This window comes from Alloalcanivorax xenomutans, assembly GCF_900217905.1.
GTDB lineage: Bacteria > Pseudomonadota > Gammaproteobacteria > Pseudomonadales > Alcanivoracaceae > Alloalcanivorax > Alloalcanivorax xenomutans.
The window spans coordinates 1-115,343 of record NZ_OBMO01000006.1; the positions used below are offsets into that span (position 1 = coordinate 1).

The window sequence follows — 115,343 nt, forward strand, 5'->3', positions numbered from 1 at the left end:
CGCCCGCACCGCCTTCGCCCTGATGAAGCAGCAACAAGAATATTGCCCCGCAAAGCTCTTTTAAGCGTTGCAGGGCACCATAGAATCTCCCACAGTGGTTTCGTAGAGCTCCTTCAATACCGCCCTTCCTCGCGCAGTGCCTCCTCGATCGGCCTCACTTCAATCGTGCCCAGCCGCGCCGACGGCCAGCCCTGGGCCAGGCGCAGGGCTTCATCGAAATCCTGTGCTTCGATCAGGAAAAAGCCGCCCAGCTGCTCCTTGGTTTCCGCGAATGGACCATCGGTGACCGAGACCTTGCCGCCACGGACGCGGGTGGTTTTGGCCCGACGCGCGCTTTGCAGGGCGTGGGTGTCGACCAGGTGCCCCCCGGCGCGCAAGGTTTCCACATAGTCCAGCGTTTCCTGGCGCAGCGCCTGCCATTGTTCCCGCGTCAGATCGGTGAGAGCCTGTTCCGCTTCATAGGCCAGACAGAGAAATTTCATTTTTTATTCCCATGGGATGCTGATACCACTGAAGAGTAGAGGGGCGCTGCACAAATGTTCCAGACGCACCCCCGTCCGGGGTTGTATTGATGATCAATTGCACTAACCGATTTCTGTATCTATTTCTGTACCTGTTTCTGTAATAGTAATGACACCACGGGGCGAATCCGCTCCAGACAGTGGCAAGGAACGGCAATGACGTCCACCAATTGGGTTGATCTGTCTCGCGATCCGGAAACCGGGATCGAGAGTTTGCGCGCCCATTTCGAAGGTCACGCCTACGATCCGCATTGGCATGATACCTATGCCATCGGGCTCACCGAACAGGGCGTGCAGCGGTTTCATCTGGGGCGCACCCGCCATGAGAGCACACCAGGTAAAGTGATTCTGCTGGAACCCGGTGATGTCCATGACGGCCACGGGCCGACGCCGGAAGGCTTTACCTACCGGCTACTGTACATTGATCCGCAATGGCTGCATCAGCGGTTGGGAGGATTGTTCGAACAGCGCCCCGATCATTACCGCATGGCGTTTCAGGATGCCATGAGCAGCGACGTGCGGCTGGCTCGCGCCATCGGTACTGCTTTCGATGTGATGCATCACGGCGATTTTCGTATCACCCGGCAGGCGGCGTTGGATACGCTGCTGGAGCGGCTGACCTGCCATGTGCAATGGCGGCGCCGGCCGCAGCCGCATCCGGCGATGCCGTTGCTGGCGGCGAAGACGCGGGAATTCCTGCATGCTCATATTGCCGAGGATATCGGCATGGACGACGTGGCGCGGGCGCTCGGCTGCGACCGTTTCCGTATCACGCGGGCCTTTAAAGCGGCGTTCGGCATGTCGCCGCACGCTTATCTGGTGCAACTGCGTCTGGTCGAAGCCCGCCGCTTGCTGGCTCGGGGCGAAACACCGGCGGAAGTGGCGGCGGCCACCGGGTTCGCCGATCAAAGTCATCTTGGACGCTGGTTTCGCCGTGCTTATGCGATGACGCCGGCCTATTACCGTAATCGTTGCTCAAAGCTTCCAGACTGACAACGGCCGCTACGCGACGATAGCCCTCCCATCTGGTTGAGGGTTGGTGTCATGGAATCCCTGGTCGCGTTTTTTCTGTTTGCCTTTGTCGCCTCGATCACGCCCGGTCCCACTAATGTTCTGGTGATGAGCAACGCTTCCCGTCATGGCTGGCCTTCGGCGCTGCCCATGGTGATCGGCGGCTGCGCCGCCGCCGCCACCATCGTGCTGTTGGTCGGCAGCGGCCTGACCCGCTCCCTGGCGGAGCACCCCCAGATCCAGCGGGCCATCGCCTGGACGGGTGTGGCCTGGCTGAGCTGGATGGCCTGGCATCTGTTCCGCAGCGATTCCCTTGGTGACGACGAACGGGTGCTCGGCCGCGGCCGTGGCTTCACCGTGGCCGCCACCCTGCAACTAGTGAATCCGAAAGTCTGGATGATGGCGCTGGCGGTCATGGGGGTGTTCGTCACCCCGGGCGCCGGGCAGGGCGGTCGCGTGGCTTTGTTGTCGCTGATCTTCTTTCTGGTGGCGTTGCCGTGCATGGCGACCTGGGCCTGGCTGGGCATCAAAGCCGCCGCCTGGACCCGATCACCGGGGCGCCTGCGCTGGTTTAACCGCGCCATGGCGCTGCTGTTGCTGCTCACCGCCTGGTCCACGGTGGTGGACGTTCGGGTGTTGTGAAGAGCGCTTGATATCACACGCGGTCCTGGCCGATCAAACCCCGGATGAGGCATACTTCGCGACGCTGCCCGCAATTAAAACGGCAGCACGATTGCCTGGCGCGTTCCACTCGAAAATCCCGGAACACTGTCCGAACAAGTGGCGCTACCCGTTGAGGCGCCCCTCACGATAGACAGTGTCAAGTCATGGACTGGAAAGACTCCGAATGATGAATTGGATCCCTATAGTTTTCTTTACGTTCAAGATTGTCGTGTTCGGCACGGGCATGTTCTTCGCCATCAAGTGGCACTACGACAAAGGGAAGAAGAAAAAAGAAAATAACGAAATCAGCCGACGGTAAGCGCCCGCCGATAGGGATGGTGGGCGCGGTTTCCATTTTTGGGCGTCAGGCGTTATGCCCCAACCTGCGCAGCCGCTGCAACAACACACAGGACACCACCGCCGCCGTCAGGTTGTACAACATGGCAACGACGAACGCGTCCACGTGGGCGGCGGCAGGCTCCGCCGCCGGGGCGGCCCGCAAAGTGCCGAGGAACAGCATGCCCATGGCGCAGACGCCGAGGGCGGCGCCCACCTGTTGCAGTGTGGAGATCACCCCGGAGGCCATGCCCGCCTGCCGCCGCGGCACCACCCCAAGAATCAGATTCAGCAACGGGGTCATTACCAGGCCCTGACCAAAGCCCACCGCGATCAATGCCGGAATCCACCAAGCCAACAGGCCTCCCTCCGCTGTCCACTTCACCTGCATGATCAGTAAGCCCAGGGAAACCGCGTAAAGACCACCCCCGGCTACCAGTGTCGTGGCGCCATAGCGTGATACCCAGCGTGAAGCCAGCAATGACGACGCCATGAAACCAGCACTGGCCGGTGCGAACAGCGCCCCGGCCTGGAACGGATCCAGCCCCAGCCCGGTTTGCACCAGTAGCGCGAAGCACAGGAAGAAGGAGCTGGAGGTGGAATAAATCAGTGTGACCAGCACACAGCCCAGGGCGAAAGCCGGTTGTCGCAGTAGCGTCATATCCACCAGAGGGAGAAGCCCCCGGCGTTGCCGGCGACGTTGCTGAAGACTGAATTGCGCCAGCAACAGGCCGGATAGTACCAGCGCGCCCCAGCACCACAGCGGCCAGTGCCGGGCCGGGCCTTCCAGTAGTGCTACCAGCAACAGTGTCAAACCGGCGGCCACCAGCAGTACACCGACACCATCCAGATCCGGCCGCTGCTCCAGGCGGGATTCGGCCACGCGCCCGCCGAACAGCAGTGTCAGCAGCCCGATGGGGAGATTGATCAGAAAGATGGTGCGCCAGCCCAGACCGGCCAGGTCCAGATGCACCAGCCAGCCGCCCAGCACTTGCCCGGCAATGGCCGCAAACCCCAGTGTCATGCCCAGCCAGGCAAACGCCCGGCGCTGAGTGTCGGCGTCGTAGAGCACGCGCAGAGAGGCGTAGATCTGCGGAAAGAGCAGAGCAGCGGCACCGCCCTGGAACACCCGGGCGGCGATCAGCGCTTCCGCCGTGGGGGCGATGCCGCACAGCAGAGAAGCCAGGGTGAAAAGCGTCATCCCCCAGAGATACAGACGCCGCCGTCCAAAGCGGTCGCCGAGACGGCCGCCGGTGATGAGCAGAGCGCCGAAGGCCAGTTCATAGCCAGCCAGCACGAAGCCGATTTGCGTGAAACTGGCACCCAGGTCCCGCTGCATGCTGGGGATCGCCACATTGACCACGAACAGATCAAAAATGGTGACAAAGCCGCCGAGCAACAATAGCGGTAGACCGGGAATGCCCTTGCCATGGGGAAGGGACGAAGCAAGGGGGGAACGGGATGCCATCATGGTCTCCTCTTGTGGTTGAAGAGGAGCTATTCTGGCGACCCTTTATCGCATTACAATTTAGCTGTTTATCCTATTACAAGAGGTAACCCCCATGGCCACGCCAAGGCTGCAGCGCACACGCCGGGAACTGGCCGCTTTTCTGCGCGCCCGCCGGGAGGCGATCACTCCGGAGCAGGTGGGGCTGGCGGACAGTGGACGCCGGCGCACGCCCGGTTTGCGCCGTGAGGAAGTGGCCACGCTCGCCGGAGTCGGAGTGACCTGGTACACCTGGCTGGAACAGGGGCGTGACATCGGCGTGTCCGCGCCGGTGCTGGAACGTATCGCCCGGGTGCTCAAACTGGACGGCGCCCAGCGCCGCCATCTGTTTTTGCTGGCACAGAACCGGCCGCCGGTGGAACCGGGCAAAACCTGGTGCTCGGTGCCCCCGCTGGTACGGCGTTTAATGGACGACTGGCCCCACCATCCGGCTTACGTGCTCAATTTGCGCTGGGATGTGCTGGCCTGGAACGCGGCGGCCCAGACCCTGTTTGATTTCGAGCAGCGGCCGGCGGGGCAGCGCAATCTGCTGTGGCTGTTGTTCACCGCCGAGGACCTTCGCGGCGTGTTCGTGAACTGGGCCGAACAAGCGCCGCGCATGCTGGCCAGCTTCCGCCGTGATTTCGTGCGCGCCACCACCGATCCCAGCATCACCGATCTGGTTCGGCAATTGGAACGGGCCTCGCCGGAATTCCGCCAATGGTGGCCCGGCCAGGACGTGCAAGCGCCGTGCACGGGCAGCCGGGAGTTGTTTCGCGATGGGCAAGTCCAGCGCTACCAGCACACCACCCTGATCGTGGACGAGGATCGCCATCTGCGTCTGGTGGTGTACGCGCGGGATGAACACTCTTAACGCCGGGGCGCGGGGCGCAGGCGTTCGCCGATCACCGTTTCCAGCCACTGGGAAAACACCTGGAAGCGGTGCGACAGATGCAGGCGCTGCGGATACAGCAAAGTGATGTCCATGGGCTCCGCCCGCCACTCGGGGAGCACTTCGCGGAGCAGACCGTTTTCCAGATCCTCGCGAACATCGTAGGCCGGCACCTGGATCATACCCAGCCCGGCCCGGCAGCAGGCGATATACAACTCGGTGTTGTTCACCGCCACGGCGCCGGGTATCTCCACCTGGTGGTATTCACCATCGCGCAGATACTCCCAGGGCTCGGGGCGGCCCTGGCTGGGCGCGATATAGTGCACCGCCCGATGTGACGGCAGTTCTTCCACTGTACGCGGTGTACCATGGCGCCGCAGGTACGCCGGGCTGGCGCAATTGATCAGCTCCAATTGCCCCAACGGCCGGGCGATCAACGAGGAGTCGGCCAGTGGACCGACGCGGATGACACAGTCCACCGCTTCCTGCACCAGGTCCACCTGGCGGTCGGCCACGCACAGATCCACCTTGATATCCGGATAGCGGTCAAGAAAGGCCGGTAGCGCCGGAGCCAGGACCAGCCGGCCGATACGGGCCGGCACATTGACGCGGATGCGGCCGGCCGGGGCCTTGCCGGGGCGGAACAGCTCCTCGGTTTCTTCGTAATCGGCAAGCAGGCGCACACAACGATCGTAGAAACGATGCCCTTCCTCGGTGACGGTGACCTGGCGTGTGGTGCGATGCAGCAGCCGCGCGCCGACACGCTGTTCCAGCGTTTTGATCGCGCCGGACACCGACGAGCGCGGCAGCGGCAGGGTTTCCGCGGCACGGGTGAAGTTGCCGCAGTCCACCACACGCACGAAGATTCTGAGCAGTTCCAACCGGTCCAGGGCGCGCCTCCATTGTTCGTATCGCTCGACAAGTGGAGTGAATATAGCGCTTTTATGATTGCATTAGCGACACATGGGACGGCGGAGGCGGTTTCCTGGGACGATCCGGCGTGAACGGATACACTGACGGGCGATGGTGTTCTCGCGTGGAAGGCGCTAATGGAAGGAAGTCCCTTGAAAACCAAGCAACGGCAGCGGCAGGTGAAGCCCGCGGAAGTACGTCTGGATGAATTGGTCAGTGCGGCCCAGGTGTTGTTTCTGGAAAAGGGTATGAAGGCCACCACGGTGGACGATATCGTCGAACGGGCCGGTGTCGCCAAGGGCACTTTCTACCATTACTTCAACACCAAAACGGACTTGTTGCCGGCACTTCGCGAGCGCTTCGCCCGTCGTTTCCTGGAACGGGTGTCGGAAGCGGTGGAAGCCTGTGCCGAAGACGACTGGCGCGGCCGGCTCAGCGCCTGGTGCCAGCGCAGCCTGTCGATCTGCGTCGAGGACTTTCGGCTGCACGATCTGGTGTACGCCGATCACTATCATGATCGCAGTGACCCTGATCTGAACCAGGTGCTGGATCAGGTGGAGGCGATTCTGCGCGCCGGCGGTGAAGCCGGCGCCTGGCCTCAGGCGGATTGGCGGCGGCTGGCGGTCATCGCGTTCTGGAGCATGCACGGTCTGGCCGATGACCTCATCGCCCGCGGTGGGGACAGCGAGGAGGTGGGGCGCTTTCTCAGCCAGCGGCTATTGGCCATGCTGGGCGGTACCGGAACCTGATCAGGCTTCCCCGGGGAGTGGCTGGTACAAGGGCCGGCGGCCGAGAACCCTCAAACCGTCGGGCCCGCTTTCCAGCAAACGGTATTCCTCGTTCGCCACCTGGACGGAGAGCTGGTAGCCGGAGGCTTCGGAGAAGCAGCCTCGCACCTGTTCCATGGCCGCCCTGGCGTCGGCGCTATCGGTTTCGAAATGCCCCAACAGCCGGCCCCGGTGGTGGATGGTCAAACGGTACTGCGTCATTGTTTTTGCTCCCATTGATCCCGCCACTGAGTCATCAGCCGTCGCGCCGCCCGAATCAGAGAATGGCCGTGTTCCGCGGCGTCCCGGCGCAACTGTTCCAGATCAATGCCGGCCCCCGACAGTTCCAGGGTGTGGCCGATCAGCCAGCGCTCCAGCTTTTCCGGGTCCGCTTCGATGTGAAACTGCAGGCCCAGCGCGTGGTGGCCGGCGGCGAACGCCTGGGTCGGGCAAGGCGTCGTCGTGGCCAGACTGGACACGGCCGCCGGCAATTGAATCCGGTCGCCGTGCCAATGCAACACCGGCACGTCTTCCAGAGCGGTCAGCGGCGAGGCCAGGCCGGCGCGGGTCAGTTGAACGGGCGCGAAACCGATTTCCTTTTCCGGCATGGCGCTGATCCGGCCGCCCAGGGCCCGGGCCATCAATTGCGCGCCGAGACAGATGCCGAGCAACGGCTGCCGTTGTCGCAGACGTTCGCTGATCAGGGCCAGCTCGGATTGCAGATACGGATAGAGACGGTCGTCGAAAGCGCCGATCGGACCGCCGAGTACGATCAGCAGGCCAGGCGGGGCATCGAATAAATCCTCGAGGGTGTCCACGCCGATATCGCGGTATTGGATTTGCCAACCCCATTCGCGCAGCAGGGGTTCGAGCGTGCCCAGATCCTCGAAAGCCAGGTGGCGCAGGGCCACGGCGGTGTTCATCGTCATTGGGTTTGCTCCGCTTGCGGTGTGGGAGAAGAAGCCGCGTCCGGCCAGTAGTGACTGTCGGGCAGGGGACGCGCGCCGAAGATGGCCTGACCCACCCGAACCACGGTGGCGCCTTCCTCGATGGCGGTTTCAAAGTCGCCGGACATGCCCATGGATAAGTGCGTCAGATCGATCCGGTCCGGCGCGCTCTGGCGTAGTTGGTCCCGCAACTGGCGCAACCGGACGAAGCAGGCGCGCACCCGGTCGGTGTCGGACGACCACAACGCCAGGGTCATCAGGCCTCGGACCCGCAGGCAGGAGAACGGCGTCAATGCCTTCAGAAATGGCGCCACCTGATCCGGCGCCAGGCCATATTTGCTGTCCTCGCCGGAGGTGTTCACCTGCACCATGACGTCCAGGGCACGGCCTTCCTGCTGCAACCGGCGTTCCAGTGCCTCGGCCACCCGGATGCTGTCCAGGGCCTGAAATTCGCTGGCGAAACGAGCCACGTAGCGGGCCTTGTTGGTCTGCAGATGGCCGATCACCGACCAGCGCAGGTCGGTCAGATCCGCCAGCGTCTGATGTTTATGGCGGGCTTCCTGAACCTTGTTCTCGCCCAGTTCCCGGCAACCGGCGGCGTAGGCCAGCCGCAGCCGTTCCACCGCCACGGTCTTGCTCACTGGCAGCAGGCGTACCGTGGCCGGGTCCCGGCCGCACCGGTAACAGGCATCGTCGATGCGCCGGCGCACCGACGCCAGATTGGCGCGAATCCGCGCCTCCGTTGCCGCTGGCGGGTAGGATGAAGGGGGCGTTTGGGTTGGGTCTGGTGTCATCACCGGGCTCCCATGGGCACTTGGAGAGTGCTTAGTTTATGATTGTCACAGGTCAAAATCCATATTGTCATAGGACAAAAAATGGCGATTACGGGACAAAGCGCGGCGGAGATCGTCGACAGCGTGCGGGCCGAGGTGCGAAGCGGTGCCCTGGAACCGGGCCAGGCGCTGCCGCCGGTGCGGGAACTGGCGGCGCGGCTGGGCGTGAACCGCAATACCGTGGCTGCTGCCTACAAGCGGCTGGTGGTGGTTGGCGTGGCGGAAACCCGGGGGCGGTTGGGGACGCTGATTCGAGAGCCTGCGGCACCGGGCCCACGGGAAGGCGCGGCACCGGACTCGCCGTTGATGGATCTCGCCAGCGGTAATCCGGACCCGCGCTGGTTGCCGGACCCGCGCGCCCTGGCGGCGGCGCTGTCCGGGCAACCGCGCCTGTACGGTGAGCCACCGGTGTCGCCCCGATTGGCGGCCCTGGCGGAGCCTTGGTTCCGGGACGTGCCCTGTCCAGATCCGGTGCTGACCGTGACCCACGGAGCGGTGGACGCCATCGAACGGCTGCTGACCGCCCATCTGGTGCCCGCCGATCCGGTGGCGGTGGAAGATCCCTGTTTCCTCAGCAGCATCCATACGCTGCGTTTACTGGGCCTGCGTCCCATGGGCGTGCCGGTGGACGGGGAAGGCATGACCGTGGATGGCTTGCGTCAGGCCCTCGCCAGCGGCGCCCGTGCCGTTTTGTGCACACCGCGCGCCCACAACCCCACCGGGTGCAACCTCAGCGCGGGTCGGGCCGCGGCATTGCGCCAGGTGCTGGCCGAATATCCGGACGTGCTGGTGATCGAGGACGATCACTTCGCCCCGTTGTCGCGGGCGGAATACCAGCCACTGGCGTCGTCGCGGAGCCGGCATTGGGCAGTGGTACGCTCGGTATCAAAGTGTTTTGGACCGGATCTGCGTCTGGCGCTGGTGGTCAGCGATGAGGACAGCGCCAGCCGGCTTGGCCAGCGGCTGGCCTCCGGTACCGCCTGGGTCAGCCATTTGCTGCAGGATATGGTGGCATCGTGCCTGGAGAGCAGCGCGGTAATGGCGCGGGTGACGGAGGCCGCCGCCGATTACCGGCGGCGCCGGGATACCTTGTCACGGGCTCTGCGGGATCAGGGGCTGTGTCCGTGGGACGGCGATGGTCTCAATCTATGGATACCGCTGCCGGGGCCGGCGGCGCCGGTCACCGCGGCGCTGGCTCGGCGGGGTTGGCTGGTGCGCGATGACCGGCCTTTCCGTCTTGGCGCCGGCGCCGGCGCTTTGCGCGTCACCGTGACCGGACTGGAGCCGGAGGTGGCGAGCCATTTCAGTGCGGATCTGGCGCGGGTGCTGGCGGCCGGCTGATCAGGGCGTCCCAGGCGGCCAGGCCGGTATCCGCCACGCTCATCAGGGTGGCGCCGTCGGCGCCATCGCGTGCCAGGATCGACATGCCGTGCTGCAGCGTCGCCAGGTATGTCGCCAGGGCCTGGCAATCCGTTTCCGGCGCCAGTTCACCGTCGGCGGCAGCCCGTTCGAAGCGCTCCCGCAGGACGCTGATGTTGCGCGTCCGGTGCTCCCTCAATATTTCGCAAATGGCTGGACTGGCGCCCTCCGATTGCGGCGCGGCGAGTACGATCAGACAGCCTGGCGGACGGTCTTCATGACTGAACGCCCGAGCCGATTGGCGCAACACATGAGCCACCGCCTCACGGGCACTGGCGCTGTCCGCCACCGGTTCCCAGATGCCGCTGCCGCCGTGCCGCCGGTACAGCTCCAGGACTTCGCGGAATAACCCCTCCTTGCTGCCGAAGGCGGCATACAGGCTGGGCGGGTTCAGCCCCATGGCGGCGGTGAGGTCGGCCATGGAGGCGTGTTCGAAGCCTTTGCGCCAGAACACGTCCAGTGCCTTGCGCAATACCGTTTCCCGGTCGAAGTTGCGGGGTCTGCCGCGGGGTGGCATGGGGGCTCCTTTTTATGTATCGATCAATAAAAAATAACTTGACGGCGTCGATTCCGCACGTCATTTTTTATTTGTATTGATCACTACATATTTGGAGAGAGTCATGACGGATTTGAACGGTAAAGTGGCCTTGGTGACCGGTGGCAGCCGGGGTATCGGGGCCGCCATCGCCCGTCGCCTTGCCGCCGACGGCGCCCGGGTGGCGATCACCTACACCAGCCAGCCGGCCGCTGCCGAGGCGGTGGTGGCGGATATCGAAAGCAGAGGCGGGCGGGCGCTGGCGTTACGTGCCGACAACCGCGACAGTGAGACTCTGGCGGCGGCGGTGCGTGAGGCGGCGGACGCTCTTGGCGGGTTGGATATCCTGGTCAACAACGCCGGCATTTTCGAGATGCGCCCGATCAGCGAACTGACCCTGGAGGATTATCGGCGGGTCATGGAGGTGAACACCCAGGCGGTGTTCGTCGCCACCCGGGCGGCGGTGGACCTGCTGCCGGAGGGGGGACGGGTGATCAATCTGGGCAGCAGCCTGGCGGTACGGGTGCCCTGGGCGGGGCTGACTTTGTACTCCATGAGCAAGGCGGCATTGATCGGTTTCACCAAGGCGCTGGCCCGGGATCTGGGTGAGCGTGGTATCACCGCCAACGTGGTGCATCCGGGGTCCACCGACACCGATATGAACCCCGCGGGCGGCGACCATGCCGATGGCCAGCGGGCGCTCATGGCGATTCCCCGCTACAACGACCCCGATCATCTGGCGGCGCTGGTGTCCTGGCTGGCCGGCCCCGAGGCCCGCTCGGTGACCGGCTCGGAGTTCGCCATGGACGGTGGCGCCAATATCTGATCAGACATAGCCCAGGGTAAAGCGCTGATCCCGGTGTTGTGGGTTTTCCAGTTCGTCGATCATGGCTACCGCGTAGTCCTGCACCGAAATGCGGCTGTTGCCGTCCTGATCGGTGATCAACTGGTCGCCGCCGAGCTGAAATCGTCCGGTGCGCTCGCCAGGGAAGATCTCCGCCGCCGGGGACAGCATGGTCCAGGTCTGTTCGCTCTGGCCGCGCAACAGTTCCAGAGCCGCCTTGGCGCCCTGGGCGGTGGCCTTGTACTGCTCCGGAAACTCCGGCGTATCGAACAGCAGCTTGCCAGGAGCCACTTCCAGTGACGCGGCCCCGCCGACGATCAGGAAGCGCTTGGCGTCGACGCTATCAAGGGCGCGCAGGATCGATTCCACGCCCTTGATGTAGTAGCCATAGACGTCGTCCTGGGCATGCCCGCTGAACGCGCTGATCACGGCGTCATGGCCGGCCAGCACCTTGGCCAGGGCTTCGCTGTCCATCACGTCCGCTTTCGCCGGCGTCAGATTTTCGTGTTGCGGCAGGCGTTCCGGGTGAGTGACCACGGCGGTGACCTGGTGGCCCCTTTCCAGGGCCTCGTTGAGCAGGGCGGAGCCGATGAAGCCGCTGGCGCCAATCAGTGCAATGTTCATAACCAACTCCTTATGAGGAAGAGATTGCTCGAAAACAAAGCCATGGTGGCACCGGTGATTGATTTGAAAAACAGCCCAATCAATAATTCAGTGTTTTTAAATTGATAACAATGGGGCTGGCCATGGCCGCCGTGGAAGATCTCGACTACAACAGCCTGCCGGTATTTATCGCCCTGGTGGAAGCGGGCAGTTTCACCGCCGCCGCCGAACGCCTGGGCTGCACCAAGACCCGGGTCAGCCTGCAGATCCGTCGTCTTGAGGAGCGCCTGGGCCAGAGCCTGTTTCATCGCACCACCCGGCAGGTGCAGCCGACCCCGGCCGGCGAGGCGTTCTATCAGCAATGTCGGCCGTTATGGAGTGGCCTGGAAGCGGCGCTGGGCACTCTGGAAGCGGACCGGCAGACCTTGACCGGTGAGTTGCGGATCTCCGCTCCCGAGGACTACGCCATGCAGACTCTGGCGCCGGTGGTGGCGGCATTCAGTGCCGAGCACCCGGGATTGCAGGTGGAGTTACGCGGCGGCGACCGGATCACCGATATGGTTCGCGAAGGCATCGATCTGGCGATCCGTCTCGGTTGGCTACGGGATTCGACGCTCCGTTCCACTGTGCTGGGCCACTTTCAGCAATGGTTGATGGCCTCGCCGGAGTATCTGCGCAAAAGAGGCACACCGGCCACGCCGGAAGCTCTGAGCGACCATGACTGGGTCGCCTTCACGCCGTTGCGCTCGCCATTGACCTGGAACTTTCGCAAAGGCGAACGGCAATGCAGGGTACAAATGCAGGCCCGGTTACGCACCAACGCCACCGGTGTCCTGCGGGAAATGCTGGCGCGTGGCGCCGGCCTGTCGGTCATGGCTCAGCCCACCGCGGAAGCGGAGATCCGGGCCGGCCGTCTGGTACGGGTGCTGGCGGACTGGCGGTTACCGGACGGCGGCATCCATGCGGTGTATCCGCCAGGACGTTATATTCCGGCCCGGGTGCGGGCCTTCGTCGACGCTTTTCGCGCCTCTTTGGAACAGGAGAATCAGCAATGAGCTACAACGAAATCTTTGTGGCGCGGGAGCCGGAACGAGAGGAAATCGATGCCGGCAAGGGAAATCTGGTACTGGAATTCGGCACGCCCTGGTGTGGCCACTGCCTTGCCGCGCAACCGCTGATCCGTGAGGTTTTGGAGCACGCCGCCACCGACCATCTCCGGGTGGAAGACGGCCGGGGCCGGCGGTTGGGCCGCTCGTTCCGGGTCAAGCTGTGGCCGACGCTGATTTTTCTGCGCGACGGTGAAGAGATGGCGAGAGTGGTGCGCCCCACCGATATCGCCGTGATCCGTGAGGCGCTGGCGCGATTGGAGCAGAGCGATTAGTCAATGGCACCGGTGGTGGCGCGGTACGTGGAGGGCAGTCTTGTTCTTCTGCAATGTCGAATAAGTACAAGTAATTCCTGTTTGCAAATGAATCTCAATTTCATTCATTATAGGGAGGACGATCCGGACGGACCCGGCGTGGGTCATTGGAGGAATTGAGTGATGCTTGGCAAGGCGATTCGGCTGGTCCTGGTTGTGGGGATCGGCGCGGCGCTGATCATGCTGTCGGCGATGACGCCGGCGATAGCCGGGGACAAGTTCAAGGTGGTCACCACCTTCACGGTGATCGCCGACATTGCCCGCAACGTGGCCGGGGAGGCCGCCACCGTGGAGTCCATCGTCAAACCGGGGGCGGAGATCCACAACTATCAGCCCACCCCTGGTGATATCAAACGCGCCCAGGGCGCGCATCTGATCCTTTGGAACGGCTTGAATCTGGAGTCGTGGTTCGAACGCTTCTTCCGCCATTTACGGGATGTGCCCGGGGTGGTGGTGTCGGACGGCATCGAGCCTCTGGGTATCGGTGACGGGCCTTATCGCGGCAAGCCCAATCCTCACGCCTGGATGTCGCCGGTTTCGGCGTTGATCTACGTGGATAACATTCGTGATGCACTGGTGCGTTACGACCCGGGCAACGCGGATACCTACCGGCGCAACGCCGAGCAATACAAAGCCCGCATCCGGGCGCTGGTCGAGCCGATTCGCCAGGAATTGGCGGCGGTGCCCGAGGCGCGGCGCTGGCTGGTGACCAGCGAGGGCGCGTTCTCTTATCTGGCCCGTGATTTTGATCTGAAGGAACTGTATCTGTGGCCGATCAACGCGGATCAGCAGGGCACGCCCCAGCAGGTCCGCAAGGTGATTGATACGGTCAGGGCGGAAAACATCCCGGTGGTGTTTTCCGAAAGCACCGTGTCCGCTTCCCCGGCCCGTCAGGTGGCGCGGGAAACCTGTGCTGCTTACGGCGGCGTGCTCTATGTGGATTCCCTCACCGGCCCGGATGGCCCGGTGCCCACCTATCTGGATCTGCTGCGGGTCACCGCCGCCACCATTACCAAAGGACTGACTCAATGAACGCCGTTGCCGCCCGCCTCGCCGAATGTGTCGCCCGCCAGCACGGAGAGGGGATCGCCGTGCAACAGGCCACGGTGACCTACCGCAACGGCCATACCGCGTTGCGTGACGCCAGCTTCCGTATCCCGCGTGGCACCATCGCGGCGCTGGTCGGTGTCAACGGCTCGGGGAAGTCCACGCTGTTCAAATCGATCATGGGCTTCGTGCGTCTGGCCCGGGGCGACATTCGCGTGCTCGGCATGCCGATCCGGCAGGCGTTGCGGTGCAATCTGGTGGCCTATGTGCCGCAGGCGGAAGAGGTGGACTGGAATTTCCCGGTGTTGGTGGAAGACGTGGTGATGATGGGACGCTACGGCCATATGGGGCTGTTGCGCCGGGCCCGGGCCGCCGATCACCAGGCGGTGGAGACGGCGTTGGCGCGGGTGAATATGACCGACTTCCGCAAACGGCAGATCGGCGAGCTGTCCGGCGGCCAGAAAAAACGGGTGTTTCTGGCCCGGGCGCTGGCCCAGGACGGCCAGGTGATTCTGCTCGACGAGCCCTTCACCGGCGTTGACGTAAAAACCGAGGAGCAGATCATGGCGCTGCTGCGGGAGCTGCGCGAAGAGGGCCGGGTAATGCTGGTCTCGACGCATAATCTCGGTAGTGTGCCGGAGTTCTGTGATCGCACCATTCTGATCAAGCGTACCGTTCTCGCCCATGGCCTCACCAGCGAGGTGTTTACCCAGCGTAATCTGGAGCAGGCGTTTGGTGGTGTGCTGCGCCACTTCGTCGTCAATGAGGCGGGCAGCGGCATGCCGATCCCGATTGGCGTATTCACCGACGACGAGCGGCCGCTGATTCTCAGGGACGGCCGGGCCTCGGCCCGCGCGGCAGGGAATGGCGATAACCCATGAGCGCCTTGCTGCTGGAACCGTTCGGTTACCACTACATGGTCAATGCCATGTGGGTATCCGCGCTGGTCGGTGGCGTCTGCGCGTTTCTGTCCTGTTTCCTGATGCTCAAAGGCTGGTCGCTGATCGGTGACGCCTTGTCGCATTCCATCGTGCCCGGCGTGGCGGGGGCCTACCTGTTCGGGCTGCCCATGTTTATCGGCGCGTTCTTCTCCGGTGGCCTGGCGGCGGCCGCCATGCTGTTTCTCAATCAGCGCACCAAACTGCGGGAGGACGCGGTGATCGGCTTGATCTTTTCCGCGTTCTTCGGGTTGGGGCTGTTCATGGTTTCTCTATCGCCCACGGCGGTGAACATCCAGACCATCGTGCTGGGCAACATTCTCGCCATCACGCCAGCGGACACGCTGCAACTGGCGGTGATCGGCCTGGTCTCCCTGGCCGTGCTGCTGATCAAATGGAAGGACCTGATGGTGACGTTTTTCGACGAGAGCCACGCGCGCTCCATCGGTCTCAATCCAACCCGGCTCAAGATCCTGTTCTTCACCTTATTGTCGGCGTCGACGGTGGCGGCGTTACAGACCGTGGGCGCGTTTCTGGTGATCTGCATGGTGGTGACGCCCGGCGCCACCGCTTATCTGCTCACCGACCGCTTTGCCCGATTGCTGATGATCGCCGTGGCGATCGGTGCGCTCACCAGCCTGACCGGCGCCTACGCCAGTTATTTTCTCGACGGCGCCACCGGCGGTGTGATCGTGGTGCTGCAGACGCTGATCTTTCTGCTGGTGTTTCTGTTGGCGCCGAAACACGGTTTGCTGGCCGCGCGCAAAAGGGCGGCACGGGACTGCGCGGAGCCGGTATGACGTTGATCGATACTCTGCTGGCGCCGTTTCAGTTCGATTTCATGATCAACGCCTTGATCGTCGCCATGCTGATGGCGATACCCATGGCGCTGCTGTCCTGTTTTCTAGTGTTAAAGGGCTGGTCGCTAATGGGCGACGCCATGTCCCACGCGGTATTTCCCGGGGTGGTGGTGTCCTACCTGATCGGTATTCCTTACGCGGTGGGCGCTTTCATCGCCGGCATGCTGTGTGCAGTCGGCACCGGCTTTCTCGATCACCACAGCCGGGTCAAACAGGACACGGTGATGGGCGTGGTATTCGCCGGCATGTTCGGGCTGGGTCTGGTGCTGTATGTGAAGATCCAGTCGGAAGTCCATCTCGATCACATCCTGTTCGGCGACCTGCTTGGTGTCGCCGGCCCGGACTTGCTTGCCGCGGCACTGATCGCACTGATTACCACCGGTGTGATCGGGTTGAAATGGAAGGATCTTTTACTGCACGCGTTCGATCCGGCCCAGGCTCGGGCGGTGGGGTTGAAAACCGGCTGGCTGCATTACGGGCTGCTGGCGCTGATCTCGATGACCATCGTCGGGGCGCTGCAGGCGGTGGGGGTGATTCTCGCCATCGCTCTGCTGATCGCGCCTGGCGCCATCGTTTTCCTGCTCACACGCACTTTCGGCGCGATGTTGCTGCTGTCGGTGCTGGTGGCGGTGTTCGGTGCTTTCAGTGGCGTTTATCTGTCTTTCTTTATCGACAGCGCGCCGGCGCCCACCATCGTGTTGATTCTATCGGTGCTGTTCGTCGTCGCTTTTGTGCGCGCCGGGCGCAAGGCACGACACGGGCAATCGGCGGAGCGAATCGGGGCACGGACCAGGAAGGCACGCCGCCGGGCGGCCGCGGAGTGTTGTCCGCTGATTCAGAATCGGCAGGGTTTCTGAGCAACATGCCGGTACCGCCGTGGCGTGCCGGGCGGCACCGGAGCAGAGATGGAAGCAAAGGACCGCGTGTTTCAGTCCGCCGGGTAGAGGGCCCGGTCCAGGCTCAGGTTGCCGCCGCCGGAGACCAACAGCGAGACCGAAGCCGCCAACAGCGCAAGCCCGAATTCGTAGCCATTGTTGCTCATGAACAGGCCGTTGCCGATATGGACGGTGACAATCGCCATCACCATGGTGAAGGCAAGTGCCAGTGCCGCGGGCCGTGTCAGCAGGCCGATCAGTAACAACAAGCCACCGAAGAACTCAGCCGAACCCGCCGCCAGAGCCATCAGAACGCCGGGTTCCAGGCCGATGGAGGACATCCATTGGCCGGTGCCTTCCAGGCCATGGCCACCAAACCAGCCGAACAGTTTTTGTGCGCCATGGGCCATGAAAATAATGCCCACGGGGATGCGCAGCAGCAGCGGTGCCCAGGTGCTACGAGTCTGCAGAGCGGGTTGCAATAACGTCATGATCGAAAGCCTCTTAAAGGTTGAGAGTGGCACCGGCCCGCTGGACCGTGCGGTGATGGGAGTATTAAAAGGGCAGGTGATTAGATAAAAAACAGGGATAATCTGTTTTCTTTGTTCTGATATTTAGATCTTTTTGTCAGCATCGAAGATGCTCAATGGTTGGTACCGAATACTGTCCATTGGTATGCTAATCGGATGACCAGTACATCTCGTCCACTCACTGCCGATCTCGCCGATCCGCTCTACTACCTGCACAACTTCCAGACCGTGCTGGATTGGGTGGGGGAGCGCCATGGCGATCTGCTGGCGCCGGAGGAAATGGCATTCCTGGATGCCTTTCGCGCTTCGCCGGAGCCCAGCCGTGCCTTGCTGGCGCGGATGGTGATGCGCAAGGGCGAGTACTTCCGCCGGGACCGGCTGGGCTACCGCGAAGTTGGCGACACCGCTACCGCCATGGCGCCGCTGATCAGCGCGGGCTGGGTTGATGGCGACCCGCTCCTGACCTTGGAGACGCTGTTTGCCCTCTGTACCCGTGATGAGTTGAAGTCCGCTTTGCACCAGCGCCTGGTGGAGCGGGGCCTGGCGCTGTCGGCGCGCAAGACGCTTTGGCTGGCGGCACTGCGGGAAGACGACGATCAGGCCCGTACCGCGAAGGCGTGGGGCTGGGACGGTGTGCCGGTCTATCAGTTGCGCATTCGGCCACTGTGCGATCGCCTGCGTTTGATGTTCTTCGGCAATCTGCACCAGGACTGGTCCGAGTTCGTGCTCGCCGAACAAGGCACCTTCCTGTATGAAACCGTGACCTTGTCCCGCGCCTCACGCCCCTTTCAGAGTCGTGAGGAAGTGGATGCCTATCTCGATCTGGCCGCTTGCCGGGAGCGGTTCGATGGCGATGGCGATCTGGAGGCGTTGGAGCAGGCGCTGCTGCCGCGCCTGGAAGCGTTGCCGGATAACCCGTGGTTGCGCGAGCGCGGACATAAGTTGTTGTTCAAGGTGGCGCGGGAGAGGGAGCGGCGTGGCGAGGAACAGGCTGCCCTGGCTTTGTATCAGCGATGCCATTACGCCGAGGCCCGTGCCCGTGAGCTGCGGGTCCTGGAAAAAACCGGCCGCTATACCGAGGCTTACCAATTGGCCCGGAGCGCCGAGGCGGAGCCCCGCAACGAAGCGGAGTGGCAGCAGGTGCAGCGGGTGTTGCCCCGTCTGCAACGTAAACTCGGGCATCCCGTGCGGCGTGCCGGGGCAATACCGACGCATCATGAGTTCGAACTGACGCTGCCGTATTATCCGTGGGTGGAGCTGGCGGTGAGGAACCATATGCGGACCGCCTCGGAGCCGGTCCACTACGTGGAAAACACCCTGATCAACAGTCTGTTCGGGCTGCTGTGCTGGGAGGCGCTGTTCGCGCCCCTGCCCGGTGCCTTTTTCCATCCGTTTCAAAGCGGGCCGGCGGACCTCTATCGGGACGATTTTGTCAGCCGCCGCCGGGATCTGTTTGAACAGGCGCTGGCGCGCCTGAATGATGGCAGCTATCGCGCCGTGATCCTGCAACGTTTCGAGGAAAAGCAAGGGCGTTTGTCGCCGTTCCTGTTTTGGGATGCGCTCGATTCGGAGCTGCTGACTCAGGCATTGGACTGCATTCCCGCCGAGCATCTGCGCCTCTGCTTTGAGCGACTGCTGGCCGATCCGCGCGCCAATCGCTCGGGGTTACCGGATCTGATTCAGCTATGGCCGCGACAGCGCCGTTATCGAATGGTGGAAGTGAAGGGGCCCGGCGATCGTCTGCAGGATAATCAGCGGCGCTGGCTCGACTATTTTCAGCGGCACGATATTCCGGTGGCGGTGTGTCATGTGCGTTGGCGGGAGACGGAGTGAGCCGCTATACCGTGGCGGTGCGCGCCCTGGCGGAGTTCACCGCCAAAAGCGGCGACCTGGATTTGCGTTTCACCCCTTCGCCCACCGCTCAGGAGGGCATTGCCGGGCACACCACCGTCACCGGCCGTCGCGGTGAGAGTTATCAACGGGAAGTACCCTTGGCCGGTGACTACCGCCACTTGCATGTGCGTGGCCGGGCCGATGGTTACGATCCCCGCCGTAACCGCCTGGAAGAAATCAAAACCTTTCGTGGCGATCTGGAGCGGCAGCCCGCCAACCATCGGGTGTTGCATTGGGCGCAGTTGAAGATATACGGCGCTTTGCTGTGCCGTGAGCGCGGCCTGGACCAGGTGGAACTGGCGCTGGTTTATTTTGATGTGGTCAAGCAGAAGGAAACGCCGCTGCGGGAAGTCCACGAGGCGGAGTCCCTCAACCGTTTTTTTGATGAACACTGTGAACGTTTCCTGCAATGGGCGGACCGTGAGCTGGCCCATCGTCAGGCGCGGGATCAGGCCTTGACCGCGTTGGCTTTTCCGCATGCCCGGTTCCGTTCCGGCCAGCGTGAACTGGCGGAATCGGTGTATCAAAGTGCCTGCACTGGCCGGCCACTGTTGGCCCAGGCGCCCACCGGTATCGGCAAGACCCTGGGGACCTTGTTTCCGCTGTTAAAGGCGGCGCCGGGGCGAGCGCTGGACAAGGTGTTTTTCCTCAGCGCCAAAACGCCGGGACGAAAGCTGGCGTTGGACGCGGTGCGCACGCTCACCGGCGACGGCACGATGCCGTTGCGTACCGTGGAAATGATTGCCCGGGAAAAAAGTTGTGAACATCCGGACAAGGCTTGTCATGGGGAATCCTGTCCGCTGGCGGCGGGTTTTTATGACCGTCTGCCCGCCGCCCGGCAAGCGGCGGTCGAATCACCGATACTGGATCGTCGGCAGCTCCGCGAGGTGGCACTGAGGCACCACATCTGCCCCTATTATCTGAGCCAGGAAATGGCGCGCTGGAGTGATGTGGTGGTGGGGGACTACAACTACTACTTCGATCTTTCCGCGCTGTTGCACGGGCTCACCACGGAAAACCAGTGGCGCGTGGCGGTGCTGGCGGACGAAGCCCACAACCTGGTGGACCGTGCCCGTGGCATGTATTCCGCCGAACTGGATCAGATCGCCTTTCGCCGCCTGAAAAAACAGGTGCCGAAATCCCTGAAAGGCGCGTTCGAACGCATCCACCGGCACTGGAACGCGCTAAATAAAGAGATCGAGGAAGCCCAGCCTGACACCGACTATCGCGTTCATGATGATCCGCCCCAGGGATTTCTTTTCGCCTTGCAGCAGGGCGTGGCGGCGATCACCGATTATCTGGCCGAACAACCGGAAGCTCTGGACAGCGATCTGATCCGTTTCTATTTCGATGCGCTGCATTTCAACCGGGTGGCGGAACGATTCGACAGTGATGCCTTTCTGTTTGACAGCCACTGGCGTGCTCCGTCCCGTGGCCGGCCCGGTTCGTGTTTGTGTTTGCGTAACGTGGTGCCGGCGGCCTTGCTGGCGCCGCGTTTTGAAACCGCTTCGGCGGCGGTGCTGTTTTCCGCCACGCTCAGCCCGCCCCGTTACTATGCCGATCTGCTCGGGCTGCCGGACACCACCGCCTGGGTGGATGTGCCGTCGCCGTTCCGGGCGGAGCAATTACAGGTGCGCATCGGCCACCGCATCTCTACCCGTTACCGCGACCGCCGGGCCTCTTTGGCGCCGATCGCCGCGTTGATCGGTGATCAGTTCCAGCAGCGCCGTGGTAATTACCTGGCGTTCTTCAGCAGCTATGAGTATCTGGAAGGCGTGCTCTCGGTGTTCCGCCGGGCCCATCCGGACGTGCCGGTCTGGTCCCAGCAAAGACGCATGGACGAAGAGGCTCGTCAGGCGTTTCTGGATCGCTTCGAAGAAGGCGGGGAAGGAATCGGGTTCGCGGTGCTCGGCGGCGCCTTCGCCGAAGGCATCGACCTGCCCGGTCGGCGCCTGATTGGCGCTTTCGTGGCGACGCTGGGGTTGCCGCAGATGAATCCGGTGAACGAACAATTCAAGACGCGTTTGGCGGTGCTGTTCGGCGACGGCTACGACTACACCTATCTGTATCCGGGGCTGCGCAAAGTGGTCCAGGCCGCCGGCCGGGTGATCCGCACCGGTGATGACGAAGGCGTGGTGCATCTGATCGACGACCGCTTTGCCCTCCCCAGGGTGCGAGCGCTCCTGCCGCGGTGGTGGCGGTGCGGCTGATGTTTGCCGTTCGGGCCAGGGCTGAGTAGCGTTTTCCGGCGCGGTGGTGTCCCGGAGTGCCCGGAGGCTCGATCGTCAGCCGTCCTCCAGAAACCGCGCCCACAACGCTTTGGCTCTGACCTGATAGGCGCGGACCTGATCGATCAGGTGATGACGTTCATCACCGCCCATCAGGGCTTCGGGCAGTAAGGGGTCATGGATGATCAGGCGGATGGCGGTGCGTCCCAGCAACAGACTGTCGCGAGCGGCCTGATCCAGCGGCAGGGTGTCCAGATTCGCCTCGCTGGCTTGCAAACGTCGGCCAACGTCCTGATAGGCCTGGATCATCGCCCGGGTATCCCATTGTGCCCGGATCCGGGTTTCATCCTGCCCGGATAGCGCGTTGACGCCGAACACCCGTGCCGCGGGTGCCAGTCCCAGACGCTTCAGGTCCTCCCGCACCGCTGACACACCGCCGACCAGATTATCCGGACGGAGCCACAACCCGCTGTTTTCCAGAGCACGAAATCCTCGCAACGTCAGGGCCCGTTCATGACGGCGCCAGGCCACTTTTTCCCGTCGTGGCACGGCGGCGTCGATGACACCGACCCAGCCGCCATCCCAGGCCACCGCCTGCTGCTCCTTGCGCAGCCAGTTGCGGACGTCTCCGATCAATGTATTACCCGTGGCGTCGAGGGCATAGATTCCACGGGCCGGGCTGATGACCTTGCCTTGACGCTGCAAACGGTTCACCGCCACCCGCACGTTCTGTGGCTGCAAGCCGCAGGCTTCGCCGGCCCGGCACAACGCGGCGATCGACAGCTCCCGGGCATCGTGGGTGGAAAGCAGATCAAGCACCAGATCCGAAGCCGTCAGTTCCGTGCTCTCAAAATAACAACAACTGTCTTTATTGGACATTTTCAGAAATATATCCTATTTTTTCAAATATGGATCATATTTGTAACAAGGTGGCGTACCGCACAGCCCACGAATCAGGAGGCAGCCCATGTCGAACTCACCGGTCATCACCCATACCGAGGGTGCCGTTCGCACGATCATCATTAACCGTCCCGATAAACGCAATGCCGTGGACCGGCCCACCGCCGATGCCCTGCGCGCGGCTTTCGAGGCGTTTGAGCAGGACGACAGCGTCCATGCCGCGGTACTGGCCGGTGCCGGCGGCAATTTCTGCGCTGGCGCGGACCTGTCCGCCATGGGCGACGATCAGCGCCGCAACGAGGTGGAGCCTGAAGGCACCGGCCCGGGCCCCATGGGCCCCTCGCGCATGCTGCTGAGCAAGCCGGTGATCGCCGCCGTGTCCGGCTATGCGGTGGCGGGAGGCCTGGAGCTGTCCCTGTTGTGCGACATGCGCGTGGCGGAGACCTCGGCGGTGTTCGGCGTGTTCTGCCGTCGCTGGGGGGTGCCGCTGATCGACGGCGGCACCGTGCGGCTCGCTCGCATCATCGGTCAGGGGCAAGCCCTGGACATGATTCTGACCGGGCGCCCGGTAGCCGCCGACGAAGCACTGCGCATGGGGCTGGCCAACCGGGTGGTGGCGGATGGCGAGGCTCTGGCCACCGCCCAGGCGCTGGCCCGGGATATCGCCGCGTTCCCGCAACGCTGTCTGCGCGCCGACCGGATCTCCACCTACCAACAGTGGGACCACGACCTGGCGGAAGCGTTACGACGGGAAGGGGCGGGAGGGTACCCGATTGTGTTCGCCGAGGCCATTGATGGCGCCGCCCGTTTCGCCGGTGGAGCGGGCCGTCATGGCCGCTTCGATGACCACCAATAACGATAAACCACAGGAGAGAATGCATGACCACGACGTATCTGGATCTGATTCACCGGGGCGCTGGTTATTATCCGGACCGGACCGCCCTTGTTTTCGGTGACCAGAGCCTGACGTTCGGCGAAACCCAGAGCCTGAGCAATCGCCTTGCCCATGCGCTGATCGAACGGAATGTGTGCCGCGGAGACCGCGTGGCGTTGCTGTTGAATAACGGGTTGTACAGTGTTCCGGTGGACTTCGCCTGTGTGAAAGCCGGAGTGAACCGGGTGCCGCTCAACGCTCGTCTGTCGTTGGACGAGCACCGTAAAATGCTGGAAGAAACCGGTTGCGCGCTGCTGCTGTATGGCGAGGATCTGGCGGAGCGGGCGGCACAACTGTGTGATGCCGTATCGGGACTGCGGGCACATGGCATCGGCAGTGCCGCTGGCGGCGGTGAGGATTTGCTGCGGGCCTGTGCTGCTCTCAGCGATAGCAAACCGGCGGTGCCGGTAGCCGACGACGACGTCATTCTTACCCTGTTTACCTCCGGCACCACCGGGACTCTCAAGGCGGCACAGCACACCCAGGCTTCCTACGCCGCCGTTTGCAAGAACGTGTTGATGAACCTTCTCGCGGTGGAGCAGGACGATGCCATGCTGCATGCCGCGTCGCTGATCCACGCCAGCGGCGTGTTCGTGCTGCCGTTCTGGCTGCGTGGCGCTCGCACCGTGATCATGCCGGCGTTCGACCCGGATGCTTTTCTGACGCTGATCGAGAAACAGCGGATCACCACGGTGAATCTGGTGCCGACCATGTTGCAAATGTTGCTCGGGCACCCCCGCTTCGCGACAACCGACGTGAGCCGTTTGCGGCAGGTGATTTATGGCGCGTCGCCGATGCCGCGTCCGGTCATTGAGCAGGCCATGGCGCTATGGGGGCGAGAAAAATTCTGGCAATACTACGGGCAGACCGAATGCCCGCTGACCCTGGCCGTGTTGCGGCCGGAGGATCATACCGAGGCCCTGCTCGGCGCTTGTGGCAAGCCGTCCGTGGAAGTGGAAATCCGCCTGGTGGATGATGCCGGTAACGATGTCGCGGAGGGCGAGGCCGGTGAGATCGCGGTACGTGCCCCCTCAATGATGGCCGGTTATCACAATGCGCCGGAACTGAATCGGGAGATGTTCATGGACGGTGGCTGGCTGCGTACCCGTGATGTGGGCCGTTTTGATGATAACGGCTTTCTGCACCTCAAGGACCGCACCTCGGACATGATCATCACCGGCGGCTACAACGTTTATCCCAGGGAAGTGGAAGATGTGCTGAGCGCCCATCCGGCGGTGGCGGAGTGCGCGGTGATCGGCCGCAAGGATCCGCAATGGGTGGAAGCGGTGACCGCGGTGGTGGTGCTGAAGGCCGGGGCGCGGGCCGAGGAGGACGAACTGATCCGGTTTGTGGCGGATAAAGTGGCGTCCTACAAGAAACCGCGCAGTGTTATTTTCACCGACGGCATTGCCAAGACCGCGGTGGGTAAGCTCAATCGCAAGGCATTGCGGGATCAGTTCGCCTGAGCCCCGTTGTTACCACCCCGGGTGGTTCCGCTACCCGGGTTCCAGGTTCGGCCAACATCGCCGAGGCCGGCATGTCTCCGGTTTCGGCGATGCTGGCAGCGAAACCTCAGGGTTTGTCGGCCAGATCCCGCTGCCATTGCTCCAGGGTTCCCGGCGCGCCCAGGTGATAGCCGTTCACGGTTTTACCGTAGTAATCCATGGCCCGGTTGCCGTGGAAGTCTTTAATGGTGGCGTCGAGATCCCCTTTGAAGCGCGGGTCCTGTGGCCGTGGCTGGCTGGTGATGAACGCGGCCAGATCCCAGGCCTGCTGTACCGACAGACTGCCCGGTTTGCCCAAGGGCATGTTGGCCTGGATAAAGGCGGCGGCGGTGTTGACCCTGTGCATGCCGGCCCCCCAATTGAAGGCCTGATCTCCCCACAGCGGCGGGAATTGGTAGCGGCGTTTCGCCAAAGCGGTGCCCTGGCCGTCGTCGCCGTGACACAGCGCGCAATGCTCCGCGTACAAGCCGGCCCCCCGTTCCGGTGAGAACGGCTGCGCCGGCTTGTCCAGTTCCGGATAGCCCCGGCCCGGCAGAGCTTCCCCGGTGGGGGTGCTCTTGGATTGCCAGAACATGAAACTCATCAGATCAACAATGACCTGACTGTCCGCCGCCGGCGCCTGTCCCGCCTCGGAGGCCTGGGCGTTTTGCGAATAGGTGAAGCAACCCTGAAGGCGTTCCGCCATGGTATTCACCTTTTGGTTCTTGCCGCGCCAGGCCGGGTACTGTCCCCAGGCCGCCCACATTGGTGCGGCGTTGGCCTGGCGGCCGTTGTTCATGTGGCAGTTGACGCAGCTCTGGCTATTGCCCACGTAGCGGCCGGCTTCGGCATCGGTGCTGGTGTGGCGGAAAATATCCGCGCCGCGACGCACCGAGGCACCGAATTCGTTATCGGGTAGATCCTCCAACAGCGGCGGCTGGAAGTAATTGTTGAGGGCGTCGGCGACACGGGGTGCCGGATCCGGCCGGGCATGCTCCGGGATCTCTCCAGTGGTGGGCAGGGCGGCGAGATAGGCGGCGACTTCCTTGATTTGTTGCTCGGTCATGGCGTTTGCCACCGCTGCCATCAGCCCGCCGGCGTCGTTTTTGCGTTGCCCGCTTTGCCAGGCCTTGAGCTGGGCTTCCAGATAACCGGCATGTTGCCCGGCCAGCGCCGGGAAGTGGTTGCCCACCCCACGGGCACCGTCACCATGACAGGCGACGCAGGCGGGCTGATTGGCCTGCCAGTGTCCATTCACCACCCAATCGCGCCCTGGCAAGGCAGTGGCCTTGTCGCTGCTTTGCTGATCGGTTTGACCGGAGCCGGCATCGAGGCCGGCGTAGTACTCCGCCACTGCCTGGATCTGCTCGTCGCTGAGTGCCTTGGCGATCGGCGCCATGATCGGATTGGCGCGCTTGCCGCTGGCGAAGTCATGCAGTTGCTTGGCCTGATAGTCGGCACTGAGGCCGGCCAGGGAAGGGAAGCCGCCGGCCGCGTTGCCGCGCCCATCGGTGCCGTGGCAGGTGACGCAGGGTGGCGCGCCGCTGGCGCCCTGACGGGCCAGGGTTTCTCCGGAGTCGGCGCCGCGAGCCGCGAGGGCTGAAACAAACAGAAAGGGGATCAAGCTGAGGCGTAGCGCCCGCTTGCTGGCAAGTGAAGCTGGCATGACGGAACTCCCTGGCGTGCGGTCAGAGCGAAGGTCCTGACCGAAAAAGCCCACAATAAATGTATTGATATAAGCTTATATTAAAACGCGATTAATAATGAGGCAAAGGAGTTGACGCAAAATCTGGCTTGGGGGCTTGGGGTTCCCTCTGCACGGCGCTACAGAACCGCTGTGGGAGCCAGCCTGCTGGCGAATACTGACCCATTCGCTTGCAGCGGCCCGCCGCCCGGACAAGCTCCCACAGCGGCCTTGTAGCAATGTCTGAATGGAGGCTCCAAAGACCTTAAAGATGGCCGCCATAAAAAGCCCCCGGCGACCCCGGTGCCACGGCCGTGGAGAGGACGATGGCGGAGCCATCACCGTGGCGTTGTCTCTGGCGCGTAGTGGGAACGCCAGGGACGCCGGGTCGTCGGAGTAACGGACGAAAAGGTGGGCGCCCGCGAACGGGCTGTTACAGGGCCTCCAGGATGGTGGCGATGCCCTGGCCGCCGCCGATGCATTGGGTGGCAAGGGCGTAGCGGGCCTTTTCCCGCCGCAGCAGGGTGGCGGCTTTACCGGTGATGCGCGCGCCGGTGGCGCCCAGCGGATGACCAAGAGCCAGCGCGCCGCCGTCCAGGTTCACGGTGTCCGGGTTCAGTCCCAGATCGCGGATGCAGGCCAGCGCCTGGGATGAGAACGCTTCGTTGATTTCCACCACGTCCAGCTGCTCCACACTGAGACCGGCCCGTTGCAGTGCCTTGCGGGTGGCGGGAATCGGACCGAGCCCCATTACCGCCGGGTCGCAACCGGCGGTGGCCACGGCGCGGATCCGGGCGCTGGCCGGCAGATTGTGGCGCTGGGCGAAGTCATCGCTGGTGACCAGCACGGCACTGGCGCCATCGGTGAGCGGTGAAGAGGTGCCGGCGGTGACCACGCCGTTTTCATCAAACGCCGGCGGCAGTTTCGCCAGAGCTTCCAGAGAGGTGCCGGGACGGATGCAGCCGTCGTCCTCGATCCGGTTCGCGCCCGTTCCCGTATCGATGGCGATGATTTCATCACGCAACAGACCGCCGTCCCGCGCGGCGGCGGCCTTGCGGTGGGAGATCAGAGCCAGTTCTTCCTGCTCCGGACGGCCGATTTCATAGCGTTGCGCGACGTTCTCGGCGGTGCGTCCCATGGACACGTAAGCGTCGGTGTGTTCCCGCAGCCAGGGGTTGGGGGAAAAGTTGAAACCGCCCTGGGGCACCATGGTCATGCTTTCCACGCCCACGCACAGATAGGCATCACCGATACCCGCCTCGATCTGGGCGGCGGCGATATGGATGGCGGACATGGACGAGCCGCAAAAGCGGTTGATGGTCATGCCGCCGATTTCCAGGGGCAGGCCCGACAACAGCCCGACGATGCGCGCCAGGTTGTTGCCCTGGGCGGCCTCCGGGTAGGCGCAGCCAAGAATCACGTCCTCCAGCAGCGACGGATCCAGATCGGTACGCGCCAGTAACCCCTTCACCACCTGGGCGGCGAGATCATCCGGGCGTACTTCGGCGAGCGCCCCTTTGCGGGCGAAGTGGAACGGGGAACGGGCGTAGCCCGCGATAACGGCTTTCATGATTATCTCCTGATCAGCCAGGGAATACTGTTAACCATCGCCAGTGCCACCAGGGAGGCGGCCATGACCGCGCACAGGGCCACCAGATCGCCGGGGAACAGCGTTGTTGTCAGGGTGCCGCCGATGCCAAGAACAGCGAGGCGGGTGAGGCTGGCGGCAATCGGCCACCGCATGCGGCCGACGCCTTGGGAAGCGAAGTACAGCGCCATACCGACACCGAAGAAGCTGTACACCGGCGCCACCGTGCGCAGGTAAACGGCGCCGGTGGCGATCGCTTCGGCATCGTCGGTGAACAGGCCGAGCCAGGCGTTGGGGAAGGTGGCGGCGAGCAGTCCCACGGTGCCGGTGGTGGCGGCGGTGAGGGCGGCGCCGACCCAGGCGATGCGGCGGGCACGCTGGATCTGGCCGGCTCCCATGTTCATGCCGACCATGGCCACCAGAGCGGTGCCGAAACCGAAGCTGAGTGGGATCTGCAGATATTCGATGCGGATGCCGAGGCCGAAGCCGGCCAACGCCGTCATCCCGGTGCGGGCGACGAAGAAGGTGGCCACCACCACGCTTAAGTTGGAGAACACGGTGTTCAGGGCGGACCACAAGCCGACGCCGAGGATCTCCGCGAACAGGGATTTGCGCAACGGCGCGCGCGGATCCAGCCGGACGCCGCCATGGCCGCGTAACAGGGCCACGGTAAGAATCACCGTGGCGATCAGATAGTAGGCCGCCAGAGCCAGCCCGGCGCCGGTGATGCCCAGGCCCGGCAGCGGGCCGATACCGAAGATCAGCAGCGGTGACAGTACCAGCAGTAGCGGCACGCCGCCGGTGAGCACCAGCGCCGGCATCAGCATATTGCCGGCGCCACGCATGACCGCCGACAGGCCATTCATCAACCACAGAAAGGTGACCCCGGCGAACAGCGCGTTGGAATAGGCGAGGGCGGCGTCCAGGGCCTGGCCGCGGCCGCCGAGCAGGGTGTAGAGCGCGGGACCGGACCCAATCACCACCAGTGAGCAGAGCAGGCCAAGCACACCAGTGATGACCACCGCGTGCAGCGCCAGGGCATTGGCCTTGTCGGTATCGCCGGCACCGAGGGCGCGCGCCACCGCCGACGAGATCCCACCGCCGATGCCGCCGCCGGACATCATCATCATGAGCATCACCAGCGGGAACACCAGGGCGGCCCCGGCCAGGGCGTCCACGCCGATCAGGCCGACGTAGTAGCTTTCCAGAAAGTTGGCCAGGGCCTGGGCCAGCATCACCACCAGATTGGGCAGCGCCAGCTTCAACAAGGTGGGAAGCACCGGTGCATGCAGGATCCGGCGCGCCCGCTCCCCGGCATCCGGCCGGGAAAGGGGCCGTGGTACGGTGGCGATGGCGGCGCGATTCATCGGCGCTTACCGCTGCATCACCAGCAACGTCGAGGTGGCGCTGGCATAAAGGCGGCCCTCGGCGTCGGTGAGGCGGGCCTCGGCGAACGCCAGGCGGCGGCCCATGGTGATGATCTTGCCTTCCGCGCGTACCGGGCCGGTGTCCTTGGTCATGGCCTTGTGATAGGCCACTTTCAGCTCCGCGGTGGTATAGGCCTGATCCACCTCCAGATTGGAATGCACGGCACAGCCGCAAGCGGAATCCAGCAAGGTAGCGGCGTAACCACCATGGACGGTGCCGATCGGGTTGTAGACTTTTTCGCTGGGCGAGCCTTCGAACACGACCCGTCCCCGCTCCACCTCCACCAGTGTGAAGTCCATGGTCTGGCCGATGCCGGCGCGGAGATCCTTCTCCATCATCATCTGCAGTGTTTCCAGGCCAGTCATGGCTTTCATGGCGGTATTGGATTGATTCACGGTTTACTCCTTGGCGGGCTTCCCGGAGGAAGCCCGGGTTGTAGAAGAAGAGGTTGCGGAAGCGGTGGCGCCGAGCAACTGCTGGCGCACCGCGTCGAGAATTTCGCTGGACAGTTCCGGGTCGTCCACGGCGCGGGACAGCACCAGGGCGCCGACCAGACTGGACGCCGTGGCCAGGGCCCGGCGCCGGCGGTTGGCGCGGCGGCCGGGGACCCAGTCGGCGATCATGTCGACGAACTTGCGGAAGGTGCCGGTGTAGGCGCGGCGTACCTCCTGCGTTTGTCGGGCGGTATCCACCGAGAGCGCGGCGAACAGGCAGCCGTGGCCGGGCTGGTCACGATGGCGCGGGCTCAGGTATTGCTCCACCAGCACCTGAAAGGGCGGTTGCTGGCGTTTGGCGGTGCGACGCTCCCACCGGGTACGGATATCGCCGGAGGAGGCACAGGTTTCCGCCATCAGCGCTTCCTTGGACTCGAAGTGCCCGTAGAAGCCGCCGTGGGTGAGGCCGGCGCTTTTCATCAGGTCCGCCACGGCCACGCCGTCGTAACCTTTTTCCCGAAACAGCCGGGATGCCTCGGTGACGATTCGGCGCCGGTTGGCGGCGGCTTGCTCTCGGCTGACGCGCATGGCCGTCCTCCTTTTTGATGATGGCTATAATATATAAATGCATGATGGGTGTCATGTAAACGATTTTTTGTCGGAAGCAGGAAGATCGGTGGTCCCGGTTTGTGTCACGGGCGTCTTTCCTTCGTCGCGGGAAACCCGTTCAATATCGGTACATTACCGACCAACAGAGGACGAGGAGAACGCCATGAACCATCCGGACCTGGGAAAATTGATTCTGCGCTTGAGTCTGGGCGGCATGCTGCTGCTGCACGGTGTCTCAAAGCTGTTGCATGGAGTGGGCTGGATCGCCGGTTCTCTGCAAAGCATGGGATTGCCCGGTTTTTTTGCCTACGGGGTGTTTATCGGCGAGGTGATCGCGCCGCTTATGATCATTGTTGGTTATTACACCCGGGTCGGGGCAGCGTTGATTGTTGGCAACATGCTGGTGGCGCTGGTGCTGGTGCACATGAATGAGTTGTTCGCGATCAACGACAATGGTGGCTGGGCGATTGAGCTGCAGGGATTCTATCTGTTCACCGCCGCGGCGCTGTTCTTCCTGGGCGCTGGCAAGTACGCGATGAAAAATTAGTATGCGGCGTGGTCCTCTCCGGCATGAAGAGGACCGCGGATTGGGTCAAACCCAGCGCTTGCGGCTGTTGGCGGTGGCGATTTGCTCGTTGAGAGTGAGGAAGTCGTAGAGAATGCCCAGCCCGAACAAGCCCAGGGTCAGCAGGTATATCAGCCCGGTCACCCATTTGCCCATATAAAAACGGTGCAGGCCGAAGACGCCAAGAAAGGTCAGCAGCAGCCAGGTGATGTTGTAATCCACCGGGCCGGAGACATAGCGATGATCGGCGTCGCGGTCCATGGACGGGATCAGAAACAAATCGACGATCCAGCCGATGAAAAACAATCCCAGGGTGAAGAACCAGATCACGCCGGTGATTTGCCGGCCATAGTAGAACCGGTGTGACCCCATGAAGCCGAAGATCCAGAGGGCATAGCCAATGATCTTGCTGTGGGTATCGTCAATCCGCGGGTTCATAGATTTACCTCGATATTGGTAATCACGGTGTTGGCTTTGACTCTCGCGCTTTCGATGCTATCCGCTTTCGCCAGAGCGACGCCGAGGCGGCGGCTGCCATGCACTTCCGGCTTGCCGAACAGGCGCAGGTCGGTGTTCGGCTCCGCCAGGGCCTGATCCAGATTGCCGTAGCGCATGGTTTCCGAATCACCTTTTACCAGCAGTACCGAGGACGCGGACGGACCCCGCTGTTCGATATTCGGTATCGGCAGCCCGAGAATGGCGCGGGCGTGCAGCGCGAATTCGGAGAGGTTTTGTGACATCAAGGTTACCAGACCGGTATCGTGAGGGCGTGGTGACACTTCACTGAACCAGACCTGGTCCCCGCGCACGAAAAACTCCACGCCGAACAGCCCCCAGCCGCCCAGGGCCGCGGTGATGGCGCCGGCCTGGCGGCGGGCCTCCTGAAGAGCGGCGTCGTTCATCGGTTGCGGCTGCCAGGATTCGCGGTAATCGCCGTCCTCCTGGCGGTGGCCGATGGGCGCACAGAAATCGGTGCCGTTGCGGTGCCGTACGGTGAGCAGGGTGATTTCGTAGTCGAACTCGACGAACCCTTCGACGATGACCCGGCCCTGGCCGGCGCGGCCGCCGGATTGGGCGTACTGCCAGGCGGCGTCGATCTGGTCCTCGGTTTTCACCAGGCTCTGGCCCTTGCCGGAGGAGGACATCACCGGCTTGATCACGCACGGCAGGCCCACTGCCTTCACCGCCGCCAGGTATTCGTCCTTGTCACCGGCGAACCGGTAGGGCGAGGTAGGCAGGCTCAGCTCTTCGGCGGCGAGGCGGCGAATGCCCTCGCGGTTCATGGTCAGCCGCGCTGCCCGGGCAGTGGGGATCACGGTGAACCCTTCCTGCTCCAGAGCTTCCAGTTCGGCGGTGGCGATGGCCTCGATTTCCGGCACGATCAACGCCGGGCGCTCTTCTTCCACCACTGCCCGCACCGCGTCCGCGTCCAGCATGTCGATTACGTGCCAGCGCTGCGCCACCTGCATGGCCGGCGCCCGCGGATAGCGGTCCACGGCGATCACCTCGCAACCCAGGCGGATCAGCTCGATGGCCACCTCCTTGCCCAGTTCACCGCTGCCCAGCAGCATCACGCGGGTAGCGTTGTCGGAATAAGGGGTACCGATGGTGGTCATGCCGTCTCCTCATCGAACAAATCGTCGAAACAATGGCTTCCGCGGGGGGCCAACCCCGCCTGGATGAACAAGATTGTAGCGAAAAGCGCCGCCATCGCGAGGGAAGAGTTTCACCCCGGCGCCGTCGCGCCTACCATTGGCGCCGAAAGCATCCCAATCAACCCCGGGCGGACAAGTGGACGATCAATATTGGATGGCGCGGGCGCTGGCCCTGGCGGAACGCGCGGCGGAGCAGGGCGAGGTGCCGGTGGGCGCGGTGCTGGTGCGTGACGGCGAGATCATTGGTGAGGGCTACAACAGGCCGATTCTCAGCCATGATCCCTCCGCCCATGCGGAAATTGGCGCATTGCGTGATGCCGCCGCCCGCGCCGGTAACTACCGGCTGCCGGACAGCACCCTCTACGTCACCATCGAGCCGTGCACCATGTGTTTTGGCGCCATGATCCACGCCCGGGTGGCGCGATTGGTGTACGGCGCCCGCGAACCTCGTGCCGGGGTGTGTGAAAGCCAGTTGGGATTGCCGGAGAGGGATTTCTACAACCATCGCCTGGAAGTCACCGGCGGGGTGCTGGCGGACCAGGCGTCGCAACTGATGCGGGACTTTTTCCGGCGCAAACGATGAGAGAGGCAGGGAACAGTTAACAGGGAACAGTTAATAGCGAAAGACAAACGAATCGCGGCTCGTGAGCCGCGATTGGCTTTTATTGAGCGGTTACTCCGCCGCTGCCACCAGGGTAGGGCGGTGGCGTTCGGAGTTTTCCGCCCACACCAGCAGGTCGTAGTAGCCGCGTACGTGGCGCACATACGCCACCGCCTGGCCGCCACGGGCGGGGCCGTAGCGCAATTGGCCGGCGTAGGCGGGTTTTGCCAGCATCGGCAGACGCTGTTTCACGTCTTGCCAGCGATCCGGATCGCCGCCCTGCTTCTGGGTCAGGACCCGGGCATCTTCGAGATGGCCAAAGCCCACATTGTAGGCGGCCAGGGCCAGCCAGGTGCGGTCCGGCTCGGCGATGCGTTCTGGCATGCGGTCGTGTAATTTGCGCAGGTAAGCGGCGCCGGCGTGGATGCTCTGGGCCGGGTCGGTGCGGTCGGTGACGCCCATTTCCCGCGCCGTCTGATTGGTCAGCATCATCAGACCCTGCACACCGGTGGGGGAGATGGCGCCGGCGTCCCACAGGGATTCCTGATAGGCCACCGCGGCCAGCAGGCGCCAGTCGAAGCCGGCGTCTTCGGCGGCATCGCGGAAGGCATTGGTGTAGTCCGGCAGACGGTCGTCCAGGTGGCGGATAAAGCTGCGCGCGGAATACAGATCAAACCGTTCCACATGGCCGTAGAAGCGCTTGGCCAGCTGTTCGGTGGCGCCAATGGCGTTTTGCTGGGTCAGATAGCGTTGGGCGGCTTGATACAGGCTGCCGTCGCTGCCGGGGGCGAAGGCCCAGGCCAGCCCTTGATCCGCGCCGACGGTGAAACCGGCCGCCAGATCCGGGAACAGACCCCGGTGGATGGCGTAATCGTTGGAATTAATCAGGGCGTAATCGGCTTCGCCTTCCTCCACCCGGGCCAGTGTTTGCTCCACGGTGGTGCCGGTGTAGACATCCAGCGTCAACTCAGGCTGGGCGGCCCGGGCCTGCTCCAGCAGATCGGCGTTGCTGGAACCGGACACCACGGCGACGCTCTTGCCGTCCAGATCAGCGAGGGTATTGGGGCGCGGTTCGCCGAGCCGGTACATCACCAGGGTGTCGACTTTCTGATAGGGGGTGGTCAGCCGCAATTGTTGGCGGCGCTGCTCGGTGATCACCAGCCCGGCGGCGGCGAAATCGGCCTTGCCGGCCAGCAGCAGCTTCTGCACGGTTGCCAGGTCATCGGCTTCCACCAGACGTAACTTAACGCCCAGCTGCTCGGCAAAGCCGCGGGCCAGTTCGTATTCCATGCCGGTGGAACCGTTTTCATCGCCGTAAACGGTGGTCAGGGATGGGCGCGTGACCACTACCAACTCGCCGCGGGCCTGGATCCGTTCCAGGGCGGTGCCGGATGGGCGCAGAAACAGGCCCAGGATCAGTGCGGCAAGCAGCACCAGGGGTGCCCATGCCAGCAGTTTACGGCGTAACCGTATCGTCATGTCCTTGCTGCCTCCTGGGGTTGCCAGATAGGTTGGAAGCGCCCATTGCTTGGTTTTCGGGGCTTCCTCGGTTCCGGAAACGGTCCTTGTTTGCCGGAAGCAGGACATTCGAAGCCGTCGCCGGACCACGCCTCGGCGCAGGCCCGGGATTGAGACGGCTTGGAATGACCAAAAAATCGCCGGGAGCGATTTTTAACGTCGCCCGCGACGGCCCGCCAGGGTGCCCGCCATGGATGGCAGGGCATAAAAAATCGCCGGGAGCGATTTTTAACGTCGCTCGCGACGGCCCGCCAGGGTGCCCGCCATGAAGGACGGGTACAAAAAATAAGCGGTGCTTTTACAATTGGGGGCGAATTTACCATCCGCAACCCCCGGGCCGCTACTTTTTTGTCCAACAATTGCCGCTATTGGACCGGTTGATGACGGTTTCCACCGTGTCGCCGCTCTGTCGAGATAAAGGCGGGAAACCGGGTTCGCGCCCTCGCGCCGCCCCCCTGGAATCCGGTATCATTGCGGCTTCTTCCAATCCCCCGTCGATCCAAAGGAAAAGCCAGCCCATGCTGATCCTACCCGGTAGCCCGGCTCTCTCCGCATTTCGTAAGGAAAAATTGCTGCGCGCTTTGCCTCGGGTGGAGGCACTGTCCGCCCGTTTCGTTCATTTCGTGGAAATTTCCGCGCCGTTATCCGCCCAGGAACAGGCGGTGCTCGACGGTTTGCTGAGCTATGGCCCGACGATCAGCGAGGAGCAGGTGGAAGGCCGCCGGTTCCTGGTGGTGCCGCGCCCCGGCACGATCTCCCCTTGGTCTTCCAAAGCCACCGATATCTGCCATAACGCTGGCCTCGACAAGGTGGTGCGAGTGGAGCGGGGTATTGAATATCGGCTGCGGGCGGACCCGGATATCGCCCGGGCGGAGCTGGTGGCGCCGCTGCATGACCGCATGGTGGAGGCGGTGCTGGATCAGCCCGAGCAGGCCGAGGCGCTGTTCAGCCATCATCAGCCCAAGCCGTTGACCACGGTGGATGTGATCGGCGGCGGCCGCGACGCGCTGGCCCGGGCCAACGGCGAGCTGGGTCTGGCTCTGGCGGACGACGAGATCGATTACCTGGTGGAACGTTTCACCGCTCTGGGGCGCAACCCCAGCGACGCGGAACTGATGATGTTCGCCCAGGCCAACTCCGAGCATTGCCGGCACAAAATCTTCAATGCCGACTGGACCATTGACGGCGAGGCTCAGGAACTGAGCCTGTTCGGCATGATTCGCAACACCTACAAACACGCCAGTGAAGGCGTGCTGAGCGCCTACAAGGATAACGCCGCGGTGGTGGCGGGGCCGGTGGCGGACCGTTTCTTCCCCGGTCCGGACGACACCGAGTACCGCTACGTCAATGAGCCGGTGCATATGCTGATGAAGGTGGAGACCCATAACCACCCCACCGCCATCGCCCCCCATCCCGGGGCTTCCACCGGCGCTGGCGGCGAGATCCGTGACGAAGGCGCCACCGGTCGCGGCGCCAAGCCCAAGGCCGGCCTTACCGGGTTCTCGGTCTCCAATCTGAGCATTCCGGATTTCGTGCAACCGTGGGAAGACCACTACGGCCGCCCCGGGCGCATTGCCTCGGCCCTGGACATCATGATCGAGGGGCCGCTGGGCGGTGCCGCCTTCAACAACGAGTTCGGCCGCCCGAATCTGTGCGGCTATTTCCGCACCCTGGAAATCGAAGCCCCGGGGATCAATGGGGATGAACGGCGCGGTTACCACAAGCCGATCATGATCGCCGGCGGCCTTGGCAATATTCGTGACGGCCACGTGCAGAAGGAAGGTATTCCGGCGGGCGCCAGAATCATCGTGCTGGGTGGCCCGGCGCTGCTGATCGGTCTCGGCGGCGGTGCCGCCAGTTCCATGGCCAGCGGCGAATCCGATGAGGCCCTGGATTTCGCCTCGGTGCAGCGCGGTAACCCGGAAATAGAGCGGCGGGTGCAGGAAGTGATCGATCGCTGCTGGGCCCTGGGTGACGACAACCCCATTGTTTCCGTCCACGACGTCGGTGCCGGCGGCCTCTCCAACGCCTTGCCGGAACTGGTCCACGATGCCGATCGTGGCGCCAACCTGGAACTGCGCCGGGTGCCCAGTGATGAGCCGGGAATGAGCCCGGTGGAAATCTGGTGCAACGAAGCCCAGGAACGCTATGTGCTGGCGGTAATGCCGCAAGACCTGGCGCGCTTCGAGGCACTGTGCCGGCGCGAGCGTGCGCCCTTCGCGGTGCTTGGTGAAGCCACCGAGGAAGAGCACCTGAAAGTGTCCGATGAGCACTTCGGCGACGCGCCAGTGGACCTGCCCATGGACCTGCTGTTCGGCAAGCCGCCGAAGATGCAGCGTGCCTTCGATCGGGAAGACTTCCAGCGCCAGACTTTCACCACCGACGACATCGAACTGCGCGATGCGGTGGATCGGGTGCTGCGGCTGCCCACGGTGGCCTCCAAGAGCTTCCTGATCACCATCGGCGACCGGTCGGTGACCGGTCTGGTTCACCGGGACCAGATGGTGGGACCCTGGCAGGTGCCGGTGGCCGACTGCGCGGTGACCGCCACCGGTTTCAACCCCAACCAGGCCAATATCACTACCGGTGAAGCCATGGCCATGGGGGAGCGCACCCCGGTGGCGCTGGTGGACGCCGCCGCCTCCGGCCGCATGGCGGTGGCGGAAACCATTACCAATCTGGCCGGCGCCCACATCGGCGGCTTCGGGCAAATCCGCCTGTCCGCCAACTGGATGGCCGCCGCCGGTCACCCGGGCGAGGATCAGGCGCTGTTTGATACGGTCAAGGCGGTGGGCATGGAGCTGTGTCCGGAGCTGGGTATCGCCATCCCGGTGGGTAAGGACTCTCTCTCCATGCGCACAGTGTGGAATGAGCGTGGCATCGACAAGAGTGTCACCTCGCCGTTGTCGTTGATCGTCACCGCCTTCGCTCAGGTCAGTGATATCAACCTGACCGTGACCCCGCAGTTGCGTACCACCGAGGCCAGTGAACTGCTGCTGGTGGATCTTGGCCGCGGCCGTAACCGGCTGGCCGGGTCGGCGCTGGCGCAGGTATTTGGAAAAGTCGGCGATGTGCCGCCGGATCTGGACGATGCCGCCGACCTGAAGGCCTTCTTCCAGGTGACCCAGGCGTTGTTGGCGGAAGGCAAGCTGATGGCCTACCACGATCGCTCCGACGGTGGTTTGTTCACCACCCTGGTGGAAATGGCGTTCGCCGGCCGGGTCGGCATCGACATCGTGCTGGACGACATCGCCGGTGATGGACCGGAAGCGGTGGCGGCCCTGTTCGCCGAGGAACTGGGCGCGGTGCTGCAGGTGCCGGAAGGCGAGGCGGAGGCGGTGCGTCAGCGCTACGCCGACGCTGGTCTGGCCGGCTGTGTGCACACCGTGGCGCGGCTCAACGTGGACGATGTGGTGCGGGTACGCCTGGGCGGCGCCATCCTGATGGAGCGGCCCCGTCGCGGTCTGCAGCGGCTCTGGTCGGAAACCAGCTATCGTATCCAGGCGTTGCGCGACAACCCGGACTGCGCCCGCCAGGAGTTCGACGCGATCCCGGACAGCAATGATCCAGGCCTGAACGTGCGGCTCACCTTCGACATGAGCGAAAACGTAGCGGCGCCATTCATCGGCGGTACCCGGCCCAAGGTGGCGATCCTGCGCGAGCAGGGCGTCAACGGCCAAACCGAGATGGCGGCCGCTTTTGACCGTGCCGGCTTCGCCGCCGTGGACGTGCATATGAGCGACCTGCTGGCCGGTGACGTCAATCTGGACGACATGAAAGGCCTGGTGGCCTGTGGCGGTTTCTCCTATGGCGACGTGCTTGGTGCTGGTGGCGGCTGGGCCAAGACCGTGCTGTATCACAACGGCTTGCGTGACGCCTTCAACCGTTTCTTCTTCCGCGAGGACACCTTCGCCCTGGGCGTTTGCAACGGCTGTCAGATGCTGGCCCACCTCAAGGACCTGGTGCCTGGCGCGGAACATTGGCCGCGCTTCGTGCGCAATCTGAGCGAGCAGTTCGAGGCCCGCACCTCGCTGGTGGAAATCGGCGATTCCCCATCCATCTTGCTGCGCGACATGGCGGGCACCCGCCTGCCCATCGCCGTGGCCCATGGCGAAGGGCGGGTGGAGATCAGCGACGCCGACCTGGCCCGTAATGTGGAGCAGCGCCTGGTGGCCCTGCGCTACGTGGACGGCATGGGCAATGCCACCGAGCAATATCCGGCCAACCCCAACGGTTCCAGCCAGGGCGCCACCGGATTCACCACCCGGGACGGCCGCGTGACCATTATGATGCCGCACCCGGAGCGGGTGTTCCGCGTGCTGCAGAACAGCTGGATCCCGGATGATTGGCGCCGCTTCGACAATGCCCCCTGGTTCCGGATGTTCGCCAATGCGCGCAGGTGGGTCGGGTAAGAGGCAGTTGACAGTTGATAGTGGACAGTTGACAGCGAAAGGCAAAAGCGAAAAGCCAAAGAAAGCGCTGTGGGAAGCTGGCCTGTCACCGTGTTGCGTGTAGGCGATAGATTAAAGTAACAGGCTGATCAGACACGAATATGACGGAAGAAAAATACCATTATTTTGACATGCCGATCTGCGAGTTGCCGGAGCCGACGCCGGTGTCGGCGCGGCGCCGGGAGTTGGCCCGGGAATTGGCGGCGATCAACGAACAGCTGGTACGCCTGGATGTGGACGAGGCGGCGCTGATGGCCGCCACCGAGCAGGCGCGGGCGTTGCGGGAAAGCCTGGAAGGGTATTCCCATCGCAGCATGCGTGACATTCTCGGGCGTTTGATCAGCGGCCAGGGCAATCGACAGGATGCCCTGGACATGGCGGATTTCGAGATTCTGTCCGGTCCCGCCAATGCCATGTCACCGCCGGTGACCTTCTGGCTTGACGGCGATGTGGTGCGTGCCCGTGCCACCTTCGGTCGCGCTTTCATGGGGCCGCCGGGCAAGGTGCATGGCGGCGTTCTGTCCCTGGCGCTGGATATGCTACTGGCCAAGACCCAGGACTTCGTCACCAGCCTGGGCATGACCGGTACGCTCAATGTGCGCTACATGGCGCCCACACCGCTGCACCGCGAAGTGAACTTCGAGGCGCGGCTCGTGCGTCTGCAGGGTCGCAAGCTGTTTAATGAGGCGCGGGTCTTCGTCGACGGCGTGCAAACCGTGGCGGCCAGCGGTATCTGGATTTCCTCCCAGGGGGATTACCGTCTCAGACCGGAATACGCGCACCTGGCAAACGGCAGCGACGTGGCCTGAATCGATCATCAGGAGGACCGATGACGACGCTCTACAAGCTTTGCTTCTATGTTCCGGTGAGTCACGTGGAAACCGTCAAGGCGGCGGTGTTCGACGCCGGTGCCGGCCGCATTGGTGACTACGATCGTTGCAGCTTCCAGGTGCTGGGTCAGGGCCAGTTCAGACCCCTGGACGGCAGCAATCCCTATCTGGGCAGTCGGGGACAGGTGGAGACCGTGGAAGAGTACCGGGTGGAGATGATCTGCGAGGCGGATTGTCTGGAACCGGCGGTCCGCGCCTTGCGTGACGCCCACCCCTACGAGGAGCCGGCCATCGACCTATTGCCGCTGGCGCCGCTACCGGTTTGACGGATCGCGCTGGCCCGCTGTTGGTTGCTCGATACCGGCCTAGATATTCTCATCCAGCGCCGGTTTGCGCTTGAGCGGTGGGATGTCCTGGGTGCGTACCGGGAAGTCGCCGGTTTTCAGATCCTGAAAATAAAACTTGAGAGTACGGCCGATGGTCGGGAAGGCCAACTGGTCCCAGGGAATCTCGTCTTCCGTGAACATTCTGGCATCGGAACTTTCCTCGCCCACGCCATAGTCACCGTTGGCCATATTGCCCAGGAAAAAGACATAGACCTGGTTGATATGGGGCAGGTTGAAAATCGTATAAATGTCCCCAACCTCTACCGTGGCGCAGCCTTCTTCCCAGGTTTCCCGGGCGGCGCCTTCCTGCAGGGTTTCCCCGTTTTCCATGAAGCCGGCGGGCAGGGTCCAGTAGCCCTTGCGGGGTTCGATGGAACGTTTGCAGAGCAAAATGCGACCTTCCCAGACCGGGATGGCGCCAACCACGATCTTCGGATTCTGGTAATGGATGGTGCCGCAATGGTTGCACCAATAGCGGGGCCGGTTGTCCCCTTCGGGAACCGAATACAACACTTCCTGCCCGCAATGGCTGCAATACTTCATGATCGTTCTCGCCGTGGTGAAGTACGCCAGCCTACTGGCTCGCCGGAACCCTGGCAATCCGAAAGCGGTGCCGCGCCCTTGCCCGTGGCGCGGGCGATGGTCAAACTGAGTGGTAAAGAATGGGGAGTAAGAGAGTGAAGCAGTGCTGTGAAGGTCCAATCAGTGGATGGCCGCGGGAGAAACGCGGATGACAGACCTGGAACGCCTGCGCAGGCGGCTGCCGGATTACCGTTTGGTCGAGTTGCCGCTGGACCTGCCCGAAGCGGCGGTTTTGATGCCCTTTGTCGATAAGCCGGAACCTGAACTGATTCTTACCGTTCGCTCTCGTTCCATGCCGACCCACGCCGGTGAGGTGGCCTTCCCCGGTGGTAAACGGGACCCCTCCGACCGTAATTTGATGATGACCGCGCTGCGCGAGAGTCAGGAAGAGGTGGGGTTGGCGCGGGAAGCGGTGGAAGTACTCGGCAATCTGTCGCCGATCCCGTCCCGTTTCGGCATGAAGGTAACGCCTTTTGTCGGCGTGGTGCGCCCGGAGGCGGAGTTGATTCCCGAGCCCGGCGAGATCGACTCGATTTTCAACGTACCGCTGCGTTTCTTTCTGGAGCAGGAGCCGGATCTGACCGCGCCGGTGGAGGTATACGGCCGCCGTCTGCGCATGCCGAACTACTATTTCGAGGATAAACGGATCTGGGGGCTGACCGCGTTCATGATCCTGGATCTGATCAACCACGTTTACGATACCGATATCCGTTTCGATGTCAGCGACGACTGAAACGACGGAAACGGTTCAGGCAAGGACAAGAAAATGATCTATACGATTAACGACCGCCAGCTGGAATTTCGTGGCGAGGGCCAGTGGATTGCGCCCAACGCCACCTTGATCGGGTCCGTGGTGCTGGGTGAAAACGCGAGTGTCTGGTTTGGCGTGGTGATCCGCGCGGATAACGATGTCATCGAGATCGGCGATAACAGCAATGTGCAGGAAAATTCGGTGTTGCACGTGGATCCGGGCGTGCCGATGAAAATCGGCAAGAACGTCACGGTCGGCCACAAAGTCATGCTGCATGGCTGCACCATCGGCGACAACACCCTGATCGGCATGAACGCAGTGGTACTGAACGGCGCCAAGGTAGGCAGCAATTGCATTATCGGCGCCCACGCTCTGGTGCCGGAAGGCATGCAGATACCGGACAATTCCCTGGTGATGGGCGCGCCGGCCAAGGTAGTGAAGGAAATCACCGATGGCCACAAGGCGATGATCACCATGGGCAGCCAGCACTATGTGGCCCATGCCCGCCATTTCTCGGAGCACCTGCAAGAAGATGAGCGTTTCAAATAGTCCCAAGCCGGTCTCACCGTGCGTGTCGATCTGCGCTCTGGACGGTGACGATGTCTGTGTCGGTTGCTTTCGCACCGGCCAGGAAATCAGCCACTGGGGGCGCCTCGATGCGGACCGCCAGGTGGAAGTGCTGCGCCGGTGTCAACGGCGCATGGCCGGTGAGTTGGCGCCCTGCCTGATGGACGAAGTGGTGCCGGGATGAGTACGGAAGGGGAGCAGGACACGCCGTCGGCGCCGCGTCTGGGACTGGCGCTGGGAAGCGGTTCGGCGCGCGGTTGGGCGCATATTGGTGTGATCCAGGCCCTGGAAGAGATGGGGGTTCGTCCGGATGTGGTGGCCGGCACCTCTATTGGCGCCCTGGTGGGCAGTGCCTACGTCAACGGTGCGCTTGATGACCTGGCGGACTGGGTGAAAGCGCTGACCACCAAGGACGTGTTCGGCCTGATGGACTTCACCTTGTCCGGTGGCGTGGTCAAGGGCGAGAAACTGTTCGGTTTCTTCGAGGAGCGGCACAGCAACCCCAACATCGAGGATCTGGAGCAGCGTTTAGTCACCGTCGCCACGGATATGAAGAGCGGCCGCGAGATCTGGATCAGCAAGGGGCCGATTCTGCAGGCGGCAAGGGCGTCCTGTGCGTTGCCGGGGCTGTTCACGCCGCTCAAACACCAGGGGCGCTGGATGCTGGACGGTGGCCTGGTCAATCCGGTGCCGGTGTCCGCCGCTCGCGCCTTCGGTGCCGACGTGGTCATCGCCGTCAATCTCAATGCTCAGTTGGTGGGCGCCCACCTGTCCCGGCAGAAACCGCCGGGGGAGAATGGGGCTACCGAGGAAGAGCACAGTCTTTGGCAGAAGATGGCGAATTACTTCACCAGCGGGGACGGCCAGGCACCGGGTTTCTTTGACGTCATTGCCTCCAGCGTCAACATCATGCAGGACCGCATCACCCGCTCCCGCATGGCGGGTGACCCGCCGGAAATCACCTTGATCCCGCTATTGGAGGATTTTGCCCTGATGGACTTCCACCGTGCCAAGGAAGCCATCGACGAAGGCCGCCGCCTGGTCGAGCGCCATGCCGGCGATATCCGGGCGTGGTTGGGGAAGACAGGTAACAGTGAATAGTTAATAGTGAACAGTGCGCAGAGGAATTTCTCCGTGAACTGAAACGAAAGAGGCCGCGTCCAAGCGTTGGGTGCGACCTCTTTCTGTGATTTTAACTTTTAACTCTTCACCTTTCACTGTTCATTGCTTTTTCCTGACTCTCGCCGCCTTAACCATATTGTCCTTTACCTGCAGGATTTCAATCAGGTAGTCCTCCACCCGCAATGAAATGTTGGCGTCGGGAATCGACTGCAGGTGTTCCAGGATCAGGCCATTGAGGGTGCGCGGCCCGACGATGGGGATGTCCCAGTGCAGTGCCCGGTTGATGTCGCGCAGGTTGGCGGAGCCGTCGATGACGAAACTGCCGTCTTCCTGGGGCAGGATGTCCGGATTGGTGGTGGCGGCCTGATCGGAAGTGAACTCGCCGACGATCTCTTCAAGAATATCTTCCAGGGTCACCAGGCCCATCACGTCGCCATATTCGTCCACCACGATGCCGATACGGCGTTTGGCATTCTGGAACTGGATGAGCTGGCGATTCAGCGAAGTGCCTTCGGGAACGAAATAGGGTTCCACCGTGTACTGCATCAGCTCCGCTTTGTTGATTTCTTCCTTGAGCAACAAACGGCTGAGTTTGCGCAGGTGCAGCACACCCAGCATGTTGTTGGGGTCGCCGCGGTAGACCGGCAGCCGGGTATGCTGGCTGGTGCGCAGAGTGTTGAGGATGTCGTTCATGTCGTCATCCAGATCGACACCGATCATCTCGTTGCGCGGAATCATGATGTCCTCGACGGTGACGCTTTCCAGATCGAGGATGTTCAGCAGCATCTTCTGGTGCTTTTCCGGGATCAGGCCACCGGCCTCGTTGACCACGGTGCGCAGTTCCTCGGGGCTGAGGTGGTCTTCCTCGGCGCTGTCGGTGCGCACGCCGAACAGGCGCAGGAACAGGCCACTGATGCCGTTGACCAGCCATACCAGCGGCGCCAGCAGCCATTGCAGCGGCTGCAGCAGGAAGCTGGCGGGGAAGGCCACCCGTTCCGGCTTCATGGCCGCGTAGGTCTTCGGCGTGATCTCGGCGAACACCAGCATGATCAGGGTGATCACCACCGGCGCCACCGCCGCGCCGGAGTCGCCCAGCCAGCGGATCGCCAGGATTGCCGCCACCGTGGCGGCGAAGTTATTGACGAAGTTGTTGCCGATCAGAATCACCGACAATAGCCGGTCGGTTCGTTGCAGCAGTTTTTCCACCCGTCCGGCGCCGTGATGGCCCTGCCGGGAGAGATGGCGCAGCCGGTAGCGGTTAATCGCCACCATGCCGGTTTCACTGCTGGAGAAGAAAGCGGAGAGCAAGATCAGAATGATCAGGGTGATCAATAACCACCCATCCGGGATGCTGGCCAAGAGACGGTCGTTTGGTTGCTGTTTGGCTCGCTATTGTTCGGTGCCGGGTTCCGGGGTGTCAAGCGCTAACCGCACCGTCGTGATCAGCGGCGCAGAATCACTTCCAGCACCAGTTGCGTGCCGAAAAAGGCCACCAGCAGCACGGCGAAGCCGGCCAGGGTGAAGCGCACCGCGGTCAGGCCACGCCAGCCGCGCAGATGACGGCCAGACAGCAACACCGCGAAAATCACCCAGGACACCAGGGTCAGCACGGTTTTATGGACCAGATGCTGGGCGAACAGGTCGTCCACGTAGAGGAAGCCGAACAGGATCGCCAGGGTCAGCAGACATTCGCCCAGCCACAGGGCGTCGAACAGCATCGACTCCATCATCTGGATCGGCGGAAACAGCCGCATCACGCCGCGGATGTGGCCGTCCTTGAGCTGGCGATGCTGGACCCACAGCAATACCGCCTGGCAGGCGGAAAGCGCCAGCACCGCGTAAGCGACGATGGAGAGCAGCACATGCATGCCGATACCGTGTTCCAGCGGATGGGCCACATAGCCGGTATGCAGCCACAGCGCCGCGGGAATGGTGGCGGCGGCGAACGGAAACACCAGGGCACTGACCCATTGAAACGGCCTGAGCAAGCTGGACAGCACCACCAGGGCGGCGCCCACCAGCGCCACCGCCGAAGCCACGGGAAACAGGCCCAGCAGCAGGCCCTGCGGCGTGATCAGCTGGGCGTACAGCGTCAGCGCATGGGCGATCACCGCCAGGCCGCCGGGGATCAGAATGGTCGCTTTTGAAGGCGAGGCTTGCCCCCGGAACTGGCGGTACACCAGTATGGACGCCAACACGTACAGGGCGGTGGCGGGTAAGCCGAAGGCCAGGGCAGGAGTCATAGGTTCCATGGTGGTTTTCCGGGAAAAGCCGCCGAAGTCTGGCACAGCTGCCCCGGCTTTTGAAGCGTTCGCCATGACGGCGGAGGGGTGCCTGCCCTATAATCGCGCCCTGTCGCCGTTTTCCGGGCCGGAAGGCGGCCACCCGATTCAGGAGGTTGATGATCATGTTCGAGAATCTCACCGAGCGCCTGGGCCAGTCGCTGAAGAGCCTGGCCGGCCAGGGACAGCTCAACGAGGACAATATTCGCGATACTCTGCGCGAGGTACGCAAGGCCCTGCTGGAAGCCGATGTGGCGTTGCCGGTGGTCAAGGAATTCGTCGAACAGGTCAAAGAGAAGGCTCTGGGGCAGGAAGTCCTGCAAAGCCTGAACCCTGGCCAGGCGTTCGTGAAGATCGTCAACGACGAACTGGTCCACACCATGGGCGACGCCAATGACGCCCTCAATCTGGCCACCAAGCCGCCGGCGATCATCCTCATGGCGGGCCTGCAAGGGGCCGGTAAAACCACTTCCGTGGCCAAGCTCGCGCGCTTCCTCCAGGAGCGTGAGAAGAAGAAGGTGATGGTGGTGTCCGCCGACGTCTACCGTCCGGCGGCGATCGAGCAGTTGAAAACCCTGGCCGGGGAGGTGGACACCAATTTCTTCCCGTCCACCGGTGACCAGGATCCGGTGGATATCGCCAACGCCGCCCTGGCCGAGGCCCGCCGCCGTTACATGGACGTATTGATCGTCGATACCGCCGGTCGTCTGCATGTGGACGACGCCATGATGGCGGAGATCAAACGGCTGCACGCCGCCATCGAGCCGGCGGAAACGCTGTTCGTGGTGGACGCCATGACCGGTCAGGACGCCGCCAACACCGCTCAGGCGTTTAACGAAGCGCTGCCGCTGACCGGGGTGATTCTGACCAAGGCCGACGGTGACTCCCGCGGGGGCGCGGCGCTGTCCGTGCGTCATCTCACCGGCAAGCCGATCAAGTTCATCGGCATGGGTGAGAAAACCGATGCCCTGGAACCGTTCCACCCGGACCGTATCGCCAGCCGGATTCTCGGCATGGGCGACGTGCTGTCCCTGGTGGAGGAAGCCGAGCGCAAGCTGGACAAGAAGAAAGCCGAGAAGATCGCCAAGAAGTTCAAGAAAGGCAAGGCGATGGACTTCGAGGATCTCAAGGACCAGTTTCAGCAGATGCGCAACATGGGCGGCATGGCCGGCCTGCTGGACAAGCTGCCCGGCATGGGCAATATGATGCAGGCGGCTCAGGATCCGGCGGCTCTGAAGAACATGAAGCACATGGAGGCGCTGATTGATTCCATGACGCCCAAGGAACGCCGCAACCCGGATCTGATCAAGGGCTCCCGCAAGAAACGCATCGCCGCCGGCGCCGGGTTGGAGATCCAGGATCTCAATCGCCTGATGAAGCAGCAGAAGATGATGGCGAAGATGATGAAGAAGATGCGCACCAAAGGCGGCATGAAGAACATGATGCGCGGCCTGGAAGGCATGATGGGCGGACAGGGCGGCCCCGGCGGCGGCATGCCCCCGGGCGGCATGCCTCCCGGCGGTATGGGCGGCAGCGGTGGCTTGCCGCCCATGTAAGGGCCGAGGTAAGGGGGGAGGGGGAAAACAGTCTCCGTTCTTGCCTTCCCCGCCAACCCCGCGTAAAATCTGCGCCCTTCGCGCCCTCCGGCCCATTCGGAGGGATCTTCAAGCGGATACGATGGCCGGGCGATAAGCGTCTGGCCGGGACACCGGATTGAAACAGGACTGAAAAATGCTGGTTATTCGTCTCGCCCGTGGTGGCTCCAAGAAACGCCCTTTCTACCAAATCATTGCCACCGACAGCCGTAATGCCCGTGACGGCCGCTTCATCGAACGTCTGGGTTACTTCAACCCGATTGCCCGTGGCGGTGAAATCCGTCTGAAAGTGGATCTGGAAGCCGTGGACCAGTGGGTTCAGAAAGGCGCCCAGCTGTCCGACCGGGTCAAAAACCTGGTCAAGGAAGCGCGCAAGAGCGAGAGCGCTTGAGCATCCTGGATCTCTGATCCAGACCAGACCCATGGGATCTCAATCGGACAAGGTGATCGTGGGCCGCATCATGGCGGTACATGGCATCAAAGGCTGGGTAAAAGTCTATTCCCATACCGATCCCATGGAGAACATCTTCGAGTACCAGCCCTGGTATCTGAGCAAGGGCCGGGACTGGGAAGAAGTGAAGCTGGCCGGCGCCCGCCCTCAAGGCAAGGGGCTGGTCGTCGCCATTGACGGTATCGGTGATCGCGAACAGGCGGCACGGGAACTGGTGGGGCGGGAAATCGCCGTGTCGGAGTCTCTGCTGCCCCGTTCCGGAGACGGCGAGTTCTATTGGCGGGACCTGATCGGTCTGCGAGTGGTGCTGCCGGACGGCCGTGATCTGGGCCGGGTGGATCGGCTGATGGAAACCGGCGCCAACGATGTGCTGGTGGTGATCGGCGATGCCAACAGCCTGGACCGCCGTGAACGGCTGCTGCCCTGGGTGCCGGACGACGTGATTGTCGACGTTGCGCTGGAGCGCGGTGAGATTCGCGTGGACTGGGACCCGGAATTCTAGAGCCACGGCGGACGTGGACAGGGAGGCGCTCAATGCGAATCGCGCTGATGACGCTGTTCCCGGAAATGACCGGGCTGGTAACCGGCTTCGGCGTGACCCGGCGGGCCATCGAAAATGGCCGGCTGAGTCTGGAAGCGGTCAATCCCCGGGATTTCACCGATGACCGACACCGCACCGTGGACGATCGCCCCTTTGGCGGCGGGCCGGGCATGGTGATGAAAGTCGAGCCCCTGGAACGCGCACTGAGCGCGGCCCGGGAGCGAGTGGGCCCGGCCCGGGTGATCTATCTGTCACCTCAGGGGCGGCCGCTGACCCAGCGCAAGGCCCAGGAACTGGCCGCCGAGCCGGCATTGATCCTGGTTGCCGGCCGCTACGAAGGGGTCGATGAACGTTTTATCGAAGCGCGGGTGGATGAGCAGATCTCCATCGGCGATTACGTACTCAGCGGCGGTGAACTGCCGGCGCTGGTACTGGTGGATGCCGTGGCGCGCCTGTTACCGGGAGTGCTGGGGCACCAGGATTCGGCAGCCCAGGATTCGTTTTCCGGCGAATTGGAAAACCTGCTGGACTGCCCGCACTATACGCGGCCCGAGGAACACCTGGGCCGGGTGGTGCCTGAAGTCTTGCGTAGCGGCGATCACGAGCGGATTCGCCGCTGGCGTTTGAAGCAGGCACTGGGGCGCACCTGGCGGTGGCGCCCCGACTTGCTCGAAGCCCGCCGCGCCAGTGGCTGGACCGAGGAAGAAGAGCGGCTTCTCAATGAATACATTGGGGAGTACGAGCAGCAATACAGCGATCAATGAACCAAGGAGCACGCCATGAGCGGCAAGAAACCCCTGATTCAGGAAATCGAACAGGCACAGCTGAAAAGCGACGTGCCGGTGTTCGGTCCCGGTGACACCGTCACCGTTCAAGTAAAAGTGAAAGAAGGCACCCGTGAGCGTCTGCAGGCGTTCCAGGGCGTGGTGATTGCCCGCCGTAACCGTGGCCTGAACTCCAATTTCACTGTTCGTAAAGTTTCCCACGGCGTGGGTGTGGAGCGGGTGTTCCAGCTGCACAGCCCGCTGGTCGACTCCATTGAAGTCGTCCGCCGCGGCGATGTTCGCCGCGCCAAACTGTACTACCTGCGTGAGCGTTCCGGTAAGTCCGCGCGTATCAAGGAAAAAATCCGGTAATACGCCACTCGCTCCGGTTGCGAGCTATTGTCGCTTCAGCCTTTGCTGTAGGGCATTCGGAAGCGACCTCTGGCCGAGCAAGGATGCTCCCACCGGACAACAAAAAATTGCCGGGAGCAATTTTAACGTTGCTTTGCAACGGCCCGTAGGGTGATCGCCATGGACGGCGGTCATAAAAAGGCCGCCCCTTCGATGAAAGGGGCGGCCTTTTTGTTTGCAGCGGAGGTTAGCGCTTGGCCAGCAACCGGTACAGGAACAACAGCACTAGTGCGCCGACGATGGCGGTGATGATACTGCCGATCGATAACGAATTTGATGCCGCTCCCGCGCCGATTCCCACCAGAGAACCAAGCCAGCCGCCGACAAAAGCACCGGCGATACCAATCAGAATGGTAATAATGAAGCCGCCCGGATCCTTGCCCGGCATGATCCATTTTGCGATCACACCCGCGATCAGACCCAGTACGATCCAAGAAAGAATTTCCATAGGGCACTCCTTACCTCTGGTAACTCAAAGCCCCTTGAGTATGCCCCGTATGGATGCACGACCCGGGTAATAAATAGTAAAACCCCAGCTTGCTGAGAGTACCGCATGGCGCCAGAATCGCGGAAACGAAACGGGAAATAGGTTATGACGGACCTGTCCGAAGCCCGGCAACGGCTGGTGGATGCCTGGCTCGACAATCAATGGCTGGAGCGGGGGCTGAGCCGTAATACCCTGGAAAACTATGGCCGGGACCTGCGTCAATTCGGAGATTGGTTGAACAGGGAGGAGCACACCCCGCTGGAACAGTGCCAGCGCCATCAGCTGCTGCAGTTCCTCGCCCACCGCCATGAGCAGGGATTGGGCGCGCGCTCGGTGGCCCGTCAGCTTTCCGCCTTGAAGAGTTTTTTCCGCTGGATGAAACGGGAAGGGCGTATCGGCGAGGACCCGACCCTGAACGTGGCACGTCCCAAGACCGGCCGGGCCTTGCCGAAGAGCCTTAGCGAGGCCGATGTGGAAGCGCTGCTGGCGGCGCCGGATCTGGACGATCCGCTCGGTCTGCGCGATCGCGCCATGCTGGAAGTGCTGTACGCCTGCGGTCTGAGGGTGTCGGAGCTGGTCGGCCTGACCCTGGGGCAGGTGAATCAGCGCCAGGGGCTGGTGCGGGTGGTGGGCAAGGGGGACAAGGAGCGGCTGGTGCCCCTGGGGGAAGAGGCTCTGCACTGGCTGGCGCGCTATCTGCGGGAAGCCAGACCCTTGCTGATTCACCCGGATCAGGATGTGCTGTTCCCCAGCCGTCGCGGAGAGACAATGACGCGTCAGGCATTCTGGTACAGGATCAAACAGATCGCGGTCAGCGCGGGGGTGCAAAAGGCGTTGTCACCCCATACACTGCGCCATGCGTTCGCGACACATTTGCTCAACCACGGGGCCGACCTGCGGGTGGTGCAGTTGTTATTGGGGCACAGTGATTTGTCCACCACACAGATCTATACCCATGTGGCGCAGCAGCGGCTACAGACGCTTTATGAGCAACATCATCCCCGGGCGGGAACTTGATGCGCCTGTCGCCACTCAAATAACGATAATCGCCGCAGGGGGCGGCGTACCATTGGAGAATGTCATGAAAAGGATGATGATGGCGGCCCTGGGATTGGTCGCGGCCACCCTGGCGGTGGCGGATTCGGGGGTGGATGAGAAGGCGGTAAGGAAGAACTTCGCCGATACCTTCCCCCAGTTCACAGTCAGCAAAATCGAGCCGGCGCCGGTGGAGGGCATGGCCCAGGTGGAACTCAAGGGCGGCGGTGGAAGCCAGTGGGTATACACCAGTGGTGATGGTCGTTTCATTTTTACCGGTGATCTGCTTGAGCTGCGTGATGGCAAGCCGGTGAATCTGGCGGAGGAACGCCTTGAGAAGGTACGCAAGGAAGGCCTGGCGAAGATCGACAGCAAGCGCATGATTACCTATGCCGCCGCCGACCAGAAGGCGGAAATCTACGCCTTTACCGACATCACCTGTGGTTTCTGCCGCAAGATGCATGAGCACATCGAAGAGTACAACGAGGCCGGGATCACCGTGCATTATCTGGCCTTCCCGCGTGGCGGGCCGGCCTCCGAGGCGGCCGAGAACATGCGCCATATCTGGTGCGCCAAGGACCGGGCCAGCGCTCTTACCGACGCCAAACTGAAGGACAAGATCGTCGAAAACGAGCTGGGCAGCTGTGCCGCCCAGGTAAACGACGAGTATGCCCTGGGTATGGAATTCGGGGTGCGCGGCACGCCAGCGATCTACACCGCCGAAGGCACCCAGTTGGGCGGTTACCTGACCCCGGCGCAAATGCTGCAGCGGCTGCAGCTTTAAGCGGGCCTTCCGCCCCTCGGGACACATTGACGGCGCCCTTTGGCGCCGTTAATGTGTCCGGCTTCCAGTAACCCCGCCACGGCCCGTGACGTGCCCGTTTCGGTACGGTCCCGGACCGCGCCATCTTTCTTGAAGGATTCAGCCGTGGAAGCCGATTTTCAGCGTATTCGCCGTTTGCCGCCTTATGTCTTCAATATCGTTGGAGAGCTGAAGAAAGCGGCGCGAGCGCGGGGCGAGGACATCATCGATTTCGGCATGGGCAATCCGGACCAGCCGACTCCGCCGCACATCGTGGAAAAACTGGTGGAAACCGTGCAGCGCGGCGATACCCACCGTTATTCCCAGTCCCGTGGTATTCCCCGTTTGCGCAAGGCGATCACCGATTGGTACCAGCGCCGCTACAGCGTGGAGCTGGACCCGGAATCCGAGGCTATCGTCACCATCGGCTCCAAGGAAGGGCTGTCGCATCTGGCGCTGGCCACCATGGGCCCCGGTGACACCGTGATGGTGCCCAATCCCAGTTATCCGATCCACCCCTATGGCTTTGTCATCGCCAACGCCGATATCCGTCACGTGCCGCTGGTGCCGGGTGTGGACTTCTTCGAGGAACTGGTACGCGCGATCAAGGAAGCCTGGCCGAAGCCGAAGATGCTGGTGCTGAATTTCCCCGGCAACCCCACCGGTCAGTGCGTGGATCTGGACTTCTTCGAGAAGGTGGTGGCGATCGCCCGGGAATACGGTATTTGGGTGGTGCACGATATCGCCTATGCCGATATCGTTTTCGATGGCTACGAGGCGCCGTCGATCCTGCAGGTGGAAGGCGCCCGCGACGTGGCGGTGGAATTCTTCTCCCTGTCTAAGAGCTACAATATGCCGGGCTGGCGGGTCGGCTTCTGCTGCGGCAACAAGGAGCTGATTCACGCTCTGGCGCGCATCAAGTCCTATCTGGATTACGGCACTTTCACGCCGATTCAGGTGGCCGCTATCGCCGCTCTGGAAGGCGATCAGAGCTGTGTCTCCGAAATTCGCGATCTGTACCTGAAACGCCGTGACGTACTCTGCGACGGCCTCAACGACCTGGGCTGGACGGTGGAAAAGCCCCGCGCCACCATGTTCGTCTGGGCCCGGATTCCGGAACCTTACCGGGCGCTGGGGTCGCTGGAGTTCTCCAAAAAGCTGCTGTCGGAGGCCGGTGTGGCGGTCTCTCCGGGCGTTGGCTTCGGCGAATACGGCGATGACCATGTGCGGTTCGCCCTGATTGAAAATGAGCAACGTACCCGTCAGGCGCTGCGAGGCATCAAGAAGATGTTCCGCGCCGATGGGCTGATCGCGGGCTGACGCCGTTGGCCCCCGTGCATTACACGCACCCTGGATTACACCTATTCTGGAGAGGACCAAGTGAAGTCGATTAAGGTTGGGATCGCTGGCCTGGGCACGGTGGGCTCAGGCACCGTCAATGTACTCAAGCGCAACGCGGGGGAAATTGCCCGGCGCGTGGGTCAGCCCATTGAGATCGCTCACATTGGTGCGCGGCGTGATAATCCCGCCTGCGACATTACCGGTATCCGGGTGTCCCGGGATGTGTTCGACGTCGCCAACGACCCGGACGTGGACATCCTGGTGGAACTGATCGGCGGCACCGACGTCGCCCGCGAGCTGGTGCTCACCGCCATCGGTAACGGCAAACACATCGTCACCGCCAACAAGGCGCTGATCGCCGAGCACGGCAACGAGATTTTCCTCGCCGCCCAGGAACACGGCGTGGACGTGGCTTTTGAAGCGGCGGTGGCCGGCGGTATCCCGATCCTGAAGGCGCTGGGCGAAGGTCTGGCCGCCAACCACATCAACTGGGTGGCGGGCATCATCAATGGCACCGGTAACTACATCCTCACCGAAATGGAGCAGGGCGCGCGCGGCTTCGATGAAGTGCTGGCGGAAGCCCAGGCACTCGGTTACGCGGAAGCCGACCCCACTTTCGATGTGGAAGGTGTGGACGCCGCCCACAAGCTCACCATTCTGGCCTCCATCGCCTTCGGTATCCCGCTGCAGTTCTCCAAGGTCTATATGGAGGGCATCAGCCGTATCACCATCGAGGACGTCAACAGCGCCGCCCAGTTCGGCTACCGCATCAAACACCTGGGGATCGCCAAGGACACCGGCAACGGTATTGAACTGCGCGTGCATCCCACGCTGATCCCGCAGGAAATCATGTTGGCGGCGGTGAACGGCGTGATGAACGCGGTAATGATCGATGGCGACGCGGTCGGCCCCACCCTGTATTACGGCGCCGGCGCCGGCGCCGAGCCCACCGCCTCGGCGGTGGTGGCGGATATCATCGAGCTGGGCCGTGAACTGACCGTGGATCACCACGAACGGGTGCCTTATCTGGGCTTCCACACCGACCAGATGTCCGACGAGCCGGTGTTGACCATCGAGGATATCTCCTGTGGTTACTACCTGCGTTTGCATGTCCAGGACAAGGCCGGCGTGCTGGCGGATGTGACCCGCATTCTCAGCGACAATCGCATCAGCATCGAGGCCATGGTGCAGAAGGAAGTGGACGAAGGGCTGGTGCCCATCGTCATCCTGACCCACCGGGTGCGCGAGGGTGACATGAACGAAGCGCTCAAGCGAATCGCTGCCCTGGACACCGTGGATAACGATATAATGCGTATTCGCGTGGAAACGCTGGACGCTTGAAAAGACGACACGATTAATACCCGTGGGGCCCGTATCCGGGCCTCCACACCAGAAGCAGAGACAATGCCATGCCATTCCGTGACCGCTACACAGGCCTGATCAACCGTTACCGCGACCACCTGCCGGTGAACGACGACACGCCGATCATCAGCCTGGGCGAAGGCAACACCCCGCTGATCCGGCTCAAGAATATTCCGCGCCTGCTCGGCAAGGACGTGGATATCTACGTCAAGTACGAGGGCCTGAACCCCACCGGATCCTTCAAGGATCGCGGCATGACCATGGCGGTGACCAAGGCGGTGGAAGAGGGCAGCAATGCCATCATCTGTGCCTCCACCGGCAATACCTCGGCGGCGGCGGCGGCCTACGCGGCCCGGGCCGGCATCTCCGCGTTCGTGTTGATTCCGGAAGGCAAGATCGCCATGGGCAAGTTGGCCCAGGCGATGATGTACGGTGCCATGATCATGCAGATCCGCGGCAACTTCGACCAGGGCATGGAACTGGTCAAGCAGGTGGCCGAGAAAGCGCCGGTCACCATTGTCAACTCGGTGAACCCGTTCCGTCTGCAGGGGCAGAAAACCGCGGCTTTCGAGATCGTCGAGGAACTGGGCCGGGCCCCGGATTACCACTGCCTGCCGGTGGGCAACGCGGGCAATATTTCCGCCTACTGGATGGGCTACAGCGAATACCACAAAGCCGGTATCGCCGGCAGCGTGCCGCGCATGGTCGGCTACCAGGCGGCGGGCGCGGCGCCGTTCCTGCGGGGCGCGGCGGTGGAGAACCCGGAAACCGTGGCCACCGCCATCCGTATCGGTAACCCGCAGTCCTGGGACAAAGCCTGGACCGCGCAGAAGGATTCCGAAGGCTGGTTCGATGAACTGACCGATGAGGAAATCCTGGCCGCGCAAAAACTGCTGGCGCAAAAAGAAGGGGTGTTCTGCGAACCGGCTTCCGCCGCTTCCATTGGTGGCGCCATGCGTGACATCAAGGCTGGCAAGATCGCCGAAGGCAGCACCATCGTCTGCACCCTGACGGGAAACGGACTCAAGGATCCGGACACCGCCATCGCGCAATGTCAGCAGGAACTGTCTTCCGGCGCCCGTATGGTGACCATCGATGCCGAGCTGGACGCGGTGAAGAAAGCTATTCTGGACAATCTGTAATCCTCAATTGAAGCGGCCACGACACCATTCGTGGCCGCTTTTTCTTGTTCTTACCGGGCGGTTTTCGCGGCCCGGTAAAACACTCCTGACGTGACCCCACCTGTTTGGTTGTGATACACCCTTAGGGTGAGCGCGTCCTGTTCGCCGTTTCCATGCCGACGCCGAGCGAGGCGACGGGCACGTCATAATCCGAAAAAGCGGGCAGCAAGGAACGAAACCTTACTTCAATGAAAAGTTCTGACTCGACTGGGGAGAAGCCGATGGCAGACAATAAGCGGGCTCTACCGGCCCTGGCGCTGGGCGCCGTATCCTCTTTGTTTCTGGTACAAAATGCGCAGGCGGGTGCTGAGCTCAGCGCCGGCGTCTGGTGGGTGTACCAGTACGTGGATAAATCCGATTTTGGCGGTCCCAATTCCGCCTTCGACGCGGACCTGGACCGGGAAACCGGCGGTAATTTCGCCGACCCGGCGTTCATTCTCTACGCCGATGACGACGGTGGTTACGGCCCCTGGCGTTTCAGCGCCGAAGCCCGTATCGGCAGAGGCTCCTTCACCGACGTCAACAACAACAGCAGTGGCGATACCTTCGCCATGCACAAAGCCTGGATTGGTTATGAGTTCAACGACCATACCTTGCTCAAAGTCGGTAAGAGCCAGGTGCCGTTCGGCTGGAAAACGGTGAACTTCTGGCCTGGAGACGGTCTTCAGGGCGGTTACGGCGATCAGATGGATGTCGGTTTCAAACTCAGCGGCGACGCCGGTGACTTCCACTATGACGCCGCCTATTACCACCAGGACGACTGGGGCGAGGACAGCACCGACACTCTGGATGACAACGGGCACTGGGGTACCAGCGACAGTTACCGCAAGCTGAAAACCGGCGTGCTGAATCTGGACTGGCGCTTCCAGGAAGGCCATACCGTGGGGGCCTCGGTGCAATATGGGCGGATGCAGGACCTCACCGCGGACACCGCTTCCGGGCGCAAGGCCGACGGCGAGCACGTGGCCTATGATCTGCACTACCTGTACCAGCGTGGGCCCTGGAGCTTCAAATACCGCTTTGTCGACGCCCGCCGAGACTTTGGTGGTCTCGATGCCTTCCTGGCCTCCGACGCCGCGCCCGCGGATGAGGAAGTGAAAACCCAGCGGCACGTGGCCGAGGTGATGTATCAGAACCGCAACTGGGCATATTACCTGGACGGCGGCGTGGCCAGCACAGATACACGTAACAATGATGCCGGCGATGTACAGTTTTACGCTCCGGGTATTCGCTACAAGTACGGCCCCGGCTGGCTCTATCTGGAATACCTGTGGTCCGACGGCGACATCGACGCCAACGGTGATGTCTACGAAGGTAATTTCAACGCCGTTTATGTGGCGTTCGATTTTTACTTCTAAGCAAGCTCCTACAGCGGCTTCGTAGTCCTGTCTGTGGCGGATTCCGATAACAGTCAGGCCGTATGCCGGTTGATCGCCATCTGCAACTTCAACAGGGCCGGGAAATGCCGGCCCAGCGCGGCCTTGCCGGTGGTCAGCAGGGCGCCGGAAAGATCCCGGTCCCGATCCGCCCAGCAGTAAATGCTGATGAAACCCAAATGGCCGAAGGCGTTGCTGGTGCCCGGCCCGTACAGGCTCAGGGCACGGGCGCCGAGCATGAAACCAGGCGAGAACGTCAGCGGTACCATCAAGGTACGATCCAGGCGGCCTCCCTTGGTGGCGGCCCGGCCCGTGGCGAAGCGCACGGTTTCCGGACGGAATAATTGCTGGTCCTGATAGCGGCCATCGTCCAGCAGCATCTGGAAGAAGCGGCAGGCCTCCTCGGCGGTGGCGTACAGGTTGCCGGCGGGGATGGTGGCGTCGAGAAAACGGGGATCGTTGGAGAGGCCCACCACTTCCTCCAGCGGTGCGCCCACGGCGTGAGTGAGAAAGGCGTTTACCGGCGGCAATTGCAGTCCGGTGACGGCGTTTTCCGCCGGTGCCACCGCCGGCTCCCGCAGACCATAGGTGAAATAACGCATCCCCATCGGCCGCCGGATCACCCGGTCCAGCAGGGCATCGATGCTCTCCCCGGTGACACGCCGGATGACCTCGCCAAGCACGAAGCCGGCGGTGATCGCGTGATAAGCCTGCTGACGCCCGGGGTTTTCCGGCTTGGCACGGCACAGCAAGGTCATGATCCGCTCATAGTCGAACAGGTCCTCCGCCGCCACCGGCTCGTGGATGCGCGGCACCCCGGCACGATGGGTCAGCACGTGCATCAGGGTGGTCCGGTGCTTGCCCATGGCCCCGTATTCGGGGATGTAATGGCACACTGGCCGGTCCAGATCCAGTTCCCCCCGTTCCGCCAGATGATGCACCAGCATGGCGGTGACCGCCTTGGAGGCGGAAAACAGGCAAATCGGAGTGTCGGTGGTGAGCAGGCGCTGTTGGCCGGCATCGGCGTAGCCGAGGGTGCGATCCAGAAAAACCTGTCCACGACGGCGCAGGCAAAGGGCGATGGCGGGGTTCATGCCGGTGCGGTAGAGCCCGCGGACGTGGCGCCAGATGGTGGCGACCTGTTGCGGACGCAGCCCGGCCTCGGCGGCGGCGCACTCGTCGCCCCGGTCGGTGACCGGCGTCAGATGACGGGGAACGGTGACGGCGCTGGCATTGAAACCGGCGGGAAGGGAAAGGCTGGTCATGGTCATTGATCCATCTCGCGGATGGCCCGATCAGGGCTGTTGTTTGTGCCCGGGTATGGTGGACAATGGCGGTACCAGATGGCTTGGCGCCGCTGCCCTGGGCCGATGACCCCAGGGCCACCAGCGGTGTCGGGCGCAACGGAACAGGTGGACGTTATGACGACGGTAAAGCAATCTGATTTCCAGAGCTTCGCGGAGTTCTACCCCTACTATTTGCAGGAGCACACCAACCCGACCTGCCGGCGCCTGCATTTCATCGGTACGCTGTGTCTGTTCGCGGTGTTGTTCGGTGTTCTGATTTCCGGTAACTGGTGGGGGTTGTTGCTGTTGCCGGTGGTCGGTTACGGCTTTGCCTGGGTGGGGCATTTCTTCTTCGAGAAGAATCGGCCCGCCACCTTCAAGCATCCGTGGTACAGCCTGGCCGGTGATTTTGTCATGTTCAAGGATATCCTGACCGGGCGTATTCGCTGGTGAGTGAACGGCAACGGGTACGGCTTTTTCAGCCCGGTGCCGCCGGGCATCGCTCCAAGTCCGGGCGGCCCGATCTGGATAGTCCGGAACAAATTGATCGCATGGTCTCGCTGTTCTATCAGCGGATTCTTGAGGATCCGTTGTTGGCGCCGGTTTTTCTCGAGGTGGCGCGCATCGATCTCGATGAGCACCTGCCGCTGATCGCTGCTTTCTGGAAGAAACTGTTGCTTGGCGATGACCGTTATAATCGGCATATGATGGCCAAACACCGGGCGGTGGACGACAAGATGCCGCTCACCGGCGCCCATCATGAGCGCTGGCTGGGGTTGTTCATGGCCAATCTGGACCAGCACTTCGAAGGGCCCCATACCGACCGTGCAAGGCAACTGGCCGCGCGCATCATCGACAATCTCTACGAGCAGCTGTCACAGCGCCGTTGAGGCGTTTCCTCTTTCCTCAGCCTTGACTCCGAACCGCTGTGGAAGCTTGCTTGCAAGCGAATCTTTTGCCCCAAGAATCCATTCGCTTGCAAGCAAGCTTCCCACAGCGGCCTCGCGGAACCTATGTTGTATTCAGGCCCGCGCCGCTATCCCAGCACGCCCTCGTTCCGCAGCGCCTGGAACTCCGCCTCGGACAACCCCAGATCCTCACGTAATACCGCTTCAGTGTGAGTGCCGGCCTCACCGCCGGGCCAGCGGGTGCCGCCGGGGGTGCCGGCAAGGCGTGGCGTGAGGGCGGGGATACGCAGCGGTTTACCGTTGATTTCCACCTGTTGGAACAAGCCGCGTGCCTGGAAGTGCGGGTCGGCCATCATGTCGGCGGCGCTGTAAATCGGACCGCAAGGCACCCGGGCTTCCTCCAGCCGTGCCAGTACCCGGGGACTGTCCTGGCCGGCGCACCAGTCACCAATAATGGCGTCCAACTCTGCTTCGTGCTCCACCCGCCCCGGGTTGTGAGCCAGACGTGGATCATCGGCCAGGTCGTCACGGTCCATGGCCTGCATCAGCCGTTTGAAGATGGAATCGCCATTGCCGCCGATGATGACGTACTTGCCATCGCCACAGCGGTAGGTATTGGTGGGGACAATGCCGGTGACGGTGGAGCCGGACGGTTGGCGAACCAGACCGGCGCCATCGAATTCGGGGATCACCGCTTCCAGCAGATTGAACACCGACTCGTACAGGGCCACATCCACCACCTGGCCCTGTTGGCTGCCGTGCCGTTCCAGCAAGGCCAGGGCGATGCCAAGAGCCGCGTGCAGGCCGGCGATGGTGTCGCCCAGGGACAGATTGGGCCGCACCGGGCGTTCGCCGGGAAAGCCGTTGACGTAGCGCAGCCCGCCGACCCCTTCGCACACCGAAGCGTAGCCGGGCTTGTCGGCGTAGGGCCCGTCCTGGCCATAGCCGGAAATTCGCGCGTACACCAGGCCGGGATTGCTTTGCTGGAAACGCTCCGGGCCCAGCCCCCAGGATTCCAGGGTGCCGGGGCGGAAATTCTCGATCAGCACATCGGCGCGGTCGATCAGCTGCCCGGCCAGTTGGCGGCCGCGGTCGGTCTTCAGATCCAGAGTGACCGAGCGCTTGTTGCGGCCCAGGCTGCGCCACCAGAACGAGGTGCCGGTGTCATCCAGGGATCGCCAGCGACGGATCGGGTCGCCGCCGGGAGGCTCCACCTTGATCACGTCAGCGCCAAAATAGGCGAGCAGCGTGCCGGCAAAAGGGCCGGCCAGCAATTGGCCCAGTTCCACCACGCGGATACCGGCCAGGGGCAGGGAACGTTCGCTCATCGGGTCTTCCTTCGTTATCTGAGCGCATTGTGCCCGACGGAACGGGCACAGGCGAACCCCGTGCTACAATCGCGCTTCGCCAACAACAGGAGTCCCCATGACCCCGGAACGCTATCGCCGGTTGCTGGATACATTGGATCGCCGCCAGCCGGATCTCACCGTGATCATGGAAGGGGTGCACAAACCCCATAATATCGCCGCCGTGGTGCGCACCTGCGACGCCGTCGGCATTCTCGACGTGCACGCCGTGCTGCCGGAAAATCGCGCCAAAGTAGCGGCGGGCACCGCCATGGGGTCACAGCGCTGGATCAATCTGCACAAGCATAACGACGGGGTGGCCGCCATCGAACAGGTGCGCGCCCAGGGCATGCAGGTGCTGGCCGCCCACTTTTCCGATACCGCGCTGCCATACCGCGAAGTGGATTTCACCAAGCCCACGGCGTTATTGCTGGGCACCGAGCGCTTCGGTGTCAGCGAAGCCGCCGGCGCCGCCGTGGACGGCCATGTGATCGTGCCGATGATGGGCATGGTGGCGTCGTTCAATGTCAGCGTGGCGGCGGCGATTATCCTGTCCGAAGCCTGCGAACAGCGGCGCGCGGCAGGATTCTACGATCGCCCCCGGCTGGACCCGGAAACCTACCGGCATACGTTGTTCCGCTGGGCGCACCCAAAACTGGCGGGCTATTGTGATCGCTATGGCCTGCCTTATCCGGAATTGAATGACAGCGGCGAAGTACGTCATGCCACGCGATTCAACGCGGAACTGGCCGCCGCCAAGGCGCGGCAGGAAGCGGTGTCGTGAGCGTATCAGCGCCACTGGCGCTGCAGGCCCGCCTCAATGCCCTGCTGCCGGAAATCCAACTGTGTGCCACGCCGCTGCCGCTGGTACCGGAGCTGTCCTTATGGCTGCTGGACCGGCTGCTGGCGGACCAGCGTCTGGAGCAGGAGGTGGCCAATGCCTTGATGGAAGCGCCGCCATACTGGTCGTTATGTTGGGCCTCGGGGCAGGTGTTGGCACGTCACCTGCTGACCCACCCGGAGTGGGTGAAGGGCCGCTGTGTGGTGGACGTGGGGCCCGGCTCCGGTGTGGTGGCGGTGGCCGCCGCCCGGGCCGGTGCCCGTCGGGTCATTGCCTGCGACCTGGACCCGGACGCGCTGGCCGCCAGCGAAGCCAACGCCGCCCTCAACGGGGTCAGTGTGGAATTGAGCGACGATCTGGAGGCCTGTCTGGCTGTGGCCGATCGCGTTACCGCCGCCGATATTCTCTACGACCGGGATAACCTGCCCCTGCTGGACCGCTTTCGCCAGGCCGGCGCGCCGGTGTTGCTGGCGGATTCCCGTATCGCCGGACTGAATCCGCCGGGGTATCGTCTGCTGGGACATTGGCATGCGACCACCTGGCCGGATCTGGGGGAAGCCAATGAGTTCAACCAGGTACGGCTGTTTTTATCGGAACCCCATTTGTTGGAACCCTGAAGGCCGGGCGAGGGTCGAAGGTTCACGATCCGCTAACCTGGCTGTCGTGTTGATGGCCAGTTCAAGCCCGATTAAGTTAGTGCCCAGGTACAGGAGGATGTGGCCTTGTACGCACCATTGAGATCCTATTATTCCTTTATTTGCGCGCTTTGCGTTGCTCTGTTGTTGGCCGCCGCCGTACCGGCTCGGGCGGCGTTGCCCGTGGCGCAGGGGGAATCGTTGCCGACGCTTGCGCCGATGTTGGAAAAAACCGCGCCGGCGGTGGTGAACATCGCCATCGAGACGCGGGTGCGGACCGCCCGCAATCCGCTGCTGGAGGATCCGTTCTTCCGTCGCTTTTTCAATATTCCCGAACAGCAGCAGCCTTCCACCCGGCGTGCCATCAGCGCCGGCTCCGGCGTTATTGTCGACGCCAAGCAAGGCTACGTGCTGACCAACGCCCATGTGGCCAAGAACGCGGATAAAATCGAAGTGACTCTCACCGATGGCCGCGAACTGAGCGCGGAACTGGTGGGACTGGATGAGGAAGTGGATCTGGCGGTGCTCAAGCTGGACAAGACCGATGATCTGACCCAGATCCGGATCGGCGACTCCACCGGGTTGCGGGTGGGGGATTATGTTCTGGCCATCGGCAACCCATTTGGTTTGGGCCAGACCGTGACCTCCGGCATCGTCTCCGCGCTGGGCCGGACCGGCCTGGGCATTGAAGGCTACGAGAACTTCATTCAAACCGACGCCTCCATCAACCCCGGCAATTCCGGCGGTGCGCTGGTCAACCTGCGTGGCGAACTGGTCGGTATTAACACGGCAATCCTGGCGCCTTCCGGAGGGAACGTCGGTATCGGTTTCGCCATTCCCACGGAGATGGCGGTGAATGTGATGGAGCAGTTGATCGAGCATGGCGAGGTACGACGTGGCGTGCTGGGCGTGACGATCCAGGATCTGACACCGGAGCTGGCGGATGCCTTCCAGGTGAAACAACGGCAGCGTGGCGTGGTGGTCACCAATGTGGTGGAAGACAGCGCCGCGGATAAAGCCGGTCTCAAGGCCGGTGACGTGGTGGTGGAAGTGGATGGCCAGGCGGTGACCCGGGCGGCGGACTTGCGTAACAAGGTCGGGTTGTCGCCGGTGGGCGAAAAAGTGCGGCTCAACATTATTCGCGATGGCCGTAAGCGCGAAGTCGTGGCGGTCATTACCGAGTCCGATCAACGCCAGTCCGGTGGCGACGCCATCTCCAAGTTCCTGCAAGGCGCCAGTCTGCGCGATCTGCGTAAAGGTGAGCTGCGGCACGCTGACAGTGGCGTACTGGTGGAAGCGGTGGAACGTAATTCCCCGGCCTGGCGTGCCGGCTTGCGTGGCGGCGATGTGATTATCAATGCCAATCGTCAGAATGTGGCCAACATGAAGGAACTGGAGTCGGCGGTGCCCGATGCCGATGCCGCCCTGTTGTTGCGTGTCAATCGTGACGGCGGTGTATTCTTCGTGGTGGTGCGCTGATCCAGGTAAATCCTGACACGGGCGTATAAGGCTGTCCCACAATGGTGGGACAGCCGGGCCCGGTCTTCGCTAACGGGCCGGAAACGCAGTCCAGCGATCCAGCCAGGTGGCACTGGCGCCGGGCCGCACCGCGCCGAGGTAGTTGGCCGCTTCGTCCCAGAATTCGCCTTGAGGTACTGGTACCGCGCCGCGCGCCGCTGGTGAGCGCAGAGCCGGCGTGGCATTGGGATGATACGGATTGATCGCATCCTGATTGAAGCGCGGGTCCTCATCGAAACGGACGCTGCTCAATCCCCGGAAAAAGGCGTCTTCGTCGAAGCCGTTGTCGTCGTCCGCGTCTTCTTGCTCCGCTTCGAAATAACTCAGGCCGCGCGGGCCAATGCCATGCATCAGCACGCCTTGAAAATCCAGCGCGCCGGTATCCAGGTTCGCCACCGTGGCACCATCGCGCAGATCGATGGCTTCGCCGGAAAAGCCGCTGATTATCAGATTGTGGAAATGGCCTCCGGTGCCTTCGCGCAGGGTCATGGCACGATGATGGCGGGTGCTGCTGCGCGGTGACACCAGAGTGATGTTGTACATGATCGGTTCGGAGCGGGGGCGTGCCTGGTGATGAGCGCCGTTGTTGTCCGCTTCGAAGGCGTTGTCGCCGGTATCCTCGTGCTGTTGTATCAGCAGGAACTGCACTCTGCCGCGCCAGCCCAGATCCCAATCAAGCCCGTCGTCGCCGGCACCGGTAATAACGATGTGACGTAGATCGACGTTGCCGCCAAACACTTCCACGCCATCGTCCAGGGACCGGTGCACCTGCACATGGCGGACGATGGTGCCGCTGCCACAACCGCCCAGGGTGAGTCCGTTCAGTTCATTGTTGGCATAAACCTCGAAGCCGGCGAACTCGATCCGGGCGTACTCCAGTACGCCGCAACTGCCTTGCGGGTTCTGCCCGCCATAGGCGCCGAGCGGATCGCCGGCATCAATGCCTTCGATTTGAGCGTCGGGTTCGTTGACCGGAGCGTCCCCCAGCAAGACCAGCCCGCCCCAATCGCCGGCGGCTCTTTTCCCTTCAGGCTGGCTGCTGGTGAAAACGATGGGGGCATCCTCGCGGCCGGCGGCGTGGAGACGGGCTCCGCGAGTGACGACCAGCGCCGAGTCGGCGCGGCCGAGAATGCGGGCGCCCGGCTCGATGGTCAGGCGCACGCCGGGCATTACGTACACCACGTCCCCCAGTACCCAATCACGGTCGGCGCTCCAGGTCTGGTCCTGGTCGATCACCCCGGTTACTACCTGGTCGCCTTGCAGGTAGGGCAGAGCCAGCCACCAGAATAGCAGCAGGCACAGCGACAAGGTGCCAATGACCAGAGGCCATGCCAGCCGCCGGTAAGCGAAACGGGAAGAACCCGTGGAGGCCGCTTGGGGACGGGCGCTATTGGCCGCGTCGGCGTGGTCAAGGCGCGCCAGTTCTTCTCCCAGATGACGGATATGGCTGTGCGGGCTGTGACATGCCCGTTCGATAATTTCCGCCCGGTAGCGGGCGTCGTTCAGCAAGGTGTTGAAATGAATGAAGCCAAGACCTGTATCCCCGGCACGGTCGTAGTTTTGCTTTAACTGCCAAAGCAATTCCACCAGACGCGCGCGAGCCGGCGTGCCGTCGCCCATGGTAGCCCCCCAGATGTTTGTGTTTAACAACCCAAAGGTGCCAGTGTGGAAGTGAAAAATGACAGTCGTGCTAAGGGGGGAGGTCTCCATCGGGGCCACGGGTCTGGACAGACCCGCTTCGAGGGAACCGTCGCGCTTCGGGCTTCAGCAATGTTGATCGCTGGCACAGAATGGGCTACGAAGCCGCTGTGGGAGCTTGCCTGCAAGCGAGTCGGGCCCACTTCCTCTACTTCGCTTGCAGACAAGCTCCCATAGCGGCGTTCCTGCAAAGGCGTAACACGGCCCCGCTGTCCCTAACGGGGGGCAACTCTTTTTGTCACGCCACGCCGAGGATATCGTCGGCGGCCTTTTCGGCGATCATCACCGTTGGGGCATTGGTGTTGCCGCCGATCAGTGTTGGCATGATGGAGGCATCCACCACCCGCAGATTTTCCAGGCCGTGCACGCGCAGTTGCGGATCCACCACCGCCATGTCATCGACGCCCATCTTGCAAGTGCCCACCGGGTGGTAAATGTTGTCGCATTTCTCGCGCAGGAAAGCGCGGATCTGATCGTCGGACTGCACCTGGCTGCCGGGAAAGATCTCATTGCCGCGCCAGGGGCCGAGGGCTTGCTGGGCCATGATCCCGCGCATCGCTTTGACCCCGCGTACCATGCCTTCCATGTCGTCCTCATGCTCCAGGAAACGTGGATCGATCAGCGCCGGTGAGCGCGGGTTGGCGTCGCGCAGCCGGATGTCGCCGCGGCTCTTGGGGCGCAGGATGCAGACGTGGCCTGAATAACCGTGCCCGATACTGAACGTCCAGTTCAGGCCGTGGTTGTCCAGTTTGGCGGCGGTCAGGTGCAATTGCAGGTCGGGGATCGGCTCTTCCGGCCGTGATTTGATGAAGCCGCCGGCTTCGGCCACGTTGGAGGTCAACTGACCGGTGCGACGATAGAAAAAGTCCCAGACGCCACGCAGGCCGGAAGTGGGCAGTTCCCAGGGCGACAGTGTCAGGGTGTCGCGTTTCAGGTTCTGGTGCACCACCAGCACGTCCGGATGGTCCTGCAGGTTCTCGCCGACGCCGGGCAGGTCGTGGACCACGTCGATGCCATGCTGCTCCAGTTCCTGGCGCGGACCGACGCCGGACAATTTCAGCAACTGTGGGGAATTGATGGTGCCGCCGCAGAGAATCACCTGGCCGGCGGACAGCGTTTGCACCTTCCCTTGATGCTCCACGTCCACGCCGGTGGCGGTGCGGCCGTCAAAGCGCACCCGGTGCACCAGGGCGCCGGTCATCACGGTCAGATTTTCGCGCTCCAGGGCGGGGTGCAGATAGGCCCGCGCGACGCCGCAGCGTTCACCGTCCTTTTGCGTCACCTTGTAGAAGCCGACCCCTTCCTGGGTGGCGTTGTTGAAATCATCACTGGCCGGATAGCCGGCTTCCTGAGCCGCGCTGACGAATGCCTCGCTGACCGGGTGCCGGAAACGCAGATCGGCCACGTTGAGACGGCCGTGGGTGCCATGGAAATCATCTTCGCCGGCTTCGTAATGTTCGGAGCGCTTGAACACGGGCAGGACATCCTGGTAACCCCAGCCGGGGTTACCCAGGGACTCCCAGTGATCGTAATCCCAGGGGTGGCCGCGGGTGTAACACATGGCGTTGACCGCGGAGGAGCCGCCCAGGGTTTTACCACGGGGAATGTAGATCTGACGGTTATTGAGCGCCTTTTGTGGCACGGTGTAGTAACGCCAGTTACGGCTGTTTGAGCGCATCAGCAGGATGATACCGGCGGGAATGCGAATGAAGAGGCTGTTGTCCGGTGGCCCGGCTTCCAACAGGCACACCCGGTTGTTGGGGTTCTCTGACAGCCGGTTGGCCAATACACAGCCGGCGGAACCCCCGCCGACAATCACGTAATCGTATTGCATGCCGCTCGCCCTTGGTTGTTATCGGCTCTCTGACCGGTCCGCTGCCCCCGGCAGTGAACCGTGGGGGCGTCCTGTGTCACTATCCTCGCATACTAGTCCCGCCACGCATCGGTGTTATTGGCCGAATCCGGACACCGCCAGGCCGGCAAAGTCAGCGACAGCGCGCTTGCGGGGGAGCGGAGCGCTGTTTATGATCAATACAACTTTTATCAACAGTACAACTTTTGCGCAGCTTGCCGCGAGGCGCTGTTTTCTGCTTAGCCGGTTCGGGTCGGTTAAGCAGAGATCAGGGTAGAGGAAGTTCGTCGCAAAGATCCCCTTCACGGGGACGGGCCCACATTCCCGCCGACGCTTTTTTCATTCCCTGTCGCAGAATCGTCACGATAACAGGCTTTCATGGTCCCGCCACAGCGGGAGAAGTTCGTCGAGCAGGCGAGGGTGCCTATGAGTGAGCGCATTCTGCGATTGGATAAGGCCGGCACGCCGGTGGAATGGTTGGACTGGCAGGCCGCGGCCACCCTGTACGCGCGGGGTCTGGTGACCTGGACTCTGGGCGATGTGATTTATCGCCTGCGCGGCGGATTCTGCCGTGTCACCGGCGATCGCTCCCGTTTGTCCCTGCATTCCATTATTGCTTGCGATGGCCTGGCCAGCCCGCGCCGCCGTACCCGTCCGCCGCTGACCAATCGCGCGCTGTTCCGCCGGGATCAGCATGTTTGTCTGTATTGCGGCAAGTCATTTCCCGAATCCCAACTGACCCGTGATCACATCTGCCCCACTTCCCGTGGTGGCCGCGACCACTGGCTCAACGTCGTGGCCGCCTGTCGCCGCTGCAATCAACACAAGGGCAGTCGCCTGCCGGAGGAAATCGGCATGGAGTTGCTGGCGCTGCCTTATGTGCCGAACATGGCCGAGTATCTGGCGCTGATCAACAGCCATCGTATTCGTGGTGACCAGATGGCGTTTTTGCGGAATCAGTTCGGTAAGGACAGTCGTCTGCTCTGATTAACATCTGGTTTCCACTCGCCGCACAGACTGACGTTTTTTTCATGCCGTCTCTCTTACCTTTGGCGCGCAAGTATGTTGGTATCTATAAGGAACTGGATACTAATAAGTGCAACGGAGCCTCTTTTCCCCGATGTTGGCGCGGCTTTTCTTCATGGTTTTTTTATGCGCGGTGGCCGCGGGCTTGCGGGCGCAGGTGCCATCCGCGGCGTTTTATTATGGGCCAGAGGTTCCCTGGGACGAACTGGCCGCTTTTGACATGGCGGTGGTCGAGCCGGCGCAGGCTCCTGTCCCTCCGCCAGATCGGGTTGGCCAGGTGTATGCTTATGTCAGCCTCGGTGAAGTGCTGCCCTCACGGGACTATGCCGCTGGCATTCGCTCGGAGTGGATCCTGGGTGATAATCCGGATTGGCAGACCCGGGTCTTGGATCTGGCCGAGCCGGCACTGAGGGATTATCTGATTGAAAAGGTGATCCGGCCGCTATGGCGCCAGGGATATCGGCGCTTTTTTTTCGATACTCTGGACAGCTACCAACTGGGTGTTGAAACGGACACGGAACGGGCCGCTCAGCGTGAAGGGCTGGAGACCCTGATCCGGCGGGTGGGGGAAACATTTCCCGGGGCCCGCTTCATACTTAACCGCGGATTCGAATTATTGCCGGTGGTTCACCGCTATGTGGATGCGGTGGCGGCGGAGTCCCTGTACCAGCGCTGGCGCCCTGACAGCGGGCGTTATCAGCCGGTGTCCGGCGAGGATCGTGAATGGTTGCTGGCCCGTTTCGAGGAGGTGCGGCAGCGCTATGGTCTGCCCACCATCGCCATTGATTACGCTCCTCCTGAGGACAGGGCCGGGGCCAGAAGCATCGCACAGCGGATTCAGAGCCATGGTGTCGTGCCCTGGGTCAGTAATCCAGCACTGGACATGCTTGGCGTGAGCAACCTGGAAGTTGTTCCACGCCGCGTGTTGATGATCCATGACGTCGCCCAGGACGGCCTCTGGGAGCGTTCGGAAATGGTCCGCTATGGCCTGATGCCGGTGCAGTTTCTCGGTTTGGTCCCGGATATCCGATATATGGGCGAGCCGATGCCAGCGGGTACACTGAACGGTCGTTACGCCGGTATTATCACTTGGTTCAATGATGATACCGGAGTACCACCGGCCTTCCGGCACTGGCTGGCGCGGCAGGCCCGTGCCGGGGTGCCGGTGGCCATGGTCGGGCAATTGCCGGTGGACCCGGGGGATCCCGACGCGGAGGTGTTCGGGCTGCGCCAGCATCCGGAGCCTAAGGAAAGTCCGAGGGTGATAACAAAAGCGCCGGGGATCGGCTTCGAAACGCCGCTGCCGGCGCTGCTGGAAGTGTCATCTCCGATCAGTGCTGACAATGCCGAGCCCTGGCTGACCCTGAGGGCGGGTGGGGAGGATTATATGCCGGTGGCCATCACCGGTTGGGGGGGATACGCGCTTGATCCTTATGTAGTACGCTCGATTCTCCCTACGATCAGCGATGCGGATGTGACGGACCGGTGGGTGATTCAGCCGCTGGACTTTCTGCGTCAGGCATTGAAGTTACCACCGATGCCAATCCCCGATGTCACCACGGAAAACGGCCGCAGACTGTTTTTTGTGCATATGGATGGCGACGGGTTCCCCAGTCTGGCGGAGGTGAGGGGGTATCGCTATCAGGCCGCTGGCGAGGTTTTGCTGCAGGAAATACTGAAGCGTTACCCCGTACCCACCACCATCTCCGTGGTTGAGGGGGAAGTGGCGCGGACCGGACTCTACCCGGAGAGGGCCGAGGAACTGGAGGACATCGCCCGGCGTATTTTCAGGTTGCGGCATGTGGAAGCCGCTACTCACACCTATTCACACCCGTTCTATTGGTATGAAGCAGCGGCTCATCCATCGGAGACTCAGGGCTCCGAAGGGGCACTGCGGTTGGCTGTGCCGGATTACACCCTGGATCTGGAACGAGAATTGGCTGGCTCCGCCCGTTATATCGAGGAAAATCTGTTGCCGCCGGGCAAAAGGGTGGAAATGGTGCTCTGGAGTGGCGATACCAACCCGCCGGAAAAAGCGTTGGAACTGACTCGCAAGGCCGGTCTTCTGAATATGAACGGCAGCGACACGGTGATCACCGAAAGCGCGTCTACCTGGACGCTGATCAAAGGGATCGGCGTGCCCAAGGGTGACGAATATCAGGTGTTTGCTCCGAACCAGAACGAGAATCTGTACACCGGAGAGTGGCTCGGCCCGTTTTACGGGTTTCAACGCGTCATTGAAACGTTTGAGTTGACCGGAGAACCGATCCGCTTCAAACCCATCGATATCTACTACCACACCTATATCGCCAGCAAGAAGGCGTCCCTGGCGTCGCTGAAAAAGGTTTACGACTGGGCGTTGAGTCAGCCGGTCAATCCCGTGTTCGCGTCCGACTACGTGAAAAAGGTGCTTGATTTCAATCGCATGGTGGTGGCGCGCCAGGGAAACCGGTGGCGGGTTCTGGGGGCAGGGGAATTGCGCACCCTGCGTCTCCCGGAAGGCGTGGCATTACCCGATCTTCGAACCAGCCAGGGGCTGGCCGGCTATCAGAGCGGCGGCACCGGGCCCTACCTTCACCTGTCCGGAGGCCGTGCCAGCTGGCAGCCCGGAACGGAGGGAACGGCGCCGGGGATATGGGATGCCAACGGACGTTTGACGGCGTTTGAACGCGATGCGGAGGGCATCACTTTCTCGCTGAAAAGCGCGCTGCCGTTGTTGTTCACTCTGCAGCAGCCCCCCGGTTGTGAATTGCGCCAGAACGAACGCCGTATCAGGCCCGTGTCCCGCGAAGGTGATCGTTATCGTTACAGGAGTGACCGCAGTGAGCTCAACGAGCTACGGCTACAGTGTCGCCCGTGATCGCTGGCGAATAGTGGGGCCGCCGGAACTGCTGGCGCTGGTTCTGTTGATCGGCGTGGTGTGCTGGCTGGTTTTCCCAAGGGATCTCGCTGGCTCGCTGCGCAGCGCCCGCATGGATGCGGTGACGTTGTCCTACACCAACGCCTGGTTGCGGGCCAAGCCCGATGATTTTGGCGTGCGTCTGGTACTGGCGCGCAATCTGATGGACCTGGGGTTGCTCCAGCAAGCCGAGGAACAACTGGACCATCTTTCCCGCCATGCCAGCGATCCATCGACTCTCGCGACACAGGCCTGGTTACGCTCACGGCTTCCGTTTGTGGCGCTGATGGAAATTCCAGCCCGGCAGCGCCGCGATGACCCGCTTTGGGGGCAGTCTCGCGCTGCCCTCGAGCGCGTTGACCGCACGACTTTGTCGTTGCGACAACTGGAGCGATACGCGGAAATGGCGCTGATACTCGACCTGCCTGACGCGGCGGTCCAGGCCTACCGCCAACTGGCGGCCCGGCAGGCGTATCCGGGGGCCTGGTATGCCCGGGGAGCGGCGGCTTTGCTTGCCCGCGGACAGTATCGGGAGGCGGCGGATGAGTACCTGTTGGCAATGGCGTCACAAGAGAACCATTATGGTCGCCGCCGTTATTTCCTGGCCGCGCTATCGAGCCTGGAGAGTGGAGGCCTGATTAGGGAAGCCGCCGCCCTGGGGCAACGTAAGGCGGCGCCGTTTCTGAACGACCAGAAAGTGCTGTATCGACTGATGAACATGGCTCGGGCCGCTGGCGAATATCAGTTGGCGGAACGTTACGCGATCCTGTTGCTGAAACTGGATCAAGGGTTGGGAACACCATGAATGGACGCTGGTTGATTCCAACCACTCTGTTGCTGATGCAGTCCATGGCAGCCAGTGCACAGCCGCCGGCGCCGTATGAGCACCGCTACTACGAAGGCGGTTACCAGGTGTTCGTGGGCAGTGGCAACCTGCCCCGCGCCAGACAGGTAGTCGAGAACGCGTTGTATTGGCGCCCAGACGATCCGCTCTGGATTGAACGGATGGCGCTGGTGACCGGGTGGCAGGGGGACACCGAAGCGTCTCTGGCGGCGTGGTTGCGTTTGGCGGAGGAAGGACATGATGCGGAGGCCTGGCGCCATGTTCTGACCCTGGCGCCGCAAACTTTCGATTTCGAACTGCTGCTCAAGGCCCGGCGCCGTATGCTGCGCGCTGATCCGGGTAATCCCGATCTGGTTGGAAAGGTGGTGCGGGAGTACGAATTGCTGGGTCGGCCGGAAGAGGGCTTCGCGTTTTTGAGGCAATGGTACAGTTCCCATCCGGGGCGTGCGGTGCTGAAGGAATTACAGCGGATAGCGGAACACATCGGACACGATGACGCGGCGGCCTCCTATTACCGGCGTTATATGGATCGGTATGGCGTGGAGTCTGAGATGGCGACGCGGTTAGCGGACTTGCTGTGGTTGCAGGGGAAACGGGAAACGGCCTACCGGGGATTGCGCGCGGATGCCGGAGCCTTGCCCTACGAGGCCGGGGTTACCCGGCGGCTGGCGGTAATGGCGATGGAACTGGGCGATTGGGAAACCGCTTTGCACTCCTACCGGCGTCTGGATGATAACGGCGATGCTTCGGTGGCGGACTATTACCAGTACATTGCTCTGGCGCGTTTCCATGCACCGCGCCGGGTGGCCGCCATTCTGGAACGGCTCTGGAACCGGACCGGGCGTCCGGACATGGCCGTGGGTATGTTGGCGGCCTTGGCGGCCCGGGGCGAGCGCCAGGCGATTGATGACTTCTTCAACAATCTGGATTCCACGAACTTCGAACGGCTGGCGGCAAACCCGGCGTTTTTGCGGTTCCTGGCCGATTATCGGCAGGGCCGGGGGGATCTGGAGGGCGCCCGGGCGGCGCTGTCGCGCGCCCTGATTCTGGACCCGGACGATACGCAGACCCGGGTGGCCTGGCTATGGATAAATGTCAGCGACGGTACTGATGAAGCGCTGGCCGGGTTACTTGAGCGCTGGGAACCAAGTGCCCGCCAGGATGAACGGTTCTGGATGCCACTGGCCGCTGCCCATATGGCGCTGGATCAGCCGGAGCAGGCGCTGCGTTATGAATTGGCCATGCTCGGGCGGGCGCCGCGACAGTGGACCCGCCGCTGGTCCTACGCCCAGGCACTGATCGCGTCGGGGCGTGAGGATCAGGCTTGGCCGGTGATGCGTGAGTTGTGGCGTTCTCCCCCTGTTTCGGAAGACATGACCTCCGCCGAGACCCTGTTGTTCGAGGAAATGCGGTCCGCGTTGGCGGCCCGCTTCGCCAGCGCGGATGAACAGCTGCGGTTTCAGCAGCGGGCCTGGGCGGATACCCCGCCTGAGATGAAGGCGGCCCGGGCGGAGTGGTTGGCGCAATGGGCATTATCGGTGGACGCCCCGGAGCTGGCCCGCCTCTGGTATCTGCGTGAAGGTCGGCTACTGGGGCGGCCGTTGCCGCCGGGCTCGGCTATGGCATTGGCCTACCTGGATAGCGACCATGGTGCAATCAGGACACTGCGTGACGACGCGGCTGACCCCCTGACCGCCGGGGAGCGGCTGGAAGCGGATAACACTCTGGGCCGGGAGCGATGGGCCGCGGCCCAGTTGGCGCGGCAGCAGTACCATGCCCCCGAAGTGGCGGACCGCCATCCGCAACAGGAATCGCTGTTATTGCCCGCGTCTCATAAAGTGGCATCGAGTGTTGAGCGGCGTCACCTCGGCCCGTTGGATGTGGATCTGTTCCAGGTGGGGCAGAGATGGCCCGTCGCTGAGCGCTGGCATCTGGATTGGGAGGGCTCGCGGCGCCGGTTCAGTAGTAACGACCAGCAACAATTGCAGGTCGGGGAGGACGAGCAGCGGCTCACCGTGGCTGCCGCCTATCAAGGCAGGAAACGGGCACTGAGCCTGCGGTTCGGACATCGCTCCTTGTTTGGCTATAACCGCCAGGATTTGGAGTTCAGTGTCAGCGGAGAACCCTTTCGTGACATCGACTGGCGTATCGAGGCCCAGTGGCGGGCTCCCACCGATGAGACATCTGAATTATTGCTGATGGGACAGCGTTCCGGGGTTGCCTTGGAAACGAACTGGCGTCCCATGGCGCATTGGTGGAACGGTGTTTCCCTGGCTCATTACGATTATCAGGATCTGCGTGACCGGGATCTTGGCGAGGGTACTCTGGTCTCCGCGTATACCAGTTGGAGGCCATGGTTGTCGCGCTGGTCACCGGGGGTGCGTCTTCGTCATTCCCAGGCGGGTTTTTCCGGACAGCGCCCGGTTGATCCCGGAATCGATGTCATACACGCCACTGGTAATCCACTGGCGGTGCCGCAAAGCTATCATGAGACCGAACTGGCGTTTTTGCTGGGTATGCCGGATGTTCATATACGGCCGCACCGTATACAGGCCTGGGGCGAATTCGGTGTCACCGATAACAGCTTGTCAGGCACCGGTTTTGTCGCGCGAGTCGGAGCGGAAGGGCCGTGGCTGGGCCGGGATGCCTGGAGACTTTATTTCGAACGGGGCCTGAATACCGGAGGCGGTCAAGAAGACAGCTACCGGTTGGGGCTGGAATATCAGTTCTACTATTAGGAGAAACCGCCATGAAATTGCCACTGCTCGCCTTGTGTGTGGGGTTGGTCATGCTGACAGGGTGCGGCACCACCCATGTGCGTGGAAGCCAGGATGTCCAGCTCTTCCGCGATGCCCACTGGTTGGTTCTGCCGATGGTGAACCGAACCACCACTCCTCAGGCCGGGCTTCGGGCTCAAGCGATCACCGAGGCGGTGCTGGCGCAACATGGCGTCTCTCAGGTGGAAAGCTATCGCCAGCAAGATGGGGATGGTTTGTTGTTCGAGGCGGCTTCCGAGGCAAGCCAGCGCGCCATGACGCAATGGGCCTCGCAGCGCGATGGTGACTATGTGGTGTCCGGTGTGGTGCATGAGTGGCGCTATAAGACCGGGGTTGATGGTGAGCCCGCGGTGGGCGTGATGCTGGAGATTCGTGATGGTAAAGGGGCGCTGTTGTATAGCGGTACCGGCTCCCGGGCGGGTTGGGCGCGGCAGTCGCTGGGTGAAACCGGACAACGCGTGATTGATAAACTGCTTGCACCGGTACTGGACTGATGCTCGGTAAACTCCGGGACAACCGCTTCGTCCGTTTCCTGGCGCCGCCGGGGCCGGGCGTGCTGGCCTGGCTGGAAGCGCCTATGGTGGTACTGGCGGCCACCGCCATTGGTTTTCTGGTGCGCGCGGGGGATCCGTTGTTTCTCACCGGGGGGATCCGTTGGAGCCTGGTGGCGGCGATGCTGGTGGCACTGCGTTATGGATCGTTGCTTGGGTCGCTGGCGATGTTGACCCTGCTGGCAGTGTGGTTTGGCTGCAAGTCGGTAGGGCTGTATCCGGGACTTGAATTTCCGGAACTGACTTTTCTTGGCGGCTACATCATTGTCTTGATTACGGGTGAATTCGCGGACATGTGGCGAACACGGTTGCGCCGCGCCGAGAGTGAAGCCGGATACGCATTGGAACGCTTGCGCAACCTCACGCAACGGCATGTGCTGTTGCGTCTTTCCCATGACCGTCTTGAAGAGAATCTGCTGACTAAACCGTACACCGTGCGCGACGCATTACTGCGGTTGCGTACCGTGGTCATGGACGGCAGCCGGGAGCAAAGTCTGCCCGGCAGCGAGGAATTGCTGAACATGCTCGCGGAATACTGTCAACTGCAGCGCGGCGCCGTATATCAGTTGGTGGGGGAGCACCTGGAGACCACGCCTGTTGCTGTTCTTGGGGATAATCAACCGCTTGATCTGAGTGACGGGCTACTTCGTTATGCTCTGGACAATCGCACTCTTGCCCACGTGCAAATGGGGGAAAGCACGGATCGTTACGACGGCAATTACTGGGTCTGTGCTCCGGTTATCAACAGCAGTGGTGAGCTGGTTGGCGTGGTGGTGGTCGAGCGCATGCCTTTTCTCTCGATCACGCATGAGAATCTGCAATTGATGGGGTTGTTACTGAACTTTTATGCCGACATCGTGCAACACGGGCCCGAGGTGGAGGCCTTGTGCCGCGAATGGCCCAGTCTGGCGCCCGTGTTCGGTCGTGAGTTGGTGGCGCTGAACCGTCTGGCGGCTGCTGGTAAGGTGGACACGGCGATGGTCATGTTCGTGCCGAACGAGACCGACAAGGCCCGGCAAATCGTGGAAGCGCTGAATCGAACCCGGCGCACCATGGACGGGTACTGGTGGGTGGACTGGGAGCGGTACCATCTGGTGTTGCTGATGCCGATGACCGGTGTGCACGGCTTCGAGAGCTTCCAGCGTCGTGTCGATGACTGGTTGCGGACCGACTACGATGTGGGGTCCCTGGCACAAGCGAGTGTGGCATTTTCGTACCGCTTTTTGGATGGGCGCCCGGTTGGGGAACAAATACGGGATGTGCTGGAGGCCTCCCATGCATGAGCCTCGTTTTCTGATTGTCTATGCTCTGCTGTTGGAAGCGGGTGCTTTCGTTTTGTTGTTATCCCGCTCCAGTGACGATCTGTTGCTGATCAAGTATCTGGGATTGCACGCGGTGGCATCCTTACTGCTGGCCAGTGGCGCCTGGGCTCTGTTGCCCAGTGGATTCCGTAAACCCAGGATCTGGTCCTGGGTACTGACATTCTGTCTGGCCTTTTTTGTTCCGGCCTTCGGACTGGTCGCTATTCTCGGCGGTGTTCTGGTTGGCTATTTTCTGCCCGCGGCGTTTCGCAAGGAGCCATTTGTAACCGTTTCCGCGCCGGCTTTCAATCCGGTGCCGATGCCCGCGGGCGGCGGTTTCCGGCAGGAAGACCTCAAGACGCTGTTGCTGTCTTCCGATTCACCGACGGAGCTGCGCCTGCAGGGCATGATGACGGTACGGCGCATGCCCACCCGTTCCACCGGAGAAGTGCTGAGGGACACCCTGGATGATCAGGTTGATGACATCCGGCTGCTGGCCTACGGCATCCTCGACCAGAAAGAGAAAGCCATCACCCGGCAGATCGACCGTGCCATGCGGCTTTTGGACTCCGCCACGCTTTCCCGTAAATATCGTCTGTATCGCCGTCTGGCCGAGTTGTATTGGGAATTGGTGTATCAGGACCTGGTACAGGGAGACATCCGCCAATTGGCATTGGATCGCGCTTACCACTATGTGGATGTCGCATTGAGCGAAAAGTCGGACGATGGCGGTATGTGGCTGTTGCAGGGACGGATTTGTCTGGCGCAAGGGCGGCTGACGGAAGCAGAACAGAGTTTCATGTCCTGTCGCATGCTTGGATTGCCTGCCTCACGTGTCAACCCCTGGCTGGCCGAACTGGCCTTGTGGCGGGGACAGTATACCCGTGTGCGCAAGCTCATGGGGGCCATCGCGGATAACACACGGTCTTCGTCCCTGAATCAGTCAGCCCGATACTGGAGACGCGCATGAAGCTGCCCCACGCTGACAGCGCCGATATCTGTCTGTTACTGGAGGGGACCTTTCCATTCGTCAGCGGCGGCGTTTCCAGTTGGGTCAACCAGATTATCCGCGGGTTTCCGGAGTACCGGTTTGCTTGTTGTTTTGTCGGCAGCCGGAGGGAAGATTACGGCGAAATGAAGTACGAACTGCCGGAAAATGTGGTGCATCTGGAAGTGCACTATCTCCATGACGCGCATCGTGAAGTCAAGAAGGCGCCGCTGCGTGGGAATCCGGAGATGTTCGAGAAGGTCGACCGTTTCCATCGGGCGGTACGCAGCCGGAGAGTAAGCCGAGACCGGAACCGTCTATTCTCCGAGCTGATTGCAGAGTTGGGGGATCATGGCGCGCTGTCGGAGCAAGCCTTCTTGCGGAGTGAAGCGAGTTGGAACCTGATCTCCGACAGTTACCGGCGTTATAGCAGGGACCCTTCTTTTGTCGATTACTTCTGGACAGTGCGAATCATGCATGCGCCGATCTGGACGTTGCAGCGCATCGCTGAAAACCTGATTCCAGCCGGTATGTATCACAGTATTTCCACTGGTTATGCGGGTTTCCTCGGCGCAATGCTCAAGCGCCGGACCGGTAAGCCATTGCTTTTGACCGAACATGGTATTTATACAAAAGAGCGTAAGATCGATCTGTTCCAAAGTGAGTGGATCAGCGATAACCGTGGGTTGGCGGAGCGCAATAATGCGGAAATGGCCTATTTCCGCGAAAAATGGATTCACTTCTTCGAGGAACTGGGCAGGGAATGCTATCAGGCGGCGGATCAGATCGTCGCGCTCTATGAAGCCAACCGGCTGCGGCAGATTCAGGATGGCGCACCCGCGGAGCGCACCCGCAATATCCCCAATGGCATCAACCTGCCGGCCCTGCAGGCGATACGGGCGCGGCGCGGTGAAGCCATTCCAGCGGTGGCCTGCCTGATCGGCCGGGTGGTGCCGATCAAGGATGTGAAGACGTTCTTGCGTGCCATGCGTACCCTGGTGAACCGGCTACCCGCTGCGGAAGGCTGGATCGCCGGCCCTGAGGATGAAGACCCGGAGTACGCGGAAGAATGCCGGGCATTGATCCAGAGCTTGCAGTTGGAAAATCACGTTCATTTCCTCGGTTTCCAGAAAATTGCCGATTTGCTTCCGAAGGTCGGGGTGGTGGTACTCAGCTCCATCAGTGAGGCGCTGCCGCTGGTGTTACTGGAAGGGTTCGCCGCTGGTGTGCCGGCGGTATCCACGGACGTCGGTTCCTGTCGGCAGTTGGTTGAAGGTTTTGGCGAGGAGGATCGGGCGCTGGGTAAAGCCGGGGAAGTTGTCAGTATCGCCAATCCGGAGGCATTGGGAAACGCCGTGGCTGACCTGCTGGGAGATCCGCGGCGCTGGCGGGCGGCTCAGCGGGCCGGTATCCGTAGAGTGGAGAGATTCTATACCCAGAACGTCATGTTTGATGCTTATCGACAGCTTTATGGTTCCTTGTTGAGCCCCACCGGAGGCATCCGGTCCGTGAACGGAGAGGATTGCTGATGGCGGGGATCGGTTTCGAACTGCGCAAGCTGATGCGCCGGGATACTCTGCTGGGGATGTTGCGCGCCTATGCCTACGCCGGAGTGATCGGCTCGGGGCCCTGGGTGCTGTCGATTCTTGGCATCTTGATCGTTGGTCTGATTAGCGTGTCGGTGGTGTCGCCGGCGACGGCAATCAGTGAGTTTCAGGTCACTGTTACCTACATTATCGCCTTCAGCCTGATTCTTACCGGTATCCTGCAACTGGCCTTTACCCGTTTCTGTGCTGATCGTATTTTCGAGCAGCGGGAATCCATGGTGCTTTCCAACTTCGGCGGGGTAACGCTGGTCGTCACAGCGGCAGCCGGAGTGTTGTCGATGCTGGTATCGGTGTTCCTGTTTCCTCAGCAAAGCGTGTTGTTCCGGATCGTCGCGGTGGCCAGCTTCGTAGTGGTCAGCAATATCTGGATCGCCACCATTTTTTTATCCGGTTTGAAGCAGTACCGATCGATCGTTTTGCTTTATGCATTGGGTTATGCATTGACCGTTGGAGCGGCATACCTGCTGCGTTTCATGGACCTGGAGGGGCTCATGTTGGGCTTCCTGGTTGGCCAGGTTTCGCTGCTTGGCGGTATGTTGGTGTTGATCGTGCGTGGCTATCCCACCAGCCGTTCGGTGGCGTTTGACCTGTTTGACCGGCGCTGGCTGTATCCGAGTCTGATGCTGGTGGGACTGTTCTTCAACGCGGGAGTGTGGGCTGACAAGATTATTTTCTGGGTGGCGCCATCCACCGGCGGTAATGTGATCGGACCGTTGCGGGCCTCGCTCATTTACGATATCCCGGTTTTCCTCGCCTATTTGTCTCTGATCCCTGGCATGGCGGTGTTCCTGGTGCGTATGGAGACTGACTTCGTGGAGTACTACACCAATTTCTACGATGCGGTGCGTGAAGGGGGATCACTGTCCTATATCGAAGACATGCGTAACCAAATGGTGGCGACGATTCGTCTCGGTGTGTTCCAGATCATCAAGATACAGGCGATCGCGGCCCTGTTGATCATGGTGGCGGCGCCGGACATCTTTGTCGCGCTGGGTATCTCCGAGCTTTACTTACCGTTACTGCGGGTGCAGTTGGTGGCGGCGGGGCTTCAGGTGGTGTTCCTGGCCATCATCAATGTGTTCTGCTATCTGGACCAGCGCCGGGTGCTGGTGTGGCTGACGGGCACGTTCCTGGTGCTGAATGTGGTATTCACTCTGATCAGTCTGAAGCTGGGGCCGGCCTTTTTTGGGTATGGTTTCCTGCTGGCACTGGGGGTATGTGTGGTGGCGGGATTGTGGCTGGTGAACCGCAGCATGGGCCGGCTGGAATACCAGACATTTATGCTGCACTAAAAAAAACGGCGCCCATGGGGCGCCGTGAATCGTTTGGCTCGGGAGAGCTATCACGGAGTACAACTCCGATGTCAACAGATGGGACCTCGTTGACGGCTTTGAGTATGGCGCCACTGAAATGCAAAAACATTTGCTTTATCGCCCGGGATTTCGGCTTGAGTGGTCAATTCTTGTGCACAGACGACAGCATGGGGTCGGGTTTGGAAGTGTGCTAATTTAGCCTGATTACACCATCCAATAAGGTAGGCAAGGAATGCAAAGCTCCGCTCTACGCCTGATTGGCGTGTCTCTGCTGCTGTTGGGTTTATGGGCTTGTGACACCGCCGACGAATCGGCGTCGTCCGCCAGGGATAAAAGCGAACAGGCCGGGGCCGCGGTGGCCGCCGACAGTGAGCCCGATCCCCGTTGGCGTACTCATCTGGACAGCTGGCCGCGGGGAGAAACGGGCTCCCGCTCCCCACTGGTATTCCGTTTCACCCATCCGGTGGTGGAGCAGAGCGCGCTCAACGAACCACAGAAAAGCGTGGTGAAACTGCGCCCGGAGCGGCCTTTCACGGCGGTGTTCACCGCCCGTGACCGGCTTGAGATACGGCCTCTGGAACCCTTGCGCAGTGATCAAAATTTCACTGTCACTCTGTTTCCTCAGGGCCTTTCCGGAGTCGATGACAGTCTGCCTCCGCTGGAAACCAGGCTGACCGTATTGCGCCAGCAACTGACCATCCGGGTCGAGGCATTGGCGCCGGCGGAAGGGAGCGACACCATGATCCTGAAAGGGCGGATCGATACCCTGGATCTGGTGGATAATCAGGCGCTGGAATCGGTGCTCTCCGCCAAACAGAGTGAGACGTCGCTGCCGATCGTGTGGGAACACCCGTCCGCTGGTTTGACCCACCGCTTCCAGGTTACCGGCATCCGCCGTGATGTCGGCGAGGAGGTCCGCCTGGCCTGGGATGGTGAGCCCGTGGGCGAGTCGGGGGCGGGCGAGCGGAGTTATTCGGTACCTCGGCCCGGCCAGTTCGCCGTTACCTCGGTCCGCTCGGAGAGCTTCCCCGACCGTCATGTGGTGGTGCAATTTTCCGAGGCCCTGCAGGCGGGGCAGGACTTCCTGGGAATGGTGGCGCTGGGTGGCAAGAGCGCCCGGGTGCAGGTCGACGGCTCCCGGTTGCTGGTCTATCCAAGCGACGAGGTGGACGAGAAGGCGGTGTTGCAGATCGCTCCGGGCGTGGTCAGCGCCTCCCGCCATACGCTGGAGAAGATGTACCAGCAATCCCTGGTATTGAGTATGGCCAAACCCGCTGTACGGTTTGTCGGCGAAGGGGCCATTCTGCCACGGGGCGAAGTGCTCAGCGTGCCGTTCGAGGCCGCCGCCGCCGGCGCTATCCAGGTACAGGCGTTCGAGGTGTTCGAGAACAACATCACCTCCTATTTGCAATCCCGTGATCTGGATAACCAGCATCCGGACACCCGCACCGGCCGTTATCTCTGGCAGAAAACCCTGCAGTTACCGCCGTCCGAGGAGCGGGGATGGCAACGGTACCGGCTCGATCTGACCGAGCTGATGGCCAAACACCCCAATGGTTTGGTCCTGCTTACCCTCAAGGTGGACCCGCGCAGCATTCATTACCAATGCGGCGACGGCGGGCCGCGGCGTGAGAACACGCTGCCGGACAATTACGAAGGACCGGGCCAGGACGACGAAGTGAGCCGTTATTATCGCGATGCCGGCTACCTGCGCTGGGACGAGCGTGATAATCCCTGCAGCGACAGTTATTACGCCTACAACAATCAGGCGGAAAGCTCCCGCTCTTTCATTGCTTCCAACCTCGGTTTGCTGGCCAAGCAGGGGGAGGACGACCGGATGCTGGTGGTCACCACCGCCCTGGATACCAACACGCCCCTGGCGGGAACCCAGGTTACCGCTTACAACTACCAGCACCAGTCCCTGGGCAGTGCCAGCAGTGGCGATAACGGCATTGCGGAGTTGAAATTATCCGGCACGCCTTTCTATCTGGTGGCGAAAAACGGCAAGGAAAAAGGCTATCTCAAGGTGGCCCGCAACCGGGCGCTGCCTTCCAACCAGTTCGACACCGGCGGCGAGCGGGTTCTCGATGGCCTGAAAGGGTTCTTTTACGGTGAGCGGGATGTCTGGCGGCCCGGTGATGATATTCATCTGACCTTTGTACTGGATGACCCGCAACAACGCATGCCGGCGGATCACCCGGTCACGGTGGACTGGTTTGATCCGCGCGGTAACAAGGTCGCCAGTTATACCAACGACGAGCCGGTGAACGGGTTCTACACCTTTACCCTGAAGACCGGGGAAAGCGCCCCCACCGGCAACTGGCGGGCGGTGGCACGTCTGGGTGAGCGGGACTTCGATACCCGGCTACGGGTGGAAGCGATCAAACCCAACCGGCTGCGTATTGAGCTGACCGCCCCCGAGCAGGTCTTCGCCGGTCAGAGCACACCATTGGCGCTGCACGGACAATGGCTCAATGGTGCCCGCGCCAGTGCCCTCAAGGCCGATGTGAAGGTGCGCCTGCTCAACGGCGCCGATCCCTTCCCGGGGTATGCCGGCTACACCTTCAAGGATCCGTCCCGCACCCTGCAGGCGGAGCCGTTCACCGCTTTCGAGGGACGCCTGGACGACGCCGGCGACGCCACCGTGAATCTGGCGGTGCCGGCGGTCACGCCGCCGGGCATGGCGGCGGCGCTGGTGACCACGCGGATTTTCGAGAATGGCGGCGACTACAGCACCCAGGTACAGCGATTGCCGGTGGCGCCGTATCGGCATTGGGTAGGACTGCGGGTTCCGGAAGGTGATGGCTGGGGCGGTGCTCTCGGACGCGACCAGAACCATAATCTGGATCTGCTCACCCTGGACCAGGAAGGTCAGCCGGAATCCCGTTCCGTCACCCTGAGCGTCTATCGTATCGACTGGCGCTGGTGGTGGGATCGGGGCGCCAATGATCTCGCCAATTTCATCAGTAACCCGCATACCCGCAAGGTGAAGGCCACCCAGCTCACCACCAACGACAAGGGGCGGGTGCAATGGCGATTGAACGGTCCGGATTACGATTGGGGCCGCTACCTGGTGCGCGTCTGTGATGACAAAGGCGGGCATTGCGCGGCACGGACCGTATACCTGGGTTGGAGCGGCCAGCGCGGCGGTGGCGGTGACGCCGCCTCCCGGTTGGCGTTGTCCACCGACAAGGAACAGTACCAGGTCGGGGAGATGGCCAGGGTGAAGGTGCCGGTGTCCGGCGCCGGACGCTTGCTGGTCAGTCTGGAAAGCGGCTCGCGGGTCTTGCGCCACTACTGGGTCAAACCCGGTGACAAGGAGAACTTCACCCTGGAGATTCCGGTGACCGCGGACATGGCGCCCAACGTTTACGTGCACGCCACTCTGCTGCAAGCGCACAAGGACCGCGACAATGACCGTCCGATTCGCCTCTATGGCATCGTGCCGTTATTGGTGGAAGACCCGGACACGCGCTTGGAGCCGGATATAGAAGCCCCGGAGGAAGTGCGTCCGGAAAGCGAACTGACGGTGACGGTGTCCGAGAAGCAGGGCAGGGCGATGACCTATACCCTGGCGGTGGTGGACGAAGGCCTGCTGGGTCTGACCAATTTCCAAACGCCGAACCCCCATCAAACCTTCTTCCGCCGGGAAGCGCTGGGCGTGCTCACCTGGGATCTGTTCGATCAGGTGGTGGGCGCCTACGGCGGGGAGCTGGAGCGGATGCTGGCGGTGGGCGGCTCGGAGGGGCTGATGGATGGCTCCGAAGCCCAGCGCCGCCGGTTCCCGCCGGTGGTGTATTTCGCCGGACCATTCGAACTGAAGGCCAAGTCTGAGCAGGAACACAAGGTTCAGTTGCCGGCCTACATGGGCGAGGTCCGGGTGATGGTGGTGGCGGGACATCGCGACGGCCAGCAGCGTGCCTACGGCAAGGCGGACACCCCGGTCACCGTGACCCAGCCGTTAACACTGCTGTCGACGTTGCCGCGGGTGCTGGGGCCGGGAGAGTCCCTGCAGGTGCCGGTGAATGTCTTCGCCACCGAGGACACCATTACCGATGTGGATTTGAACCTGGAGGCGGAACCGCCGTTGAAGGTCACCCGGGACACCGCCCGGCTGACCTTCGAGGAGCCTGGAGACAAGATCGCCACGCTGTCACTGGAGGCCGGTGACCAGGTGGGGATCGCCCGGGTCACGGTGTCGGCCAAAGCGGGTAAGGAGCAGGCCGGGGAGACGGTGAATCTGCCGATCCGCACCGCCAACCCGCCCACCAGCCGGGAGCAGCTCAAGGTGCTGGAACCTGGAGACAGCTGGGCGCTGGATTGGACTCCCCATGGTCTGCCGGGCACCAACCAAAGCGCCTTGACGGTCAGCAGTCTGCCGGCCATGGGACTGGAGCGGCGGCTGGAATACCTGATCCGCTATCCCCACGGCTGCGTCGAGCAAACCACCTCCACGGTGTTGCCGCAGCTGTACCTGCACCAATTGGTTGGGCTCAGTGACGCCCAGAAACAGGAAGTGCAGAACAACATCGCCGGCGCCATTGACCGGCTGCGCCGCTTCCAACTGAACGACGGCGCCTTCAGCTACTGGCCCGGCAGTGGCCAGGCCAGCGACTGGGGCACCTCCTACGCCGGCCACTTCCTGGTGGAAGCACGCCGCCTTGGCTACGCGGTACCGGCGCGGATGATCGACGGCTGGCGGAACTATCAGCGGCGGCTGGCCAGCGACCCCGGTCAGTACGCCTGGCAGTGGGCGAGCCAGGCTTACCGGCTTTATACCCTGGCGCTGGCCGGGGAGCCGGAAGTCGGTGCCATGAACCGTCTGCGCGGCGCGCTGGCGGTGAGCGACAGCCGCAACCAGCATGGCCGTTATACCGCCCGCTGGTTGCTGGCCGCCGCCTATCAGCAAATGGGACTGACCGATGTGGCCGGTGAATTGATCGCCATTGATGGCGAGGTGGGCGACTACGATGAGCCCGGCCCCACCTTTGGCTCCGCGTTGCGTGACCGCGCCATCAGCATGATGGTGCTGGAAGCCCGCGGCGATCAGGCGCGGGCCTGGGACGAAGCCCGGGTGGTGGCCGATGATCTGGCCTCCGATCGCTGGTTCTCCACCCAGAGTCTGGCCTGGTCGCTGATGGCCATGGCGCGCTTTGCCGGCGATGAAAGCGCCGGGGACGGCTATGATCTGGCCTGGCGGCAGGGCGAGGGCGATTGGCGGGAAACCCACGCCACCAGCCCGGTGTTCCAGCAGCCGCTGGAGATCCAAGATGACGGCGAGTCCATCGTGGTCCGCAACGACAGCGATCGCCGTTTGTTCGCCACCATGACCACCGTCGGCACGCCGGCTCCGGGTCAGGAAAAAGCGGTGTCCGAGGGACTCGACCTGTCGGTGACGTTCCTGTCGATGGACGGCTCGCCGCTGGATCCCGCGCGGCTGACCCAGGGCACGGATTTCCGCGCCCGGGTGAAGGTGACCAATCGCACCAACCGCCGTCTGGAAAATCTGGTGCTGACACAAATCGTGCCCTCCGGCTGGCAGATCGCCTCGCGTTTGTCGTCCACTGGCGTGGACGATGCCAAGGACGAAAAGGAAACCCCATTGGATTACCAGGACGTGCGCGACGACCGGGTGCTGAGCTATTTCTCCCTGAAACCCGGTGCCACGCGTACCGTGAATGTGGAGCTGAACGCTTCGTTCGCCGGCCGTTTCTATCTGCCCGGCTGGCAGGTGGAAGCCATGTATCAGGGCTTTATTCAGTCCCGTAAGCGTGGCCAATGGGTGGAAGTGGTGGCGGAATAGCCCTCACCGGCCGGGCCGCGAATGGTCCGGCCGGTCACCGGGCGCTACCCGGCAACATCTGGAACACGATGACAAAACCGTCTCCCTCACGCCGCCGGCGCATCCTGGCGGCACTGCTGCTGGTGGTGCTGGCGGCGTTGGCGCTGCTGCAGTTTTCGCCGCTGCCGGCGTCGCTGCAGCGGAGTGACTATGCGGTGTTGATGCTGGATCGAAACGGGCGGCCCCTGGCGGCCCGTATCGCCGCGGATCAACAATGGCGCTTCGCCCCGGTGGAGACGCTGCCGGACAAGTACCGTGAAGCCCTGCTGACCTTCGAGGATCGCCGTTTCCGCTGGCACCCGGGTGTCGATCCGTTGGCGCTGGCCCGGGCCACCGTGGCCAATATTCGCGCCGGAAGGGTGGTCAGCGGCGGCTCCACCCTGACCATGCAGTTGGCCCGGCTGTTGCGGGACGATCCGCCCCGCACCCTGTGGGAAAAAGCCCGCGAGGCGTTGCTGGCATTGCAACTGGAATGGCGCCTGGGCAAGTCGCGGATTCTGGTGGAGTACGCCAGCCGGGCGCCGTTCGGCGGCAACACGGTGGGATTGAGAGCGGCGGCATGGCGCTATTTCCAGCGCGCGCCGGACGACCTGAGCTGGGCGGAAGCGGCACTGCTGGCGGTGCTGCCCAACAGCCCCGCGCTGATCCACCCGGGGCGGCAGCGGCAGCAATTACTGGCGAAGCGGGACCGTCTGCTGGAAGCCCTGCGGCAACGGGGGCTGATCGATGCGGACGCGTTACGGCTGGCGAAGCTGGAACCGCTGCCGCGCACCGCGCGGTTGCCGTCGCTGGCACCGCATCTGCTCGACACCCTGGCGGCCGACACCACTTCCCCGCTGATTCACACCACGCTGGACGCCGGGCTGCAGCAACGGGTGAACGCCCTTACCGGACAGCATGGACGGCGTCTGGCCAACGACGGCGTGCATAATCTGTCGGTGGTGGTGATCGACCATCGCGATCTGGCGGTGCGCGCCTATGTGGGCAATGTCACCCACGGCGACCGCCGTGAATATGGGGCGGCGGTGGACATCGCCGGGCGTCCCCGTTCCACCGGCAGCGTGCTCAAGCCGCTGCTGTACGGTTTGATGCTGCAGGAAGGCCTGCTGCTGCCGGATACCCTGGTGCCCGATCTGCCCACCAATTACGGCGGTTACAGTCCGGAGAATTTCGACCGTGAATACCGGGGCGCGGTGCCGGCCCACGAGGCCCTGGCCCAGTCGCTGAATATCCCCGCCGTGCGTATGCTGCGCCAATACGGCGTGGCCCGCTTCCATGACCAGTTGCGTGCCATGGGAATGAGCACGCTGTTCAGGGATGCCGAGAACTACGGTTTGACCCTGGTGCTGGGCGGTGCCGAAGGCAAATTGATGGAGCTGACGGCGCTGTACGCCAGACTGATGGCCAGCGCCCGTGACGGCCAGGCGGCGCCGGTTACTGTGCTGAGCGATGTGCAGCCGCTGCCGGAGCCGTTTCCGATCGGCGCGGGAGCTGCCTGGTTGACGCTGGAGGCGCTGCGTGACGTGGCCCGGCCCGGCACCGCCCGGCAATGGCGGCTGTATCGTTCCAGCCAGGCGATCGCCTGGAAGACCGGTACCAGCTACGGTTTGCGCGACGCCTGGGCGATAGGCAGCAACGGCCGCTATACGGTGGGCGTCTGGGCCGGTAACGGCAACGGCGAACCGGCTCCGGCGCTGGGTGGCGCCACCACCGCGGCGCCGCTGATGCTGGATCTGTTCAGCCTGCTGGGGCCGGCGGAGTGGCCTCAGGCGCCATTGGGCGATCTGAAGGAACTGCGGGTGTGCCGTGACGATGGCTATCTGGCCGGCGGGCAGTGCTCGGCGCGTACCGTGCTGGTGCCGCTGGACAGCCACTTCCAAGCCGTCACGCCACATCATTTGCGTGTGCATGTGGACGATCAAGGGCGGCGGGTGCACAGCGGTTGCGAGAACGTGGCCGCCATGAGCGCCCGCGACTGGTTCGTGCTGCCGCCGGCGCAGGCTTATTTCTACCGCTTCCGCCACCCGGAATACCGGCCCCTGCCGGCCTGGCGGGAAGACTGCGCGGCGGGTGCCCGGGCGCTGAGTTCACGGGCGCCGATGGCGGTGATCTATCCCCACGCCGGCTCCGCGCTCTATCTGCCGGTGGAACTGGGCGGGCAGCGTGGTGGGGCGGTGTTCCGGGTGGTGCATGAACGTGATGACGCCGAACTGTTCTGGCACCTGGACGACCGCTATCTGGGGCGCACCGCTCATTTCCACGAATGGGCGATCCAGGCGGCGCCCGGCTGGCATACGCTCACACTGGTGGACGATCAGGGCTTTCGTCTGCGGCGCCGTTTCCAGGTGCTGTCCCATTAGTGCGGGCCCTAGCCTGAGGCGCGGCGGCTCAGGGTTGTTCGATCTCGTGCAGGAAATTACGGAGAATCCGCCGGCTTTGCGCCAGTTTTTCCGCTTTCTGGTCGGCCTGGCGGATCTGTTCATGCAGGACGGTACGAAGCTCATCGCAGGGTTCGAACACCGGACCCTCACCGCGCACACACGGCAGGAACTGGCGGATCGTCGCCAGCGTCATGCCTCCGGAACCGAGCAGCTTGATCCGCTCCACGGTCCGTATTTCCGCGGCATCATAGTCCCGGTAGCCGCTGGCCGTGCGTCGCGGTTTGAGCAGCCCTTCGGCTTCGTAGTAGCGCAGCATGCGGATGCTCACGCCAGTACGTTTCGACAGCTCGCCTATTTTCATCTCATCGCCTTGACTCTGACAGCGCTGTCACAGTTTAAGGTGCCGGCTCCTTCATGTGAATCAGGAGCAGCGTGGCATGTCCATTGAAAATCGTCCCTATCAGGCCGCTATCAACGGCCGTCCGGTCACCGTCGCGGAGGTGACGCCCCTGGCGTTCGCGGGGTTCGCGCACTTCACCGCGATGCAGGTGCGAAGCCGCAAGGTCAAAGGGCTCGATCTGCATCTGACCCGCCTGCGTGAAGCCTCCATCGAATTTTTTGGCGTGGCGGTGTCCGATCAACGGATGCGTGCCTATATCAAAGCAGCCATCGACGCCGGGCCGGCGGATCAATCACTGACGGTCACGGTTTTCGTTGGTGGTGGTGAATTCAGCAGCCGCAGCATGGATACAGAGCCGGAGGTGCTGGTGCGCACCGATACTCCGGCGGAGGGCCCCCGGGGGCCGCTGAGGTTGAGCGTGGTGGAGCATGAACGTCCCCTGGCGGCGATCAAACATGTTGGCGAAGCCGGCAAGACCTACTGGCTGCATCAGGCCATCCGTCAGGGCTTTGACGACGCTGCTTTTCTCGACCGGCAGGGGCGATTGAGTGAAGCCACCATCTGGAATCTGGTGTTCTGGGATGGCGACGCGGTTGTCTGGCCCAGGGCGGCGATCCTGCACGGCACCATGATGGGCATGGTTCAGCGGCAACTGGATCGCCTTGGCATTGCCCAGCGTCATGAAGAGATCACTCTGGAGCGTCTTGGCGATCTGGCCGGGGCGGCGGTGATGAACTCATGGACACCGGGTATCGCGGTCACCGCCATTGGCGGGACCACGATTCCGGAGGCGGAGTCCTTCATGCGCTTGCTGCGCCGGTGCTACGAAGCCGAACCGGCCGTTTCCCTGGCAGAGCTGGAGCAACCAGTCTCGGGGACATGAATTCAGAGGTTGCTACAAGCTCCCACAGCGGCTTCGTCGTCTCCTCCGCAAGGGCGATTGGTCAGCCCGGCGGTGTGCGATTCACCGCGGTCAGGCGCCGGCGAATCTTTTCCTCCGGCGCCAGATCGGTGAATTCCTCCGCTTCGAACGGGTCGCCGCCCACCGGTGTGCCCTCATTGCGGTGATACAGATCCAGCAGCATATTGCGGCGATCTTCGCGCAGTTCTCGCACCAGTACGATCACCATCAGAAACAGCACCAGGGCGAACGGCAGGGCGGCCAATAGTGCCGCCGATTGCAGGCCCTTCAGCCCTCCGGCCGATATCAGCGTGATGCAGATGGCGGAAATCAGCACGCCCCAGGTCAGGCGTTTTTTCAGTGGTGGATTGAGAGAGCCCTGATCCGTCATCTGCGCCACGATGTAGGTGGCCGAGTCCGCCGAGGTGACCAGGAAAATGAACAGCAGCACCATGGTCAGGCCGCTGAGGAGATAGCCATAAGGCAGCATCTCGTACATTTTGAACAAACCGCTGGCAACGTCGTTGTGAACCACGGCGGCGAGGCCGGCGTTCTGGGTCAGGTCCAGGTCCAGCGCCGTGCCGCCGAATACGGCGATCCAGGCGCAGGCCAGCAACGGCGGCACCAGCAGCACGCCGAACACGAACTCCTTGATGGTGCGCCCGCGCGATACCCGCGCCACGAAGGTGCCGACGAACGGTGACCAGGCGATGACCCAGGCCCAATAGAACACGGTGAAGCGGTCCATCCAGTCGCCGCGCTCGAACGGGGGAATGGTCAGCGCCATTTCGATGAAGTTGCCGAAGTAATCACCCAGGCCGTTCACGAACACGTCGAAGATCCGCACGGTGGGGCCGGTGATCAGCATATAGGCCATCAGCGTCAGGCACAGCACCATATTCAGATTGCTGAGGATGCGGATGCCGCGGTCCAGGCCGGTATAGGAGGACGCCATGTAACACAGGAACATGGCGCCGAGGATGCCGACCTTGCTCCAGACATCATTGGGCCAGCCAAACACCGACTCCAGGCCGCCGTTCATTTGCAGCACGCCGAGCCCGAGAGACGTGGCGACGCCGGTGACGGTGGCGATCACCGCCATCACGTCGAGGGTATCGGAGGCGATCTGACGGCGTGGCAGGTCGCGCAGGGCCGGTTCCACCATGGTCGACACCAGCCCGGGGCGGTCTTTTCGGAACTGGAAAAAGGCGATGATCAGGCCCACCAGGGTGAACGCGGCCCATTGATTGACGCCCCAGTGGAAGAAACTGTACTGGATCGCCAGGGCGGCGGCTTGCCGGGTGCCGGGTTCGGCCAGACCGTGGGGCGGCTCCTGTAAATGCAGCATCGGTTCGGCCATGCCGTAGAACACCAGCCCGACGCCGAAGCCGGCGGAAAGCAGCATGCTGAGCCAGGAAAACAGACTGTAGTCCGGCGTGCTGTCCTGGGGGCCGAGGCGGATCTTGCCGTACTTGCTGAACGCCAGCACCAGCAGGAACACCACGAACACGAAGACGCTGAGCAGGTAGAACCAGCCGAAGTAGCGGCTCAGGCTGGATAACAAGGTGGCGGCGGTACTGGCGAAGGCTTTGGGGAAGGCGGCGCCGAGGGCGACCAGGGAAACGATGATGGCGGCGGAGGTCAGATAGACCCGCTGAGTCGATAGCATAGCCTCGTCCTTGGGGCGGAACGAACAACGAAAACCAGTCCTCTAGGGTGGCAGATCCGGCGGCGGAATGCATCCCGCCGGACCTTTGGGCCGATCAATCCCGCTGGCGGTCGTCCGGCTCCTCCGGCTCTTCGTCCTCCACCCCGGCGTCGGTGGCGGCCGGTTTTTGCGCGGCCGCCGGCGCCGTCGAGGCGGGGGCTTCGGGATGCTCCGTTTTCGCCGGTGAGTCACCGTCGGCGGGCTTCACGCTTTGCGCCTGCTCGGCCTTGGCCTCCACCTCCTCCGGGGTTTGCTCCTCGCCAAGCCGGTAAGCGGCGAAGCCGGCGTGTACCACCTGGTTAATGGCCATGCCCAGGATACGGCCGTCGTAGGGGGCGATGATGGCGCTGCCGGTGTTGGTGATGGGATCGGTGACGGTGCCGAGAATTTGCCCCTTTTTCACCTTGTCATTCAGTTTGACTTCCGACAGCAGGATGCCGCCCTGACTGGCGCGGATCCATTGCGATTCATAGAACACCGGCTGCGGCGCGCCCCAGAACCGGCGCGCTTTGCGCATACCAAGATTTTCCAGCAGGGTTTCCAGCGCCTGGACGCCGTAGCTGACCGCCTCTTCTTCCAGGCGATTGGGACCGCCGGCCTCCATCGTCACCGCCATGATGCCGTCGTCCACCGCCGCCCGTCTCAGCGTGCCGCGGGCGCCGCGGCCATGCAGCACGGTCATGCCGCCAAAGTGCTTGGCGAAAGCCAGAACATCCGGATTTTTCAAATCGGCGCGTAACTGCGGCTGGTTGATGCGTTTGAGCGAGCCGGTGTGCAGGTCCACCAGATACTCGCAATGCCGGATGATCTGATCATAGAGGGAATGGGCCACGCGGTCGGCGGCGCTGCCGGTGCCACGGCCGGGGAAATGACGATTGAGATCGCGGCGGTCGGAAAGATAGCGCGAGCCGTTGCGGAAGCCTTCCAGATTGACGATGGGCACGCCGATCAAAGTGCCGGACAGGGTTTCCGGCTCCAGGTCGTACATCAGACGGCGCACCATCTCGATACCATTCAACTCGTCACCGTGGACGGCGGCGGTCAGGCACAGGCGCGGGCCGGGTTTCTTGCCATGGGCCACCAGCACCGGCACCGGCGTGGCGATGGAAGCGAAGGATTGATCCGGTGTCCAGTGCAGCGTGGCGAAGCTGCCCGGCACCACGTTACGGCCCAGCAGCGATAGCGGCCGCACCGTCGGCGGCGGCTCCTCGGTGGAAGAGGGCGCCGGCGGCTCATGGCTGCCGGCGGTCACGGTGTCGACCACCTGCGTGTCGTCGACCACCTGTTTCGCGGGAGGATTGGCTGGAGCCGCGTGCGCCTCGGGTTCGGTGTCGTCGACGGGGCTCTCGTTGGCGTGCAGGGCCGGCCAGGGCGCCAGGACGGCCAACAGGGCGATGGTCAGGGACCAGCGTGCGGTCATGGTGATGTCTCAGCTGTTGAGCTGGTCGAGTGCCTCCCAACGGGCGTAGGCTTCGGCCAGCGTGTGTTCCAGTTCGGAGAGCCGTTTTTGCTCGGCGGCGATGGTTTCCGCGGCTTCCTTGTAAAAGGCCGGGTCCGACATCGTGCTTTGCAGCGCCTCCAGCGCTGCTTCCAGCTCTTCGATGCGAGCCGGCAAATCGCGCAACTCAAGCTGCTCCTTGTAGCTCAGCTTCTTGCGCGCCGGTTTCGCCGCTTCACTGCGTTCGGGGCGAGCGGCGGATTTGGCGGGTTTGACGGTTTCCGGCGCGGACGGTTCCGGACGTTGCCGCAACCAGTCCTCATAACCGCCCACATACCAGTGCGGATCGCCACCCTCGAACACCAGTGTCGAGGTCACCACATTGTCGATGAAAGCACGGTCATGGCTGACCAGCAGCAGGGTGCCCTGGTAATTCACCAATTGCTCTTCCAGCAATTCCAGGGTCTCCACGTCCAGATCGTTGGTGGGCTCATCCAGTACCAGCAGATTGAACGGCCGCGTGAACAGCTTGGCCAGCAGCAGGCGGTTGCGTTCGCCGCCGGACAGGGACTTGACCGGCTGACGGGCGCGGGCCGGCTCGAACAGAAAATCCTGCAGGTAACCCATGACATGTTTCTTACGGCCATCCACTTCCACTACATCGGAGCCTTCCGCCAGGTTGTCGATCACGCTTTTTTCGCCGTCCAGGCTGTCGCGCAATTGATCGAAGTAGGCCACTTTCAATTGGGTACCCTGCTTCACGCTACCGCTATCGGGCGCCAAGCGGCCCAGAAGAATACGGATCAAGGTGGACTTTCCGCAGCCGTTGGGGCCGAGAATACCGACACGGTCGCCGCGCAGCAGGGTCAGCGAGAAGTCCCGCAGCAGCGTCTGTCCGCCCACCGCATAGCTGAGGTGTTCCGCTTCGATCACTGTTTTACCGGAGCGGTCGCCCTGCTGGATGGAAAGGGCCGCCGTGCCCTGGCGCTGGCGTCGCTGCGCAGCCTCTTTACGTAACGACTGCAAGGCCCGCACCCGGCCCTCGTTGCGGGTGCGCCGGGCCTTGATGCCCTGACGGATCCAGCGTTCTTCCTGGGACAACTTCTTGTCGAATTCGGCCTGGTTTCTTTCTTCCACTTCCAGGGCCGCCTGCTTGCCTTCCAGATAACGATCGTAATCCCCGGGCCAACTGGTCAGCCGGCCGCGGTCCAGCTCGATGATGCGGGTGGCCAGGGCGCGAATGAAAGCGCGGTCGTGGGAGATGAACACCAGGGTCGCCGGGTAGTCGCGCAGGAAGCTTTCCAGCCAGCGGATCGAGTCGATATCCAGGTGGTTGGTCGGTTCGTCCAGGAGCAGCAGATCCGGTTCCTGCACCAGCGCACGGGCCAGCAGAACGCGGCGCTTCATGCCGCCGGAGAGGCCGGCGAAACGCTGCTCGCCATCGAGTTGCAGCTTGGAGAGCACCGTCTCCACCCGTTGGAACAGCTGCCAGGCGCCGGCGCTTTCGATACGGTCGCTGAGCTGCTGGAAGCGGGCCATCACCGCGTCGTCGCCATCGTTGAGCCTGTGGCTGAGGCGGTCGTGCTCGGCCAGCAGGCCGCCCAACTCGCCGAGACCCTGGGCCACCATCTCCTGGACACTGTGGTCCTGATCCTCGGGGACCTCCTGTTCCAGGCGCGCCACAACCAGGCCCTGGGTGCGCTCGATCTGGCCATCGTCCGCCTGCACCTGCCCATCCAGTACTTTCAGCAGGGTGGATTTGCCGGAACCGTTGCGGCCCACCAGGCACAGCCGTTCGCCGGGCTCGATGGTCAGGTCCAAATGGTCGAATAGTGGCTGGTCGCCGTAATCAAGCTGCAAGTCACGCAGAGTCAGCAATGGCATGGTGTCCGGTTACCGTGGTGTCGGGGAACGCGAGTCTAGCATTTTCCCGGTGCGTCATGGATGGGGGAGCAAGCCAGACCGAGATGGGACAGGACCCAGTCACGGCGTTCTCTTATCGTTCCCCGGGGCACCAGGAGCGGGCGGTAGCCCTGGTCAAGGTAAGTGTCCCATAACACCTGGAACGTGCGCTCGGCTTCCGCCAGTGTCTGCTTGCGTTCCTGGTCGTGCCGGTAGATGTCGGGCCAGGGCGGCAGCATCAGTACTTCCGGCGCATAACGGTAGCGCCGCGCGGCCCAGCGCAGGGCGGCGCTCTCCCGCAGCCGTTCCAGGCGGGCATAGCCGAGCACATCCACCACACCCCGGTCGAAGAATACCGGTCCGCCACGGCGGCTGTACCGCCGGTACTGCCGCCGGTCCCGGTCCAGCATGGCGGCGGCGAAGGCCTGGCGGTTTCGCCAGGGCAGGGCATCACCAGCAAGCGCCCGTTGTTGTCGAATCACCGCCCGCCCGGATTCGGTGACGGTGAGGTAACCAAACCTGGCCAGGGCCTGGAGCAAACTGGTCTTGCCGGCGCCGGGGCCGCCGGACAATACAATAGCCCCGCGATGGAGGCCGCGGTGAATAAACATGATGGGGTTTCCTGTTAGAGAAGAGGAGTGGTTAGTCGTGGTTTAGAGTGAGCCGCGGCACTTTGAGCTCCAGCAATGTCGACCGCTGGTACAGAAAGGGCTACGAAGCCGCCGTGGGAAGCTTGCTTGCAAGCGAATGGGCTTCCGGCGAAAGGTCGCCTTCCCACAGCGGCTTCGTAGCGGACGCCGAATTTATGTCTCCAAGGCCGGATTTCAGGCGTCCGTCGTCGGGTCGCCGTTTCCGGATTCGCGGCGCTCGCCGGGGATGGTCATGTTTTCGCCGCCATTGATACTGCGAATGTGAATGTCCATCTGGCTGAAAGCGATTTCCACGTCCTGTTCCCGGCACAACTGATCGATACGGCGATTAAGTTCGTCGGTGGTGCTCAGGCGGTCACCGATTTCCTTCACATAAACCCGCAACTCATGGTCCAGGGTGCTGGCGCCGAAGCCCATGAACAGGATCATCGGCTCCGGGTCCTTCATCACTTTCGGATGGTCTCGGGCCACGGTCTGGAGAATCTCACGACAGGTGTTCAGGTCCGAACCGTAGGCGAAGCCGACTGTGATGATCAATCGCGTTACCGTGTCACTCAACGACCAGTTAATCAACTGTTCGGTAACGAAGGTCTGGTTGGGGATGATGATTTCCTTGCGGTCGAAATCAATCACCGTGGTGGCGCGCACCCGCACCCGGCTGACGGTGCCCGACAAGGTACCGATAGTGATCACGTCACCGATGCGAATCGGCCGTTCGAACAGAATGATGATACCGGAAACAAAGTTGGCGAAGATCTGTTGCAGACCAAAACCCAGCCCCACGCCGAGGGCGGCCACCAGCCATTGCAGTTTGTTCCAGGTCAGCCCCAGCGAACCGAGCACTACCATGACGCCCAGGGCGATGATCACATAGGATAGCAGCGTGGTGGTGGCGTAGCTGCTGCCTTGCTTCAGGTTCATCCTCGATAGCAGCAGCACTTCCAACAGGCCGGGCAGGTTGAGGGCGAGCATCATGGTGACCACGCCGGCGGCCAGAGCGAACATGACATCGCCGAGACTGATCGGGATCGAGGTGACGTTGTTGCCGCTGCCTTCGGTGGTTTCCCACAGCAGAATGTTTTCGGTATAGGAAAAGGCATTGAGAATGTCCGCCCAGACCCAATAGAACAGCAGGCCAAATACCACCACCAGGGCCATGCGGATCAGACGCAGAGACTGCTGGTTGACCCGCTCCAGATCCAGTTGCGGTTCTTCCACCTCGATCCCTTCCACACTGGTTTCCTTGGCGTCGCCGTCACGTTGCGCCAAGGCTCTTTTGTAGGCCAGCCGTTGCGCCGCCACGGCCAGGCCACGTACCGCGGTCGCGTCGATCAGGGTCCATAGAAGCAGCAGGTAGAAGCTGTCGATGATGCGACCGGACAAACGCACCGTGGTGTAGTAGTAGCCCAGACCGATCACCACGATCAGGGCGAAGGGCAGGCCGCCGCACACCAGCGCCGCCATGGCTTTGTAAGCGGTGGAGAAGCGGGTGATGGGGAAGTGCAAGGCTACCCGGGTCAGCATGACCCCCATTACCGCCAGCCCGAACACCATGATGACCAGGCCGATACGATCATTGTTGAGCTGGGCCGGCCACTGCTCGCCGAAAGCAATGATCAGCGTCATCGGCACCATCGCCAAGCCGACCGCCAATAACCGCCGACGCAGCTTGGTGTTGCCGTCGGCGGACCAGCGGAAATGCCGCTGCGCGATACCGTCCCGGGCCAACAACCGATAGCACATCTCGAACACCAGCCATAGCAGCGCCACTTTTGACAGCGCGGCGCCCAACACGGTGGACAGCGTGCCGGGCTGAATCCAGAGACCCCAGGCCAGCAGACTCAATACCAACGGACCGGGCAGGCACATCAGCGTGGTCAGCAGAATCGCCAGAGGGGTATGCAACTGGCTGTCCCGGCGCAGGAAACCAATATCGCTGTTGAGTTTGCGGATCCGGGTACGCAGGCGTTTGCGCCAGAACAGCAGGGCGACGGCCAGGATCGCCGGGAGCAGTAGCCAGGGCCACTTGTCTTTCAGTAGCGCGGAGGCGTCCTGGCCCATCTGCATCCAGGGCATGTCCGTCATCTGATCCCGGACCTGGGCCGGGAACTCGCGCAACCAGGACAGATTGATCGGCTGGGTGCTGGGCATCCAGAAGGTCTGTTCAGAGATGGTGTCGTGGAGATTGCGGGAGACGTCCACCAGTTGATCCTGCACCAGATTCAGCCGGACCAGCAGATTCAGCTTGCGCCCCAGTTCGGTGTCCAGCTGATTGAGCAGTTCCACATGAATGTCATGCAGACTCCCCAGAGCATCCTGCAGCGCGACCCGATCCTCCGGAGAGATGTCCTGGTCTTCCAGGCGGAGGGTGGCGGCTTCTGTTTGCTGGCGCTGCTGGCCGATTTCAAACTGGCGCAGACGGGTGTCACCGATGGCCTTGGGCAACCCTTCCCGGGGTTTGAAGTCCGGTAGATTTTTTTGCTGCTCATAGAGAATCCGCGATAACAGCAGGCTGCCGTCAAGCATGCGGATCTGATCGTTGACCGTGGCGGACAACGCCCGCACCCGGTCCAACTGGGTCTTGGTGGCCACGTTTTCACGCAGCAGATCATTGACGTCTTCACTGGTCTGAATCAACTGTTTGCGCAGCGTCTTGTTCCGCTCTTCCGCTGCCGCCAACTCGGGGTGATCGGCCACTTCGGCGGGCAGGTCCACGGAGGCGGCCTGCAACTCATCCTGCAGCTGCTGTTGGCGCCGCCGGTTGAGCAGTGGTTGCAGAACATCCAGTTGTCGCTGGATCAGCTCCGCGTCGGCTTCCAGAACCCGTTGCTGCAGGCGGGAGCGCTGCTCGTTGGCGCTGGCCACGGCCAGTTCCTGGTTGCGCAGTTCAATACGGGAGTCCAGCGCCGCCAGTTTTACCTGCAGATTCTGCACTTCCTCCTCGCTCAGCGCCTCCGCCACCGACGGGCGGTTCAGCTGTCGGCGAATATCATCGGCCTCCGCCAGACTGTCGCTGATGGTATTCTGCGCCCGTTCCGGCAGGGTCTGGGAACTGGTCACATCACTGGCCGCGTCCGCCAGTTTTTCCTGATTGCGCTCCAGTGCCTGCAGTTTCTGTCCCAATTCCTCCGCCAAGGCGGAAATGGACAGGCTCTGATAGTGCTCGGCCCAGTCGACGGTGCTCTCGCGGCGAATTTTTTCCAATTCGTCCTGAAGCGCGGCTTTCTCCCGCGGCAGCGAGTTTTGCTGCTCCTCAAGCTTTTTGATCTGCTCGTGATTGGCGTCGATTTCCTTGCGCAGCTTCAGCGTCTCTTCCAAAAGGGCGCGTTCTGGTGCCGGTTCACCCTCCTTCTGGGTATCGGCGTTGTCGCCCCCCCCGGTAAGTTGTTTTTCCAGATCACCGATGCCGGGCAGAGAAAAGCCGCTGCCTTGCGCCGCGGCCACACCGCACAGCATCCAGAAGAGCAGCAGGGAAAGCAGTAACCGTGATCGACCGGGTCTCATAGGAAAGCGGGTAATCCATTGTCAGAGAATGAACGGGAGCTTAGACAATAGCGATAAAACGGAAATGACGCCATTTCCCGCGCGCTGTTTAGGGACAGCCCGCACCGTCGGTGATTTCGGCCACGCTGCCTTTGATGTTGGTGTCATCCGGCGCCAGCATGTGGGCCCGGCACACCGCCTCCCGGGCGGCCTCGGTGTTGCCCTGGTCGAGACGGGCGTAGGCCAGGTTATTCCAGGCTGGAGCGAGGGAAGGGGACAGTGTCACGGTTTTTTCGAAGGCCGCGAGGGCGTCGGCTTTGCGCTCCGCCTGCCACAGCGCGTTGGCGTAGGCGAAATGGAGCTTGCCGTCGTCGGGGAACCGGGACGCCGCGGTCCGCCAATGGCGCAAGGCATCCTTTTTCTGTGGGGCAAGAGCGTGTAGAAGAGGGCCGGGGCGGACGCTGGCGGGCAGCTCTCCGGCGGGCAGCAGCACCATGCCCCAATAGTCGGCGCGTGCCCAGGTGCGAATGAAGCGGTTCCAGTGGCTGGTGGTGGCTTCGCGGGTGCCGCTGTGCAGGATCAGCCGGCCGCCGCCATCACCATAACCGGTGACCACGGCGAAGTGCCATTGCGGCCAGCGCTTCAGTGCCAGGTTCTGCAGAATCAGCACCGGGTGGCCCGCCTGCAGCTCACTGAACAGCGCTTCCGGCCGGTTAACGGGATATGCCAGCAAACCGCGGGCGCGGCCGGCGGCCATCAATTCGATACCCAGGCTGCCTTTGCGTTCCGGCAACCAGACCTCGTCCACCAGCGCCTCGGCGTCGCCGGGCAGGCCGTTCCATTGCAGCATCATGCCCAGAGCGGCGGGGCCGCACTGATATTTTTCCTGGGCAATGAAAGGAACATCCAACTGCTGGTTGGCGGGTTGCCGGGCCGACTGTGGCGGGGGCAGTGTCTGGCACCCCGCCAGCAGCAGAACCAGCCCGGCGATGAGTCCGCGAAAGGGCACGATCAGTTGATCGGGTGGATGGCCGGGAACACGTTGGTGGCGCCAAGCAGATCGAGCAATACCAGAATCAGAATGATCGCCAGGATCACGCCGATCACGCCTTGACCGGCGGGCAGTTCATCGGCCTGTTCGGCCAGTTGGGTCAGTTCCTGATCACTGAGCCGGTCCAGGCGATCCTTTACTTGTTCCGGGCTGACCCCGTTTTCCGCCAACACCTTGGCGGCGGCTTTGTGCTCCAATAGCGCAAGGACCTTCTGCTCCATGGCCGCCCGTTGTTCGCTGGCCACCAGGGTATCGGTACCGACCATGGCGGCGTGAGCCATGGGGACGAACAGGGCCTGAGTGATGAGCAGAACGGCGGCGGTAAAAACGCCAGTGAGACGCTTGTTCATGGGCTGTCGCTCCCTGTCTGAATGATGCTTCAAGAGTAGCACGAGACACTATTCATGCAGCGTGATAGTGGCGGCGGCTTCGTGATTTTTTACAACGGTTTCACCAATCACGGTGGCATCGGCGCCGGCCCCGCGCAGGGCTGCCAGGGTGGCTTCGAGGCGCTCCCTGGTCACCGCCAACAGCAGGCCTCCACTGGTTTGCGGGTCGGTGGCGGCGACCAGTTCCGGCCGGCCGAGCAGGGCGGGGGCAATCTCGCAATGACCCAGCACCTGATCGTTGCTGTCCCGCAAGGTGCTGTGAATGCCTTGGCGTATGTGCGCCAGGGTACCGGGCAGTATGGGCAAGGTATTCAGATCAATGCGGGCACTCACCTGACTGTGTTGGCACAGTTCCAACAGATGTCCGAGCAGCCCGAAGCCGGTAATGTCGGTGCAGGCGCTTGGCGGCAGGGTGGACAGCGCGGCACGGGCCGGGCCGTTGCTTTGCAACAGGGTTGCCAGGGTAGCGTCCAGATCCGGCCCCCGATGGACGTTGCGCATCCAGGCCGCCAGTTGAATGCCAATGCCAAGTGGTTTGGTAACAATCATAACCTGCCCCGGCCGGGCACCCTCCTTGCTCCAGGCCGCTGCGGTCAGAGCGCCGTTGATGGTGAAACCGGCGGCCATTTCCGGCCCTTCGATGGTGTGTCCTCCCACCAGCGTGCAGCTTGCCCGGTTCAGCTCTTCCACCGCTCCGGCCAGCAGGCGCCGCAGGTCCCGGCCTTGCAGACGCGGGTGGTGGCGGGGCAGGCACAGAGTAGCCAGCGCTGAATGGGGATCGGCGTTCATGGCGTAGATGTCACTGAGACTGTGCAGGGCGGCCACCCGGCCAAACAGGTAGGGCTCATCCATGAAGGCCGGGAAATAGTCCACGCTTTGCACCAGCCGGTGTTGCCCGGACCAGCGGATCACCGCCGCGTCATCGCCCTGGGCCACACCAGCTTCGATATCATCGCGGACCCTGGTCTGAAGATCAGCGAGAGCGTGATTCAGGGTGGCGGCGCCAACCTTGGCACCACAGCCGGCGCAGTGCATTGCGTCGCTGTCGGCGGGCGCGGCGGGCATTGGCGCAGGCAGATTCTCAAAGCGCTTCATGAAAGCGCGGTCGATGCGATCCTTCCAGCGCCAGATCCAGGGCCCCGCCAGCGCCGGCCAGGGCGGTCTGGAGGCCACCGCATCACCCGCCCCGGCGGACAGCAGTGACAGGAAGTGCCGTTGCGGGCGGTAGGGCCGTTTGCGTCCTCCCCGGGTGGCGGCGAGTAAATTATCGGCCAGCACCGGTGCCTGACGCACCGCGTAGACCCCCGCCTTGGGCAAAGGCGAAGGGAACGAAGCGCAGTCACCGGCGGCGTGAACGTGCGGGCTGCCCAGGCTGGTCAGGGTGCTGTCCACACGCAGGAAACCGCGTTCATCGCAGGGCAGGCCGCTGGCGGCGAGCCAGGCCGGCGCCCGGGCGCCGGTGCACCAGAACACCAGATCCACCGCCTGGGGCTGGCCGTTGTAATGGAGCTGTCTTTCGCTGACCCGTTGCACCGGCGCTTGTTCCACGATGCGGACGCCGGCGGTCAGCAGCCGCTTTCGCATCAGCGAGCGCGCCCGGTCCGGGTAGCCAGGCAGCAGCTCGCTGGCGCTGATCAATTGTATTTCGGTGGTGGCGCCAAGCCGCTGGGCCAGGGCGGCGGCCAGCTCGGTGCCGCCGGCTCCGGCGCCCACCACCGCGACCCGGCGAGCCGCGGTTGGGTCGGCCAATAGATGGCGCCAGCGCTGCTCGAAAGTCGCTACCGGTTTTACCGGCACCGCGTGGGCCTGGGCCCCGGGTACGCTATCCAGATCCGGGGTGGCGCCGACATCCAGACTGAGTGTGTCGTATTCCACCTGGTCACCGTTATCCAGTAGCAAGCGGCGCTGGACGGGATCCAGCTCAAGCACGCGTTGCGGCAGCCAGCGGGCATCGGCGGCCCGGCTCAGCCGGCTCAGATCAATGTGGGTTTCATGCCGTTGGTAATGGCCCGCCAGCATACCTGGCAGCATACCGGAGTAGGCGGTGAGGCTGTCGGGGGAAATCAGTGTGAGGCGCAGCCCCGGCACCGGCCGCATGCTCAGACGGCGCAGTACCAGCGCGTGGCTGTGCCCGCCTCCCACCAGCACCAGGTCGTGATGCGCGACCGCCGTCATCACCGTGAGCGGCCCTCCGGCCGTGCCTGCTCTTCGCGTTCCCATTCCTGCAGAGTGGCGATGACATGGTCGCGGTTGCCGCGAAAATACACCGGCCCCTGGCGATGGCGGAGCATATAGTCATACATCGGGTCGTAGTAGTCGCTTAGCAGGGCTCGGATCCAGTGGCGGTGCTCATCGCCGCCATCGCCCCGGCGATGTTGTTCCAGTGCCCGGATCATGATTTCGCGCAGGGTCTGATGACGGGCGCCGCCGAGGCGCTTGCGGATGCGGTCCAGCGCGCCGAGCAAATGCTCGGCGAACAGGCCGTGGGCCTGCTCCTCGTCGTGGCCGTCGAGAAACTCCCGCAGCGGTGTGAGGACATAGTCTTCCAGGATCACGTCCACCCGGCTTTCCAGCGGCTCTTCGATGTCGATGCGCGGCATGCTTCGCAGCCGCTGGTTCAAGCACAGTGGCAACGCGCACCGGCCGATCAGGCGTCCTTCGTCCTCCACCAGCACCGGCGCCTGGTCGCCGAGTTTCAGCAAGCGGATGGCCAGGGAGTTTTCAAAGTCGATCTGCGCCGGCTGCCCGCCGGGCCGGCGGCCGAAGGCGGAGCCGCGATGGTGGGCGAGCCCCTCCAGATCCACCGCCCGGTGCAGTTGATGCAGGACGCGGGTCTTGCCGCAACCGGTGCGGCCGGTGAGCACCCATAGCGGCCCTTGGAGCACATGCTGTTCCAGGTGTTCCAACAGAAAACGCCGCAGGGCTTTATAGCCACCGGTTACCAAGGGCGCGTCGATACCGGCCTGACGCAGCCAGTTCTGGGTGGTGCGGCTGCGCAAGCCGCCACGAAAACAATAGAGATAGCCGTTGGGGTGCGCCCGCCACCAATCGTGCCAGGCGCGCAGACGGCGCTCCTTGACCTCGCCACGGACCAGCTCATTGCCGAGATCAATGGCCGCCTGTTGCCCTTGCTGCTTATAACGCAGGCCGATCAGATGACGTTCCTGGTCGTCGATCAGAGGAAGGTTGGTGGCATGGGGAAACGCGCCCCGGGCGAATTCCACCGGGGCGCGGACATCCAGGAGCGGCGTGTCGTTCAGGAACAGCGCTGCGTAGTCGTTGGTGTCATCACGGGTCATGGGCGGCAGTGTACACCGCCCATTTTTAATTTAGCAGATAGGTTTGAACAGATAGGGATTTGGGCGGGCCGGGGTTGGGCAGGCAGGGCGCGCCGGTCATTCGCTGACCGGACGCACCTTGCCGCTCAAGTGGGGCTTGACGCCGTCGGCGGCAAGCAACTGGAAATCGAGTCCGTCATTCTGCCGGGTACGGGCAAACTTGACCTTGGCGGGGATGAACATGGGCAGCTTGAAGCGCACATCCACGGTGAAAGCCTGCTCCGGCAGTTCTGGCTGCAAAGCCGCCAGACAGCGTGCCTTGGACCACATGCCATGGGCGATCTGGCGCTTGAAGCCGAAGGCCTTGGCGGTCAGCGGATACAGGTGAATCGGATTGCGGTCGCCGGAGACGCTGGCGTAGCGCCGGCCGGTGTCGCCGGGGACTTCCCATTCCTCGATCAGGTCCGGTGCGGGGGCCGTGGTTTGCTTATCTCTTTGCGCATCCGGGGACTTTTTCTCACCATGGCCGCCGCCGCGATGGAAGTTTACCGATTCACTCTGCCAGACCCGCTCACCGGCGGTGCTGACCACGGTGAAGATGGAGAACTCGTAGCCTTTTTCCACCTGGGTCAGATTGCCGGTATAGCACTTGATATTGAGCTGTTCCCGTTCTCCGATCGGGCGGAACTGGGTGATGCGGTTGCGCACGTGAACCAGTCCCATGGCCGGGAATGGGAAACCGTCACCCAGGATCAGTGCCATGTGCAGCGGAAACGCGTGCATGTGCGGGTAGGTGATGGGCAGATGACCGTCGGCGCTGAAACCGCATACCTGGCGGTAGGCCGCCAAATGGCGAGATTTCTGAGCCACATCGTTGAGCCGCAGCCCCTCGTCGGGCAGTACCGGAGCGTTGCCCGGGCGCACCCGCGCACGCAGTACGGCTTTGGCGAAATTCACCGCCATGGGCGGCGCGTGACGCAGCTCCTTGAATCGAACCTCACTCATAAGGACACCCTTCTCCCACGAACATTTAGCGCAATGTCGTGGCAGTATAGGCAGAGCGCCGGAGAGGCTGATTGGCCGTATCGCCGACGGCTCAGGCAATCCTGTCGGGTTCGGAACGCCATTGGGCCACGCCGAAATAAATCAGACGGACTTGTTTCTCCGCCATGATCAGCATTTCGTTCTGGCCGGCTTCATCGTCCTCGCTCAGTTCCAACATCTCCTGCGTTAGCGCCACCACGCTGTTGACCACCAGGGTGGCCATCATCTGCAGATCCTGGGAACTGACATTGATAAGGAAAGGGAAGCGCGCCATGTCCATGGCCAGTTCGCTGACGAACAGCCGGATTTCCCGCCGGATTGCCTGCCGCATGGTGGCGGAGCCCCCGTACAGCTCCTTGGAGACAAAAAGAAAATAAGTGCGATTGTTACGCACATAATTGAAGTAGGTCTCCATGGATCCGCGGATCATCTGCTCATTGGGCAGTTGATGTTGGCGGACCTCACGCATCATCTGCCGCAGAGTACGGAACGACTCATCCAGCAGGGTCAGGCCAAGCGCGCTCATGTCGGTGAAATGACGATAAAACGCGGTGGGTACAACACCGGCTTTCTTGGTCACTTCCCTGAGGCTGAGGGAAGAAAAGGGGGCCTTTTTCGCCACCAGATCCAAGGCCGCGTCCATCAGCGCCTGGCGAGTCCGTCCCTTTCTGGCTTTCCTTCCCCGGGGGGCGGTTTCTCTGGTCATGTGTCAGACAGTCTCCCGAATTGTTGTTTTAACCAACGAATCAAATCTAACCAATCAAGCAAGAAGCAGTGATGCGGCCTGGGTATTGTCGTTGCGCTTTGTCCCGGGCTCCGGCGGCAATGGTATTCAATTTCCGCCTCGGGATATAGCAAAGCGCTTGACAACTCCGTTCACAATTATTTTTGTGAACAGGTGTTGACTATAAAATCGGCTCCCTGTAAAAAGTGTACAACTGTTCACAAAATTGATAGGAAATGGCGTATGCAGACCATCATCGAGCCTCGTCGGGGCTGGTTTGGCCGCCTCGGCCAGGCCCTGACCAGCCCGTTTCAGCCGGAAGACTACCTGGCGCTGATCAACCCGGTGGCCTCGGCCCGGGAGATCCGCGCCCGCGTCACCGGTGTTCACCGGGAAACCGGCCGGGCGGTTTCCCTGACGTTGCGTCCGAACCGTCTGTGGCCCGGATTTCAGGCCGGCCAGCATGTAATGCTCGGCATCGACGTGAACGGTGCGCGGCAATGGCGCTGCTTTTCCCTGTCCAGCGCCCCGCAATCGGGGACCTTGACCGTCACCGTCAAGTGTCACCGGGCCGGCGGTGTGACCGAGCATCTGCTTGAGCGCGCGCGCCCGGGTGACGTGGTGACGCTCAGCGAGCCCGCCGGTGAGTTCCTGTTGCCGGCCCGAATTCCGGACCGGTTGCTGTTCCTGACCGCCGGTTCCGGCATTACACCCGTTCACAGTATAGCAAGATACCTGGAAAACACCTCCTTTGACGGTCAGGTGGAATGGCTGCATTTCGATCGCCGTTATGAGGATGTGATTTTGTTGGAGTCCTTGCGGGAACTGGGACGCCATTCCCAATTGAACGCCCGTGTGGTGTTGGGGCATCAGGCCCCGCTGCCCGGTGATGAACAGGGCCGCTTTGACGCCGCGTTGCTGGCCGCTCTGGTGCCGGACGCCGCTGACCGTCAGGTCTACGCCTGCGGGCCGGCCGGCTTCCTCGACGCGGTCAGTGAATGGCACCGCGCCGAAGGCCGTGCGCCGTTGTTGCATGAACGGTTCCAGCCGCTGACCAAGAATGCCGGCAACGGCGGCCAGATCCGCTTTTCCGGCAGTGATCTGACCACCGAGGCCGGTGGCGGTGAAAGCCTGCTGGAGGCCGCCGAGCGCAGCGGGCTGAATCCGGCCCATGGTTGCCGTATGGGCATTTGTCATACCTGCCGCTGCCCGGTACGCGGTTCAGTTCGCGACCTGCAGACCGGCGAGAGCCGGACGGTGGACAACCAACTGGTAAGACTTTGTATCCATGCCGCCGAAGGCGACGTGGAAGTGGCGCTGTAAGAGCCTGTTCACGATCTTTACGTCACCGCGTTGCCGCTGGAAAAGCCGCCAGAGGGCGTTGGGGTCTGCAGGCTCTGGTGGTTCCAAAGTCAAAGGCCACAGCGTCGTCTGGCGGCTTTTCCAGCGCAACCCGAAGGGCCGGGCCCCTTTTTCCGTCAGGCTGCGATTACGCTTGTTTATGTAGATTGACTACACGGCACAATCGGAATCACAACCTGACGAAAAAATGAACTCCGGCGCGGCGGCGTAAAGATCGTGAACAGGCTCTAAGCGACGCAAAAACAAGGAGTTGAACAAATGGGATACGCAATGCAACAAGAGCACGACCCAATCGTCTTTCAACGTGACGGTGTCAGCCTGACCCGTTCCCAGGTAGATGCTTTCGGCGAGGAAATCGAAGCTCTGCGCCAGCAGGTGATGGCGGACCGTGGCGAAGCCGACGCCCGCTATATCCGCCGTGTGGTGCGCTTCCAGAAAGGCTGTGAAGTAGCCGGCCGGGGACTGCTGTTCCTCGGCTTTCTGCCGCCGGCATGGTTGGCGGGAACCGGTCTGTTGGCGCTCTCCAAGATTCTGGAGAACATGGAGATTGGCCACAACGTGATGCATGGCCAGTGGGACTGGCTGGGCGATCCGAATCTGGATTCCGCTCACTACGACTGGGATAACACCTGCCCGGCCGAGCAATGGAAACATTCCCACAATTATATGCATCACACCTACACCAATGTGGTGGGCAAGGACCGTGACGTCGGCTATGGCATCATGCGTATGTCCGAGCACCAGAGCTGGAACCCGGCTTATCTGTTCCAGCCCATCTATAACTGGGTGCTGGCGCTGCTGTTCGAGTGGGGGGTGGCGTTCCACGATCTGGAAATCGAACGGGTGATCCGTGGCGACAAAAGCCGCGAACAATACCGTAAGGAGCGGAAACTGATCCTCAAGAAGGTACGCCGTCAGGTGCTCAAGGATTACGTGCTGTTCCCGTTGCTGGCGGGGCCGTTTTTCCTGTTCGTGCTGTCCGGTAACTTCACCGCCAACATCCTGCGCAATCTGTGGTCCTACCTGATTATTTTCTGCGGCCACTTCACCGAGCGCGCGGAGATGTTCACCGAGGAAGAGGTGGAAGACGAAAGCCGCGGGCAATGGTATCTGCGCCAGCTGTTAGGCTCGTCCAATCTGGAGGGCGGTCGGTTGTTTCATATACTCAGCGGCAACCTCAGCCATCAGATCGAGCATCATCTGTTCCCGGATATGCCGTCCAACCGGTACCAGCAGGTGGCTCCCAAGGTCCGCGAGATCGCCGAGCGGTACGGTTTGCACTACAACTCCGGCAGTTTGCGCCGTCAGTTCGGCTCGGTGATGCGGCGCATCCACCGTTTGGCGCTGCCTTCCCGCCGTGGAGCAGCGGCGGTGAGCTGATGCTGTTCCGGCCTCCCCGGGCATGTGCTACTCTCGCTCGTTGATACCAAAAAATTCGGGGAAGTCGCGAAAGGATGGCAGAGCTTACCGACTCCGGCGTGTTGTTGCGCATGGCCTACCGGGCCATGGTCAACGCAGGCATTGATGCAGACGCGGTTCTTGCTGAAGTAGGCGTGGACCGCGCCATTCTCCAGGTGCCTGACCTGCGTACGCCGCATGATGCCCAGGAATGGTTCTGGCAGGCCGCGGAAAAGGTCTCCAAGGACCCGCACATCGGTCTGCACCTGGGCCAACATATGCCGGTCTATAAAGGCCAGGTCCTGGAATACCTGTTTCTCTCCAGCCCCTCATTCGGGGAAGGCTTGCGGCGGGCGCTGAACTATCAGCGTTTGCTGTCCGATGCCGCCCGGGCGGAGCTGATGGAAGAAGAGGGGGACCGTGCCTTCCTGCGCCAGCCGTTCTGGGGCCGGCGTCTGGCCCATCTCAATGAATGCGTGATGGTGGGGGTGATCAAATTCTTCCGTTTCGTCACCGATGGCGCCTTCGAGCCGCTGGAAATTCACTTTGCCCATGAGCGCCACGCCGATCCGAGTGAGTACGAACGGGCCTTCGGTTGTCCGGTGAAGTTCGAGATGAACTCGGTTGGTGTGTACTTCGATGCGCGCCTGATGGCCCTTCCGTCGGCTCATCACGAGCCGGAATTACTGCGTCTGCACGAGCAGCTTGCCAGTGAACAGGTGGCGAGGCTGGAAAAGCAGGACCTGGTGGCTCAGGTGAATCGCCTGATCGCCGAGCTGCTGGAATCCGGACATGCCAATCTGGAAGAAGTGGCGGAACGTCTTGGCATCAAGGCGCGTCAACTGCGCACCCGCCTGGCGGATGCCGGCACCAACTTCAACCAGCTGGTGGCGGACTATCGCTGCAAATTGGCCAAGCGATTGCTGGCCGGTACCGACGAGTCCATCGACGAGATCGTCTATTTGACGGGATTCTCGGAGCCTTCCACTTTTTATCGGGCCTTCAAGCGTTGGGTGGGCATGACGCCCATTGAATACCGCAAGATGAAAGCCGAAGAGGACGCCGCCGCTCGCGGTTGACGCGGGCGGTGGCGTAAAGATCGTGAACAGACTCTAAGGCGCCGTCGCTCTGGAACCATCCCCGGAAACACCTCTCTAAGCCTGTCCTGACGGGAGCGCGGTTTTGCACTCCGGCATGAGTAGGATAGCGGTGTTTTATGGGGAAACTTTCCTTTAATCGTCGTTCCTGGCACGCCACAAAGGCGCGCTGGTGGCTCGGTGGCGCGCTGGTGATGGCGCTAATGGCTGGCGTGGCGTATTGGCAGCATTGGTATGAACCTCTGTTTTTCCATCTGAAGGAACGGATCGAGGGGCCGCGGCAGGGATTGCGGCTGGAAGGATATCGCGTAGTCATCGAAGGCAAGGCCGTTGCCGGTGTGAGTCGCAATCTCTCCGCGATCAGCTATGACCGTGAGCGGGACCGGTTGCTGGCGGTGACCAATGATCCACCGGTGATGCTGGAGTTGGATCGACAGGGTGAGGTGCTGGACCGCCATCAGTTGGAAGGGTTTGGTGATATCGAGGGGGTCGCTTCACTGGGTGACGGCCGCGTGGTGGTGGTGGATGAACGTCGCCAGCGTTTCAGCGTGTTTGCCATGCCGGAGCCCGGCGCGGCGGTGGACCAGCAGCGAATCCAGTCGTTGTCCCTCGGTATGGAAGAAGATGGCAACAAGGGGTTTGAAGGCATTTCCTATGATGCCGAAGGGGATCGGCTGTTCGTGGTGAAGGAAAGCCGCCCGCAGAAGCTCTACGCCATCGAGGGATTCGGCGCCAGTCTGGAGCAAGGCCTGTCCTTGCACATTCGTGATCTGACCAGCTGGATTGAAGGGCTGGTGTTCAACCGGGATCTATCGGATGTGTTTTACCACGGCGCCACCGGTCACCTGCTGTTACTGAGCGACCGCTCCCATTCCCTGGTGGAACTGGACCGGGAGGGGCGCTACGTCAGTTTCCGGGCCTTTTTGCGTGCCAATGAGGATATGCAACGGGACGCGCCGCAACTGGAAGGGGTGACCATGGATGATCAGGGGGATCTTTACCTGGTCAGCGAGCCAAATCTTTTCTACCGGTTAAAGAAGACCGGCTCTTAACGCCGGTCCTGGTCCCGTTCCAACTGATCGGGGGTTTGTGGTTCTTCCCGGGCCTCGCCATCGATGACCACGCCGTTGCCCTGACTGCTGCCCTGATTAGGGCGGCCGCCACCGAATGGGCCTCCTCCGGGGCCGAACGGGCCGCCATTGAAGGACCCGCTCTGATAGAAAAACGCCGAGCCCTGCCGGCCACTGAAGGTTTGCAGGGTGCCCCGACGTACCAGAATGGCGGCGAGCCGGTGGCGGCTGAACGGCAGCAGCATGAGAAAACCGACAATGTCACTGACAAAACCGGGGGTGATCAGCAAAGCGCCGCCGATCAACAGCAGCAGACCTTCCACCAGCTCCTGGCCGGGCATCTCGCCGGATTGCATGCGCTGATTCAGGCGCGTCCAGGTTTGCAGACCCTGGCTGCGGAACAACCAGGAGCCAATGATGGCGGTGGCCAGCGTCAGAATGATGGTGACCGGCCAGCCGATCACGTCGGCCACCGCGGCCAGGACCAATACCTCCAGCAAGGCGAAGGCGAAAATCACGAAAAACAGGCGGCCAAACGTCATGGGGACCTCTTGGTGACGGCGTCGCAGCCGGGAGACGTGTCGCGGCACGGTTTAACCTTGCCTACGACGACCTGTCCCAAGAGATGGCGGTGAGGACGGAAAATTCAACCCCGCAAAGGCATAACGCGGCTCCGCTTCGAGGTAACCGGCAGGCAATCATTCCGACCGCTGCCGAGGCGTTCTCTTGTCCAGCAACATTGACCGCTGGCACAGAAGGGGCCACGAAGCCGCTGTGGGAGCTTGCCTGCAAGCGAATATCCCAATACCAGATGCCGTATTCGCCAGCAGGCTGGCTCCCACAGATTGCGCTCCTACAGCGGCCCCCGAATGTATCTCTCCAAGGCAGGTAAAAAGAGGAGGGACCGGGGAAGCCCCCGGTCCGGTATTGGATCAGGCGCCGAGCATCATTTGCCCGCACACGCGGACCACATTGCCGGTCAGGCCCTGGGCGGCGGGGCTGGCGAAGAAGGCGATGGTTTCCGCCACATCCACCGGCTGGCCGCCCTGATTCATGGCGTTCATGCGCCGCCCGGCCTCGCGGATGGTGAACGGGATCGCCGCGGTCATCTGCGTTTCGATGAAACCCGGTGCCACCGCGTTGATGGTGATGCCCTGGTCCGCGTATTCCTCGCGATAAGCGTCCACCATGCCGATCACCGCGGCCTTGGAGCAGCCGTAGTTGGTCTGGCCGGTGTTGCCGGCGATGCCGGCGATGGAGCTGATGGAGACGATGCGGCCGCCTTCGCCCATGGCGCCGTCCGCCAGTAATTGTTCATTGATGCGCAACTGGCTGGCGATATTGATATTCAGCACCATGTCCCAGAGGTTTTCCGGCATATTGCCGAGCATCTTGTCGCGGGTGACCCCGGCGTTGTGCACCAGGATATCCAGCCCGCCGTGCTCCTTGGCGGTCCGGGCGATAATCCCCGGTGCTTCATCGCTGGTAATGTCCAATTCCAGGGTATGGCCGCCGATTTCGCCGGCCACTTTGTTCAGGTCCTCCGCCATGGGCGGAATATCCAGCACGATCACCTCGGCGCCGTCGCGGGCCAGGACCCGGGCGATGGCGGCGCCGATGCCCCGGGAGCCGCCGGTGACCAGGGCTTTTTTACCGGCCAGCGGGCGTTGCCAGTCAAAGCCCTCGGCATCGAAGCCGGCCTGGCGGACGCGCACCACCTGACCGGAAACATAGGCGGATTTCGGCGACAGGAAGAACTGCAGCGGCGCGGCGAGCTGGCTCTCGGCGCCGGCTTCGGCGTAAATCAACTGAACCGTGGCGCCGCGTTTGATTTCCTTGCCGACCGAACGGGTAAAGCCTTCCAGGCCCCGTTGGGCGACCCGGGCGGCACCGCTCAGCGTTTCCGGGGTGCGGCCGATCACCAGCACCCGGGCGCATTTGTCCAGCTTCTTGATAACCGGGTGGAAAAAGGCCCACAGTGCTTTCAACTGATCCGGATTCTCGATGCCGGTGGCGTCGAACACCAGCCCTTTGAAGCGGGTATCGTCTTCACGGGTGGCGGTGTAATTGTCGGCGTTGACACCGGCGGCGGCCGCCTGCTTTTGCAGCTCGCTGGCGTTGCCGTTGTTGGCCAGTACCGCCAGTTGCGCGCCGGGAGCGGCTTTCAGGGTGGCCAGGATGGTATCCATGGCGCTGCCGCCCTCGGCGGCACCGGCCAGCACGCGGCCATCGATGAACGACGCCTGGCCTGGCTGCCAGCGCTCCAGGATCACCGGGATCGGCAGATTGATGGCGTTGAAAAGGGCCTTGCCCACGGAAGAGTTGGCAATCGTCTGATAGGTATCGTTCATGATCCTGTCCTTCGCCGTGCGATGTACGGAATGTCGACCCTCGGTGCGGAACACGCTTGCGGGTCACTGTTGGCTGCGTATTGAATCACCCGTCCGTGACACGCGGATTGACCCGCCTGGGAAACGCCAGGGGCGCCGTAGCCAATGAGGCGCGTCAACGGAACGATAGACTGCGCTCATCTGTTAATCTTGGCGGAAACGCCATTGTGGAGGATTTGACTATGCTGGCAGGCGACGCGGTTCGCAAGGTGGCCGTGGTGGGGGGTAACCGGATTCCCTTTGCCCGTTCCAATACGGTGTATTTCGGCGCAAGCAACCAGGACATGCTCACCGCCGCCCTCAACGGCCTGGTCGATCGCTTCAAGCTGCAGGGTGAGCGGGTTGGCGAAGTGGCCGCCGGCGCGGTGATGAAGCACTCCCGGGATTTCAATCTGGTGCGCGAGTCCGTGCTGGGCTCCCGTCTGGCGCCGGAAACCCCGGCCTATGACCTGCAGCAGGCCTGTGGCACCGGCCTGGAAGCCGCCATTCTGGTGGCCAACAAAATTGCGCTGGGGCAAATCGACAGCGCCATCGCCGGTGGCGTGGACACCACCTCCGACGCACCGCTGGGTGTGAACGAGGACGCCCGCAAGGTGTTCATGAACATCAACAAGGCGAAGACCAATGGCGAGAAAATCAAAGCGGCGCTGAAACTGCTCAACCCGAAGATGATCGTGCCGGACATTCCCCGGAACGCCGAGCCGCGCACCGGCCTGTCCATGGGCGAGCATCAGGCGATCACCGCCGCCGAATGGGGCATCAGCCGCGAGGATCAGGATGAGCTGGCCTGGCGCTCCCACCAGAATCTGGCCAAATCCTATGAGGAAGGCTGGCAGGAAGACCTGATCACGCCGTTCAAGGGCCTGGAGCGCGACAATAACATGCGTGGCGATTCCACCCTGGAAAAACTGGCGACCTTGAAGCCGGTGTTCGGCGGGCCGGAAGGCACCATGACCGCCGCCAACTCCACGCCCTTGACCGACGGAGCGTCCGCGGTGCTGCTGGCTTCCGAACAGTGGGCCGAGGAGCGCGGTTTGCCGGTGCAGGCGTACATCACCCACTGCGAAGTGGCGGCTGTGGATTTTGTTGGCAAGAAAGAAGGGCTGTTGCTGGCGCCGGCTTACGCGGTACCGCGCATGCTGGCCCGCGCCGGTCTGACCCTGCAGGATTTCGATTTCTATGAAATCCACGAGGCTTTCGCCTCCCAGGTGCTGAGCACTCTGAAAGCGTGGGAAGACGAAACCTTCTGCAAGGAGCGGCTCGGGTTGGACAAGCCGCTGGGCAGCATCGACCGTAACAAACTCAACGTGAAGGGCTCTTCACTGGCCGCCGGCCACCCGTTCGCCGCCACCGGCGGGCGGATTCTGGCCAATGCCGCCAAGCTGCTGAACCAGAAAGGCTCCGGCCGTTGCCTGATCTCCATTTGCGCCGCCGGTGGGCAGGGCGTGGTGGCGATCGTCGAGAAGTAATAAGGAAAGACGTCGCGGTCCTCTCCATAAGGAGCCTCTCCATAACAGGAAAGGACCGCGACAGGCGCGTTACATCTTCCGCATCAACCCTTCCTGGGCCACCGAGGCCACCAGTTCCCCCCGCTGATTGAAAATCTGACCGCGATTGAAGCCGCGGCCATCGGTGGCGATGGGACTGTCGCTCTGATAGAACAGCCAGTCATTGATATTCACCGGGCGGTGGAACCACAGGGCGTGGTCCAGGCTCGCCATCTGATGGTCACGGGTGAGGAAGCTCAGGCCATGGGGCAGCATCGCCGTACCCATCAGGCTGTGATCACTGACGTAGGCGAGAATGCACTGGTGCAGCACCGGATCCTCCGGCAGAGTTTCCGGCGCGCGCATCCACACCTGGCGCAAGGGCGGTGCCGGTTCCGGGCGCAGTGGATGGCGTTTCACCACCGGCCGCATCTCCAGCGGCTTTCTTCTCAGCATGGCGTTGCGGAAGTTCTCCGAGATATCCTCATGCTCCAGATAGCGCCGATTCAGCTCCTGTTCGGTGAGCAGGCCGTCCGGGCCTTCGGGGACCGGTGCATCGCATTGGTGTGAAGGGCCTTCCGCCGGCAGGGTAAAGGAGGCGGACAGGTCGAAGATCGGCCGGCCGCGTTGTTCCGCGACCACCCGGCGGGTGGAGAAGGTCTGGCCGTCGCGCACCCGTTC

100 protein-coding genes (1 of these 100 running past the window's edge) are annotated in these 115,343 nt (G+C 62.5%); 58 read left to right on the forward strand and 42 right to left on the reverse strand.

The annotated features are described in order from the left end of the window. Nucleotides 1-113: 113 nt before the first annotated feature. Complete coding sequence (locus CRO06_RS05810; RefSeq protein WP_022995449.1) at nt 114-482, reverse strand: YciI family protein; 369 nt, start codon at nt 480-482, stop codon at nt 114-116. A gap of 195 nt (nt 483-677) precedes the next feature. On the opposite strand from CRO06_RS05810, the gene CRO06_RS05815 reads away from it, so the two are divergent. Both CRO06_RS05815 and CRO06_RS05820 read left to right on the forward strand, forming a co-directional pair. Then, nucleotides 678-1,514: an AraC family transcriptional regulator gene (locus CRO06_RS05815; RefSeq protein WP_022995450.1), complete on the forward strand. Its 837-nt coding sequence runs from the start codon at nt 678-680 to the stop codon at nt 1,512-1,514. Between the two features lie 51 nt (nt 1,515-1,565). Further along, on the forward strand, nt 1,566-2,174 hold the full coding sequence (locus CRO06_RS05820; protein ID WP_097057970.1) for a LysE family translocator: 609 nt from the start codon (nt 1,566-1,568) through the stop codon (nt 2,172-2,174). A 178-nt stretch (nt 2,175-2,352) separates the two neighbouring features. On the opposite strand, the gene CRO06_RS20025 is transcribed toward CRO06_RS05820, so the two are convergent. Both CRO06_RS20025 and CRO06_RS05830 read right to left on the reverse strand, forming a co-directional pair. Beyond that, nucleotides 2,353-2,550 (reverse strand): hypothetical protein, encoded by a 198-nt coding sequence (locus tag CRO06_RS20025; RefSeq protein ID WP_157367616.1) that lies wholly within the window; start codon nt 2,548-2,550, stop codon nt 2,353-2,355. 9 nt (nt 2,551-2,559) lie between these two features. Continuing rightward, the gene (locus CRO06_RS05830) at nt 2,560-3,999 is read right to left on the reverse strand and encodes an MFS transporter (RefSeq protein WP_097057971.1); all 1,440 of its coding nucleotides are present in this window, start codon (nt 3,997-3,999) and stop codon (nt 2,560-2,562) included. Nucleotides 4,000-4,093: 94 nt separating this feature from the next. Here CRO06_RS05830 and CRO06_RS05835 point away from each other — a divergent pair, with 94 nt between their 5' ends. After that, nucleotides 4,094-4,891 (forward strand): helix-turn-helix transcriptional regulator, encoded by a 798-nt coding sequence (locus tag CRO06_RS05835; RefSeq protein ID WP_097057972.1) that lies wholly within the window; start codon nt 4,094-4,096, stop codon nt 4,889-4,891. On the opposite strand, the gene CRO06_RS05840 is transcribed toward CRO06_RS05835, so the two are convergent. Beyond that, on the reverse strand, nt 4,888-5,790 hold the full coding sequence (locus tag CRO06_RS05840; protein WP_244902780.1) for a LysR family transcriptional regulator: 903 nt from the start codon (nt 5,788-5,790) through the stop codon (nt 4,888-4,890). The two genes, CRO06_RS05835 and CRO06_RS05840, sit on opposite strands and share 4 nt — an antisense overlap. A gap of 183 nt (nt 5,791-5,973) precedes the next feature. Between CRO06_RS05840 and CRO06_RS05845 the strand changes: the two genes are divergently transcribed. After that, nucleotides 5,974-6,570, forward strand: a complete 597-nt coding sequence (locus CRO06_RS05845; RefSeq protein ID WP_026949040.1) for a TetR/AcrR family transcriptional regulator — start codon at nt 5,974-5,976, stop codon at nt 6,568-6,570. Here the strand turns inward: CRO06_RS05845 and CRO06_RS05850 are convergent, their stop codons facing one another. From CRO06_RS05850 to CRO06_RS05860, 3 genes are read right to left on the reverse strand one after another with little or no spacing between them, the layout of a single operon-like run. Then, complete coding sequence (locus CRO06_RS05850) at nt 6,571-6,810, reverse strand: hypothetical protein (protein WP_022995457.1); 240 nt, start codon at nt 6,808-6,810, stop codon at nt 6,571-6,573. It abuts the gene before it with no gap. Continuing rightward, nucleotides 6,807-7,517 (reverse strand): glutamine amidotransferase, encoded by a 711-nt coding sequence (locus tag CRO06_RS05855; protein ID WP_022995458.1) that lies wholly within the window; start codon nt 7,515-7,517, stop codon nt 6,807-6,809. The genes CRO06_RS05850 and CRO06_RS05855 overlap by 4 nt, the downstream gene beginning before the upstream one ends. Then, a complete protein-coding gene (locus CRO06_RS05860; RefSeq protein ID WP_031228364.1) occupies nt 7,514-8,329 on the reverse strand; it encodes a YggS family pyridoxal phosphate-dependent enzyme in 816 nt (271 codons plus the stop codon). The genes CRO06_RS05855 and CRO06_RS05860 overlap by 4 nt, the downstream gene beginning before the upstream one ends. Before the next feature lie 81 nt (nt 8,330-8,410). Between CRO06_RS05860 and ptsJ the strand changes: the two genes are divergently transcribed. Next, nucleotides 8,411-9,709: a MocR-like B6 salvage transcription factor PtsJ gene (gene ptsJ, locus CRO06_RS05865; protein ID WP_022995460.1), complete on the forward strand. Its 1,299-nt coding sequence runs from the start codon at nt 8,411-8,413 to the stop codon at nt 9,707-9,709. Here the strand turns inward: ptsJ and CRO06_RS05870 are convergent. Next, nucleotides 9,672-10,304, reverse strand: coding sequence for a TetR/AcrR family transcriptional regulator (locus CRO06_RS05870; protein ID WP_097057974.1), 633 nt, complete (start codon nt 10,302-10,304; stop codon nt 9,672-9,674). The genes ptsJ and CRO06_RS05870 overlap by 38 nt on opposite strands. A 103-nt stretch (nt 10,305-10,407) precedes the next feature. Between CRO06_RS05870 and CRO06_RS05875 the strand changes: the two genes are divergently transcribed. Then, nucleotides 10,408-11,148, forward strand: a complete 741-nt coding sequence (locus CRO06_RS05875) for an SDR family NAD(P)-dependent oxidoreductase (protein ID WP_022995462.1) — start codon at nt 10,408-10,410, stop codon at nt 11,146-11,148. Here CRO06_RS05875 and CRO06_RS05880 read toward each other — a convergent pair whose 3' ends face one another. Next, nucleotides 11,149-11,790 carry an NAD(P)-dependent oxidoreductase gene (locus CRO06_RS05880; protein ID WP_097057975.1) on the reverse strand — a complete coding sequence of 214 codons (642 nt, stop codon included), beginning with the start codon at nt 11,788-11,790 and terminating at the stop codon, nt 11,149-11,151. A gap of 122 nt (nt 11,791-11,912) precedes the next feature. On the opposite strand from CRO06_RS05880, the gene CRO06_RS05885 reads away from it, so the two are divergent. The 6 genes from CRO06_RS05885 to CRO06_RS05910 all read left to right on the forward strand — a co-directional run bounded on the left by CRO06_RS05885 (nt 11,913) and on the right by CRO06_RS05910 (nt 16,891). After that, nucleotides 11,913-12,824, forward strand: coding sequence for a LysR family transcriptional regulator (locus CRO06_RS05885; RefSeq protein ID WP_026949037.1), 912 nt, complete (start codon nt 11,913-11,915; stop codon nt 12,822-12,824). Continuing rightward, nucleotides 12,821-13,150, forward strand: coding sequence for a thioredoxin family protein (locus CRO06_RS05890; RefSeq protein WP_097057977.1), 330 nt, complete (start codon nt 12,821-12,823; stop codon nt 13,148-13,150). The genes CRO06_RS05885 and CRO06_RS05890 overlap by 4 nt, the downstream gene beginning before the upstream one ends. 162 nt (nt 13,151-13,312) lie before the next feature. Further along, nucleotides 13,313-14,221 carry a metal ABC transporter substrate-binding protein gene (locus tag CRO06_RS05895; RefSeq protein ID WP_097057978.1) on the forward strand — a complete coding sequence of 303 codons (909 nt, stop codon included), beginning with the start codon at nt 13,313-13,315 and terminating at the stop codon, nt 14,219-14,221. Continuing rightward, a complete protein-coding gene (locus tag CRO06_RS05900) occupies nt 14,218-15,117 on the forward strand; it encodes a manganese/iron ABC transporter ATP-binding protein (protein ID WP_022995467.1) in 900 nt (299 codons plus the stop codon). The genes CRO06_RS05895 and CRO06_RS05900 overlap by 4 nt, the downstream gene beginning before the upstream one ends. Further along, a complete protein-coding gene (locus tag CRO06_RS05905) occupies nt 15,114-15,974 on the forward strand; it encodes a metal ABC transporter permease (RefSeq protein ID WP_097057979.1) in 861 nt (286 codons plus the stop codon). Before CRO06_RS05900 ends, CRO06_RS05905 begins: the two co-directional genes overlap by 4 nt. Beyond that, the gene (locus CRO06_RS05910; RefSeq protein ID WP_097057980.1) at nt 15,971-16,891 is read left to right on the forward strand and encodes a metal ABC transporter permease; all 921 of its coding nucleotides are present in this window, start codon (nt 15,971-15,973) and stop codon (nt 16,889-16,891) included. The genes CRO06_RS05905 and CRO06_RS05910 overlap by 4 nt, the downstream gene beginning before the upstream one ends. 71 nt (nt 16,892-16,962) lie before the next feature. On the opposite strand, the gene CRO06_RS05915 is transcribed toward CRO06_RS05910, so the two are convergent. Continuing rightward, nucleotides 16,963-17,400: a DoxX family protein gene (locus CRO06_RS05915; protein ID WP_035450857.1), complete on the reverse strand. Its 438-nt coding sequence runs from the start codon at nt 17,398-17,400 to the stop codon at nt 16,963-16,965. A gap of 195 nt (nt 17,401-17,595) precedes the next feature. Here CRO06_RS05915 and CRO06_RS05920 point away from each other — a divergent pair, with 195 nt between their 5' ends. After that, entirely contained in the window at nt 17,596-19,272 is a 1,677-nt protein-coding gene (locus tag CRO06_RS05920) for a VRR-NUC domain-containing protein (RefSeq protein ID WP_179746500.1), read from the forward strand. Then, a complete protein-coding gene (locus tag CRO06_RS05925) occupies nt 19,269-21,542 on the forward strand; it encodes a helicase C-terminal domain-containing protein (protein ID WP_097057982.1) in 2,274 nt (757 codons plus the stop codon). The genes CRO06_RS05920 and CRO06_RS05925 overlap by 4 nt, the downstream gene beginning before the upstream one ends. Before the next feature lie 75 nt (nt 21,543-21,617). On the opposite strand, the gene CRO06_RS05930 is transcribed toward CRO06_RS05925, so the two are convergent. Further along, nucleotides 21,618-22,439 (reverse strand): hypothetical protein, encoded by an 822-nt coding sequence (locus CRO06_RS05930; RefSeq protein WP_055099096.1) that lies wholly within the window; start codon nt 22,437-22,439, stop codon nt 21,618-21,620. An 88-nt stretch (nt 22,440-22,527) separates the two neighbouring features. Between CRO06_RS05930 and CRO06_RS05935 the strand changes: the two genes are divergently transcribed. Beyond that, nucleotides 22,528-23,316 carry a crotonase/enoyl-CoA hydratase family protein gene (locus tag CRO06_RS05935; RefSeq protein WP_055099097.1) on the forward strand — a complete coding sequence of 263 codons (789 nt, stop codon included), beginning with the start codon at nt 22,528-22,530 and terminating at the stop codon, nt 23,314-23,316. 23 nt (nt 23,317-23,339) lie between these two features. Next, complete coding sequence (locus tag CRO06_RS05940; RefSeq protein WP_097057983.1) at nt 23,340-24,860, forward strand: AMP-binding protein; 1,521 nt, start codon at nt 23,340-23,342, stop codon at nt 24,858-24,860. Nucleotides 24,861-24,966: 106 nt separating this feature from the next. Here the strand turns inward: CRO06_RS05940 and CRO06_RS05945 are convergent, their stop codons facing one another. From CRO06_RS05945 to CRO06_RS05965, 5 genes are all read right to left on the reverse strand, one after another. Continuing rightward, on the reverse strand, nt 24,967-26,544 hold the full coding sequence (locus CRO06_RS05945) for a c-type cytochrome (RefSeq protein ID WP_097057984.1): 1,578 nt from the start codon (nt 26,542-26,544) through the stop codon (nt 24,967-24,969). 451 nt (nt 26,545-26,995) lie between these two features. After that, entirely contained in the window at nt 26,996-28,132 is a 1,137-nt protein-coding gene (locus CRO06_RS05950) for a thiolase family protein (RefSeq protein WP_097057985.1), read from the reverse strand. A gap of 2 nt (nt 28,133-28,134) precedes the next feature. Continuing rightward, nucleotides 28,135-29,517: an MATE family efflux transporter gene (locus tag CRO06_RS05955; protein WP_097057986.1), complete on the reverse strand. Its 1,383-nt coding sequence runs from the start codon at nt 29,515-29,517 to the stop codon at nt 28,135-28,137. A 6-nt stretch (nt 29,518-29,523) separates the two neighbouring features. Beyond that, nucleotides 29,524-29,973: a PaaI family thioesterase gene (locus CRO06_RS05960; protein ID WP_218839874.1), complete on the reverse strand. Its 450-nt coding sequence runs from the start codon at nt 29,971-29,973 to the stop codon at nt 29,524-29,526. A gap of 3 nt (nt 29,974-29,976) precedes the next feature. Beyond that, entirely contained in the window at nt 29,977-30,600 is a 624-nt protein-coding gene (locus CRO06_RS05965; RefSeq protein WP_055099102.1) for a TetR/AcrR family transcriptional regulator, read from the reverse strand. A gap of 184 nt (nt 30,601-30,784) precedes the next feature. Between CRO06_RS05965 and CRO06_RS05970 the strand changes: the two genes are divergently transcribed. After that, on the forward strand, nt 30,785-31,168 hold the full coding sequence (locus tag CRO06_RS05970; RefSeq protein ID WP_097057987.1) for a DoxX family protein: 384 nt from the start codon (nt 30,785-30,787) through the stop codon (nt 31,166-31,168). Nucleotides 31,169-31,213: 45 nt separating this feature from the next. On the opposite strand, the gene CRO06_RS05975 is transcribed toward CRO06_RS05970, so the two are convergent. Together CRO06_RS05975 and purT are read right to left on the reverse strand one after the other, a co-directional pair. Continuing rightward, the gene (locus CRO06_RS05975; RefSeq protein WP_097057988.1) at nt 31,214-31,624 is read right to left on the reverse strand and encodes an NINE protein; all 411 of its coding nucleotides are present in this window, start codon (nt 31,622-31,624) and stop codon (nt 31,214-31,216) included. After that, nucleotides 31,621-32,802 (reverse strand): formate-dependent phosphoribosylglycinamide formyltransferase, encoded by a 1,182-nt coding sequence (gene purT, locus CRO06_RS05980; protein WP_097057989.1) that lies wholly within the window; start codon nt 32,800-32,802, stop codon nt 31,621-31,623. Before purT ends, CRO06_RS05975 begins: the two co-directional genes overlap by 4 nt. A 175-nt stretch (nt 32,803-32,977) precedes the next feature. On the opposite strand from purT, the gene tadA reads away from it, so the two are divergent. Next, on the forward strand, nt 32,978-33,424 hold the full coding sequence (gene tadA, locus CRO06_RS05985) for a tRNA adenosine(34) deaminase TadA (RefSeq protein ID WP_026949027.1): 447 nt from the start codon (nt 32,978-32,980) through the stop codon (nt 33,422-33,424). A gap of 90 nt (nt 33,425-33,514) precedes the next feature. On the opposite strand, the gene mltF is transcribed toward tadA, so the two are convergent. Beyond that, on the reverse strand, nt 33,515-34,921 hold the full coding sequence (mltF, locus tag CRO06_RS05990) for a membrane-bound lytic murein transglycosylase MltF (protein ID WP_026949026.1): 1,407 nt from the start codon (nt 34,919-34,921) through the stop codon (nt 33,515-33,517). A gap of 557 nt (nt 34,922-35,478) precedes the next feature. Here mltF and purL point away from each other — a divergent pair. From purL to CRO06_RS06005, 3 genes are all read left to right on the forward strand, one after another. Next, complete coding sequence (gene purL, locus CRO06_RS05995; protein ID WP_097057990.1) at nt 35,479-39,372, forward strand: phosphoribosylformylglycinamidine synthase; 3,894 nt, start codon at nt 35,479-35,481, stop codon at nt 39,370-39,372. A gap of 140 nt (nt 39,373-39,512) precedes the next feature. Further along, on the forward strand, nt 39,513-40,220 hold the full coding sequence (locus CRO06_RS06000) for a PaaI family thioesterase (RefSeq protein WP_097057991.1): 708 nt from the start codon (nt 39,513-39,515) through the stop codon (nt 40,218-40,220). A gap of 20 nt (nt 40,221-40,240) precedes the next feature. After that, nucleotides 40,241-40,567, forward strand: coding sequence for a YqfO family protein (locus CRO06_RS06005; RefSeq protein WP_097057992.1), 327 nt, complete (start codon nt 40,241-40,243; stop codon nt 40,565-40,567). Nucleotides 40,568-40,606: 39 nt separating this feature from the next. On the opposite strand, the gene CRO06_RS06010 is transcribed toward CRO06_RS06005, so the two are convergent. Next, the gene (locus CRO06_RS06010; protein WP_097057993.1) at nt 40,607-41,170 is read right to left on the reverse strand and encodes an NUDIX hydrolase; all 564 of its coding nucleotides are present in this window, start codon (nt 41,168-41,170) and stop codon (nt 40,607-40,609) included. A 187-nt stretch (nt 41,171-41,357) separates the two neighbouring features. On the opposite strand from CRO06_RS06010, the gene CRO06_RS06015 reads away from it, so the two are divergent. The 4 genes from CRO06_RS06015 to rssA are packed head-to-tail and all read left to right on the forward strand — an operon-like array spanning nt 41,358 to nt 43,628. After that, the gene (locus tag CRO06_RS06015) at nt 41,358-41,942 is read left to right on the forward strand and encodes a CoA pyrophosphatase (RefSeq protein ID WP_244902781.1); all 585 of its coding nucleotides are present in this window, start codon (nt 41,358-41,360) and stop codon (nt 41,940-41,942) included. Between the two features lie 33 nt (nt 41,943-41,975). Beyond that, nucleotides 41,976-42,509 carry a gamma carbonic anhydrase family protein gene (locus CRO06_RS06020; protein WP_014993769.1) on the forward strand — a complete coding sequence of 178 codons (534 nt, stop codon included), beginning with the start codon at nt 41,976-41,978 and terminating at the stop codon, nt 42,507-42,509. Beyond that, nucleotides 42,493-42,711: a DUF1289 domain-containing protein gene (locus CRO06_RS06025; RefSeq protein ID WP_035450852.1), complete on the forward strand. Its 219-nt coding sequence runs from the start codon at nt 42,493-42,495 to the stop codon at nt 42,709-42,711. Before CRO06_RS06020 ends, CRO06_RS06025 begins: the two co-directional genes overlap by 17 nt. Next, a complete protein-coding gene (gene rssA / locus CRO06_RS06030; protein WP_097057995.1) occupies nt 42,708-43,628 on the forward strand; it encodes a patatin-like phospholipase RssA in 921 nt (306 codons plus the stop codon). Before CRO06_RS06025 ends, rssA begins: the two co-directional genes overlap by 4 nt. Nucleotides 43,629-43,748: 120 nt before the next feature. Here rssA and CRO06_RS06035 read toward each other — a convergent pair whose 3' ends face one another. Continuing rightward, nucleotides 43,749-45,008, reverse strand: coding sequence for an HlyC/CorC family transporter (locus CRO06_RS06035; RefSeq protein ID WP_097057996.1), 1,260 nt, complete (start codon nt 45,006-45,008; stop codon nt 43,749-43,751). An 83-nt stretch (nt 45,009-45,091) separates the two neighbouring features. Further along, nucleotides 45,092-45,901: a cytochrome C assembly family protein gene (locus tag CRO06_RS06040; protein WP_233917048.1), complete on the reverse strand. Its 810-nt coding sequence runs from the start codon at nt 45,899-45,901 to the stop codon at nt 45,092-45,094. Between the two features lie 155 nt (nt 45,902-46,056). On the opposite strand from CRO06_RS06040, the gene ffh reads away from it, so the two are divergent. From ffh to rplS, 5 genes are all read left to right on the forward strand, one after another. Next, complete coding sequence (ffh, locus tag CRO06_RS06045) at nt 46,057-47,487, forward strand: signal recognition particle protein (RefSeq protein ID WP_097058052.1); 1,431 nt, start codon at nt 46,057-46,059, stop codon at nt 47,485-47,487. A 175-nt stretch (nt 47,488-47,662) separates the two neighbouring features. Beyond that, the gene (rpsP, locus tag CRO06_RS06050; protein WP_022995498.1) at nt 47,663-47,917 is read left to right on the forward strand and encodes a 30S ribosomal protein S16; all 255 of its coding nucleotides are present in this window, start codon (nt 47,663-47,665) and stop codon (nt 47,915-47,917) included. Nucleotides 47,918-47,948: 31 nt separating this feature from the next. Then, nucleotides 47,949-48,479: a ribosome maturation factor RimM gene (gene rimM / locus CRO06_RS06055; protein WP_055099111.1), complete on the forward strand. Its 531-nt coding sequence runs from the start codon at nt 47,949-47,951 to the stop codon at nt 48,477-48,479. 32 nt (nt 48,480-48,511) lie between these two features. Continuing rightward, entirely contained in the window at nt 48,512-49,282 is a 771-nt protein-coding gene (gene trmD, locus CRO06_RS06060) for a tRNA (guanosine(37)-N1)-methyltransferase TrmD (RefSeq protein WP_055099112.1), read from the forward strand. A 15-nt stretch (nt 49,283-49,297) separates the two neighbouring features. Continuing rightward, complete coding sequence (rplS, locus tag CRO06_RS06065) at nt 49,298-49,654, forward strand: 50S ribosomal protein L19 (RefSeq protein WP_022995501.1); 357 nt, start codon at nt 49,298-49,300, stop codon at nt 49,652-49,654. Between the two features lie 226 nt (nt 49,655-49,880). Here rplS and CRO06_RS06070 read toward each other — a convergent pair whose 3' ends face one another. Beyond that, nucleotides 49,881-50,141, reverse strand: a complete 261-nt coding sequence (locus tag CRO06_RS06070; protein WP_022995502.1) for a GlsB/YeaQ/YmgE family stress response membrane protein — start codon at nt 50,139-50,141, stop codon at nt 49,881-49,883. A 144-nt stretch (nt 50,142-50,285) separates the two neighbouring features. Between CRO06_RS06070 and xerD the strand changes: the two genes are divergently transcribed. The 6 genes from xerD (at nt 50,286) to CRO06_RS06100 (ending at nt 57,259) form a co-directional block, all read left to right on the forward strand. Continuing rightward, complete coding sequence (xerD, locus tag CRO06_RS06075; RefSeq protein WP_022995503.1) at nt 50,286-51,197, forward strand: site-specific tyrosine recombinase XerD; 912 nt, start codon at nt 50,286-50,288, stop codon at nt 51,195-51,197. 64 nt (nt 51,198-51,261) lie between these two features. Continuing rightward, nucleotides 51,262-51,999: a DsbC family protein gene (locus CRO06_RS06080; protein ID WP_022995504.1), complete on the forward strand. Its 738-nt coding sequence runs from the start codon at nt 51,262-51,264 to the stop codon at nt 51,997-51,999. Between the two features lie 144 nt (nt 52,000-52,143). After that, nucleotides 52,144-53,337 (forward strand): alanine transaminase, encoded by a 1,194-nt coding sequence (alaC, locus tag CRO06_RS06085; RefSeq protein WP_022995505.1) that lies wholly within the window; start codon nt 52,144-52,146, stop codon nt 53,335-53,337. Between the two features lie 60 nt (nt 53,338-53,397). Next, a complete protein-coding gene (locus CRO06_RS06090) occupies nt 53,398-54,699 on the forward strand; it encodes a homoserine dehydrogenase (protein ID WP_022995506.1) in 1,302 nt (433 codons plus the stop codon). Nucleotides 54,700-54,767: 68 nt separating this feature from the next. Continuing rightward, nucleotides 54,768-55,862 (forward strand): threonine synthase, encoded by a 1,095-nt coding sequence (gene thrC / locus CRO06_RS06095; RefSeq protein ID WP_022995507.1) that lies wholly within the window; start codon nt 54,768-54,770, stop codon nt 55,860-55,862. 260 nt (nt 55,863-56,122) lie between these two features. Further along, the gene (locus CRO06_RS06100; protein WP_022995508.1) at nt 56,123-57,259 is read left to right on the forward strand and encodes a porin; all 1,137 of its coding nucleotides are present in this window, start codon (nt 56,123-56,125) and stop codon (nt 57,257-57,259) included. 53 nt (nt 57,260-57,312) lie between these two features. On the opposite strand, the gene CRO06_RS06105 is transcribed toward CRO06_RS06100, so the two are convergent. Then, entirely contained in the window at nt 57,313-58,548 is a 1,236-nt protein-coding gene (locus tag CRO06_RS06105) for a serine hydrolase domain-containing protein (protein ID WP_097057997.1), read from the reverse strand. A gap of 150 nt (nt 58,549-58,698) precedes the next feature. On the opposite strand from CRO06_RS06105, the gene CRO06_RS06110 reads away from it, so the two are divergent. Further along, nucleotides 58,699-59,016 (forward strand): Mpo1-like protein, encoded by a 318-nt coding sequence (locus CRO06_RS06110; RefSeq protein ID WP_022995510.1) that lies wholly within the window; start codon nt 58,699-58,701, stop codon nt 59,014-59,016. Next, nucleotides 59,013-59,453 carry a group III truncated hemoglobin gene (locus CRO06_RS06115; protein WP_022995511.1) on the forward strand — a complete coding sequence of 147 codons (441 nt, stop codon included), beginning with the start codon at nt 59,013-59,015 and terminating at the stop codon, nt 59,451-59,453. Before CRO06_RS06110 ends, CRO06_RS06115 begins: the two co-directional genes overlap by 4 nt. Before the next feature lie 146 nt (nt 59,454-59,599). Here the strand turns inward: CRO06_RS06115 and CRO06_RS06120 are convergent, their stop codons facing one another. Next, nucleotides 59,600-60,799 carry a CaiB/BaiF CoA transferase family protein gene (locus tag CRO06_RS06120; protein ID WP_097057998.1) on the reverse strand — a complete coding sequence of 400 codons (1,200 nt, stop codon included), beginning with the start codon at nt 60,797-60,799 and terminating at the stop codon, nt 59,600-59,602. Nucleotides 60,800-60,896: 97 nt separating this feature from the next. On the opposite strand from CRO06_RS06120, the gene trmH reads away from it, so the two are divergent. The 3 genes from trmH to CRO06_RS06135 all read left to right on the forward strand — a co-directional run bounded on the left by trmH (nt 60,897) and on the right by CRO06_RS06135 (nt 63,772). Beyond that, entirely contained in the window at nt 60,897-61,601 is a 705-nt protein-coding gene (trmH, locus tag CRO06_RS06125) for a tRNA (guanosine(18)-2'-O)-methyltransferase TrmH (protein ID WP_026949018.1), read from the forward strand. Continuing rightward, nucleotides 61,598-62,275 (forward strand): 50S ribosomal protein L11 methyltransferase, encoded by a 678-nt coding sequence (locus CRO06_RS06130; protein ID WP_063140100.1) that lies wholly within the window; start codon nt 61,598-61,600, stop codon nt 62,273-62,275. Before trmH ends, CRO06_RS06130 begins: the two co-directional genes overlap by 4 nt. Before the next feature lie 99 nt (nt 62,276-62,374). Next, complete coding sequence (locus tag CRO06_RS06135) at nt 62,375-63,772, forward strand: DegQ family serine endoprotease (protein ID WP_051414290.1); 1,398 nt, start codon at nt 62,375-62,377, stop codon at nt 63,770-63,772. 69 nt (nt 63,773-63,841) lie between these two features. Here CRO06_RS06135 and CRO06_RS06140 read toward each other — a convergent pair whose 3' ends face one another. Further along, entirely contained in the window at nt 63,842-65,431 is a 1,590-nt protein-coding gene (locus tag CRO06_RS06140) for a hypothetical protein (protein ID WP_097057999.1), read from the reverse strand. Between the two features lie 316 nt (nt 65,432-65,747). Continuing rightward, a complete protein-coding gene (locus CRO06_RS06145) occupies nt 65,748-67,343 on the reverse strand; it encodes a GMC family oxidoreductase (RefSeq protein ID WP_097058000.1) in 1,596 nt (531 codons plus the stop codon). A 444-nt stretch (nt 67,344-67,787) separates the two neighbouring features. Between CRO06_RS06145 and CRO06_RS06150 the strand changes: the two genes are divergently transcribed. The 11 genes from CRO06_RS06150 (at nt 67,788) to pbpC (ending at nt 88,869) form a co-directional block, all read left to right on the forward strand. Beyond that, a complete protein-coding gene (locus CRO06_RS06150) occupies nt 67,788-68,348 on the forward strand; it encodes an HNH endonuclease (RefSeq protein ID WP_097058001.1) in 561 nt (186 codons plus the stop codon). Nucleotides 68,349-68,502: 154 nt separating this feature from the next. Beyond that, nucleotides 68,503-71,247: a bifunctional glycoside hydrolase/polysaccharide deacetylase family protein gene (locus tag CRO06_RS06155; protein WP_097058053.1), complete on the forward strand. Its 2,745-nt coding sequence runs from the start codon at nt 68,503-68,505 to the stop codon at nt 71,245-71,247. Next, complete coding sequence (locus tag CRO06_RS06160) at nt 71,210-72,091, forward strand: hypothetical protein (RefSeq protein WP_097058002.1); 882 nt, start codon at nt 71,210-71,212, stop codon at nt 72,089-72,091. The genes CRO06_RS06155 and CRO06_RS06160 overlap by 38 nt, the downstream gene beginning before the upstream one ends. Beyond that, on the forward strand, nt 72,088-74,868 hold the full coding sequence (locus tag CRO06_RS06165) for a tetratricopeptide repeat protein (protein WP_097058003.1): 2,781 nt from the start codon (nt 72,088-72,090) through the stop codon (nt 74,866-74,868). The genes CRO06_RS06160 and CRO06_RS06165 overlap by 4 nt, the downstream gene beginning before the upstream one ends. An 11-nt stretch (nt 74,869-74,879) precedes the next feature. Next, nucleotides 74,880-75,401, forward strand: coding sequence for a hypothetical protein (locus CRO06_RS06170; RefSeq protein ID WP_055100198.1), 522 nt, complete (start codon nt 74,880-74,882; stop codon nt 75,399-75,401). Continuing rightward, the gene (locus tag CRO06_RS06175) at nt 75,401-76,741 is read left to right on the forward strand and encodes a PelD GGDEF domain-containing protein (RefSeq protein ID WP_055100196.1); all 1,341 of its coding nucleotides are present in this window, start codon (nt 75,401-75,403) and stop codon (nt 76,739-76,741) included. Before CRO06_RS06170 ends, CRO06_RS06175 begins: the two co-directional genes overlap by 1 nt. After that, nucleotides 76,734-77,729 (forward strand): hypothetical protein, encoded by a 996-nt coding sequence (locus tag CRO06_RS06180; RefSeq protein WP_236563996.1) that lies wholly within the window; start codon nt 76,734-76,736, stop codon nt 77,727-77,729. The genes CRO06_RS06175 and CRO06_RS06180 overlap by 8 nt, the downstream gene beginning before the upstream one ends. Continuing rightward, on the forward strand, nt 77,726-79,276 hold the full coding sequence (gene pelF, locus CRO06_RS06185) for a GT4 family glycosyltransferase PelF (protein ID WP_097058004.1): 1,551 nt from the start codon (nt 77,726-77,728) through the stop codon (nt 79,274-79,276). The genes CRO06_RS06180 and pelF overlap by 4 nt, the downstream gene beginning before the upstream one ends. Continuing rightward, a complete protein-coding gene (pelG, locus tag CRO06_RS06190; RefSeq protein ID WP_097058005.1) occupies nt 79,276-80,646 on the forward strand; it encodes an exopolysaccharide Pel transporter PelG in 1,371 nt (456 codons plus the stop codon). Before pelF ends, pelG begins: the two co-directional genes overlap by 1 nt. 253 nt (nt 80,647-80,899) lie before the next feature. Next, nucleotides 80,900-86,470 (forward strand): alpha-2-macroglobulin family protein, encoded by a 5,571-nt coding sequence (locus CRO06_RS06195; RefSeq protein ID WP_097058006.1) that lies wholly within the window; start codon nt 80,900-80,902, stop codon nt 86,468-86,470. Nucleotides 86,471-86,538: 68 nt separating this feature from the next. After that, entirely contained in the window at nt 86,539-88,869 is a 2,331-nt protein-coding gene (gene pbpC / locus CRO06_RS06200; RefSeq protein ID WP_097058007.1) for a penicillin-binding protein 1C, read from the forward strand. Between the two features lie 28 nt (nt 88,870-88,897). Here pbpC and CRO06_RS06205 read toward each other — a convergent pair whose 3' ends face one another. Further along, a complete protein-coding gene (locus CRO06_RS06205; protein WP_031228385.1) occupies nt 88,898-89,251 on the reverse strand; it encodes a MerR family transcriptional regulator in 354 nt (117 codons plus the stop codon). Nucleotides 89,252-89,327: 76 nt separating this feature from the next. On the opposite strand from CRO06_RS06205, the gene CRO06_RS06210 reads away from it, so the two are divergent. Further along, complete coding sequence (locus tag CRO06_RS06210; protein WP_097058008.1) at nt 89,328-90,173, forward strand: aminotransferase class IV family protein; 846 nt, start codon at nt 89,328-89,330, stop codon at nt 90,171-90,173. 61 nt (nt 90,174-90,234) lie between these two features. On the opposite strand, the gene CRO06_RS06215 is transcribed toward CRO06_RS06210, so the two are convergent. From CRO06_RS06215 to CRO06_RS06265, 11 genes are all read right to left on the reverse strand, one after another. Beyond that, nucleotides 90,235-91,860 (reverse strand): BCCT family transporter, encoded by a 1,626-nt coding sequence (locus tag CRO06_RS06215; RefSeq protein WP_022995523.1) that lies wholly within the window; start codon nt 91,858-91,860, stop codon nt 90,235-90,237. A gap of 94 nt (nt 91,861-91,954) precedes the next feature. Then, nucleotides 91,955-93,319 (reverse strand): succinylglutamate desuccinylase/aspartoacylase family protein, encoded by a 1,365-nt coding sequence (locus CRO06_RS06220; protein ID WP_097058009.1) that lies wholly within the window; start codon nt 93,317-93,319, stop codon nt 91,955-91,957. 9 nt (nt 93,320-93,328) lie between these two features. Next, nucleotides 93,329-95,221 (reverse strand): ATP-binding cassette domain-containing protein, encoded by a 1,893-nt coding sequence (locus CRO06_RS06225; RefSeq protein WP_022995525.1) that lies wholly within the window; start codon nt 95,219-95,221, stop codon nt 93,329-93,331. Between the two features lie 35 nt (nt 95,222-95,256). Then, complete coding sequence (locus tag CRO06_RS06230; RefSeq protein WP_097058010.1) at nt 95,257-95,850, reverse strand: AAA family ATPase; 594 nt, start codon at nt 95,848-95,850, stop codon at nt 95,257-95,259. A gap of 213 nt (nt 95,851-96,063) precedes the next feature. Next, nucleotides 96,064-99,393 (reverse strand): mechanosensitive channel MscK, encoded by a 3,330-nt coding sequence (gene mscK / locus CRO06_RS06235; RefSeq protein WP_097058011.1) that lies wholly within the window; start codon nt 99,391-99,393, stop codon nt 96,064-96,066. Nucleotides 99,394-99,481: 88 nt separating this feature from the next. Continuing rightward, nucleotides 99,482-100,381, reverse strand: coding sequence for a PA2778 family cysteine peptidase (locus CRO06_RS06240; RefSeq protein WP_097058012.1), 900 nt, complete (start codon nt 100,379-100,381; stop codon nt 99,482-99,484). A gap of 2 nt (nt 100,382-100,383) precedes the next feature. Continuing rightward, complete coding sequence (locus CRO06_RS06245) at nt 100,384-100,773, reverse strand: PA2779 family protein (RefSeq protein ID WP_026949007.1); 390 nt, start codon at nt 100,771-100,773, stop codon at nt 100,384-100,386. Between the two features lie 48 nt (nt 100,774-100,821). Continuing rightward, nucleotides 100,822-102,987, reverse strand: a complete 2,166-nt coding sequence (selD, locus tag CRO06_RS06250; protein WP_244902782.1) for a selenide, water dikinase SelD — start codon at nt 102,985-102,987, stop codon at nt 100,822-100,824. Continuing rightward, complete coding sequence (mnmH, locus tag CRO06_RS06255; RefSeq protein WP_097058014.1) at nt 102,987-104,111, reverse strand: tRNA 2-selenouridine(34) synthase MnmH; 1,125 nt, start codon at nt 104,109-104,111, stop codon at nt 102,987-102,989. The genes selD and mnmH overlap by 1 nt, the downstream gene beginning before the upstream one ends. Nucleotides 104,112-104,207: 96 nt before the next feature. Continuing rightward, nucleotides 104,208-105,095 carry a MaoC family dehydratase gene (locus CRO06_RS06260; RefSeq protein ID WP_055100181.1) on the reverse strand — a complete coding sequence of 296 codons (888 nt, stop codon included), beginning with the start codon at nt 105,093-105,095 and terminating at the stop codon, nt 104,208-104,210. A 91-nt stretch (nt 105,096-105,186) separates the two neighbouring features. Beyond that, the gene (locus tag CRO06_RS06265; RefSeq protein WP_026949003.1) at nt 105,187-105,840 is read right to left on the reverse strand and encodes a TetR family transcriptional regulator; all 654 of its coding nucleotides are present in this window, start codon (nt 105,838-105,840) and stop codon (nt 105,187-105,189) included. A gap of 261 nt (nt 105,841-106,101) precedes the next feature. On the opposite strand from CRO06_RS06265, the gene CRO06_RS06270 reads away from it, so the two are divergent. The 4 genes from CRO06_RS06270 to CRO06_RS06285 all read left to right on the forward strand — a co-directional run bounded on the left by CRO06_RS06270 (nt 106,102) and on the right by CRO06_RS06285 (nt 110,767). Continuing rightward, nucleotides 106,102-107,181, forward strand: coding sequence for a ferredoxin reductase (locus CRO06_RS06270; protein ID WP_022995534.1), 1,080 nt, complete (start codon nt 106,102-106,104; stop codon nt 107,179-107,181). 297 nt (nt 107,182-107,478) lie between these two features. After that, nucleotides 107,479-108,600, forward strand: a complete 1,122-nt coding sequence (locus tag CRO06_RS06275) for a fatty acid desaturase family protein (protein WP_031228394.1) — start codon at nt 107,479-107,481, stop codon at nt 108,598-108,600. A gap of 74 nt (nt 108,601-108,674) precedes the next feature. Then, nucleotides 108,675-109,697, forward strand: a complete 1,023-nt coding sequence (locus tag CRO06_RS06280) for an AraC family transcriptional regulator (RefSeq protein WP_022995536.1) — start codon at nt 108,675-108,677, stop codon at nt 109,695-109,697. Between the two features lie 137 nt (nt 109,698-109,834). Beyond that, nucleotides 109,835-110,767, forward strand: a complete 933-nt coding sequence (locus CRO06_RS06285) for an SdiA-regulated domain-containing protein (protein WP_022995537.1) — start codon at nt 109,835-109,837, stop codon at nt 110,765-110,767. On the opposite strand, the gene CRO06_RS06290 is transcribed toward CRO06_RS06285, so the two are convergent. Beyond that, a complete protein-coding gene (locus CRO06_RS06290) occupies nt 110,764-111,327 on the reverse strand; it encodes an FxsA family protein (protein ID WP_022995538.1) in 564 nt (187 codons plus the stop codon). The genes CRO06_RS06285 and CRO06_RS06290 overlap by 4 nt on opposite strands. 390 nt (nt 111,328-111,717) lie before the next feature. Further along, nucleotides 111,718-113,136: a 3-oxoacyl-ACP reductase gene (locus CRO06_RS06295; RefSeq protein WP_097058015.1), complete on the reverse strand. Its 1,419-nt coding sequence runs from the start codon at nt 113,134-113,136 to the stop codon at nt 111,718-111,720. Between the two features lie 221 nt (nt 113,137-113,357). On the opposite strand from CRO06_RS06295, the gene CRO06_RS06300 reads away from it, so the two are divergent. Further along, complete coding sequence (locus CRO06_RS06300) at nt 113,358-114,644, forward strand: acetyl-CoA C-acetyltransferase (RefSeq protein WP_026948998.1); 1,287 nt, start codon at nt 113,358-113,360, stop codon at nt 114,642-114,644. A 69-nt stretch (nt 114,645-114,713) separates the two neighbouring features. Here CRO06_RS06300 and CRO06_RS06305 read toward each other — a convergent pair whose 3' ends face one another. Beyond that, a protein-coding gene (locus tag CRO06_RS06305; protein ID WP_022995541.1) for an acyl-CoA thioesterase crosses the window boundary here: on the reverse strand, nt 114,714-115,343 show its 3' portion. The gene runs 231 nt beyond the window's last position; the window shows 630 of its 861 coding nt (coding positions 232-861); its start codon lies off the right edge, out of view — the gene reads right to left on this strand; it ends in the stop codon at nt 114,714-114,716.

Bases quoted from the DNA above. Each gene is read 5' to 3' on its own strand.
- CRO06_RS05810 (WP_022995449.1), bottom strand. From the start codon at position 482: ATGAAATTTCTCTGTCTGGCCTATGAAGCGGAACAGGCTCTCACCGAT.
- CRO06_RS05815 (WP_022995450.1), top strand. From the start codon at position 678: ATGACGTCCACCAATTGGGTTGATCTGTCTCGCGATCCGGAAACCGGG.
- CRO06_RS05820 (WP_097057970.1), top strand. From the start codon at position 1,566: ATGGAATCCCTGGTCGCGTTTTTTCTGTTTGCCTTTGTCGCCTCGATC.
- CRO06_RS20025 (WP_157367616.1), bottom strand. From the start codon at position 2,550: ATGGAAACCGCGCCCACCATCCCTATCGGCGGGCGCTTACCGTCGGCT.
- CRO06_RS05830 (WP_097057971.1), bottom strand. From the start codon at position 3,999: ATGGCATCCCGTTCCCCCCTTGCTTCGTCCCTTCCCCATGGCAAGGGC.
- CRO06_RS05835 (WP_097057972.1), top strand. From the start codon at position 4,094: ATGGCCACGCCAAGGCTGCAGCGCACACGCCGGGAACTGGCCGCTTTT.
- CRO06_RS05850 (WP_022995457.1), bottom strand. From the start codon at position 6,810: ATGACGCAGTACCGTTTGACCATCCACCACCGGGGCCGGCTGTTGGGG.
- CRO06_RS05855 (WP_022995458.1), bottom strand. From the start codon at position 7,517: ATGACGATGAACACCGCCGTGGCCCTGCGCCACCTGGCTTTCGAGGAT.
- CRO06_RS05860 (WP_031228364.1), bottom strand. From the start codon at position 8,329: ATGACACCAGACCCAACCCAAACGCCCCCTTCATCCTACCCGCCAGCG.
- ptsJ (WP_022995460.1), top strand. From the start codon at position 8,411: ATGGCGATTACGGGACAAAGCGCGGCGGAGATCGTCGACAGCGTGCGG.
- CRO06_RS05870 (WP_097057974.1), bottom strand. From the start codon at position 10,304: ATGCCACCCCGCGGCAGACCCCGCAACTTCGACCGGGAAACGGTATTG.
- CRO06_RS05875 (WP_022995462.1), top strand. From the start codon at position 10,408: ATGACGGATTTGAACGGTAAAGTGGCCTTGGTGACCGGTGGCAGCCGG.
- CRO06_RS05880 (WP_097057975.1), bottom strand. From the start codon at position 11,790: ATGAACATTGCACTGATTGGCGCCAGCGGCTTCATCGGCTCCGCCCTG.
- CRO06_RS05885 (WP_026949037.1), top strand. From the start codon at position 11,913: ATGGCCGCCGTGGAAGATCTCGACTACAACAGCCTGCCGGTATTTATC.
- CRO06_RS05890 (WP_097057977.1), top strand. From the start codon at position 12,821: ATGAGCTACAACGAAATCTTTGTGGCGCGGGAGCCGGAACGAGAGGAA.
- CRO06_RS05895 (WP_097057978.1), top strand. From the start codon at position 13,313: ATGCTTGGCAAGGCGATTCGGCTGGTCCTGGTTGTGGGGATCGGCGCG.
- CRO06_RS05900 (WP_022995467.1), top strand. From the start codon at position 14,218: ATGAACGCCGTTGCCGCCCGCCTCGCCGAATGTGTCGCCCGCCAGCAC.
- CRO06_RS05905 (WP_097057979.1), top strand. From the start codon at position 15,114: ATGAGCGCCTTGCTGCTGGAACCGTTCGGTTACCACTACATGGTCAAT.
- CRO06_RS05910 (WP_097057980.1), top strand. From the start codon at position 15,971: ATGACGTTGATCGATACTCTGCTGGCGCCGTTTCAGTTCGATTTCATG.
- CRO06_RS05915 (WP_035450857.1), bottom strand. From the start codon at position 17,400: ATGACGTTATTGCAACCCGCTCTGCAGACTCGTAGCACCTGGGCACCG.
- CRO06_RS05920 (WP_179746500.1), top strand. From the start codon at position 17,596: ATGACCAGTACATCTCGTCCACTCACTGCCGATCTCGCCGATCCGCTC.
- CRO06_RS05930 (WP_055099096.1), bottom strand. From the start codon at position 22,439: ATGTCCAATAAAGACAGTTGTTGTTATTTTGAGAGCACGGAACTGACG.
- CRO06_RS05935 (WP_055099097.1), top strand. From the start codon at position 22,528: ATGTCGAACTCACCGGTCATCACCCATACCGAGGGTGCCGTTCGCACG.
- CRO06_RS05940 (WP_097057983.1), top strand. From the start codon at position 23,340: ATGACCACGACGTATCTGGATCTGATTCACCGGGGCGCTGGTTATTAT.
- CRO06_RS05945 (WP_097057984.1), bottom strand. From the start codon at position 26,544: ATGCCAGCTTCACTTGCCAGCAAGCGGGCGCTACGCCTCAGCTTGATC.
- CRO06_RS05950 (WP_097057985.1), bottom strand. From the start codon at position 28,132: ATGAAAGCCGTTATCGCGGGCTACGCCCGTTCCCCGTTCCACTTCGCC.
- CRO06_RS05955 (WP_097057986.1), bottom strand. From the start codon at position 29,517: ATGAATCGCGCCGCCATCGCCACCGTACCACGGCCCCTTTCCCGGCCG.
- CRO06_RS05965 (WP_055099102.1), bottom strand. From the start codon at position 30,600: ATGCGCGTCAGCCGAGAGCAAGCCGCCGCCAACCGGCGCCGAATCGTC.
- CRO06_RS05970 (WP_097057987.1), top strand. From the start codon at position 30,785: ATGAACCATCCGGACCTGGGAAAATTGATTCTGCGCTTGAGTCTGGGC.
- CRO06_RS05975 (WP_097057988.1), bottom strand. From the start codon at position 31,624: ATGAACCCGCGGATTGACGATACCCACAGCAAGATCATTGGCTATGCC.
- purT (WP_097057989.1), bottom strand. From the start codon at position 32,802: ATGACCACCATCGGTACCCCTTATTCCGACAACGCTACCCGCGTGATG.
- mltF (WP_026949026.1), bottom strand. From the start codon at position 34,921: ATGACGATACGGTTACGCCGTAAACTGCTGGCATGGGCACCCCTGGTG.
- purL (WP_097057990.1), top strand. From the start codon at position 35,479: ATGCTGATCCTACCCGGTAGCCCGGCTCTCTCCGCATTTCGTAAGGAA.
- CRO06_RS06000 (WP_097057991.1), top strand. From the start codon at position 39,513: ATGACGGAAGAAAAATACCATTATTTTGACATGCCGATCTGCGAGTTG.
- CRO06_RS06005 (WP_097057992.1), top strand. From the start codon at position 40,241: ATGACGACGCTCTACAAGCTTTGCTTCTATGTTCCGGTGAGTCACGTG.
- CRO06_RS06010 (WP_097057993.1), bottom strand. From the start codon at position 41,170: ATGAAGTATTGCAGCCATTGCGGGCAGGAAGTGTTGTATTCGGTTCCC.
- CRO06_RS06015 (WP_244902781.1), top strand. From the start codon at position 41,358: ATGACAGACCTGGAACGCCTGCGCAGGCGGCTGCCGGATTACCGTTTG.
- CRO06_RS06020 (WP_014993769.1), top strand. From the start codon at position 41,976: ATGATCTATACGATTAACGACCGCCAGCTGGAATTTCGTGGCGAGGGC.
- CRO06_RS06025 (WP_035450852.1), top strand. From the start codon at position 42,493: ATGAGCGTTTCAAATAGTCCCAAGCCGGTCTCACCGTGCGTGTCGATC.
- rssA (WP_097057995.1), top strand. From the start codon at position 42,708: ATGAGTACGGAAGGGGAGCAGGACACGCCGTCGGCGCCGCGTCTGGGA.
- CRO06_RS06040 (WP_233917048.1), bottom strand. From the start codon at position 45,901: ATGGAACCTATGACTCCTGCCCTGGCCTTCGGCTTACCCGCCACCGCC.
- ffh (WP_097058052.1), top strand. From the start codon at position 46,057: ATGTTCGAGAATCTCACCGAGCGCCTGGGCCAGTCGCTGAAGAGCCTG.
- rpsP (WP_022995498.1), top strand. From the start codon at position 47,663: ATGCTGGTTATTCGTCTCGCCCGTGGTGGCTCCAAGAAACGCCCTTTC.
- rimM (WP_055099111.1), top strand. From the start codon at position 47,949: ATGGGATCTCAATCGGACAAGGTGATCGTGGGCCGCATCATGGCGGTA.
- trmD (WP_055099112.1), top strand. From the start codon at position 48,512: ATGCGAATCGCGCTGATGACGCTGTTCCCGGAAATGACCGGGCTGGTA.
- rplS (WP_022995501.1), top strand. From the start codon at position 49,298: ATGAGCGGCAAGAAACCCCTGATTCAGGAAATCGAACAGGCACAGCTG.
- CRO06_RS06070 (WP_022995502.1), bottom strand. From the start codon at position 50,141: ATGGAAATTCTTTCTTGGATCGTACTGGGTCTGATCGCGGGTGTGATC.
- xerD (WP_022995503.1), top strand. From the start codon at position 50,286: ATGACGGACCTGTCCGAAGCCCGGCAACGGCTGGTGGATGCCTGGCTC.
- CRO06_RS06080 (WP_022995504.1), top strand. From the start codon at position 51,262: ATGAAAAGGATGATGATGGCGGCCCTGGGATTGGTCGCGGCCACCCTG.
- thrC (WP_022995507.1), top strand. From the start codon at position 54,768: ATGCCATTCCGTGACCGCTACACAGGCCTGATCAACCGTTACCGCGAC.
- CRO06_RS06100 (WP_022995508.1), top strand. From the start codon at position 56,123: ATGGCAGACAATAAGCGGGCTCTACCGGCCCTGGCGCTGGGCGCCGTA.
- CRO06_RS06105 (WP_097057997.1), bottom strand. From the start codon at position 58,548: ATGACCATGACCAGCCTTTCCCTTCCCGCCGGTTTCAATGCCAGCGCC.
- CRO06_RS06110 (WP_022995510.1), top strand. From the start codon at position 58,699: ATGACGACGGTAAAGCAATCTGATTTCCAGAGCTTCGCGGAGTTCTAC.
- CRO06_RS06120 (WP_097057998.1), bottom strand. From the start codon at position 60,799: ATGAGCGAACGTTCCCTGCCCCTGGCCGGTATCCGCGTGGTGGAACTG.
- trmH (WP_026949018.1), top strand. From the start codon at position 60,897: ATGACCCCGGAACGCTATCGCCGGTTGCTGGATACATTGGATCGCCGC.
- CRO06_RS06140 (WP_097057999.1), bottom strand. From the start codon at position 65,431: ATGGGCGACGGCACGCCGGCTCGCGCGCGTCTGGTGGAATTGCTTTGG.
- CRO06_RS06145 (WP_097058000.1), bottom strand. From the start codon at position 67,343: ATGCAATACGATTACGTGATTGTCGGCGGGGGTTCCGCCGGCTGTGTA.
- CRO06_RS06150 (WP_097058001.1), top strand. From the start codon at position 67,788: ATGAGTGAGCGCATTCTGCGATTGGATAAGGCCGGCACGCCGGTGGAA.
- CRO06_RS06155 (WP_097058053.1), top strand. From the start codon at position 68,503: ATGGTTTTTTTATGCGCGGTGGCCGCGGGCTTGCGGGCGCAGGTGCCA.
- CRO06_RS06165 (WP_097058003.1), top strand. From the start codon at position 72,088: ATGAATGGACGCTGGTTGATTCCAACCACTCTGTTGCTGATGCAGTCC.
- CRO06_RS06170 (WP_055100198.1), top strand. From the start codon at position 74,880: ATGAAATTGCCACTGCTCGCCTTGTGTGTGGGGTTGGTCATGCTGACA.
- CRO06_RS06175 (WP_055100196.1), top strand. From the start codon at position 75,401: ATGCTCGGTAAACTCCGGGACAACCGCTTCGTCCGTTTCCTGGCGCCG.
- CRO06_RS06180 (WP_236563996.1), top strand. From the start codon at position 76,734: ATGCATGAGCCTCGTTTTCTGATTGTCTATGCTCTGCTGTTGGAAGCG.
- pelF (WP_097058004.1), top strand. From the start codon at position 77,726: ATGAAGCTGCCCCACGCTGACAGCGCCGATATCTGTCTGTTACTGGAG.
- pelG (WP_097058005.1), top strand. From the start codon at position 79,276: ATGGCGGGGATCGGTTTCGAACTGCGCAAGCTGATGCGCCGGGATACT.
- CRO06_RS06195 (WP_097058006.1), top strand. From the start codon at position 80,900: ATGCAAAGCTCCGCTCTACGCCTGATTGGCGTGTCTCTGCTGCTGTTG.
- pbpC (WP_097058007.1), top strand. From the start codon at position 86,539: ATGACAAAACCGTCTCCCTCACGCCGCCGGCGCATCCTGGCGGCACTG.
- CRO06_RS06205 (WP_031228385.1), bottom strand. From the start codon at position 89,251: ATGAAAATAGGCGAGCTGTCGAAACGTACTGGCGTGAGCATCCGCATG.
- CRO06_RS06210 (WP_097058008.1), top strand. From the start codon at position 89,328: ATGTCCATTGAAAATCGTCCCTATCAGGCCGCTATCAACGGCCGTCCG.
- CRO06_RS06215 (WP_022995523.1), bottom strand. From the start codon at position 91,860: ATGCTATCGACTCAGCGGGTCTATCTGACCTCCGCCGCCATCATCGTT.
- CRO06_RS06220 (WP_097058009.1), bottom strand. From the start codon at position 93,319: ATGACCGCACGCTGGTCCCTGACCATCGCCCTGTTGGCCGTCCTGGCG.
- CRO06_RS06225 (WP_022995525.1), bottom strand. From the start codon at position 95,221: ATGCCATTGCTGACTCTGCGTGACTTGCAGCTTGATTACGGCGACCAG.
- CRO06_RS06230 (WP_097058010.1), bottom strand. From the start codon at position 95,850: ATGTTTATTCACCGCGGCCTCCATCGCGGGGCTATTGTATTGTCCGGC.
- mscK (WP_097058011.1), bottom strand. From the start codon at position 99,393: ATGAGACCCGGTCGATCACGGTTACTGCTTTCCCTGCTGCTCTTCTGG.
- CRO06_RS06245 (WP_026949007.1), bottom strand. From the start codon at position 100,773: ATGAACAAGCGTCTCACTGGCGTTTTTACCGCCGCCGTTCTGCTCATC.
- selD (WP_244902782.1), bottom strand. From the start codon at position 102,987: ATGACGGCGGTCGCGCATCACGACCTGGTGCTGGTGGGAGGCGGGCAC.
- mnmH (WP_097058014.1), bottom strand. From the start codon at position 104,111: ATGACCCGTGATGACACCAACGACTACGCAGCGCTGTTCCTGAACGAC.
- CRO06_RS06260 (WP_055100181.1), bottom strand. From the start codon at position 105,095: ATGAGTGAGGTTCGATTCAAGGAGCTGCGTCACGCGCCGCCCATGGCG.
- CRO06_RS06265 (WP_026949003.1), bottom strand. From the start codon at position 105,840: ATGACCAGAGAAACCGCCCCCCGGGGAAGGAAAGCCAGAAAGGGACGG.
- CRO06_RS06270 (WP_022995534.1), top strand. From the start codon at position 106,102: ATGCAGACCATCATCGAGCCTCGTCGGGGCTGGTTTGGCCGCCTCGGC.
- CRO06_RS06275 (WP_031228394.1), top strand. From the start codon at position 107,479: ATGGGATACGCAATGCAACAAGAGCACGACCCAATCGTCTTTCAACGT.
- CRO06_RS06280 (WP_022995536.1), top strand. From the start codon at position 108,675: ATGGCAGAGCTTACCGACTCCGGCGTGTTGTTGCGCATGGCCTACCGG.
- CRO06_RS06285 (WP_022995537.1), top strand. From the start codon at position 109,835: ATGGGGAAACTTTCCTTTAATCGTCGTTCCTGGCACGCCACAAAGGCG.
- CRO06_RS06290 (WP_022995538.1), bottom strand. From the start codon at position 111,327: ATGACGTTTGGCCGCCTGTTTTTCGTGATTTTCGCCTTCGCCTTGCTG.
- CRO06_RS06295 (WP_097058015.1), bottom strand. From the start codon at position 113,136: ATGAACGATACCTATCAGACGATTGCCAACTCTTCCGTGGGCAAGGCC.
- CRO06_RS06300 (WP_026948998.1), top strand. From the start codon at position 113,358: ATGCTGGCAGGCGACGCGGTTCGCAAGGTGGCCGTGGTGGGGGGTAAC.